This is a genomic window from Prevotella histicola (assembly GCF_055385135.1).
In genome coordinates this window covers 57,672-173,014 of sequence record NZ_AP043793.1, presented here as the reverse complement: position 1 = coordinate 173,014, position 115,343 = coordinate 57,672, and the positions used below count along the sequence as shown (strand labels likewise).

Below are 115,343 nucleotides of genomic sequence, written 5' to 3'. Positions count from 1 at the left end.
AAAGAAATGACATTTGAACTTCAACACACTGACAATGCAAGTGATGCTCGCACAGGCATAATCACGACAGCGCATGGACAAATAAAAACTCCAATTTTTATGCCTGTTGGTACTGTCGGATCTGTCAAAGGAGTTCACTTCGATGAGCTATACAAACAGGTTAAAGCTCAGATTATTCTGGGCAACACATACCACTTATATTTACGCCCAGGCCTAGAGGTCCTAAAGGCTGCTGGTGGCTTACATGGCTTTAACGGATGGAAACGTCCCATCCTTACCGATTCTGGAGGTTTTCAAGTTTTCTCTTTAACTGGGATTCGTAAACTTTCAGAAGAAGGTTGTGAGTTCAGAAGCCACATAGACGGTTCAAAGCATATATTCACACCAGAAAGCGTTATGGACACAGAGCGTATTATTGGGGCAGATATTATGATGGCGCTTGACGAATGTCCTCCGGGGAAAAGTGATTATGAATACGCTAAAAAGAGCTTAGGCATGACACAACGTTGGCTAAATCGTTGTATAAAACGTTTCAATGAAACAGAGCCTCTTTATGGATATTCACAGAGCTTATTCCCTATTGTTCAAGGTTGTACTTATAAAGACCTAAGAAGAGAAGCTGCAAAGTTTGTAGCAGATAAAGGAGCCGATGGAAATGCTATCGGTGGATTGGCTGTTGGTGAACCTACAGAAATCATGTATGAAATGATTGAGGTTGTCAATGACATATTACCTAAGGATAAACCACGTTATTTAATGGGAGTTGGGACTCCACAGAATCTCTTAGAAGCCATAGAACGTGGAGTTGATATGTTTGATTGTGTTATGCCAACACGCAATGGGCGTAATGCAATGTTATTCACCTATCAAGGTACAATGAATATGCGCAACAAAAAATGGGAAATGGACTTCTCTCCTGTAGATTCAGAGGGATGCGAAATTGACCAAATTACAAGTAAAGCGTACCTCCACCATCTCTTTAAAGCAGGAGAGTTACTTGCTATGCAGATAGCAAGCATTCACAACTTATCATTCTATCTTAGGCTTGTTACAGATGCACGCTCTCATATTGAGCAAGGAGACTTTGTACAGTGGAAGGCTTCCATCATAGAGCAATTGGGAAGAAGAATTTAAGAGAAACAAAATGAGTAAAGTCAAAGTAATTCTTGACACAATAAAGAAACGGCTGAAGCATCTTGGATTAAAGACTTCCAGGAAGCTTCCCTTCATCAATAAAATAGGGCATCTACTAATGATGCTCTCTCCTACTCGATACATAAAGATTCTAGATTGGTATATTATACGTAAGTTTATTGGTACGTATATATATGCCATTCTGTTAATCATATCTATTGCTATTGTGTTTGACTTCAATGAAAATCTATCTAAGTTTACACAATATCATGCTCCGTGGAGAGCCATTATCTTTGATTACTATGCAAACTTTATCCCATATTACTCTAATCTCTTCTCTCCCCTCTTCGTTTTCATTGCCGTAATCTTCTTTACTTCGAAATTAGCAAGTAACTCCGAAGTCATTGCAATGTTGGCAGCAGGTGTCTCTATCAAACGCCTAATGCGACCTTACATGATTTCATGTATTCTGATAGCAGGATTGACATTCTATTTAAATAGTTTCGTCATTCCACACGGAACTGTCATCCGTCAGAACTTCGAATCGCTATATCGTAACTCAAAGAAGAATACATCAGCCGAAAACGTTCAACTACAAGTGGCAAAAAACACTATAGCTTACATCCAGCACTACGACGATCAATACAAACGCGGTTATGGCTTCTCACTTGTTAAATTCAAGGATAAAAAGATTGTAAGCCACATGACTGCTATGGAGATTCAGTATGATACTGTTGCTGACACCAAGTATCATTGGAAGGTAAGCAACTGGAAAATACGAACGCTTAGGGGATTGAAAGAGCATATACAAAGTGGTGCATTAAAGGATACGGTTTTATTGATGGAGCCTACGGATCTGGTTTATTCTAAAGGCCAGCAAGAAACATTCACGTCACCAGAGCTCCTTGATTATATCTCTAAACAAACCAGCCGTGGTTCTGGCAACGTTGTTCAATATGAAGTTGAGTTCCACAAACGAATAGCTATGTCATTCTCATCTTTTATCCTGACCATTATAGGTTTGTCTCTATCTTCTAGAAAACGAAAAGGTGGAATGGGATTATACTTAGGTATAGGTTTAGGGCTGAGTTTCAGCTATATTATGTTGCAGACAGTATCAGCAACCTTTGCCATACAGGCTGACACGCCACCAATACTGGCTGCATGGATTCCGAATATTATCTTTGCAGTTATTGCCTATTTCTGCTATAGGCATGCTCCAAGTTAAAAAGACTATTAAATAAATAAGAAACAAGAAATAACCCTTTGAGACGAAGGGAAAAATAAAAAGATATGTATTTTGAAGATTTAGATTTAAACGATAACGTACTTGACGCACTATATGACATGCGTTTTGACGAATGCACACCAGTTCAGGAGAAGTGCATACCAGAGATTTTAAAGGGACGTGACGTACTGGGTGTTGCGCAGACTGGTACAGGAAAGACGGCGGCTTACCTCCTCCCTATTCTCTCAAAGTTAGCAGATGGAGGATATCCTGAAGCTGCTATTAACTGCGTCATCATGTCGCCAACACGTGAGTTAGCACAACAAATTGACCAAGCTATGCAAGGCTTTGCTTACTATCTTGATGGTGTATCCTGCGTTGCAGTCTATGGTGGCAATGATGGTAACCGTTATGACCAAGAGCTTAAAAGCCTTTCGTTGGGAGCTGATGTCGTTATTGCGACTCCAGGCCGTTTTATCTCTCATCTCTCTTTAGGCAATGTTGACCTTTCCAAGGTAAGTTTCTTTATTCTTGATGAAGCCGACCGTATGCTTGACATGGGCTTCTCCGATGACATTATGACTATTGCGAAGAAATTACCGTCATCATGTCAGACCATCATGTTCTCTGCCACAATGCCAAAGAAGATTGAAGAGCTTGCGAAGACACTGCTCAAGAATCCCGTAGAGATCAAGCTAGCAGTTAGTAAACCTGCAGAGAAGATTCATCAAATGGCATACGTCTGCTACGAGACACAGAAGATGGGTATCATAAAGGATATCTTTAAAGCGGGTGATTTAAAACGTGTAATCATCTTCTCTGGTTCCAAACAAAAGGTAAAGCAAATTACAGCCTCTTTAAACCGGAAGCACATTAACTGCGGAGAGATGCATTCCGACCTTGACCAGGCACAACGTGATGACGTTATGTTCAAATTCAAGAGTGGGCAAATTGATGTATTAGTTGCTACAGACATTGTTTCTCGCGGTATTGATATTGACGACATTACAATGGTTATCAATTATGATGTCCCACATGATGCAGAAGATTATGTGCATCGCATTGGTAGAACAGCTCGTGCTGACCGTGACGGAAAGGCTATCACTTTTGTTAGCGCTGACGATATCTACTACTTCAAGCAGATAGAATCTTTCCTAGAGAAAGATGTTGAGAAAGTTGCCTTGCCAGATGATTTAGGAGACGGACCAGAATACAAGGATGTCGGAAAGCCTAAGAAAGGCAACACTGCAAAGAGCCGAAGGAGGAAGGACCGAGACCAGCAAAGCCACAAAGACAAGAAACAAGGCAATTACAAGCAAAGGTCAAGGCGTCCCGAACAACAGAGCCAAAGTTCCTCTGACAATAAAATACAAAATACGTCAGAACGTAAATCTAACAACAAGCAGAAGAACAAAGGGCAAGAACAGCAGAACAATAATAACAACGCTGTAGATGCAAAAGTAACAAACAAGCGGAATAACCGTCAAGATAAGAACAGACAAACTGACAAGCAGGCGAAGCCTAACAACAACAGACGAAACGACAAGGAGGCTGCAAATAATAAGGATGCTGGTCAGAAGACGAACGCTCAACAAAACAAAAAGCCTAACAACAAAAAGAAGAAGAATAACAATCGTCTGCATAACACGAACGAGAAGGGCGCAAGAAGAAGTACCAAGTATGATATTCGAGAAGAGCTACCGACAAGTTCTAAGAGTGATAGCGGATTGAAAGCATTAATAAAGAAACCACTCAAATGGCTTCGTAATCTTGGGAATAAATAACATCTGATTATGATAGTGCCTGTAGCTACATGTAAGTAAGCTACAGGCTTTCTTTTTAGTATAAGTTCACTTTAGAAAACACCCAAACTTGAAGTGCGATTGGACTTTAACTTAAAGTGCAAGCGACCTTTAACTTAAAGTACGAGTGGACTTTAACTTAAAGTACAAATGAGTTTTAAGTTAGAAGTCAAAGTTACTTTAATTTAGTGTATAGAATTGCGTTAAGAAGAAAGATAAAGAACTTATAGCCATATCCCAACCAATATAAACAACACCTTACATTCAATGTAAAGAATCTATATAACAAGATATTACTGCCTACTAGACATTCTCTACTAACATAATTTAAGGCTGGACTTCCCCACTTGGATTCCAGCCTTTTAGATGATCTAGACTTCCAATACTAGAAAACTAACAACAATGGATAGCCAACACTTAGCTTACCATTAGGTTTTATTCTAAAAACACCATAAATAATGACTATTTTAAAACAAATCGGCATATTTTATAACAAAATGCTCTTTATTAAGAAATAAATGATTATCTTTGCAACATCAAAAACCTTGAAGAGAAAGGTTAAGAGTTTCCAGGATAGGAATAAACAACCATTTAAAACAGAATCAATTATGAAAGCAGTAGAAGTTGTAGAGAGTTTACAACGGCGTTTCCCCAATGAGCCAGAGTACATTCAAGCAGTATCACAAGTGTTGGAAACCATTGAAGAAGAGTACAACAAACATCCCGAATTTGAGCGTGTAAACCTTATTGAACGCCTCTGCATACCAGACAGAATTATCAAATTTCGAGTAAATTGGGTTGATGACAAAGGTAATATTCAGACAAACATGGGATATCGCGTCCAGCATAGCAATGTCATCGGTCCTTATAAAGGTGGTTTACGTTTCCACACTTCTGTCAACGAGTCCATCTTAAAGTTCCTTGCCTTTGAACAGACATTCAAAAACTCTTTGACAACACTGCCAATGGGTGGTGGCAAAGGTGGATCAGATTTTTCTCCACGAGGTAAATCAAATGCTGAAGTGATGCGTTTCTGCCAAGCCTTCATGAGTGAGCTATGGCATTACATAGGTCCCGACTGTGACGTCCCTGCAGGAGACATTGGCGTCGGTGGACGCGAAGTAGGCTACATGTTCGGACAATATAAGAAACTTACTCATCAGTTTGTAGGGATACTTACAGGCAAAGGACAAGAGTTCGGAGGATCGCTTATTCGGCCAGAAGCAACAGGCTATGGTAACGTGTACTTCCTGCAGAATATGCTCAAGACAAGAAATATTGACCTAAAAGGAAAAACCGTTTTAGTTTCGGGATCAGGTAATGTCGCACAATACACGATTAAAAAGCTCCTACATCTTGGAGCAAAACCTGTTACATGCTCCGATTCTGATGGATATATCTACGACCCAGATGGAATAAATGAAGAGAAGTTAGCATATATTATGGAGCTAAAGAACATAGAACGTGGACGCATCCGGGAATATGCAGAGAAATATGGAGTGAAATACGTTCCAGGAGCAAAGCCATGGTTCGAGAAGGCTGATATTGCAACTCCTTGTGCCACACAGAATGAGATCAATGCCGAGGCTGCGACAGCATTAATCAATAACGGTATTATCGCTGTAACAGAGGGTGCAAACATGCCATCCACCCCAGAAGCCGTAAGAATCTTTCAAGAAGCAAAAGTTCTTTATTGTCCAGGCAAAGCGAGTAATGCTGGCGGTGTAGCCGTGTCAGGACTCGAAATGACCCAGAATTCAGAACGACTGAAATGGGATCGTGAAGAAGTTGACCAAAAGCTACATAACATCATGGATGACATCCATGAGAATTGTGTCAGATATGGAACAGAGCCTGATGGCTATGTAAACTACGTGAAAGGTGCCAACATCGCTGGTTTCATCAAAGTAGCTAAAGCTATTATGGCGCAGGGAATTGTTTAATCTAAACTTGAGAACATATAAATCAGAACAAAGGAGACATACCACAATTAATAGGTATGCCTCCTTTTCTTTTTCTAAGAAGAATGGAGTACAACACGGCATACAAACGATAAAACATAAGAAAACAGTTGCCTTTATTTGCGTTTAATTTATTACTTTTGTACCTGATTTTAATAAACACATATGAAACTATCAACGATCGTACTCACTATCATGTTAGGACTCTGTTCTCACGCTATGGCACAGAATAAAGACATAACAATCAAACTAGTAGAAACTTCTGATGTACATGGGTCTTTTTTCCCTTACGATTTCATCAACCGCTCACCTAAAAGTGGTTCCATGGCAAGGGTATATACTTTTGTTCAAGGTTTGCGGAAAGAATATGGTAAGGATAATATCTACCTTCTAGACAACGGAGACATTCTGCAAGGACAACCCATATCATACTACTATAATTATATAGTACCACAAAAGGAAAACATTGCAGCCAGTGTTCTCAACTACATGGGATATGATGCTGCAACTGTTGGCAATCACGATATTGAGACAGGGCATAGTGTCTATGACAAGTGGTTTAAAGAATTACACTTCCCTATTCTTGGTGCAAATATCATCAATGCTAGAACTAACAAACCTTACATACTTCCTTACACGGTCATTAAAAAGAAGAACGGACTGAAAGTATGTGTTATCGGTATGCTGACACCTGCAATACCCAACTGGTTGAAGGAAACAATATGGAGTGGCCTTCGTTTCGATGAGATGGTTTCATGCGCTAAACGTACCATGGAGGAGGTGAAAAAGAAAGAAAATCCTGATGTTATAGTTGGTTTGTTTCATTCTGGTTGGAATGGAGGTATCAAGACTCCCCAATATGATGAGGATGCTTCTCAAAAGGTGGCACAGGAGGTTCCCGGCTTCGATGTTATCTTCTTCGGGCATGACCACACTCCCCATAATACTATAGAAAAGAATATAAACGGCAAAGATGTCATCTGCCTCGATCCTGCCAACAATGCGCAAAAAGTGGCATTAACAACACTCACTTTAAAACCTAAAACCATCAAGGGGAAAAGAAGCTATGTTCTTACACATGCATCAGGTGAGTTAGTTGATGTAAGAAATATCATTCCAGACAAGGATTTCATGCAACACTTCCAACCAGAAATAGATTCTGTAAAGGCTTGGAGTGAGCAAGTAATCGGGAAATTTGCAAACACAATCTACACAAAGGATTGCTTCTTTGGTAATTCTGCCTTCAATGACCTCATTCTTGACTTAGAATTGAAGATCACACATGCCGACATTGCTTTCAATGCACCACTACAATTTAACTCTGCTATAAAAGCAGGTAATGTAACAGTTGCAGACATGTTCAGTCTCTATAAATATGAGAACCAACTATGCGTCATGCGCCTTACTGGCGAAGAAGTTCGTAAGCATCTCGAGATGAGCTATGACCTCTGGGTAAATACAATGAAGAGTCCAGATGACCACTTATTACTCCTTGCAAACACACGCGATGATACACAACGCTTAGGTTTCAAAAACTTCTCTTTCAATTTCGACTCTGCAGCAGGAATAGACTATGTTGTTGATGTCACAAAACCCGATGGAGAGAAAGTTCATATCTTACGAATGAGCAATGGAGAGCCGTTCGATGAACATAAATGGTACACTGTTGCAGTAAACAGTTATCGTGCTAATGGAGGTGGAGAGCTCTTAACTAAAGGAGCTGGTATAGCACGCGACTCCTTAAAGAACCGTATTATCTGGGAAAGTGAAAAGGACCAGAGACATTATCTAATGGAAGAGATAAAAAAAGCTGGCATTATGAATCCACAACCACACAATAACTGGAAGTTCATCCCCGAAGCATGGACAGTGCCAGCAGCTGCACGCGATCGGAAAATTTTATTTGGAGAATAAAAACAAAGATAATGAAGAAGTATTGGTTTATATTCTGCAAGACTGATATCATGTTGGAGAAAGCAGAAGATTCTTTCTCCATCCCATTATCAGAAGATTGCCCCATCCCATTACACCCATGGACACATGTTCTAAATATCACCCCAATGGAGGATGGGACTGAGGTCAAAGCTATAATGATAGACCAGCCTGTCACGGATTATCCACAATACGAGATGTGTGGTTTACGCCCTTCCTTCTATCGTCTCCCCAATGAATTTTATCTTAAAGCAGGTAAATGTCATGAGTTACTTTACTGGGATAATAATACGAGATTCTGTGGTGTATGTGGAGCGCCTATGAAGATGCATACAGATATCTCCAAACGCTGTACGAACTGTGGAAAAGAAGTTTGGCCACAGTTAGCAACAGCTATCATAGTCCTTGTGCATCGTGGTGACGAAGTCCTATTGGTGCATGCACGTAATTTCAAGACAGAATTCTATGGATTAGTAGCTGGCTTTGTTGAAACAGGTGAGACATTGGAAGAAGCTGTACATAGAGAAGTTGCAGAGGAGACTGGCATACAAATTAAGAATCTTCGATATTTTGGTTCCCAACCTTGGCCTTATCCTTGTGGGCTAATGGTAGGATTCAACGCTGATTATAATGGTGGCGACATTCACTTACAACAGAGTGAGCTATCAAAAGGAGCCTGGTTTACAAAAGAAAACCTCCCTACTATTCCAGAGAAATTATCAATCGCACGTATGATTCTTGATGATTGGTTAGAAAAAACATCTAAATAAATAATGAGTTTTAAACCTTAAAAACAATGATGACTTTATTAGAAAAGGCCTTAGGATTTGATCCTAAATCCATGAAGCTCCGCACAGAACTTATTGCGGGAGCCACCACGTTCTTAACAATGAGCTATATCTTAGCAGTAAACCCCGCCATCCTGTCATCTACAGGAATGGATAAGGGGGCTTTATTTACGGCAACAGCCCTTGCTGCAGCTATAGCAACATTGCTCTTAGCATTCATGGCAAAGTTACCATTTGCCCAAGCCCCTTCAATGGGACTAAATGCCTTCTTCGCTTATACCCTTTGCCAGACAATGGGTTACACTTGGCAACAATCATTAGCTATCATGCTGATTGAAGGTATAGTCTTTATTATTATCACTTTCTTTAATGTTCGTGAAATGATACTGGACTCTATCCCTCATAACCTTCGCTATGCTATTTCTGCAGGTATTGGTATGTTCATTGCATTTATTGGACTCAAGAATGCAGGTATTATCGTTGCAAAAGAAGCTACGTTTGTTGGTCTTGGAGCATTTACCAATAGCTGTATTCTTGGTATTATTGCCATCTTACTCAGTGGGATTCTTATGGCAAAGAACGTAAAAGGCTCACTTTTCTGGAGTATTATTGCAACTACGATCATTGGAATACCTATGGGAGTAACCGTATTCCCTGACCATTGGCTTCCTGTTTCTGCACCTCAGGATATCAGCCCACTCTTCTGTAAGTTTGATTTTGCTGGGATGTTTAACCTCAAGACAGCCTTAGTTGTATTCTCTTTACTCTTGGTTAACATCTTCGATACCATTGGTACATTAATGGGTCTGGCTGATAAAACGGGTATTGTTGAAGCAAACGGAAACATCCCTCATGTGAAAGAAGCCATGATGAGTGATGCCATAGGCACAACGTGTGGTGCAATGCTCGGAAGCTCTACATTAACAACTTACGTGGAGAGTGCCAGTGGTATTGCTGAAGGAGGACGCTCTGGAGTCACCTCATTTACCGTTGGACTCCTCTTTATCTTATCACTCCTTCTCTCCCCTATCTTCCTTCTTATCCCAAGTGCTGCAACCAGTGGCGCACTGGTCATGGTTGGTGTCTTAATGCTCGACTCTGTAAAGAAGATTAATCTACAAGATATCAGTGAGTCATTCCCTGCTTTTATAACAATGATTACTATGGTTCTATGCTACTCTATTGCAGACGGTATATGCTTAGGAATCTTGTCATTCGTTATCATGAAGCTTTGTACAAGACAGTGGAAGGACCTGAACTGGACTCTCTGCATTCTTGCAGTACTCTTCGTTCTAAACTTTATTATTGGATAATACCATATCCTATATATTGAAAGAAGGCGCACAAGATGCGCCTTTTTTCATTCATCCTTGATAAAAAACACAACAGAAACTTGCACGAATCAGAGAAAATCACTACTTTTGCACTCGCTTACGAAAAGTAAGGGCGTTTAGCTCAGCTGGTTTAGAGCATCTGCCTTACAAGCAGAGGGTCGGCGGTTCGAATCCGTCAACGCCCACTACAATGGGTAGTTTCCAGAGTGGCCAAATGGGGCAGACTGTAAATCTGCTGCTTCTAGCTTCGGTGGTTCGAATCCATCACTACCCACAAAAGAGTTGTAATCAGATTGATTACAACTCTTTTGTTTTTATTTATGCCTGCACTTGGCATATTTTTTGTAATTTTGTAGACATAAGATAATATAAACAAGGATTACAAAATGAAGATAAAAGAAACACCAGTCTTATTACTTACAGGCTACTTAGGTAGTGGGAAAACAACATTAGTAAACAAGATTCTCGCTAACAAAAAAGGCATAAAGTTCGCTGTTATTGTCAACGATATTGGCGAAGTGAACATAGATGCAAATCTCATAGAGGCTGGAGGAGTTGTTGACCAGAAAGACGACTCGCTCGTTGCATTGCAAAACGGTTGTATCTGTTGTACTCTGAAGATGGACCTTGTTCAGCAATTAAATGAAATTGTATCACAGAACAAGTTTGATTATATTGTTATTGAGGCCAGTGGCATATGTGAACCAGCTCCTATAGCACAAACTATCTGTGCATATCCACAGATGTATCCAGACCTCGCAAAGAATGGCAAAGCTGTACTTGATTCAATTGTAACTGTAGTAGATGCACGCCGAATGTGTGATGAGTTCTCTGAAGGTAATGATCTACTTAAGAAAGACTTACAAGAAGATGATATAGAAAACCTACTGATACAGCAAATTGAGTTCTGTAACATCATCTTATTAAACAAAGTTGATGATGTTACAACAGAAGAGAAAAATATGGTACGCAGTATTATACGTTCTCTTCAGCCTAAGGCCGAGATCATAGAATGCAACTATGGTGATGTTGATTTGGATAAAATTATCAATACTGGCTCCTTTAACTTTGATGAAGTTGCCACATCTGCATCATGGATTGCCGAAATTGAAGGACATCATGAGGACGAAGAAGATGAGGAGGAGGACGAACATCATGGGCATGAAGAAGACGAGCACCATCACGGACATCATCACCACCATCATCATCATCATGGATTGGAAAATGAAGAAAGTGGTGAAGCATTAGAATACAATATACAGACTTTCGTTTATTATGCACGTAAACCATTTGACATAAACTTCTTCGATGACTTTGTTGCGCGCCAATGGCCAAAGCAAATAATTCGTTGTAAAGGACTGTGTTACTTCAAGAATGAAAAGGACATCTGTTATGTCTTCGAGCAGGCTGGTAAGCAAGTAAGTATTCGCAATGCAGGGCAATGGTATGCAACAATGCCTCAGTTCCAACTTCGAGAATTCTTAGAGAATAATCCAAAGGTAAAGGCAGATTGGGAAGAGCCTTATGGTGATCGTATGCAGAAATTAGTCTTTATTGGGCAAGATCTTGATAAAGAAGGTATAACCAAGGCACTTGATAAGTGTCTGACGGAGTTTTAAACAGACTGAAGAATAATAAAAGCGGGTACTGTCTTTAATAATACAGTGCCCGCTTTCTCATTATCTACAGTATCATGATATATGTCCAAACAATGTTTCTACAATGGTAATGTAAAGAAAATACAGAGAATGCTGGCTAAGAGATACTCTTTCACATTGTAGAAGGGCATCTTTTGATCAATAAAAGGGTATCTTTTAAGACTCAAAAGGGCATCTTTTGCAATACAAAAGATGCCCTTTTATTTTACCAACCACAATATATTGATTAACAATATATTACAGACCGACAAATTCACATTAACCTCTCATTATGTAACAGAAAGAAGAACGGTAACCGTAAAATATTTTCAGGGAAAGAGAAAGGTTTAAACTGTCACTACCCCAACTATATCTTATACCAGTGGATGATCTATCTTTTAATACAGTCTAACTTCATCTCCAATACGCAATCCACGCTCAGCTATCTTCTCATTCTTTTCTACAAGACTCTTCAAACGGATACCATACTTCTGCGCAATATCATAGAGACTCTCTGACTTACGCACATAATACAGGCGATCCTTGAAGTTCTTCGGAGCTTTCTTACGCTTTTTCTTCAACCAAATAAATTCTCCTGGAACGAGTCTGTCATGCTTGTCACGTTCATTATACTTCGCTAGCTTTCTATAACTGAGATCCAATTCCTTTCCAAGTGACTTAAATGTATCACCATTTCTCACAATAATATAATAATTATCATTATATTTATGAATTGTATGTAGCCCATTAGCAGTAGTTACATTTGGTGCTGATTTATCTAAGACTACAGAGGAATTCTCGCCACTGTGATGAACCATGAACCGATCATAATCCTTAGCTTTGTCATATTGATAAAGCTGATAAGTCTCAATAATATTGATAAGGCTTTGTGCATAAACAGGGTTAGTTGCATAGCCAGCACGCTTCAGTCCATATGCCCAACCTCGGTAATCGCTTCTATTTAAGCTAAAAAGACTTTGATAACGAGGTCTGTCTCGAAGGAATCTACAATGATCTTCAAAGCTTTCCAAAGCATTACCATAAGCACGAAAACACTCTCCCAGTTCATCATCATCATGTGTAATCGTACGACCAGTCCATCCATGACACTTTATACCGAAGTGATTATTGCCCAATAAGACAAGACGTCCACGGCCTGCATTACTTTCTAAAAGTCCCTGGGCCAATGTAATACTGGCAGGAACTCCATATTTGAGCATCCCTTCAATTGCCATATCTTTATATTGATTGATATACGTCTGATACACTTGATTCCACTTCAGGGGTGTACCAGCCGTAGCTGCTAACATATACAAAAATGAAAGTAACAGAAAAATATATCGCTTCATAAAAAGGATTTTAAATTTATACAGATGCAAAAATACACGATTTTTGATAGATTTCAAAACTAATTCTCTTAAATTCTCACAAACATATCAAAACTTATGCGTAACTTTGTAGTAGATAAACAATGAAGACTATCATAACACTTGGCTCAAATTGCCAGCAGGAGCAAAACATTCATAAAGCGCAAATACGCCTCAGACAAATATTTCCGGGCATAAATTTCACGAAAGAAGAATGGACGGAACCTATCGGTATTGTATCTGATAGATTCCTAAACTGTATGGGGTCATTTGAGACATCATATCCTCTCGAGTACATCCAAACATGCTTAAAAGAGATTGAAATAGAGCTAGGAGACTCCCACGAGAACCATCAGCAAGGTATAGTCCTAATCGACTTAGACCTCATCTGTTATGGAGATAAGAAATTCAAGGAGGTTATATGGCAGAAATGAAGATAACAAATATAAGAAGGAAAGTAGCGACTCTACTTCTCCTCTTCATATCATGCACACTGACAATAGCCCAAAGTAACCCTGATTCTGAGGAGTTAGGCAAAGCCTTGGAATATTTCACAGCTGCAAAATATCATGAAGCACTGCTCATCTTCCAACGACTTGACAAAACATATAAACTCAACAATCGCTTTAAAGCCTATATCGGGTTGTGTTATTACTATGAATGGGACTATGAGACTGCAGCAAAATACTTAGATAAAGCCATCCCACAATTAGAAGCTTTCGCTCCTCGTGAGCGTTCAGTTTATTATTATGCAGCAGGAGAAAGCCACTTCAATCTAAAACAATACAAGGAGGCTATACCTTATTATAATAAGACACTTACGGTATGTTACAATCGTGAGAAGCCTAATGTATATTATCGTTTAGGGTTATGTTATATGTTTATGCAAGACTGGAAACATGCTTTCTTACAATATGAGAAGTCACAAGAGGCGTATAAAGTATATAAAAATGATGAAAACACACAAAGTAGATTGGCTCAAATAGAAAGAATGGCAGAAGCATGTTGGACTAAATTCGCAGCATCATTACCAAAAGATACAATTAATTTAGAAAAAATTAGGGCGAATCTTAAGACAAAACAGCTGCCAATCAAGATTTCGATATACACTGATAGTACATCGACAGATGATAATATTATAATTCCATCTAAGCCAAATTTACCTATTTCACCTATCAATCTTGACAAACTTTTTATGAATAAACTTGAAGTAAAAGACGAAAATTAATGACTTTTTCTAATATTTTCTTGCGTTCATTCAATTTATTTTCGTACTTTTGCATCAGATAATAAAGTTTAAACGTAGGAAACGGCAAGCAACTTTAAACACAAATATCGCCGTAAAGATTGACAAACCAAGTCGGAATTCATTACACGCAGGATATTACCCAATTGTTAGACGGATACAACATAGAAGACAGATTATAGACAATATAAAGATATATCGATAATCTAGTATCTATGGGGAGACACGCTAAGGGCTGGCACCGCGGAAGATGGAATCCACGACGTCAGCCCTACTTATATTCTCCTAATTTATTTACTCTTATTCGATAGCTGCTTGTATTGTCTCTACAATATAACGCACATCGTCATCTGTCACCAATGGACCACTTGGCAAACACATTCCTGTACTAAACAAACTCTCACTTACACCGTTTAAGTATGCAGGACAATCCTTATAACAAGGTTGCTTGTGCATAGGTTTCCATAGGGGACGACTCTCGATGTTAGCTTTATCGAGGAAGACACGCATAGCCTCAACATTGGTATTTGGCTCACAATCAGTATGTGCACTATCAACTGCATGAATCACACCAGCAGCTCCTCCAACAGCTCCTTTTACTGTTGTTTTATAGGCATTCTCTTGACCTCTTACCTTAATTGAAGGATTAATTGTTATTGTATTCAACCAATAATTAGAATCATATTCAGAAGAAGGATTAGCATGAAAATCAATACCCTCAATCTTCTTGAACGCCTCTTCGTATAAATGTGCTATATGCCGATGATGCGCAATGTGTTCATCAAGGACCGTCATCTGCCCACGACCAATACCTGCACAAACATTACTCATACGATAGTTATAGCCAATCTTTTCATGTTGATAATAAGGATAACCCTCACGAGCTTGTGTTGCATAGAACATCACATCATTACGAGCAGCCTCATTAGGGCAGATAAGTGCACCACCACCTGATGTGGTAATCATCTTATTACCATTGAATGACAGTACACCATACTCACCAAAGGTACCACATACCTGCCCATCATATCTTGAACCTAAACCCTCGGCAGCATCCTCTACAACAGGGATATCATACTTATCTGCTATTGCAAGAATTTCTTTTATCTTTGCAGGCATACCATAAAGATAAACAACTATAATAGCCTTTGGCTTCTTACCAGTCTTAGCAATTCTATCCTTGATAGCTTCTTCCAATAACACTGGATCCATATTCCATGTCTCTTTCTCAGAATCAACAAAGACAGGCTTTGCCCCTTGATAAGTTACGGGATGAGAACTGGCACAAAAGGTGAAGCTTTGACAAATAACCTCATCACCAGCTTCTACCCCCAAAGCTATTAAAGCTAAATGAACAGCAGCTGTTCCAGAGCAAAGAGCTACGACATGCTTGTCTTCTAACCCTTTAATAGGATCTCTCCACAAACTTTCTGGATTATTTTCATGAGGGAGAATTGTCTGTGGATATTCCTCATTTCTATGGGATACCACATCTTTGTTAGAGGATGAGGAGGAGGTTACAAATCTCTTCAAGTCATCCTCAAAACCATTAACATTAGGTCCCAATGGTACAACCCAGTTGGTATCAAACGCCTCTTGGATGTATCTCATCTCGTTACCACTCATGTGAGCGAGACAAAGTAAAACACGTTTTCTTTCCATTTTACTAATTATATTATTTCATCTGCATAGTCCATCTTCTTACCAAGAACTGTACAGATAATCATTTGAATATCCTTTATAAATGAGTAATGCTTTAGATAATAGAGGTTTAACTTAACTTTATCTGGAAAGATAACCTCATCATTATATTGAGCAGGATTATCTACAGACGCTAAGAGTTCCTCCTCATTCCTATATTTCAAACTGGCTGGACCTGTTATTCCAGGCTTTAACTTTAAAATATCTCTTTCTTCTCCTTGCAACTGATCTGCATAACCGGGGACATCTGGACGTGGACCGACAAAACTCATATCTCCTTTCAGTACATTCCAGAGTTCTGGTAGCTCATCTAGCTTATAGCGTCTAAGTTTCTCCCCAAGAGGTGTAATACGATTCTGTTCGGTCGAAGCAATAGATGTCGCATCTGAATCCCTACTTGCCACAGAAGCTTCAGCTTTAACCGTCATAGATCTGAATTTATATACAGTAAACAGCTTACCATACTGCCCTACTCGCTTCTGACAAAACAATACAGGACCAGGCATCTTCACCTTGATTAGAATTGCTACTACCAATAATACAGGACTAAGGAAGAGCAACCCAAACAATGAAGCAAGTTTATCAAATAACCATTTTAAAAACATAATATTAACTTATGGATTCAGATTTCTATTCTTTACCAATTTTATAAAGTAATAAAGGAACTCACCCAATATAGCTTTCTTGTCTTCCTTTCTATAATCATCAAAAGCATCAAAGTTCCAACTCATAATTTGCTTAAACTCTTTCATTGTCAGAGAGCAACGAAGAATCTTACCTACAAGAGTAATAATATCACCAAGAATCCACTTGGTCTTTGTTCCCATACGTGGTTGAATCTTATGCTCATACTTTCCTGATGTAAAAAGGGAATACACAATATAAGGAATATCAAAACCACCAGCCATTGGTGTTGCTAAACCACCAGTAAATCGAGCATTAACCTCAATAAACACAGCCTCTTTCGTTTTTTCATTAACCTTAAAATCTATACCACAAACTCCTTTATAATCAACTTTATCTAAAATTAGCTTAGAATATCTTTCTAATTCTGGCATTTCAACCAAAATTCTTTGTGTTGTTGTACCTCCACCATCTGTCTTTGTTACTAAAGATCTATATGTACATGCTTGGAAGAAGCCATCATACCTAACACAGTCTACACTGTAATCTATACCTGCAAAGAACTCTTCTATTAAGATATCTCTCGTATCATATTGGAGTAAGATATTTTTTGCCTCCTCATAATTCTTAGGAAAGAATACTCCCTTTGCGGAGTTACCGAATTTTGTTTTAATTACTATTGGGTATGTAGCTTGTTTTATATCATCTATAAAGCGAGGCACTGGTACACCAACAGAATCTGATAAGACAGTTGCTTGATACTTATCGGACAACAAAACTTGTTTCTCATAAGATTCCATTGTATATATAACATCCTTAGGAAGCTTGTCTATGTGTTTCGCAATAATCAAGGCTTCGTCATGCGTGGGCATAAGGACTTTGGGAGAGAATTCTTTGATAGCTTTCTTCAAATCCTCTATAAAACCTTGCTCATCTTTTTTGAAATCTCTATAAAAAAAATTACCAACACTAAATTTAGAGATACTGCAAATATTATATGATGATGTATCTCCTACTACAACCTTTAGGCCTTTTTCGTAAAGACTACGAATAATATTATACCCAACTCGGTTCCAACAATATGTTACAATAACATCACACTTCATAGTCAACTACTTTTCAAGTTTTTCGTATTCTTTGAGTGTTGCCTTCCAAACCTCTTCTTGTCGATATCTATCAACTATCATTTTACGAGATTGTGAAGCCATCACCTTTATAAGATCCTTATTTTCAATACACCAACTCATTTCCCTAAATAATGCATCAGCATCTTTTGAAGGAAAAATTTTACCATTCTGACCTTCCTTGATAATCTCATTACATCCATTGATATTAGTTACAATAGATGGAAGACCCATCGCACCAGCTTGCAAAACTACATTAGGGAAGCCCTCTCTATAGCTTGGAAAAACTAAAACATCTGCTGCAATAAAGAATGGACGCACATCTGTTTGATAGCCAACAAAGCGTACATCTGGATTATTTCTAAGGAAATCCTCATTACCACTCTTCAAAGGATCGAGTTCTGATTCAAATCGCCCAACAAGAAGTAACTTTACGTTTTTACCTTCTTCTTGAAAACGTTTCATAGAATCAGATAATTCATTCATGCCCTTATCACCAACGATTCGCCCGATGAATATAAAAACAAAATCATCTTTACTAAGATTTAAGTCTTGACGAATTTCTTCTTTATTTCCTGTATATGTTTTTCCTTTTATTCTTTTTTCTGCAGTAAAGTGGTCAGGAGAGAAATAGTCGATATCAACTCCATTTATATTTCCATTCAGAATAACATTCAACTCCTTTTTGGTAATATGGTCCTCCTGTAAAATTTTCTTTACTCCATTTCCTTCTGGAATTACCTTGTTTGCAAAGAAACAGGTACAGATTTCCATTCCTTTTAGAATTTTTCTGAAAAGCCCATGAGCACCCTGATAACGTAAACCAGTAACGGTATATACCCTATGCGGGACACATGCAAACCATGCAGCAATCATTGCTAACAAACTTCCCTTAGGAGTATTAGCATGTACACACCATGGTTTCTCCTTACGGAACAGACGATATAAGAACCATAAGCCCTTGATGTCTTTTACTAAACTAATAGGACGTTCTAACGGAGCATCTACTACACGGATCCCCTCTCGTTCGCTAACCTCCTTCAGAACACCCGTATCCTTTGCAACACCAATAACCTCAAAGTATTGGTTCAAGTATTTCAACTGCCCCTTTAGCAATCCATCTAAGGATATATCTGCAGTTGTTATGCGAATTAACTTTTTTCTTTGAATATCTTTCAACTTATAGAAACCTATTTATCAAGACGAAAACTTGATGATATTAATTTAAGATATTTTTATACACATCAGCATAACCACTTACAGTATTGCTGATATCAAACTCTAAAGCTCTATTATAACAGCGCTCAGCTATTTCATTATAATAATCTTCGTCATTTGCTAATCGGTTGATTTCTTCTGCCAATGCCTTTGCGTCCTCATGTGGAAAAAGAATACCATACCCCTTAGTAACCTCTTTCAAACCATTAACATCAGAAGCTATAAAAGGCTTATGTGCACTCATTCCTTCTACATTACTAAGACTCAATCCTTCCCAATGAGAAGACATTACAATAACATCTGCAGCTCTCAGAACATTTGGAATATCAGTACGTAAGCCTAAGAATCTAACTCGCTCACTAATACCTAAAGAAAGAGCTAATTGTTTTATTTCCTCCATCCGTTCACCTATACCAGCAAACCAGATCTCGTATTTTTCTTTATCTAATAAGGTTAAAGCCCTAATAATAGTATCTTGGTTCTTTTGCTTTCGGAATCCAGCCACCATCAAGATAGACTTACGCCTTTTTTTTAAGTTTAATAATTCTTTACATGGTTCAGCTTTTGAAATAGCATTGACATCTATCCCATTGTTTATTGTGGTAATTGATTTGTACTTATTTGATGATTTGACAAGCCATTCACCTCCCATATATTCCCTTAATTTCTCTTCTGCGATCTTACTGATACAAATCACATGATTGTATCTTCCATACATCCAGCTTTCTATAGGACGGTACCATTTCCAGTTCCGTTTCCGATTTGAGGTGTTATGTTCCGTAGATACAAGTTTCGTGCGAACAAACATATTGGCGATTGCAACAAAAAGTTGTGGTGAAGAATTGTGCGTATGAACAACATCATAGTTTTTCATAATCTTTGCCAATTTACATATATAGAGAGGATTATAAACCCCATGCCCTAATGCGTAAATCTTCGTCTGTGGACTTTCAAATCTTAATCGTTTAGTCAGTGGTGTTTCCGTACAATCAAAGACACATAGATCTACTGTATGTCCTAAGTCCTGCAACCTTGGTATAAGATTTACAACCAAGGTTTCAGCTCCGCCCATATCCAAAGATGTTATGACTTGTAAAATTCTCATTCTCTTATATCTTTTATGCTATATCATCCAACTCTTCTTTTTTATCGTATCTGTATAAAGTATCAAAATAAAGTTTATACAAGTTTCCTGTCATTTTAACATTAGAATATAACTACATGATATAATGAACTTTATGCTACGATCTTTAGTGACAAATATGACAGCAAAGCTGAAAATGTAAAAAGTGACCGAGAACCAAGAAATTCTTTTCTATCTTAGTTCTTTTCACCTATCCCTTCCAACAACCGTTTTATAACAACCTCTGGAGCAATCCATTCTTCGTAATAACGCCTTGCTCCTTCCTCTAAATGTTTTCGGTAATCTTCATCAGTATTAATCTTTACTACTGCATCATAAATTTCATCTACAGAATTTACAAAATGTACATGCTTACCATGTTCCAATGGTGCAGGCATCTCTCGTGTCAATGGTGTAGAGATAATAGCCTTTCCCATACATAGATATTCACCTAACTTCCAACCATGACAACCGCAAACACTTGGGGTATTGAAAACGACTACACTTTCTTTTGTCTTTCGGATATAATCATCCATTGAAAGACGTTTATCATATAGAAAGTCCTTATATATTTCTTCATAATAAGGATAGTCGGGCATCTCCGACAAAACATCTGGATCATCTTTTAAATAGTACAACCCACCTTCGATTTCCATACCCGCACGTTGACAAGATTTCAAAAATTCCCCTCGATAAAGATTGGTGCAATCTTTCGCAAATTGATTATACCATAATGTTGATGCGTGAAAAACATAATTAGGTTTTACTTTTACAAAATCTTCATAATATTTCATGGGGCGACGACGCACATAAATATAGAAATAATCATGCATATATCGTCTTAATGATTGAAAAGATGAAGATTTTCCACGATAATAATTTAACAAGCCAAATGTTAATAAACTTACAAGAGAACGATTCCTTATGGCAAAGTTAGGCCCAGGAACAAATAATTTTTCATACTTTTCTAAATCTCCAAACTTTATATTGACTTTAGAATAGATGTCACACCAATCATATTTGTCTTTTTCAATTTCAGCAACATCTTTTATATCAAAATATACCTTTGTTATTTTACCACACTCATCATCAAATATAACTTCCATGCCACAACCATGTTGATTTGCATTTGTAATCTTTAAATCTTCAAAAGGTTTGGCCGTATAAATTATATTATTTTTTCCAAATAATTTATATAACCCTAACCTATAAAATGAGGTATATCTGTATTCTGTTCTCGGATCTATGTATACTTTCATAAAAGAATCTTTAATTTAACAAATCAAATATCGATAGAAATCTTCATTACTATCTATCAAGATGTAAGTTGCTTTTTCCCTGTAAAACGAATCAATCGTTTACATTGATAAGAATCTATTTTTTACTCTCTATTAGAGAACGAAGCTTGAGACTAAAGTAATATAGTGGTTTGAAATGATAGTACAGACTTGCAAGTATCTTAAGTTTTTTCGAACGCGAGTCCTTTTCTAATGGAGCATCTCTATACAAAGATTTTGCTTTGTACATTAGAAAACTATCTTTCAAAGGATGTTTACAGTTAGTCATCCATGGTCGATTAGCAACCCCTGCTGTAAAATGAATAAATATAGGATGCTCCTTGCCATCTATCATTTCTTTTTCAGAATAGAATGGTTTTTGCTTAAAACTTTTATATGGAAAAACAAAGAAATTAGTTACCATATTATAATTGACTGGTAAAATCATTTTACGATTGCACACAGCATTTATCAACCCTTGGTCATGATGAAAGACATTACCATTATGCGCTATAAGATAATCTAATATTTTAGATTCAACATTTTCTTTCCGCCATTGTTTCAGATTTATTAGCAAGAAACCAGCATTGACATATGCATCATTATTTTTTAAACCTATAGCTTTTTTTGCATAAAGTGCTACGTCATCTAATACTCCTGCAATATGATTATCATCTAAATCCAAACACCAAAGATCTCTTAAACTTCCCCAAACGATTGCATCTACATCCATATAGATGACTTTATCAATATCTTCATTTAAAAGTGATGACAGAAATAATCGAGAATATGATGAAATAGCAATCGTTTCAGGAACATCTATTTTTAATCTACATGCAATATCACTAATATCATATATTTTTAGCTCTCCTTTATCACGAGGAATATGCTCTTTTATATGTTTTATATTCTCTTCATCTATGTTGTTAGACAAAAGATGTATGGTTATGTAATCCGCCCACTGATTATTTTCAAAAAGCGATACAAGTAATATAGAAACCAATTTTGAATAATTAGAGTCTGAAGACACTGCAATGTGAAGACTATCTGATACCATCTGTTTTTATTTATATAATGTTATGTCTTTAATATGCATTACAAAACCTATTGGTGCTAAAAAGTACCACCTCGTGCTGATTTCAGGTATTTCCATTTTTTGTGATATCGCTTTTTTCTTATTCGTATGTCTTAAACAAAAACGGAAACGCCAATAGTTTATCGCATTTCTAAATTTATCCTTTATCGGAATGGGATAATTAAGCAATTCTGAGTATGTTAACATACTACCTATAGGACTATTCATCCGTAAGCGTGATATTGCTGACGTGATACCATTTGGTTGATAATCCGCGATATAAATAATACGATTCAAAAATCTCATTTTGTAATGCCGTGCCATCCGAAACCATACTAAAACCTCTGGACAAAATCTTTCTCCTTTAATCTCAGGGAAAGGAAATTGGCGTAACACTTCCGTTCGGAAAACCTCTTTTAAGTCACCTGTAACTTTATAAACTGGTGATATCTCCCAAGCATGGCAATCAATGTATTCTTTTGGTAAACCACTACCTATTATATTTCCTTTTGTATCTGCATCAACACCAGTCAAGCCGAGAAAAGAATCATCATATTTTATCTTGTCCCATTCTTCTTGAACAATCAGTAAAGAATCTGTTGGTAAGAAATCATCACTATCAGCGATAAAGAATAACTCCCCCTGTGCCTTCTTTACTCCTAAGTTAATTGCCGTATGCTTCCCCCCATTCTCTTTCTTAAAATAACGGATTGGGAACTCATTCCTTAAATGCTTTTTCTGTATCAATTCGACAATAGAAGCAGTATCATCTGTACTACCATCATCAACTATCACCCATTCAAATTCTTTGTATATTTGTTTACAAAGACTTTGATATAGCCTGTTTAACAAATTCCCTCTATTGTACGTAGGAGTAAATATGGTTATCATAAATTATAAAATTTATCATTATCATACGAATGATCGTATTCATACCCTTCTTCTATGAAATCCCCTTGTCTAACACCTGGAGTTAGGAACGTTTTGTAAGGATAAAGCAAAACACCCCAAGCAACAAGTATTCGATAGAAAAGTACAAAACACATTATTGTTATGAACCCTTTTAATGGAACTGCAGATTTTGGTCTACAAAGCCTTTCTAATACAACAATAATTCCTAACAGACAATACCATGCTATTCGCCCACCATCAGACGACTTACAAAAGAAAAGTAGAAGCCCACAAAACATCAAATATACATTAACCATAGTCAATGAATATTCATCTTCGCCAATCTTTTTATAATTTGTCAATAGAATGAAAAGAAATAACGCAGATTCAATTACATACTCGATTCTAAATCTAAACTCAGCTGTATTTGCATATCCAGCAATTTTAGTATCATCAATAACCTCTCCTGAAATTGAAAAAATAAACTTCGTTACACCACTAATTCCAATAAGTAACAATATTAACATGAATAAAATAATATTACTTTTTTCAAACTTCCGCCTTGGAATAAAATACAAAAGAATCATATATGCCGCAGAATTGTGAATGAGTGTTGCCAGTATCACAAACAAAATATATTTCTTAAATTTCCTTTGCGTAACATAAGGAATTGACAGCCATATTACACCTGCTGCTAATACTTGTCGAAGATAAGTAAAGGTAAAGAAGAACATCAACCCCTCGAATATAAGTAGAGCAAAAAATGGATTTTTAGTATATCTATAAAAATTAATAGCATACACCACATATAAAGCCAAAGTGTAAACTAAAATAAAGATATATCGGTTAGGAGTAAACAAAGCTATAAAATCATTAATCAACCCATAAACCGGTTCTTTTCCAAAGAAACGCAAAAACTCTTCACTGAAGAATGCTCCTTTAGTAACATTTTCATGCATATCTTGGAATACCTCACAATAAATATATCTATCATATCCGCCTAACATATCCGCTAAACCAACAAACAAACCAATACTTAGGCAAAAAGAAAAGAACGTAATTTTAGGTACCTTCGTATTACCATCGTATGACCATGCAAGTACAGCAGTTATAACAAATAAAATAATATAATATGCCATTATAAAAATCTATATAATTTATTTACTTCACTTGAATTATCAATTAGGTGTGTTTCAAGATACTCTCTATAAGAATCTTGCAAAGTCGAATCCTTTATCAACTCTATAATTGCATTCGCTAAACCTTTTCCATTCATTTCACATATCGTTGCGTTCTTTCGATTTTCAAACTGATCACCAACTGTTGAAAAGTTTGTAACGACAATAGGCTTACATAAAATCTTCGCTTCATCTAAGGATATTGATTTACCTTCAAATCTGGATGGATGAACCACAATATCAGATATCCCAATATATGGGTAAGGATTACTCTGAATTCCAACAAGAATTATATCATCGACAAGTCCCGTTTCTGTTATTTCTTTTAAGAAGTTATCCTCTAAAACTTTACCTATAAAAATCCATTTAAATTTAATACCTTCACGCTTAAGGATCTCGGAAGCTTCAAGTGCAAAATCAAAGCCTTTCCCATAACAGATATGTCCAATGGTACATAAAATAGTATATCCCTTAGCTTTCATTTCATTAATCTTCTGGCTGAAATCTCCCAAAGATTCTAAAGATTGTTGCCTAATCGTAGTAGGCGATGAAATATTCTCCATAATAGAGATCTTCTCTAAACAATCTGGGAAAAACTCTTTCAAAGAATCTACACAAGTCTGGGAGATAGTGAATATATGCTCAACTAATGGATAATATTTTTTGTCAGCACTATAATAGAAAGACCATTTAGAGTAATCACTATGAAAAAAAGAAACTTTCTTTGTTGCAGACAACTTGTTAACCATATAATAAAGCAATTGTTGGCCACCATAATCAACAATTAAATCATAATACTCGTGTGATACAACAGGCATCATCTTAGCAATTAACTCAGCTGATAATGATTTAGATACATGCGAAAGAATAAGTCGTAAAAAAACGCCTAAAGAAAGTAATATATGTCCATGCAATAACAACCATCTTGCAGAAGAAAAACCTCCCATAACATGTTCGATAATTGGACTATATATAATTTTTACATTATCGGGTAGATATTTTGAGAAAACATCTTCTTCCTTGCAACATAGTAATAGAGAAGTATCATACTTGTTTCTATCCCATGTATTTAGTAGGCTTACCATACTTTTCGATACACCTCCAGACTGCAGACTTCCTATAATAAAAAGAACTTTCTTCTTCACTTTCTTAACAGATTTTGAATAACATAGTTTATTTTATCTATGACAATAGCACACGTCCAACTTATAGCCACAAGTACTAAAAAAATAATAATTGAGTATTTAAAGCTATATATAAAACTTTAAAAGAGATAATAACAGAAATAAGTATGCACAATCTTTCTTTTGAGAAAACGTCCATTCATATTATAACTCAAATGATGACTTACATGGGTGTTTTTTTTCAAACAGCTTGACAACTAATGGTTTCGCCTGTATATAATCATCATAATCACAAAGGGAGGAGTCATTTACGCAGAGTGATTTTATATTAGCATCAAACAACTTACTTCCTAAGGTAGATAAAGCAGAAGTTGCCAACTGCACTACCTGCTTCTGCATAATACTATTCTCAGGATAAAACTTATTTGAAGCAAGTTGCCAATAACGAAAAAAATAATTATTTAAACTTACTTCTTCTCGAAACTTTGTACAACTCTTCGCCAACATATCCCCTTCTTTGCTCCAAACCTCCTCATATATTGATTTTAAGAAAGGTTTTTCGTTATGAGGAGTATAGAAATGCTGAAATTCTGTGCGCCTAAAGAAACGTATAAGATAAGCTTGTAATCGATATTTCCAACCTAAATAACTTCCATACCAGCCCTTAGAATTAGCTTTTGTCACCTCTCGCCTATTAAAATGTGCATTTACCACCTGTGTATCACAAAACTCCATAATATGTATTCCCCACCCATCTATTTCAGGAAAATAAGAACGTCCTGTAAAGATATGTTCAAACGGAGCGTCGCAGGGCAGACCATTTTTAAAATAATATTCAGGTTCTACAGGTGCGTTAATGAACATATCATCATTGAAAACCACAAAATGTTCACTTAATCCTGGAATTCGATGGAGATTATTCTCTATTGTGTTAGCTTGAAAAGTGGGAAGAAACTCATGTGGAATAAAATCCTTATGATCTACATAAGTCAACTTTGGATTATTCCAGTCTATCCATTCGGGCTTTTGATTGTCAGCTACAAAATATATATGATTCACCCATGGAGCAAATTCTTCCACAGATCTAAACCAATATTTAAGAATATCCCAATCCCTATATCTTACGTCAGCATTCTGGAAAGGTGTACCTTTGTAAAGCGCTTTCTTCTTCTGCCATTCAATGTCAGAACCATCTACCCAAAAAATTATAAAATCAATTTTCATCTTTAATTCGCTGTATTATTAAAAGTCAGATTGGTTTACAAAAAATTAAAGAAAAATGTTTATCAATGATATACCCTATGAAGAAAATGTTTATTTATAAAATAAGCGAGAGGAAACAAATGATTTGTTAACAAAAAAATATATAGGACATCAACTAAAGACTCACATTGACTATAGATTCCTTTAATATTACTACACTTTATGACATTCATAGTTTCTTTCCTGCATCTAAAATAAGATATCCTTGAAGCATTATAAAATCCCCATATAATAGAACGTTTTGTTTGAAGAATTGTATTAATTTGGATTTCTTCTTCGCACACACCAATTTTCCTCAGAATCTTTGTCTGCCATTCTATAGAACGTTGTCTTCTTTCAAATAGGTTAGAAATATATTTTGGTGTATGTGATTCTGAAGTATTATTAATCCTCCAAATGTAAAAGGATTCTTTTGCTAAATATACTTTTTTTGAATATAATACATTTTCTAAACAAAACTTCCAATCATCATCATAATCAACAAATGCTTCAAAAGAAATGTTATTTTCTTTTATAACACAAGAAGAAAAAATACAATTCCAAATAGAATTAGGAACATTAATTTCTTGTTCTAAACGATATTTCAAAGGAAACTTCCGACCTCCTATATAAAATCTAACTAAACTATTGATACCATTTAAATCGCAGACCTCATCTAATACAATACGGTTCTGTTTTCTCAAAATGCCATCTTGACTTACTGTAACGTCACTAATCAATGTTTCACAATGGTTTCTTTGCATTACTTCTATAAATGGCATATATGCCTTCTGAACCATATCATCTTGATCACAGAATGTTATAAAATGTCCTGTAGCATACTTTAACCCATAATTTCGTGCAGAAGCTATTCCTCCATTTTGTTTTGAAAAATATTTAATCTGCTTTATCTCAAGTGCGAGTTTTTCGCAATAGACACTACTATCATCAGTTGAACCATCATTGACAAGAATAATTTCCATCGCATCAACAATATCCTTGTTTTTATCTATTAAACTTTCAATAAGTTTAGATAGATAATGCCCACCATTAAACACTGGAACTATCACTGAAAGTAAATTCTCATTCATTCTTATAATTTTAGATTTTATTGTATTTCATGCAAACTCCATCTACTTAGAATTGAAGACAGAACTTATTTTTTGACGAATCTTTAATTTATAGCATGCATTCAATAAAAAATAATAAGAAAGAATACTTGTAGAAAGAGTTGATGCTATGCTAACAACTATAAATCTTAACCAACCATCTTGTTTAAACAACATGGTGCAGAGCAAAATTAAGGATATACACAATAAAGCCATCAAAAGGCAAGGTAAAACACTTTTCCTATAAAATTTAGATGTTTTGTATTCCGGAATATTCTTCTTCAAGATATAAACGTATAGATTCGATTTTATTAATTCAATAACTATCAGAACAATAAATGGCACTAATGGACTATACCCTGCTTTTAGAAAAAGATAAGTAACAGGTAGCGACAATAACATCAAGAAACTGTCTTGTATTGCATAAAGTTTATTCTTACCAGTGGCAACAATCCCATAATATATGGGTGAAAACAAAACCGCTATAATACAGGTTGCCAACTGTAGCTGACAAAAAATAACGGTCCATTCAGGAGGATTTTTTAACCATAATGTAACTATAAAATTACCTTCAAAAAAGAAAGGCAAAGATAACAAAAGCATTAATGAAAAAGAAAAGTTAGAACTATCTATAATTAATTCTTGCATTCTTCCATAATCCTTAATGGAATAGCATTTTGTAATAACAGGTCGTACTGAAATCATAAAGTTATTAGCAAAGCCACGTACTGTTGCATATATTGTATTTGAGAAGCCACAAGCTGCATTTATTGCAACAGTAAAGAAAGTGTTCAATAAAATATTTAATCCTTGTTGTTTTATGCCAAAACAAAAGTTATTAAATAAATCCCATCCTGAGAAAGTCAATAATGGCTTCATCACCTCTTTGTCGAATTTCCAAGAGAAGACACACTCCTCAAAATGACGTTTACAATATATCCAATATATAAACTGTATTGTAGCTCCTGTTAACGATATCAATATAGCATAAGCAACCAATTTGTCCATTGGTAAAACAACAACAAGATAACAAAGTAATAACTTTAATAGTGTATCAAGTATTCCTATATAGGCGAAAACAGATATTCTCTCATGCGCAATAAGTGCAGCATTATACGGAGTCTGTATAAAAGTCAAGACAGTAGAAAGGATAGAAAACTGATAAACAATCATTGCAGCAGTCTCCCGACCAGGTGGAATTGACAATACATTTAATACTAACCAAACGCCAACTGTCTCTGCCAAAATAGCAAACAAGACTGCAGCTATCAGATTAACATTCAGAGAAGCTGAAAAAGTCTTCTTTAAACGTTCTAAATTTCCTAAAGGTATTTCGTAGGCAAGAAAACGAGAAGTCGCACCAGCCATAGCACCTCCGATAAAGGTAAAAATAGAAACTATACCACCAACAACCTGATAAGTACCGAGATCATCAACCCCCAGTACTTGAAGGATTACACGTGACGTATAAAGAGATACGACAAGATTAAATAGCATTCTTACATATGTAAGTAGTGTATTTTTTGCTATCGTTTTATTTGAAGAAATAACTTCAGACATATATGAGAATTTTTCTAATATCTAAATAATGCTATATTAAATATTACAATTATGAAATAAACAGTACTACAATGCTCTTCTGCACTTATATCTGAGCTTAAAACATATTTCATTATTTTGAAACAATAAGAAAGTAATATTGCAATACTACATAAACATACTTTGCATACCAACAACAAAAATATTTATTTATATGAAGCATTGACCATCTTGGAATATATTTCTTTAACCTATGTACCCACAAAAATCTTAAAGAATTAACACCAGACCATTGCAAAAACTTACTAATCCACTTTAAAAGCTTTATTCCTCTATATAAAAGATAAATAAAGATAGTCTTCCCAAAGTCCAAAATAATTCTAATATATAATTTATAGCATGCTTTATGGTTGTATTTTAGATTAAATTAGAAAAAACAAAAGATACGTAAAGTAACCGGTTTAGTTAAAAGAGAAAATATAATCTCCTCCCTGCAAACAACAAATAGTATGCAGGCTGACAACTATTACGGTTCCTCCACATAAGAACAAAACACAAAAACAAATAGACGTGGTACAGTAACTATCGTTAGTTAAAACTATCAAAACTGTGTTGGTCAATTCAGTAGATGGTTTCGCTCGCAGAATCTTTTTGTTAATAGTTCTAATATCCCTTTATTAATGGTACAAAATTAAATAAAAAAATTGAGAAAAGGAAAATATTAATAGAATAATTACCGAGCAATTTCTTAAAAAGGAAGAGAAAGAGGGATTATATCCTAAACGAAGAAAAAAAATAAGATTTCCATGGTTTGAAGAAAAATCACTATCTTTGCAACAAAATAATAAGACTATAATGAAAAGATTTATCCTGATTACCACTATCCTAATGGGCGTAATAACAAGCTGTCACGCCCAGATCTTCACGAAAAGCAAGGCTAATCACATTGGTCAGACTGTAAAAGAAGGATATGACGATGTCAAAAAAGCTATTGTACAGAACACCAAGCCTTCTGGTGAGCATACGATATGGGACATCTATGCTGCACCAAAAGTTGGTCTTAACCTGTCAGACTTACCAGGTATTGACGGAAAAATGAAATTAGGAGTTGTAGCTGGAGCGTATGTAGAAGTATTCGTGGCCAAGAATATTGGTATTGACGTTGAAATGGGATATAGTCGACAAGGATCATCTGGAGTTTACAATACCGCTTACACTACAGATGCGTTAGGGAATGTTACCACCTCAAGAGTTGGACCTTACGACTACCGATTGGATTATATCAATATAGACTACCTTGTCCGCTGGTACCCTTGGGCAGACCTCACATGGAGTTTTACCACAGGTTTACACATGGCACGATTGGTCAGTGCTCACAGTAAACTAAGACATGGGGAGGACCTTAATATCAAAGATGATATCCATAGTGGTGATGTAGCCATTCCTTTCGGTGTAAGTTACGAATGGAAGCAATGGCAGTTAGAGGCTCGTTACAATTTATCATTCAGAAAGTTAGCTACAAGTGATAAAGCAAAACTTATGATGGGTAACGCTCGTAACAGTATGGCTGAGATCACATTAGGATATAGAATAAAAGTCTTTTAAGGGATGAAAGTTTCTCGCTCTGCCCTCTTTGACTTTTAGAAACAAACGTACTTTTACCCTTTCACTTTTTTACACTATTACTTTCTTACTGGTGCTGTACTCTAGCACCAGTGGAGTTAGCGTGCAGCACCACCGGTGCTGGGCTGTCGCACAAAAGCAAAAGAGCACTAATTGTGACCCTTCAAAAAAGTATTAGAACCTAATACTATACCTCTCAAAAATACTATTTGGAAGTATGATATAAGTCTACTCAAGTTTCGGTCAACACAGTATCCTTAGCAGAAGATGGGAGCACATTTAAATTTCCTGTCATTCCTATCACAATTTTATGCATCACAATGCATTGGATAACAACACTTTATGCGAAATGTTAAAAATGACAGCAAATAAAAATAAAAAAGGATTAGGGGTTTTAAGGTAACTATAACCTTGGAAAACCAAAGCCATTATACCCGAAAGAACAAGCATCTATACCCATAATTATAAGCCTTTTGGTGCGAGAAGCAAAAACAACTAAAGAAGACTGAATACCAAATGAGGATCCAGTCTTAACTCATATCTAACTAAAAAATAGTGGATACTAATAAAAAGAGAATATAATGCTTTACTTTATATCAATAGCCTTAAACCTATAACTATCAATATCTTTAAAGCCATTTAAGAAAGCTCTTGCATCCATTCGCTTTTTCCCAGAAACCTGTAATTCAAGAAGTTCCAAAAGGTAGTCTGCCGTATTTACATAAAGATGGTTCTTACGTACGACCAGAGTTCCTACAGCATCCACAGCAGGCTGTTCAGTCTTAGCTGTCTTAAAAATCTTAATGACAATGGGCTTGGAGTTGCTACTCTCGTTGTACAATTCACTCCACGTACCAGGATAAGGACTTAACCCTCGCACAAAATCATAAACTCTCTTGGCTGACTGATTCCAGTTTATTACACAAGTCTCTTTGAATATCTTCGGAGCAGCATGAAGCACTTTATCCTCATACCCCTGTGGAACACTTATTTCTTCCAGTATGTGCGGGAAATCAACATTTTCCAAATCTTCCTCTGGTAGTTTAGAAGCAATGAGATCTATTGTCTGCCTTGCTATCTCAGCCCCTAAATGCATCAAACCATCATATACATATTCCACATCTGCAGTATCAGGTATAGCAAATGGCTTTTGCAGGATAATACGTCCAGTATCAATATCTTTATCCAGGAAGAAGGTAGTTACTCCCGTCTCTGTCTCCCCATTGATTACAGCCCAGTTAATAGGTGCAGCACCACGATACTGAGGAAGAAGAGCAGCATGTACATTGAATGTTCCTAAACGTGGCATAGCCCAGACAACCTCCGGTAACATACGAAAGGCAACTACAACCTGAAGGTCGGCATGATAAGCGCGAAGCTCTTCTATAAAATTCGCGTCCTTCATCTTTTCGGGTTGTAAAACAGGTAGATCATGTTCCAAAGCATATTGCTTGACTGCTGATGGCTGTAGTTTATCTTGATGACGTCCCACGGGTTTATCAGGTTGGGTAACAACAGCTACGACATTATATCCATTCTCTACCAGACTCTTCAGAGATTCCACAGCAAACTCTGGAGTTCCCATAAAAACAATACGTATGTTTTCTTTCTTCATGCTAAACAATTCATAACTAATAATAATGATTATCCCCTTTCATCATCTCTTCCTATGATACAGTTGCATAGGTTTCCGCCTTACTCTGCACTAAAATCTGCTACTAACTGTCTATACATACTGTATAAACGGGCACGGGAGATATAACCAACTAAATGATTATCCACATTAACAACTGGGAGATATTGCGCTCCTGTCCTGTCGAAAGTCTTCATTACATCCTCCATAGGATCATTCGCCCCTAATATCGCCGCTGGAGGTGTCATCAACTGACTGACATGAAAGCGATGATAAAGCTCTGTTCGGAAAATGATATAACGAAGTTTTGTGATATCAATTTCACCAAGCAGATCACCATTCTCATTAAGAACAGGCATATAGTCATTACGACTGGAACTGAGAGCATGCACAAGTTGTCCCATCTCCATGTCAGGACCGACTGATTTAAAATCACGATCTATGATCTTATCCATACTCATCAGTGTCAGAATAGACTTATCTGTATGATGAGTAAGGAGCTTCCCTTGCTTTGCTAGACGCACAGCATAGATACTATGATGCTCAAAGATATTGATGGTCAGATAAGAACTTATCGTAACAATAATAAGAGGAATAAAGAGTTGATAACCTCCTGTCAACTCTGCTATCAAGAATATACCCGTCAGTGGGGCATGCATCACAGCAGCCATCACAGCAGCCATCCCATAAAGAGTGAAGTTTTTCTCTGGAATATAAACACCCAACTGTTCTATATTCCAAAGTCGGGCAAAGAAGAATCCTCCAAATCCTCCAATAAACAAAGATGGTGCAAAGGTTCCACCACAACCACCAGCACCATTTGTCGCACTGGTAGCAAATACCTTTGTCATCATGACAAGCCCTACATAGAGCACCAGATACTTAGTTTGTCCGGCAAACATAGACCCACTCATCACCTGCATCCAGTCGGTCAATGTCTTCCCTTCAATAAAAAGTCCTAAGCTATCATATCCTTCTCCATAGAGGGAAGGAAAAAGAAAAATGAGTGAAGACAACACCACTCCACCGGTAAGAAGCTTTAAATAAGGATATTTAGAGAGCTTTCCATAACCATTTTCACACCATGACATCAGTCGCATGAAGTACAAAGACAGGAAGCCACAAGCTATACCCAACAGAATTGTTGCCGGCACACGTTCGAGACTCCACAAATAGTCCATCTTGAAATCATACATTGCTGAACCACCCGTAAAGAAGTAAGAGAAACACGTTGCCGTAACAGATGACAAAAGAATTGGCAAGAGAGAAGCCATTGTCAGATCGACCATCAGAATCTCAAGAGTGAAAACAAGACCTGCTATTGGTGCTTTAAAGATACCCGACACCGCAGCTGTGGCACCACAACCAACAAGCAACATCAGTGTACGATTATCTAAATGGAATATCTTACCTAAGTTACTACCTATAGCAGAACCCGTCAAGACAATAGGAGCCTCAGCACCTACAGACCCACCAAAGCCAATCGTTATGGCAGAAGCAACGATTGAAGACCAAGTATTATGTCCTTTCAACCGTGACTGTTTTGTAGATATCGCATAAAGAACACGGGTAATGCCATGTGATATATTATCACGCACTACATATTTAACGAACAAACTTGTCAGCCAAATACCGATAACTGGATAAAGAAGATACAACCAGTTGATGGTAGCTACTTGGAAACCTGACGTGATAAGATCCTTTATCTCATGAATGATAAAGTGTAAAACATAAGCAGCCAGTGAGGCAAGGAAGCCTACCATAAATGCCAACACCAAAACAAGTTCCCGATCAGATACATGTCGTTGTCGCCATGCGTCCAACCGAGAAACAAAGCTCACATTTGTTGATCCAGTCATCTGCGTCGTTACTCCTACTTTCTGATAATCTTCACCTCACCATCAACGCCCAGCCTTATAATACTTGACGGGGTATGTGGCTTATGTTCCTGACGTCGTGACATACAAACATAGTCCACGCCATCAAGGATCTCCTGAGAAATATCACAGTAATTCTGTGCTGCTGGTTCGCCACTGATATTGGCAGAAGTACTCACAATAGCCTTCTGGAAACGATAACAAAGTTCATGAGAGAAAGGCTCCTTCGTAATACGCATACCGATAGAACCGTCTTCAGCTATCAGATTTGGAGCAAGATTTACAGCACCTTCAAGAATCAAAGTCGTCGGTTTCTCAACAGCATCTATTAACTGCCAAGCCACATCAGGGACATGACGTACATAACGCTGAAGACGATTATCAGAATCAACTAAACAAATAAGCGCCTTTGAGTCATCACGACGCTTTAGAGCATACACCTTTGCTACAGCATCAGGATTTGTTGCATCACAACCTATCCCCCACACCGTGTCAGTAGGATAAAGAATTATTCCTCCTTCTCTCATCACCTCAATTGCCTTCTTGATATCGTCTTCCTGTTTCATCTTTGTTTTTTAATAGAAATTCTATTTACGTTATTCTGAAACGCAAAGATAGAGTAAAAAAACGAGAATACAAAACAAAACAAACAAAAAGGGCTGCGGAAATCCGTCAGCCCTATATTCACTTTCTAATTATAAGTTTTAAGCTTTTTATGGGAGTATGCTCGCAAATACCATAAACATAAGCAAGCATCTCTGTCAAAGCCTTAAAAACTCTGCCTTTATAGTTCCCAACCTATAGCTGATGCACCAAGGACAGCAGCCGCAGCATCATCGAGCGAACTTACCAAGAACTTTGGCTTGTCCTTAAAGATCTCCAAGGCATTCTCCTTGTAAGAACGTATGATAGGTTCCATTAACAAATCACCAGCCTTTGTCAATCCACCAAAGAAGATAAATGCCTCTGGTGAAGAGAAAGCAGCGAAGTCAGCACAAGCTTTACCCAGCATTTCACCAGTAAATTCATATACACGCTTAGCTAACTTATCGCCACGTCCAGCTGCAATAGAAACATCCAAAGAAGTAATCTTCTCAGGCTTCATATCACGTAACAAAGAAGGTTCATCAGACTCTTTCAGGAACTCACGAGCAGAACGAGCCACACCTGTTGCAGAGCAATATGCCTCCAGACAACCAGTACGTCCGCAACCACAACTACGTCCATCTTTTCCACGAACCATTGTAACGTGACCTAACTCACCAGCAAAACCATCTGAGCCATAAACCATCTGGCCATTGATAACAATACCAGAACCGACACCTGTACCAAGGGTTATCATGATGAAATCCTTCATACCACGCGCCACACCATACTGCATTTCACCCACCGCTGCAGCATTTGCATCGTTGGTAAGACCTACAGGAATGTTCAGCTTCTTAGAGAACATATCTGCCAATGGTACAACCCCGTCGTGGCCCCAAGCCAAGTTAGGTGCAAACTCAATCGTACCACGATAGAAATTACCATTAGGAGCGCCGATACCCATAGCACGAATCTGACTAATACCGCCAACCTTTGCTACGATAGGCTTCAAAGCCTCCACACCAGCATCGACAAAATCGTCTACTGTTTTATAGTTTTGTGTCTTTATAGAGTTGGTGGCAAGAACCTGTCCACGCTGATCTACTATTCCAAAAACGGAATTGGTACCTCCTAAATCCAAACCAATCACAAATGGCTTTTCCAAACCTGTTACAACTGGCTTCAAATCTTCTACTACGTCCATGACTTTATAAGTTTTTAGTTTAACTTTTTGATTGGCAAAGTTATGAAAAAAGTGGAATACCACAAAGTTTTGTTTAACTAAATTTGTTTATCTCATATAATTTTTGCAATTTTGCACCCAAAATAACAGGTATGCAATTCCCTATACAAATAGATATACTGGATTTCATTTTTAAGGGTTTATTAATAGGTATAATATCTTCTGCCCCGATGGGCCCAGTGGGTATATTATGCATTCAACGTACCCTGAACAAAGGACGTTGGTATGGCTTTGTCACAGGTATTGGTGCCGCTATCAGCGACACTATCTACGCACTCATTGTGGGATTGGGTATGAGCTTTATAATGAAACCGTTACAGAACCCTACTTATCAGCTTATCCTGCAGATTTCTGGTAGTGTCCTTCTTCTTTTATTCGGCATCTATTGTTTTAAATCGAACCCTATGAAGAAGATGCATCAAAGCAGTAACACAAAAGGATCTATCTTCCATAACGGTCTGACAGCTTTCTTGGTCACGATCTCCAATCCTCTCATTATCTTTTTATTCATGGCAACCTTTGCACAATTTGCACTTGTACAGCCGGATCGTCCTTTTGAAATGATTGTTGGCTTTGCATGCATCCCAGCAGGAGCGTTGCTTTGGTGGTACGGTCTGACATGGTTAGTAGACAAAATCAGAGGTAAGTTTGATGTTAATGGTGTCCTTATAATAAATAAGGTAATAGGGTCTGTTGTAATATTGTTTTCCATTATTGTACTTTTAGGCACTATTTTCAATCTTTATCATTTGCCAACAGTAGATGGCTTAATGAAATAAAGAGTAAATAACAAGATTTAATTTATGTTTGTTGCAAAGGAGCTCAGAAAGAAGAGTATAGCTGAATATTTATTATATATGTGGCAGATTGAGGATACAATCCGCGCATACGACTGTTCACTAACCAGAATCCGCAAAGAATATATTGACCAGTTTCAATATACCGATGAACAGAAAGGGGAAGAAGAAGATTGGTTTGGAGATTTAGTCCGAATGATGAATCAAGAAGGATGTAGAGACGGCGGACATCTTCAGATTAATAAAGTCGTGATGCAAGATCTAACAGAGTTGCACGCAGAGTTGCTACAGTCTTCTAAGTTCCCATTCTACTCCGCTGAATATTATCGTGTTTTACCTTTCATTGTTGAGCTACGAGGAAAGGCTAAGCGGACAGCAGACAAGATGGCAAGAACCAATGATGAACGTCTGAAAGGTGTTGCTTCACAATTAGGAGAAAGTGAAATAGAAACTTGCTTTGATTTCTTATATGGTGTAATGATGCTCCGCCTACAGAAGAAAGAGATTACTCCTGAGACTGCAAGAGCATTAAAAGAAATCACCACCTTCATCGGAATGCTATCCGACTATTATATCAAAGACAAGACAGAAGGTTTGGACTTTGGTGATAATTAACAGAAACAAACTTAAAAGAAGAAAGAATGAACATTTTAGTAACAGGAGCAAACGGCCAACTTGGCAATGAGATGCAACTTGTTTCCAAAAACAGCAAAGACCATTATATCTTCACAGATGTTTGTGATGGATATACAAAATTAGATATCACGAATATAGAAGATATTCGCAACATGGTACAGAAAAATGATGTTAGATGTATCATCAACTGTGCAGCATGGACCAATGTCGACAAAGCAGAGACTGCTGGAAACATCGTTGAAACACTCAATGCTGTTGCTCCTGAGAATCTTGCAAAAGTAATGAAAGAGGTTGACGGACTACTCGTACATATCAGCACGGACTATGTTTTTGGAGGTGATCCATACAATACACCTTGCAAGGAAGATATGAAAGGTACACCAACAGGGGTTTATGGTTTAACAAAATTACACGGAGAAGAGAAAATTCAGGCAACAGGTGTCAACCACATTATACTCCGTACTGCTTGGCTTTACAGTGAATTCGGCCATAACTTTGTCAAGACAATGATGAACCTTACTGCTACCAAGCCCCAACTAAAGGTTGTATTTGACCAGTGTGGCACACCGACTTACGCAGGGGATCTTGCTGAAACCATCTTTACAATCATCGAAGAACGCCAGTATGAAGGCAAGACCGGCATTTATCATTTCTCCAACGAAGGTGTCTGCAGCTGGTATGATTTTACAATAAAGATTGCCGAGTTAGCAGGTAACACTACTTGTGACATTCAACCTTGTCACAGTAACGAGTTTCCTTCACCAGTAAAGCGCCCAGCATACTCTGTTCTTGACAAAACTAAGATAAAGGAGACCTTCGGGATAAAGATTCCTTATTGGGTAGATTCATTGAAAAAGTGCATGAAGAACCTACAGGAACAAGATTAATAACACACAAAATAAATGAACGAAATAGAACGCAGGCGAACGTTCGCCATTATATCTCACCCTGATGCTGGTAAGACAACACTGACAGAGAAGTTCCTCCTCTTCGGTGGACAGATACAGGTTGCGGGGGCAGTGAAAAGCAACAAAATACGCAAAACGGCGACATCAGACTGGATGGATATAGAGAAACAACGTGGAATCTCTGTGTCAACATCTGTGATGGAGTTCGATTATAAGGACTACAAGGTAAATATCCTCGATACTCCTGGTCACCAAGACTTTGCCGAAGACACTTACCGCACGCTGACAGCAGTTGACTCCGCTATTATTGTCGTCGATTCAGCCAAAGGTGTAGAGGCGCAGACACGCAAACTGATGGAAGTCTGCCGTATGCGCAATACTCCTGTAATCATCTTTATCAACAAGATGGACCGTGAAGGCCGTGATCCGTTTGATGTTCTGGATGAGTTGGAAGAAGAACTGAAAATCAAGGTACGCCCATTGTCTTGGCCTATTGGGCAAGGACAGAGATTCAAAGGTGTATACAACATTTACGAACAACAACTGAACCTTTTCACTCCAAACAAACAACGTGTTACTGAAAAGATGGAAGTTGACATCAACTCTAATGAGTTAGACGAACATGTTGGAGTTGACTTTGCTGAACATCTGCGCAATGATCTTGAACTTGTCAATGGAGTATATCCTGAATTTGATGTTGAAACCTATCGCCATGCAGAGGTTGCACCAGTATTCTTTGGTTCAGCACTGAACAATTTTGGAGTACAAGAACTGTTAAACTGTTTCGTTGAGATTGCTCCTAGTCCACGCCCAACCAAGGCTGAAGAAAGGATTGTTGACCCAACAGAACCAAAGTTCACCGGATTTATCTTCAAAATCACAGCTAATATTGACCCGAACCACCGCAGTTGTATTGCTTTCTGTAAGGTATGTTCAGGAAAATTCCAACGTAACCAGCCTTATCTTCACGTGCGTAATGACAAGACCATGCGTTTCTCCTCTCCTACTCAGTTTATGGCTCAACGCAAGAGTACCGTTGAAGAGGCTTACCCTGGGGACATCGTAGGTCTACCAGATAGCGGTGGAGTATTCAAGATCGGTGATACACTCACTGAAGGTGAGAAAATTCATTTCCGTGGTCTGCCAAGTTTCTCGCCAGAGCTTTTCAAGTATATTGAGAACGATGACCCAATGAAGTCTAAACAGTTCCTCAAGGGTATTGAGCAGTTAATGAACGAAGGTGTGGCACAGTCATTTGTCAATCAATTCAATAATCGCCGTATCGTTGGAACCGTTGGACAGCTTCAGTTTGAGGTTATACAGTATCGACTGGAGCATGAATACAATGCTAAATGTCGTTGGGAGCCAGTACACCTCTATAAAGCTTGCTGGATTGAAGCCGATGATGAGGCTGAATTAGAGAATTTCAAGAAGCGCAAATACCAGTACATGGCAAAAGATAACGAAGGACGTGACGTATTCCTTGCTGATTCAAGTTATGTTCTAAGTATGGCACAACAAGACTTTGAGCACATTCGTTTCCACTTTACAAGCGAATTTTAAACAGAAAATAATAGCAACTGGTGCTTCCACATCTCTCTGTATAGTTAAAACTCCAAGAGAATGAAGGCACCAGTTGCTATTTTCTTATCTTCCAACATCAGGTACTTAAGAACACAACAAACAAAAATATTTTTGGAGAAGAAGTCTAGCCTTACTCAACGAGTGTTTAATAAACCACGAAAAAACAATAAACCATTCCGCTAAAAGCTCTTAAGCTTTTTACAAACAGCTCGTAAACATATTCCCAAAGGATGAAATGTTTCTGATGACTTTAGGCAATTATCATTCTTTCTTTTCAATAGGGACACAACACCAACGAGAGACTTTCAGCATAATACCCAGGCCTGGGACCTCTTTAAGGAGATAATACTTCTTACTCGAACGAACCAAACGGCCGGATAATCCTTTAAATGGACCAAACTTCACATAAACCTCTTCCCCAGCTTTCAGTTGCGCCTGCTCTATTGACAAGAACTTTCTCATGGTGACCTCAGGGTTACACATCAACCGAAATTCATACATCTGACGATGAGGGATAAGGCTATATTCCCGGGAATCTTTAGCCTTTCGAAGAACACTAATCTTATAATCGGCTTGCTGAACAACACGCCGGAAGGTTGTTTCTTCGTCCGACTGCTTAACAAATATAAGATTATTAACAACAGGTCGTAAGGTACGATGAGTCCTACCGTCATGCCCCTCTGCCCCAACATATTGCATAGGGATAAAGCACTCGAACCCCTGCTCTTCGAAATAACTCTTCACCTCACCTTGCCGGGTAGTGAAGAGACGGATAGCATACCAAGGGAATCCGTCATCAACAATCTCATCTGCGTATCGTGTAGCTTCAGCCATAGTGTTTGCAAAGTAATGAATTTTGTTTGAGAAGACTACATAATCTAACTGATAAGCCCTCTCCTCTCAATGTCTTTTATATACCTCAAAGCTTTAACCAGTTTAACAGAATCTTTTTTCCATCAGGAGTTAATATACTCTCTGGGTGGAATTGTATACCATATATATTATAAGTACGATGACGAAGAGCCATTATTAAGCCGTCTCGATTCTCAACTATTATCTCAAGACAGGAAGGGAAAGACTCCTTGGACACAACCCAACTGTGATATCTTCCCACAGGAAAAGAGTCTGGTAAACCTGTAAACAAGGGTGTCGGAACGAGTTGTATCCCTTCGGTAGCAATACCATGAAAAACATCAGAAAGGTTTTCCAACTGTCCACCAAACACTTCAGCAATAGCTTGATGTCCCAAGCAAACACCCAAGATCAGTTTCTTCCCCGCATAATAACGAATAACATCTAATAGTAAGCCTGCATCAGAAGGTAAGCCGGGACCTGGGCTTAAAATGATTTTGTCATACTCTTCTATCTCATCAAGTGTAAACTGGTCATTGTGAAGAACTGTGACTTCCGCTCCCAGTTCCTTCAGAAGATGCACCAAATTATAAGTGAATGAGTCATAGTTATCTATGAGGACACATTTATTCTTTAAAATCATTCTTATCCTTACCTATTAATGTAGTTTCTCTAAGAAACGCTTTAAAGACTCAACATCCTTTAAGCCTGACTCTGTATCAAAACCACAATCAATGCTAACACCAAGAAACTGTGGACAAGATAAAGACTTAATGCTTTCTGCTTCAGTTGTAATCGCATTGTCAGAAAGCAAAAAGGGTACATCCTCCTTATATTCACTGAATAAAGATTTATCAAACAGGGTCTCCAGCTTGAAAAGAAAGTAATCAGTATGTTCCACATACTCCTTACATATCTTCAAATCATCTTGGGAAGAAACTGTGAAGGACTTCATAATCTTTATTCCTGCATGGATATCGGGATCTAAAGTTTTTCGAAGATTATCTATCATTACAGGACTCTCTTCACCATCCAACTGTACGATATCTAAATGGAAATTAACTACACGTGTCACGATATTCTGAGGCATATCATCTGCAAAGATACCACATAACAACGGCTTTTGATGCGATATTTGTGAAGTGTTATCCTTTGTATATACATTATCAAGACTACCATAATCAGGAATAATCCCTGCATTAGAGGAGATCTGACGCACATATTGCGGACTACCTGGACAGAAATTTAATCCAATCCAATCAACTCCTAACTGTGAAACCTTCTGGATATTCACAGCATCACGCATACCACAAACCTTTATTATCATAACTTTATCATCTATCAGATTACTTTCATGATGCAAAGATACTGAAAAAATAATATTCTAAGAAAATATAATAATATATGTTACCAATACGTTAAAAGACATATAAACCCTCAAATTAACATTAACATGGAGCTTATGGTCAAATTATTTACTTCAGAAGAATTGAAGCCGTCTGAGAAAACTCTAAATATCATTCGGCAGATAGCTTATACTTACCGTGCTATAAAAATAAACGGGAAGGTAGAATCGTTTTGCTTAAATTAAAATATGAAAACAATAATATCCCCTTCCCTACTCTCTGCAAACTTCCTACACCTAGACAAAGAGATTGAAATGATTAATGAAAGTGAAGCAGACTGGCTTCATATGGATGTTATGGACGGTGTCTTCGTACCGAACATTTCATTTGGATTCCCTATCCTAAACGCTGTAGGAAAAGTATGCAAAAAACCTATGGATGTACACTTCATGATTGTGCACCCAGAGAATTATATCCAACAGACAGCTGATTCTGGTGCAGCAATCATGAATGTACACTACGAAGCATGTATTCATCTTCATCGTACATTACAAGCTATTCGCAGTGCAGGGATGAAAGCTGGAGTAACCCTAAACCCATCAACCCCGGTTAATGTGCTTGAAGATATAATAGGCGACATTGATATCGTACAATTAATGAGCGTTAATCCTGGATTTGGAGGACAGAAGTTTATTGAAAGTACAATTAAAAAGGTTGAACGGCTACGGCAGCTGATCAATAGAGAAAATAGTAAAGCACTCATCGAAGTTGATGGAGGTGTACAGGCAGATACAGCTCCAAGACTTGTCAAAGCAGGAGTAAATATTCTGGTAAGTGGTAGTTATGTTTTCAAAGCAGCTGACCCTAAAGCAACGATACACTCACTAAAAGAGTTAGAGACATTGTAGAAGATATCTTAAAGAAACTACACACTAAAGAGGCAAGGCAACTTTCTTTAAAGTTGCCTTGCCTCTTTACCTACTATAACTATAACAAACTTTAACAAAAAAGGTCTAAACTCAAAATCCAAGCATATAAATGCCTGCTAAACTATCAGAGACAATATTAATTTAATCATCGGTAAAGCTACTAAAAGAGCATGTCATTATATTATAAAAAAATACACGAAATGTTTGGTTAATCACTTGAAAAATAGTAACTTTGCACCCGTTTAGCAAAATTAGACAATTAAAATAGTTGAATGAAGAATGACAAAATGAAAATGAAGTACCGCGTGAATGAGCAAATTCGCGTTCGGGAAGTTCGAGTGGTAAGTGACAATGGAGCAGAGGTGATGCCTACACGTAAGGCATTGGACTTAGCCCATCAAGAAGGAGTTGATCTTGTGGAGATTTCTCCGAATGCACAACCACCAGTTTGTCGTATCATCGACTATTCTAAATTCCTCTACCAGCAAAAGAAGCATCAAAAGGAGATGAAACAGAAGCAGGTGAAGCAAGAAGTGAAGGAGATTCGCTTTGGGCCTCAGACTGATGAACACGACTACAATTTCAAGCTCAAACATGCTCAGGAATTCCTTAATGCTGGCAATAAGGTTCGTGCATACGTATTCTTCCGCGGTCGTTCTATCCTCTTCAAAGAACAGGGAGAAGTATTATTACTTCGTTTTGCCAACGACCTCGAAGAGCTTGCTAAGGTTGAACAACTACCAAAGCTTGAAGGGAAAAAGATGTTCCTCTATCTTGCACCAAAGAAGGCTGGCGTTGCAAAGAAAAGTCAGCAGAAGCGTGATCGAGAGGAGGCTGAGGCTGGCGCAAAAGTAGCCGCTGATGCTGCAGCAGAAGAAACAAAGTCTGACGGTGGCTTGTTTGCTAATGCTAAGAATGGTGCTGATGCATTAAAGAAGTTGAATATTGACTAACGTCCATTGATTGTCTGAAAGGACACAATATGGGCAACCTGTGCGTAACGTCCTGGTATATACGTTGCCACAGATGAATATAAATAACAATTTTAAATTTTACAAAAATGCCAAAACAGAAGACAAATTCCGGCGCAAAGAAGAGATTCACGTTCACCGGTACTGGTAAGATCAAACGTCATCACGCTTACCACAGTCACATTCTGACTAAGAAGACAAAGAAACAGAAGAGAAATCTTGTTCACCAGACGCTCGTGGATGGTACAAACTTGAAGCAGGTACGCGACTTGCTCAATCTCCGTTAATTCATTAGTCAAACAAATTAAAAGGAAAGAAAAACTATGCCAAGATCAGTCAATCATGTTGCTTCAAAAGCAAAGAGAACAAGAATTCTGAAGCAGACTAAGGGTTACTATGGTGCCCGTAAAAATGTTTGGACGGTAGCAAAGAATACCTACGAGAAGGGTTTGACTTATGCTTATCGTGACCGCCGTAACAAGAAGCGTAACTTCCGCGCATTGTGGATTCAGCGTATCAACGCTGCTGCTCGTCTTTATGATATGAGCTACAGCCAATTGATGGGTGCGTTGCACAAAGCTGGTATCGAGATCAACCGTAAGGTGCTCGCTGACCTCGCTGTTAACAATCAGGAAGCTTTCAAGGCTATTGTTGACAAGGTAAAGTAAATTAATGACGCTCACGTACGTGGGCACTCGTTATAACGGAATGGAAGCTGTCGCCTGAAAGGGTGGCAGCTTTTTTTAGCAGCCACCTTTACCTCACTCTACTACTCTACAATAGAGAATAAGTGGCGAAACATTTTTAGGAATGAATGAAAGCCCCCCTATCCCATAGGGATATCTCACGGTGCCCCCAAGTGGAGAGAGTGTGAGGTGAAGCCAATTATTGATGACTTTCTTGTCTTTTTATCTTTTGTATTACCAGAATAATCCATTAAATTTGCAGGAGTATATGCAAAAAGGTAAGTAATGATACCAACTTGTAGAATTAAAATTAATTGTGTAAGCATGAATAATAAAAGGCTGTTCAGGTGCATTTTGCCAATTCTACTGTTCTTTGTGGGAATAGGGCAAGCTGTACATGCACAATATGCACCGATAAATGACACCACAAAGTGTCTGAGGGTGTGCGATTCTTTGCTATCAGATAATTTTGGGAAAAAGGTTGATAAGCAGATTAAAGCTTCTTATTATGCTGATACTATAAGCCTTATTGATAAATACTTTCGCAAGGGAATGTCGAGAAAAGTCATACTGAGTATTCCTAAAGGTAAACGACCAGCACCCGAAACCTATTTGAGACGAAGATATATAAGGCGGCATCTGAAGAATTTTAAGGCAGGCGCATCATGTATTGTTTCAAAAGAATTGTTAGAACGGCATCATGGCGACTCCATCGGAAAGGCTGATAATAGTCAGTTTATCATGATGAAATCGGAGATGGATAGCGTATTGATGAGAAGTCATGGCGACTTGTCGCGTATCGAACATGAATTGGGAATCCCTGCGGGTGCGTGGAAACATCGGGTATTAGTAAGGATTGACATCCCCAAGCCAAAGAAACTCAGGTTGAGGATGCCGTCGGGTAACGAAATCGGAGCGAATGCGCTATGGCTTCCAGGTGGACTTCTACCTACGGGATATAAAGAGGCGGTGATAGATAGGATTCCAAAAGGAAAATATAAGGCTACGCAGATCGAGATTACCCAATGATAATATAGAAAGAAGCTTAAAATAATAGGTTCTCACTCATATTCTTCTGACTTAAATAATAAATAATGAAGACTAATATAATAAGAAAACATAAACCTATGATACCATCAAGGACACGATTGGAAAAGTATTCGGGATTACGAGGGTAAATGTCAACATCTATTAGCTTTAATTCGCCAGTTTCAATCATATCTTGTATTATCTCTTTCTTACTTCTACCCTCTTTGAGAAACATTTCGAGTATTTGTTGTTGGTCCTCATTCAGTTCTATATCGTATGCTTGATTACGTTGAGTTTGCCTCTGTTTCCATTTCTTGAATTGTTCCTTATATGGTTCTTTGGAGCAATCAAATACTGGTGATTCAGTTATCAGGGAATGATAACTATAATTATCTCTGATAATAAAGCGATGATAGACGAAGCGAAGTGCAGCACCTATATGAACCAATGTTAAGCCTATAAAGCCTCTGATAATGTCATGCATAGCTAATATACTCACCTTTAGCCCCTTACAAAGGGAGAAGGGCTTGATAGATATGTTTTGTGTAGTTTTTGATGTATCTTAGGGTATTGGTTGGAATAATGGTAAGTTACATATGTGAAATAAAAGCTTAGTAAATTAGAGCTATTCGCCAAAAAGTTTTTATTGCTAAAATGGTTATAAGAAGGCAAAAGATGCCCGCAATTATATAGGGTACTTTGCGTTGTTCCCAATAGTAGGTATTATTATTAACGAGTGTAATGGATCTTGATTTCATTTTTGTTGTGAAATTTTGATAGTTTAGATTATCTTCTTTGTCACCATTTTGTAGGTTAAAGATGAAGTAGTTCCCATCAGCCTCTTTTCCTATGACAGAGTCTCCAACCACTTGTATATGTGTAATCTCATCAATGAGGTTTTCTTTCAACGGATCGTTTCTACTATTGATGTTAGCATACTCGGGTGTATCAACGGAGGTAAGTTCATAACCATTCTTTAGTGGGATAGACCAGCTATCACCGATACCAATGTCAGAACCAAGAATGATAGCAATGATAATCATACACACAAAACTACTTACAGCGTATATCCCAATAAATACTCCTGGTGTGAGGAATGATAGAACCATCTTTCTCTTCCTTTGCCTTTTGCAAAGGAAGTAAGAGAAAGGTAACGTTATCAGTCCTAATATAAGGGATAGAACTACAAAAACGATTGCCCAGAAAATAAGAACAAAAAGCATTCCCATAGGTTTTATTGATTATTTTAAAGGGAGAAGAGAGTATTCTCCTCCAATACCCTCCTCCAACTCCTCCCAAAGGGAGGAGGGCTTGAATAGGGTTATTCGTTATATTATTTATGTTTTGCCAAGTTCAGCTTGCACAGCGTAAGTGCTTCTTCAGCTCGCCCATCCATCATATAGGCAGGGAAGGAGTAAAGGGCGTTGATAGTCTTGAGGTTATACTCCATAGTCTTGCGTTTTATCCATGAAGATTCGTTTGCGATAACCTTTTCAGGGTCTTTCATCTGAATGGTTATCAACCTGTTGCCTTTAAAACGTATTAGGGAGAAGTCGGTTATCTCGTTCCATAATATTTCCTCAGCTCCGCAGATAGAGATACCTCTATCGGTAAATTCTATATCTTTCTTATGGTTTATGAGAAGTTTTACCTTTTTATAAGCCATAAACAAACCGCCACCACCAAAGAAGATGATGGAGAGGATGCCAGCAACTCTTATTGTCCATAGTGGATAACTTGTGGTGGGGTCTTCTACGGTAAGGAGCCATACGCCCAAGACGGTAAACGCGATACAACCTAAGTAGGCAAGGATTTTCTTTGTCTGATTCATATATTTTATTGTTTGATATTCTTCATACTCAACCCGATACGTTTGCGGTGCATATCGACTTCGACGACACGAACACGGACGTACTGATGGAGACGGATGACTTGTGTGGGGTCGGTGACGAAGCGGTCGGAGAGCTGAGAGATGTGGACGAGTCCGTCTTGATGAACACCGATGTCGACGAAGGCTCCGAAGTTCGTGATGTTCGTCACGATACCAGAGAGTTCCATTCCTACGATGAGGTCGTTGAGGGTATGGACATTCTTGTCGAATTCAAAGACTTCAACCTCCCCACGTGGGTCACGCCCTGGTTTCTCAAGTTCGGTGAGGATGTCGTGGAGGGTAGGAGCCCCACCCGACCCCTCCGAAGGGAGGGGAGACAAGCTTGCGGATACTTCGCTGAGGTGTTGGGAAAGATTTAAAGCGCTCTTATCCTCTCGTGTGCGCATAGGTACTCCCCTCTCTTCGGAGGGGTTGGGGGAGGCTTCTCTCCCCCTCTCTGAAGGAGAGGGGGTAAGGGGGGTGAGGCTGACTGGGGGGTGAGGCTGGTTGTTTTGGGTGAGGTACCTTTTGAAATCAATTTCTGCCAAGAGTTTTTTATTGCCAATGAGATCCTTTATCGTACATTTCAAATCCTTCACCATCTGCTCAACGATGTGATAGCTCTCAGGATGAACGGCAGAGTTATCGAGTGGGTTCTTGGCATCGGGAATGCGGAGGAAGCCTGCGCACTGCTGGTAGGCAGTAGCACCCAGACGCTTCACCTTCTTGAGCTGGGCACGTGAGGTGAAGGCACCATGCTCACGTCGGTAATCAATAATGTTCTGGGCGAGGGCAGGCCCAAGTCCACTGACATATGTGAGCAGATGGCGGGATGCCGTATTGAGGTTGACTCCCACCTGATTGACACAGCTCATCACCGTCTGGTCGAGTGAATGCTTAAGCTTTGACTGGTCAACATCATGCTGGTATTGCCCGACACCGATACTCTTCGGATCAATCTTCACGAGTTCAGCGAGTGGGTCCATCAATCGTCTGCCAATGGATACAGCTCCACGTGTAGTTACATCTTCATCGGGAAACTCCTCACGTGCCACTGGAGAGGCGGAATAGATGGAGGCTCCATCCTCACTTACCACATATTTTAAGATGTTTCCAAAGTTATTTGCCGAGTTTTGGAGAATATTACTAATGAAAGTTTCAGACTCTCTGCTTGCCGTACCATTACCAATAGCTATAGCTTCAATCTTATAGGCGTTTATCATCCGTTGTAGGGCTTCTGTAGCTTGCCTAACTTGATTACGTGGTGGATGAGGATAGATAACCTCATGGTGCAGAAGATTACCTTGTGCGTCAAGGCAAGCTATCTTACATCCGTTGGCGAAACCGGGATCGAGAGCGAGAACACGTTTCTGGCCAAGTGGTGCAGAGAGGAGAAGCTGACGAAGATTTTCGGTAAAGACCTTGATAGCTTCATCATCGGCACGCTCCTTACTCAAAGTGGCAAACTCTTTCTCAATGCTAGGATTGATAAGACGTTTGAAGGAGTCTTCAACAGCTTGGTTGACGAGAGTTTGACAGACTCCGTGTCCACGTACAAACTGACGAGTGAGGCGTGTGACACACTCCCCACTGTCAATTGAGATGCTCACACGCAGGATACCCTGTGCCTCACCACGACGCATAGCGAGTAGTCTGTGGCTATTGCATCTCCGGAGAGGTTCAGAGAAATCAAAGTAATCAGAGAACTTCTGTGCCTCATCGGTATCCCTCATCTTCTTGATGACCTTCGACGTGATGATAGCCCCACGCTGATAAGCTGTACGGACAGTATTGCGTGCTTGCTGGTTCTCGGAAACAATCTCGGCAATGATATCCAAAGCCCCCTCCGACTCCCCCGAAGGGGGGAGAGACAAATTCGCAAATACTTTGCTGAAGTGTTGGGGAAGATTTAAAGTGCCCTTATCCTCTCGTGTGCGCATAGGCACTCCTCCCCCTTCGGGGAGCTCGGGTGGCGCTTCTCCCCTCCTTTCGGAGGGGTTGGGGGAGGCTTCTCTCATTATCGCCAACGCCAACGGCTCTAATCCCTGCTCACGTGCAATCTGTGCTCGTGTGCGTCGCTTAGGTTTATAAGGAAGGTAGATATCCTCTAGTTCTGTGGAATCCATACAAGACCAGATCTTCGCTTCTAACTCCGCTGTGAGTTTCTCTTGCTCTCGGATGGTCTTGAGGATGGTTTCCTTGCGCTTACCGAGTTCTTTCAGACGGTTGTAAAGGTCGCTAATATTGGTAATCTGAACTTCGTCAAGATTCCCCGTTCGCTCTTTTCGATAACGTGATATGAAAGGAATCGTACAGCCCTCGTTTAGTAAGGTGAGAACTGCCGATACACTTTGGAGGGGAAGGGAAAGCGAGTGGGAGATGAAGGAAGCGTTAGCCCCCTCCGGCTCCCCCGAAAGGGGGAGAGTCCTATTTGCTGAGGGTTCGCTATTGTTCTTATACTCGTTTTCTTTGCTGTATGGTGTTTGTTTGTTCATTTTCAGATACTGGTTTATTTCTATTCCTTAGGAAGTCTATCTACTTTCCTTCGGGCTGTGACCGTTGGTTTAGAAGGCGATTAGAAGTTTTTGTCTTAATCACTATGGTTGGATGTTTTTCCAGTCGTGGATCGTTTATATAAGTAAGGATGTAGGCAGTGAGGATGTCGGTGGGTTTGATACCCCTTGGCAAAGCCTCCGTTATACGTTGGGGTGAGAGTTTGTAATCAATGATAGTCAGCTTCTTTCGTGGTTTCCTTAGTTTTCCGTTTATTACCCATTGTAGTTCTGCAAGGGAGTTAGTTCGTATGAAGATAATATCTTTGGGTGTCTTACAAAATATGATATACTTACCTTGTTCTATCTGCTCTTCAGCCGAGAATATCTGTATAGACTCAATGGCTTGAGATGGAATAAAGCCCAGTCTTTTTGCCACAATCTGTTTAGCCGAATCCGTGCGCATCTCGTCGATGGTGACGTGCAGGAGGGAATCAGGAATGGGTGTACCGTCAATAACACACAAGGTCTGGGAATGAGCAGTTAGAGTTGATAATAATACCAGACTCAGCCAAAAAAGTACTCTTTTTAGATTTATTCTCGTCATAATCCTTTCAGTTCTTCTAAAAAGAAACACCTCCCCCACCCTTCTCTTTAGGGAGAATGTGGGAGAGGGATTTCTTTACATACCTCTAGCCTTCAATAAAGCCTTTGTATCAGGAGCCTTAAGACCGGTAAAGTCTGAGAAGATCTCCATAAGGTCGCGGGTATTTCCACGTGAGAGAATCTTTTGGCGGAAGTCATCACCCACTTTACGTGTCAGTGCACCATGAGTTTCAAAATAGTCAGCAATATTCACAGCAAGTACTTCACTCCAAAGATAACTATAATATCCAGCAGCATATCCACCACCCCAGATATGATTGAAGTAAGAGGTTGAATAACGAGGAGGAATCTGTGAATCGAGGAGTCCTATCTCTGATAAAACCTTCTTTTCAAAAGCAGAAGCTTGTTCAGCAGTTGGGACTTCTGAAGATGAAAGGCAATGCCAAGCCATATCAAGGCATGTTGCAGCAAGGTTCTCACCCAATGCATAAGCTGAAAGGAAGTTCAATGATCCGAGCATCTTCTCCCTCAAGGCATCAGGCATTGGTTCATTGGTTTTATAATGGCGTGCATAGTGATTGAATACTTCCGGAATGCTGGCAAACGACTCATTGAACTGTGATGGCATCTCAACAAAATCACGAGATACTGCCGTACCGCTCAACGTATTATACTTACAATGAGAGAGCATACCATGCAGAGCGTGTCCGAACTCATGGAACATTGTTTGTGTTTCGTCCCATGTCAGAAGCGTAGGTTGACCCTCTGGAGCTTTTGCGAAGTTACAGACATTGTATATTAATGGCTTTTGATTTCTGTCCAAACTCTGCTTGAGGAAGGCACTCATCCAAGCACCACCGCGCTTTGTCGGGCGACGGAAGTAATCACAATAGAAGAGGGCTAACTGCTTTCCATCGGCATCGAGCACGTCAAACACCTTCATATCCTTGTTATAGGTTGGGATATCCTTGCGCTCGCGGAAGTTCAATCCATAGACACGATGGGCAGCATAGAAGATACCGTTCACAAGAACAGAGTCAAGATTGAAGTAAGGTTTCACTTCATCGTCCGAGAAGCTATACTGATCCTTCTTCATCTTTGCCGAATAATAGAAGCGATCGTAAGGCTGAAGATGGAAGTCATTGCCTTCTGTCTTCCGTGCATATTCTTCGATTGACTTTGTTTGTGCTTCAGCCTTGGGTTTATAAGCAGCAATAAGCTGGCGAAGGAAGGCATAAACATTATCTGTGTTCTTTGCCATTGTATTCTCAAGAGAGTAAGAAGCGTAGTTCTTTTTACCCATCAGCTGCGCCTTCTCTGCGCGCAATCGGGCTATCTTCACAATGATTGGGAAGGTATTGTATGCGCCAGTGCCATCCGTACGATGGATTGAAGCATTATAAACACGCTCACGCAACTGTCGGTTGTCAAGACTTGCAAGGATAGGCTGCTGAGTTGTATTGGTAATTACGATACAATAAGGCGCTTTACCACCGCGGCTCTCGGCGTCTTTCTTGCATTGTGCAATACCTGCCTCGCTCAGTCCAGATAGTTCTTTTACGTCATTGACCCATACAGTAGCCTCGTTTCCTGCCTTAGGAAGCATATCACCGAACTCCTGTTGAAGCTTAGCCAGCTCCTTATTGATCTCCTGCATGCGAGCCATCTTCTCTTTTGGAAGCAATGCACCGGCATGAGTGAAGCTCTTGTAAACCACTTCCAACAGTTTTTTATCTTCGCCCGTGAGTTTTGTATACTCATGATCGTAGACGTATTTCACACGCTGGAAGAACTTCTGATTGAATTTTATCTCATTCTCAAAGTCGGTCATCAGCGGAACAATCTCCCCTTGAGCCTTCTCTATCGCTGGCGTCTTATCAGCAGATACCAGTGCATAATAGATATTTGATACACGTTCCAGGTTCTTCCCACTCCGCTCGTAAGCAAGAATCGTATTGACGAAGGTAGGCTTCTGCTTATTATCTGTAATCTTCTTTATCTCTGCCCTCTGTTCGGCTATAGCAGCACGAATAGCAGGAAGGTAATCATTCTCCTTGATTCGACTGAAATCAGGAGCATTAAAAGGTAATGTACTCTGTTTCATAAGCGAGTTACTAACAATCTGTGCAGTCCGTCCCTTCGACGTCTGCGCCTGTACTGTAAGTGCAGTGCAGGCAATACTTGCAGCGATCACTGCATTTCTAAGGTTCTGTTTCATTTAAATTGGTGTTAGGTGTTAATATCCGCAAAGATACGATTTATAATGATTGCTTACAAGAAAATAGCAGAAAAGAAAGGATATACAGGCGGAACAAAGACCTTTCCATTGCTTTTCCTATTCCTTCTTAAGAATAAACACCAGCCTATTCCATGTAAAGGAATATTGTTATTTTTGATACCCATTTCTGCGTTCCTATCATAGATGCAGACAATCAGCTTCAAATACGGGAAATACAAGCAACTTTTCTCCACTTTTCATAACTCATTAATACACAGCATGTTATCAAAAAGAACTATCATTTCAGACAAAAAGTACTATCGTTTTAGGCAAAAAGTACTATCGTTTTGTCCAAAAAGTACTATCGTTTTGCCCAAAAAGTACTATCGTTTTCAGTAAAAAGTACTATCGTTTCAACTGAAAAGTACCATCGTTTTGACTGAAAAGTATATACTTTTTTCCCAAAAGGTATATACTTTTTCCCCAGAAGCTCATATCTAACCGATTTTAAAGTATAAAGAACACCAGGAAAAAGCTATAATGAGAAAACAAAATGTAAATAACTTTCAGGCGAAATCCTCAAACTTTACATCACAAAAAAAGGAGGATATGCCGTCTTGAGCATATCCTCCTTACTTATTCCAAACCCTCCTTTGTTAACCGCAGAAGGGAAAACTATCAACTTTTAATTAATCCAATGTCTTCAGCTGTTCAGCAACTTCATCGTTAATGCGCTTAGCAAACTCCTCCATCGTCATGGTAGCCTGCTCGCCACCACCCTGCTGGCGCATAGAAACAAGACCTTCAGCAGCCTCTTTCTCACCAACAATCACCATGTAAGGAACACGCTTCAGCTCATTATCACGAATCTTACGACCAATCTTCTCATTACGATCATCCATGATTGAACGGACTTCATGCGCATCGAAGTAAGCCTTTACCTTGCGAGCATAATCATTATACTTCTCAGAAATTGGAAGGATTGCCACCTGATCAGGCGTCAACCAGAGTGGGAAGTGACCCGCTGTGTGCTCAATGAGTACAGCTGTGAAGCGTTCGAGAGAGCCAAATGGCGCACGGTGAATCATCACAGGCGTCTTCTTCGTATTATCCTCAGCCGTATATTCAAGCTTGAAACGGTTCGGAAGGTTATAATCAACCTGGATAGTTCCCAGCTGCCAACGACGACCAATAGCATCCTTTACCATGAAATCGAGCTTAGGACCATAGAAAGCAGCCTCACCAAGTTCTACACGAGCCTTGAGACCTTTCTCCTCACAGGCAGCCTTAATAGCAGCTTCACTCTCCTCCCAAACCTCATCAGAGCCAATATACTTCTCCTTATCATTAGGATCACGCAGTGAAATCTGTGCTTCGTAATTATCAAAACCAAAGGTCTTGAACACCTTAAGAATAATGTCGATATTGTTTTCGAACTCTCCCTTCACCTGATCTGGGCGAACAAAGATATGCGCATCATCCTGTGTAAACGTACGAACACGTGTCAATCCATGCAACTCACCACTCTTCTCATAGCGGAAGACCGTACCAAACTCAGCAATACGCAAAGGCAGATCTTTGTAAGAACGTGGCTTATAAGCATAAACCTCACAGTGATGAGGACAGTTCATTGGCTTAAGCATATACTCTTCATCCTCCTCAGGAGTGTGAATTGGCTGGAAAGAATCCTTACCATAGTGAGCATAGTGACCAGAAGTTACGTAAAGGTTCTTACCGCCGATACCTGGAGTGATAACCTCCTGATAGTTGTAAGGGCGGAGAAGACGACGTAATAACTCCTGCAAACGCAGACGAAGCTGTGTACCCTTTGGCAACCAAATAGGCAGGCCCTTACCTACACGATCAGAGAACATGAAGAGTTCCATCTCCTTTCCAATCTTGCGGTGGTCGCGCTTCTTAGCCTCTTCAAGCATAACGAGATACTCATCAAGCATCTTTTTCTTTGGGAAAGAGATACCATAGATACGTGTCATCTGCTCACGCTTAGCATCTCCACGCCAGAAAGCACCAGCAACACTCGTAATCTTGATAGCCTTAATAGCACCGGTTGACATCAAGTGTGGACCACGACAGAGGTCGGTAAAACTACCTTGGCTATATGTTGAGATAGTACCATCCTCAAGATCCTGCACAATGTGCTCAACCTTATATTCCTGTCCGTCTGCAGTAAACTCCTTAACAGCATCAGCTTTAGAAACATCACGACGAACAACTTGCTCATTCTTCTTAGCGAGCTCACGCATTTTCTCCTCAATCTTTGGGAAATCATTCTCAGAGATTGCCTGACAGTTTGGCAGCATTACATCATAGAAGAAGCCATTTTCAATAGCCGGACCGAAGCCAAACTGTATACCAGGATAAAGTTCCTGCAACGCCTCAGCAAGGAGGTGGGCAGAAGTATGCCAGAAGGTATGCTTACCTTCCTCATCGTCAAACTTATAAAGAGCTATCGTTGCATCCTCATTGATAGGACGATTGAGCTCTACTGTTTCGCCATTTACACCGCAAGATACAACGTCACGGGCGAGAGCCGGCGAAATGCTCTCGGCGATTTGATAACCAGTTACGCCCTGTTCGTACTCACGTACAGATCCGTCTGGGAAAGTGATTTTAACCATACTACAAATTAGTTTTATAAATCAAAGTTGCAGCAAAGGTACTACTTAATTATGAAAATGAGGAAGAAAAGGCATTTTTTTAGAGAGATACTCCTAAGGATGATATGTCTGTGTGTAACCCTTTATGATGCCTTGTATTCTCCTTCTAAAAATTAAAACATACCTCCCTAAGAAATAAGCTCCATAAGCTCCTGTCGTGTTGCACATCAGCACATCAGGAGTTAGGTATCAACTCAACTGGTGTTGATGGTTAACACAAACACAAAAGGAGAAGCGGAAGTTATAAAGAATAAGGATAGTAAGTGTAAAAGGATAAACACTTACTGTAGAAACGTAATTACTTAGACAAATCAGTAAGCATACGATTCCTCATCAAAGTAGGCTTATTACGATTATCATCTTGTAGACTTGGGAGCTTATAGAACTGTGGATTCTTCGTATTACTTGCCTGTTGTCTTGGTTTCCGACCAGCAATAACATCTGAACGAAGTTGCAGTGCAGCATCAAAGGATGGCCAACGTTTCAGAATATAATCTAACTGAGAAAGTGAAGTGTTCTTATCACCGACCTGATATAAACAATAAGCACGGTTAAACCAATAATCACGATTATCAGTATTAATATCTATTGCATGTGTATAGGCTACAACAGCACTGTCATATCGCTCCAAACGGATATTAGTCATCCCATAGAGTTCATAGATATCAGCAATATAAGGCTGTAAAACTAAAGCTTGCCGACAATCATTAGCTGCTCCTTTATAATCCTCAAGATGATACTTTGACAATGCCATGAGATACCAAGCTTCATAAAGATTCGGTTTTAAAGCCACCACACGCGAAAAAATTTGCATGGAAGTAACGTAGTATCCTTCATCAAGCGTCCGCCTGCCCTCTCCCATCATCTTTTTGATATTATATTGGGCTGCCGACGGTAATGTCAACAAACATAGTAAGAATACTACGATACCACGCAACATTGTATTACTTACGTGGAGCCTTCACACGATAATTACAATGAATACGTCCCTGCAATAGTGCCTTCAGCTTTCCATTAATCATCTGTTTACGGAATGCAGAGAGGTGATCAATGAACATACGACCTTCAAGATGATCAAACTCATGCTGAATAACACGAGCTAAATAACCATCAATCCACTCATCATGTTCTACCAGATTCTCATCCAGATATTTCACATGGATACGCTTAGCACGAGTTACTCCCTCATGAATACCAGGTAAAGACAAACAACCTTCTTCTAATGTCTCTGTCTCAGAATCATCAAATTCCAAGATATGACCATTAATAAACGCATGACGAAAGCCCTTATATTCTGGGAAAGAATCTGAAAGCACATCTAAATCAATCACAACCACACGTATAGATTTACCTATCTGCGGTGCAGCTAACCCAACACCGTCACTTGCAGTATTGGTTTCAAACATATTTTGTATCAGCTCTTGAAGTCCTGGATAATCAGTAGGAATATCCTCTGCAACTTTACGTAGCACAGGCTGACCATATGTATAAACGGGTAATACCATATTTTCTCTTTAAATTTTATCTGAGTACTCCAAAAGGTTTTCAAAAGAATTCAAGTACTCATTAAGCCGACCTATAATCCTTTTGACTTCATGTAATCCTGAAGAATTATAGTCGCAGAGATCTCATCAACAAGACCTTTATCTTCACGACGAGTCTTTTTCTTCACCCCACCTGTAATCATAGCTTGGTGGGCTATAACAGATGTAAAACGCTCATCATAATAATCTATCGGCAATTCTGGATGAATCTTACGCCAACGGTTGACAAACTGTTCTACACGAGCAAGGTTCTCACTGGGCTGTCCATTCGGCTGAATAGGCTTACCAATAACGATCTGCCCAACTGACTCTTTAGTAATATATTGAGAAAGAAACTCAAACAGTTCAGACGTAGAAACAGTCGCTAATCCATTGGCAATAATACACAATGGATCAGTGACTGCTATTCCTGTACGTTTCTTTCCGTAATCTATTGCTAAGATTCTGCTCATTTATTTAGAGAGCAACCATGCATCAGTATAAGTAGCACGGAGCTGATTACGACTCTGCACAGCAGAAGCCTTGCTATCATAAGTTGTAGCAACGACACGGTACATGTTATTACCTGCATTGTAAGCTACTTGAGCATCATAGCCTGCATTTTTCAAACGCTGCTGTAGTCCTTCTGCGTTAGCCTTTACACCAAAAGATCCAACAACAACACTATAAGCCTTCAAGCCAGCACCATTAACGACTGAGACATTCTCACGGCGGACTGGCTCATTGTCGTAATTATCTACAGTACGAGTCTCTGTTACGGGTTGAGTTTGTGTCTGTGTCTCGACAGGAGCAACAACAGGAGCATCCTGCTGCGTAGAGCTATCGTCATTATCGGTAGAAGTCTGCTCCTGAGACTTTGCTTTCTCATAAGCTTTCTTATATGCACTCTCACTTGATTTACAACCTGTGAATGCCATAGCTATACACATGGCTGCACCCAAAACCATAAATTTCTTCATAATCCTTTATTTATCTGGTTATACTATTATTATCTTTGCTTTTTATCGTGCGAAGTTACGAAATAAGAAGCAAAAGGTAAAGAATTGTGCCTCTAAAGTTTGTTAAATAAAGGATTTGTAAGTCTTTTAACACAAAATAGGCTTATAACATTGCTCATTTGAGAAAGTTTGTCTATATTTGCCAATGATAAAATTAAGTTTTCACTAACAATAAAAGAAATAAAGGATATGAAGACATTAGGTTACATTGGAGCTTTTCTTTGTGGTAGTATAACTGGCGCCGCTCTCGGTCTCTTACTTGCTCCAGAAAAAGGAACAGACACACGTTCAAAAATTTCTGATGCTGTTGATGACTTCTGTAAGAAGCATGACATCAAACTGAGCCGTAAGGAAACCGACGAATTTGTAGAGGATATCAAGGACGCTGCATCAGAAGTTATCTAACAGATAAAGATGTTCTCAAACGATAAGAATGTAGAAACAATAGCACAACTTATAGAGGTGCTAAAACATTACATCGGGCTTCAGTCAGAATATGTGAAGCTCGATGTAATTGAAAAGGTAGTACGGCTATTGACTGTGATTACCTTGGTAGTAGTATTCTGTATCATACTTCTTATTTCATTCATTTACCTATCCTTCGCAGCAGTTTATGCATTGCAACCTTTGGTAGGTTCACTAGCTTTGGCTTTCCTTATAGTCAGTGGTTTCTACTTACTACTATTGGTTATTGTCATTTTACTACGACATTGTCTGATAGAACGCCCCCTAGTCAGATTCTTAGGGAGTCTTTTAATGTCAAAATAGAGATTATGATTGAGCAGACAACTAGATACAAGTCATTAAACGACATACGGCTACGCAAGGCACAATTACGCAGCGACATAATAAAAGACAGCAACAAGATTGCTGGATTATGGAATGAACTTGTACACAAACCAAAAGACAACAGCACTCCAACGAAACGCTTTTCAGGCATGATCACAACTGGAGCAGGAGTATTAGATGGTGCTATCTTAGGATGGAAATTATACAGGAAGCTAGGAGGAAAACAACCATCACCCTTGAAGGGACTTAAAATCTTCCGAAAGAAAGGCTGATTTGTTTTGTTGACAAGTTAAAAAGCCAATAAGTAACAACAAAAAACAGACGTTTTAAAAGCTAACATTTACTTTTTAAAACGTCTGTTTTTCATATCGGTCTTGCCTTTAAGGCTATTTAAAAGACAAACTTAAAGAGCTTATTTCGTATGACGAAGTATCTCATCACGACATTCTTCCATCAACCATTTCGGAGTACTTGTTGCACCACAAATACCAACAGTTTGCACACCATCAAACCACTTCATATCTATTTCATCAGCACTCTCTACCTGATAAGAGTTAGGATTTACACTCAAACACTCATGGAATAGAACCTTACCATTCGAACTCTTACGTCCTGCCACAAAGAGAATCAAATCGTGTCGAGCTGCAAATAATGAAATATTAGGCATGCGGTTAGCAACTTGCCGGCAGATAGTATCGAAGCTTTGGAACTTTGCTGTTGATGAGATATGACTTTGTATATAATCAATTATCTTATGAAACTCGTCCAAGCTCTTTGTCGTTTGAGAATAAAGGTAGATATCGTGCTCAAAGTCTAACGCCTTTACATCCTCAAACTTCTCAATCACAATGGCATGACTATGAGTCTGCCCAACTAGTCCAAGGACTTCTGCATGGCCATTTTTACCAAAGATGACGATAGATCCTGTACTCTTTGTCTCTTCCCGAGGGGAGAGAGGAGTTGAAACAGGAGATGAACTACAGATTTCGTCACATTTATTTTCGGTTTGACTTCTTGTGGGAAGCACAACAACAGGCTCACCCTTATTTTCCAAAGAGATATCAGCAACCTGATGTCCTTTCTCATACTGTGATTTGATACGGCGTTGAAGAGCAAGTACAACAGGACATGTTGCATCTATAATCTCGATATTATTTCGCTTAGCAAGCTCGTATGTTTCGGGGGGTTCACCATGTGCACGAAGCAAGACTTTGACATCATGTAATTCACGTAATTGATCATGATTGATAGTAATAAGCCCTTTTTTAGTAAGCCGTTCTACCTCCATACTATTATGTACTATATCACCTAAGCAATAAAGTTTAGTACCTTTAGCCAATTCTTCTTCAGCTTTCTTGATGGCAGTGGTCACACCAAAACAAAATCCACTGCCGTTATCTATTTCTATTTGAAGCATCTTTTTAAAAGAAGTTTGTCTATATAAGTGGGAGAAAGGATAAAGGGATGAAAGCGAATTAAAGTAATACTTTCTGGTCGGCAATATCTAATAACCCATCTCCTCCATTCACTTTCCCACTCATCAACTTATCTACTCTTCAACTTTCACAACTATTGCCCCTGTACGACCATTATATTCTGGTGCATAAGCACATTGAGCAGTACTTGTTCCTGTATGATATAGGCCAGCACGGTCAATGTAATATTCCGTTTCAATTACATGTTTACCTTTAGCCATCACGTCGAAATAATATGCGGTTGTATAGTCTTTCGGCGCGATATAATATCCCCCATAATAACCACTTAATTGATTAACAGGTTCCAAACAAGCTGCGCGTCTATCAACAACCTGCACAAAGTCATAATCACGATCAGCAATGATCGTCAAACGAATACGTACCTTGTCTCCCACTTTCAGACTATTAATATTCTTTGTCTGAGTGCTATCAACTAATATTTCTCGTTTAATTTTCAAACCAGACGTAGCATCTGAAACCTCACTAGAAGGTTGGAAGAATTGCGCATAAACAGCTCCCCAACTGGTCCCCGTACTAGTCTTTTGAATCTTTAACTCCTGCTTTTCTGAAGTAGACTGCACGACTATTGGTTGCGTCACCTTAATATATCCAAGTCCTGCTGTAGGTTGTGATGTGCTCAAAGGATGGTTGTCTAACGTAAGTTTGGCACTTTCGCCATTATCCATCACCCATTTACCATCATTCATAAACGCCCAAATAGCATCTACTGTATTCAAAGGAGTGTCCCAACTCTGCGTTCTCTTCTCCTGTAAAAGCCAGCGTTGCATATTCATTAGCGTCTGTTCGTCATTTGGCGTAACATGTTTCACAGCTTCAATTGCTGCTACTTCAGTTGGTATCTTATAGTCAAACCAGCTATATTGTGCACGTTTCGTATCAAAGTAACAACCCCTCTCATCCGTACATACCAAATATTCCTTAATACTTTGCAAATACTCTTTTGCTTTCTCTACCTTATTATATTGTTGAAGAATAACTGCCGTACGGGCTTTACCATAAATAGTTAAGTCAGTAGGTTTCTTAGACAGTCTATCCAAGAGATAGTTGACATCTGGCGTTGCCTTACGCCCTGCCAAGGCATTTGAATATAGATAATCACAGAGGTCATCCATAGGGAAGAGCAACGTCTTATACTTCTTCTCATACTTCTTCATATTGGCGACTTCCTCTCCAACTCGCTTATCCAAATAACGAAAGGCTGCATCAACAATAGCAGAAGTCTCCATCTTATCAGTCAGTGTTTGTAACCGAACAAGGGTTTTTATTACTGATACTGTCATATACAAACTACCCTTCATTCCAGGCCACCAAGAAAAAGAACCATCAGGATTCTGTAGCTTCTTCAGACTGGTTAATGTCGTAGACAAGCGATTTTGCAATTGGTTTCCATCAAAGAGACGAACTAACATTTGCTTCTGTTCACGTTCGTTATTAGCATCTCTCAACCATGGAGTTTCTTCCAAAGCCAACGTCTTCAAGTCTTGGTTCTTCTCTAATGCAGACATCATAGAGGTTTCTTTTCCAGTTTCTAAACGCCACTGATTAATTGTCTGTTCTATCTTTGGTGAAGTAGAGATAATCTTCTTTGCCAGACGATTAGCATAATAAGCTGAAACAAGACTAATAGCGTTCTTCTCATTTGTCTCTGCTACATAAGGCAATGCCTGAACCATCAACCAATTTGGATTATTCGTATATTCAATAGTCAATCGTTGTGCTGTACTATTCTTTGGGAATAGCTTATTAACATCAACGACCTTCTCCCCTGCCCCATTCTGAGTGAATGGTAAGGTGTTGGTAACATACTCCTTGTTTTGAAGAACAGGTAGATAATGTTGCTCACCATCAGAGAATCCATCGCCCTCTACCGAGAAGCGAGCAATCAACAAAGACTGATCAGCCGATAACTGATTAGCTTTCTCTGATAACAAAGAAGATAGATTATAAATTACTAAACCATTACTTTGCTTCTTTAAAACAACCTCTTTACTATCTGTAAACAACACCTTTTCAGTTGCGGGATCAATAATTTCAATCTTCGTATTGGCATCTATATCCTTGTCCGATTGATTGAATAATCGTGCAGAAGCCATTGCCTCGTCACCGATACGCACGAAACGAGGCATATTTGGTTGAATCATTAAACTCTTCTTTGCAACTACCTCATCTGTCAAATAGCCATGATTCATTTCTTCATCATGAGAGATACCAATAAAACGCCATGTTGTCAAACCTTCTGGAAGCGTGAACTTAATACTTACATTACCCTTTCCATCCGTCTGTAACTGTGGATAGAAGAAAGCGGTCTCATTGAGATTTTCACGCATAGAAGGTGTCACCTTCTTGTCTCCTTTCTTCTCGTCTGTCTTTATCTCTTCATCTTTCTTAATGACAGGAGCAGTGTATTTCACAGCTGCCCTATCGGTTCTCATCGATGGCATCTGCTCTGCAACACTAAACACACGACTCTCTGCTGAATCAGACATAGGCATTGCTCTCATCTCTGCTGCACGTGACATTAGAACATAATTACGCGCCCTTTTCCCATAATTGAAACTAAATGGAGAGTCCCAAAAGCCAAGATAACGATTATCAAACATTGATAACGAGAGTTCTGGCACATTTTTTCTCTTTACACTAGCATAAGATTCCAAGTCCAAAGCATTCATAGTTGGACCCACCCATAGCACACTTGGCTGACTAACAGAGAAGTAAGGACTCAGCATCCAAGAGTGTGCAATAATTGCATCAAGGCTTTTATCATAGAGAGTAGCCATCAGCTGAGCATCTGCCGCCTTGCCATCTGGACGTTTAATACTTACTATCCATTCTTCCTTCTGACCTGGTATTAGCTTGTCACGGAAAGTAGACCACTCCGTAATTAATCGTTTATCAGGCAATGGTCGAGCGATACTCTGCATGTGAGAATATAATACCCCATCCTTCACCCACGCATAATTCAAGGTAATACCATCGCCATATTCTTCCTTATAGAAGAGTTTTCTTGTCTTAATACTATTACTTTGATCAAATGAACCCGTTTCTATCATCTTATTACCAGCATAGATAGAATAAACTACATGTTGGTTTTTATCACTCGAGCCAACTTGTAGATAGACAGGTGAACCATCACGTGGGAAGAAGTTATCACTCAAGTAGAACCAATCATGTGTAGTAATTACTGGTTGCTTATCATCCATTGAGAAAACAACAAAGTCAGTATTGACAGTGTCTGCCCCACAGATTGCATGCAAGCGATAAGCACCTGAGGGCATTGGCTTTAAAGCAACTTTTTCATTGGCTTTAGCTGTTACATAATTGTTATAAACATATAGTTTTTCATCTTTCTGCTGTGGAACAATCACATACTTCACCGTCCCGTCAATGGGTTGACCAGCCATATTGAGGTAATCGAACTTGATTGTTTTCAAGCTATCACGCAAGTTCTTATCTGGAATATCACATGCCAACGTGGTCGGATTAGTACCAAGAGGAAGCGAGACAGAGCCTTCTCGACTCTCACCACCAGCATCTGTCACCTTAGCCTCTACCTCGAAGCGATAGAAACGAGGGCGGAAAGAACGATTAGAAGTCATATCCTTCTCTACTTCTTTCGATAGAACAAAAGGTACAGAGACCGTGAAATTACCGTTCTCATCTGTTACAACATTACCAACCTGAACGTTCTCATCATTCTCATAGCTATCCCACCACCAACGCATAGGACGTCGCTTAACCCAGTAAGCCACTTTCGCATTCTGTACAGGGACACCTGCAAAACTCTTAGCATGTCCTTTCAGTTGGATAGTATCACCTATTGTGTACTTCTCCTTGTAGTCATCAAAACTTACTTCAAAGGTAGGACGCTTGTATTCCTCTACTTTGAAACTAACTTGCCCACTCCCTTTACTATTAGTAGTAATCGTGAAATCACCTGTAAGTCCACTACTTGGCAACTCAAAGTCAGCAGATGCTGTACCAAAGCGATCAGTAGTTACAGGCTTACGACTCAGCTCTTTTCCATTCGCATCACGTAATATCATATCAAATGAGACTCCAGCTTCAGCTTTCATCTTAAAGCCTTTTTGCATCATTAGATATACAATCGCAGAGGCATGGACTGTCTGTCCAGGACGATAAAGAGAGCGGTCAGTATAAAGGTTCGTTACATTACTAGTCTTATTAACTTCATAGTAGTCATAATTGCTTTTAAGCCCAGTACTAGGGAAAGCCTGATCCTTGCTTGTGTAAACAAATACATCAGGTTCATTACCAGTATCGGCCATAAAAGCCTCTCCTTTACTATCCACTGTGAGTAATTTAGTTAACAATTTATTACTCCAATAATCTTTCTTATAATCTATACGGATGGTTGCTCCTGGCACAGGCTGTCCCTCAATAGCGTCAACCACAACATAACGATTGCGCTTTCCAGGCTGCTCTTCCGTCATAACAAATAGGTCGCTGACATAATAAAGAGAGTAATCTTTAGCCAAACGATCATCTGAAGGAACAAACTCTAACAAGTAAACACCTATAGGAAGTGCTGGTAGATTAAAAGAATCTTTCAGTACTTCATAGTCCTTATAATCCTTATATGTACGCTGAATTACCTGCTTAGAAGTTGGTATTAAGGATGCTTTGATAGCTTTCAGATCGTTTTTATCATCAACATTATATTGGTGATTGCCTTTTAGAGACGTGCGCGTAATGTTAAGTGTTAAGCCTGATAAATTGCGGACTTCGACTTTAACAGTATTGTTCTGATCCTTACTTGTTACCCTTAGCTTATCAGCAACCGCCGTAGATAATGGAACTGTCAATTCTTTACGAGCATAACGAAGTTCTTCCATAGCTGGCCATGAAGCCCAACGGGAGAGTGCGTTATCAATTAAAGCAATACGTTTATCTACAGACTCCTCCCTCTCTCTCATATAATTATACTTGCTTATTGCCACTTCACCACATATTGGTAAGTCGCCATAAACACGCATCAAAGAATCGAGAAACTCACCTTTATTTTTCCTTTCATCAGCCGCAAGCAAAGCTGCATAGCAAGCTGCCTCTCTATTTCCATGCTCAGCATAATAGTGACTAAGTTTGTCAAAATCCCTTGCCTGTAAACCTATAACGTGAAGCAAGTCTCCTCCAAAGATATTATCATCTTTGCCTATTTTCACTAACGGAGTATAATTAGCAGCCTTCTGCCGTGCCAACAACGATGGGTTAGATAATGCTTTCTTAAAATATTCAGCACTATTACCTTTTTCTTTACCTTGTTCTATCCTTCCTAAAACACAATTATAGATAGCAGCCAAGACCTCATCCTTGCGTTCAGCTTCCTGCGCTTTTGCCTTTAATCTTTCAACTTCTACGTCCATAGAATCAGGTGAGATTTGTGTTTGGAGACTTGAAGCTAAAAGGTCTGCAGCCAAAAGCTGCCCATAAGCTTTTTCCCGTTGTGCTTTCTTCGCTATCTTTGTCAGCAAGTCTATCTGTGTCTTAGGTAGATCCTTTGACCCAGCAGCATCTACTCGCTTCCATAAATCGTCATAGCTCTGTGCAAAAAGAGACAATGGTAACATCATATATAATACCGATAATATAAGGAAATGTTTCATATTTTATTCTTTAGTGTCTGCAAAGATAATGTTTTTAAAACAGAAAATGAAGAATGCACTATGCATATTATGTATCAATAATCTTATTATCGTACAATATATGTAAACGTATCAAAATAATTAAACCCTATGTTCTTCAATAACTGCTGACTATGCTCACGATTCTCCTCTGTATTATATTTAGGTATTAAAGGCAGTCGTATGATGATCTTATCAGAGTAATCATTGTCTGCTAACCACTGAAGATTACGCATGACTCGCTCATTACTTTCTCCTGTATAAGCTTTATAAATTATTGGATTAACATCTTTAATATCAACATACCACATCTCCACCAACGAAGCGATAGCCTTGACATTCTTAAGTGGAACATTGAGCGATGTCTCTATCGTCAACTTCCATTCAGGATTCATTATCTCTGCAAAGGCCTTAATGAAGTCTGAATGTAAGAGGGGTTCACCACCTCCAAAGCAGATGCCACCGCCCGTTGCCATAAAGTAAAGGTCGTCTATCTCCACCTCACTATATAACTCACCAGGCGTCATCCTACGCCATACACCATCCGCTTGTAAGCACTGAGGATTTAAGCAGTACTCGCAATGAAGGGGACAACCATGGAACCCTACCAATGTCGTTACGCCTTCTCCATCCGTGGTGAGTCTGTGCCGATTAATGGCAATAAACGGTGCTGTTATTTCTGATTGCATTTCTCTTTATGTGATTGAGGAGCACTGCTGTCGGCTAATTCTTTCTCTAAATACTCCCTATCTATCTCCCCTACTTTGTCAAGAGAAGGTTCTAAACGGACAACCATATCATTAGGATTACGAATAGACTTCACTGCTATCACCTTATCCTCAAACCCATAAGATGAGAACACGAGGGAGTCATTACGATTAACCTGCAATGCAAATCTTCCATCTTCGCCCAAAGATAGTCTCTTCTTACCTCCTAATATCATAACATTAACTTCTGGAGCAGCCTTACCAGTAGAAGAGTCGAGCACTCGTCCAATAATAACAATAGCATTCTTCAAATCTGCAGTGAGTGCTTTTGGTATCACTACTTTCTCGCCCATAACTGGCATATCAGTAGAATCCTGAGCTTTATTCTCAACGTTGCAAGCTTTGGGAGTGTTCTGACATGATGTAAGAGGAACCGTAGCAACACAAAGACCAGCAGCCAAACCAGCCACTTTCATGCCCCACCCCTTGCGTTTCCGTTCTCTTAATTGCGTCTCTAAATAGCGTATCTCTGCTTCACAAGCAGGGCAAGTTCCTGCACAATCCCCTTCGTAATGACACTCCTTAGGCTGATAACTGATACCATTCGCATCAGCTATCTGCTGCCGAATATCCTTTAGTAGCTTACAAGTACTCCTTCCCTTTGTCATAACTCTAATCCTTACTTACACTTCTTCGTCTTCTCCTTATGCGACTTCACCTTATAAGTCCTACGATCATATACATCATCGTTATATACTGTCTTCACAACTGTAACAACTTCTCCAGTTAACTGACGTCCATCGGATTTAAGAATAATAACATTATTCTCTGGACGTAAAAGAGAACTTACATGAACCTTTTGCTTCTCATAACCGATATATGAAATAACCAACGACGTGTCTGATGGAACTTTCAAAGCAAACTGTCCATCGATATCTGTTGCAATGCCCTTGTTTGTTCCGTCTATAAAAACACCTGCCCCTATCACTGGTTCTTTATTTTCTTCGTCTATGACCATTCCACGTACAACCACAGGTGATGCACATCCATCAGAAAGGTCTACTACCTTTATAGGGGCTTTCTTGGTAGTTTGTACAGGAGGGTTAGCCGTACTATCAGACTTAACAGCTTGCGCAGCAGCGGTCATCGGCATTACCGTAGCGCAGATACCAGCAGCAATACCAGCCACCTTCATACCGAAGCCATTACCCTTACGTGCCTTTAACTCACGTTCAAGATAACGTATCTCCTCCTCACAAGCAGGGCAAGTACCTGCACAATCCCCTTCGTAATGACACTCCTTAGGCTGATAGCTGATACCATTCGCATCCGCTATCTGCTGCCGAATATCCTTCAATAGCTTACAAGTACTCTTTCCTTTTACCATAATACTAATCCTTACTTACACTTCTTTTTATTCTTCTCCTTATGCGATTTCGGTTTGTAAGTCCTATGACCATATACGTCATCTTTGCAGGTAGGTTGTGTAGCTATTGCTACAATGCCATCTAACATTGCCTCTCTATCTTCCTCAAGCACTATAACATTATTATCAGAATGCAAAAGAGAGCTTACATGAACCTTCTTTGTCTTGTATCCGATATATGAAATAACCAACGAAGTGTCTGGTGGTAACTTCAAAGCAAACTGTCCATCAATATTTGTTACAACGCCCTTTTTTGTTCCGTCTATTACAACAGAAGCACCTATCACTGGTTCTTTATTATCACTGCCAATGACCATTCCACGTACAACCACAGGTGATGCACAACTATCAGAAAGGTGTACTACCTTTATAGGGGCTTTCTTGGTTGTTTGTACAGGAGGATTAGCCGTACTATCAGACTTAACAGCTTGCGCAGCAGCAGTCATCGGCATTACCGTAGCGCAGATACCTGCAGCAATACCAGCCACCTTCATACCGAAGCCATTACCCTTACGCGCCTTTAACTCACGTTCAAGATAGCGTATTTCTTCCTCACAAGCAGGACAAGTACCGGCACAATCCCCCTTGTGGTGACACTCTTTAGGCTGATAACTGATACCGTTCGCATCCGCTATCTGTTGCCGAATACTCTTCAGCAACTTACAAGTACTCTTTCCTTTTGCCATAATACTAATCTTTACTTACACTTCTTCTTATTCTTCTCCTTATGTGACTTAGGTCTATAAGTCTTATGACCATACACATCATCAATATTACTTGCGCTCCCATCTCTGCCAGTATCACTTGTTGCATTTACTGTTGCTACTGCAACAAAACCTGTCATCACATGCTTTTCAAGCATAATAACATTATTGTCAGAACGTAAAAGAGAACTTACACGAACCTTTTTCTTATAGTATCCTATAGATGATATAACCAACGACGTGTCTGATGGGACTTTCAAAGCAAACTGTCCATCTACATTTGTGACTATTTCCTTGGTTGTTCCGTCTATTAAAATAGAAGCTCCAACCAATGGTTTATTATCTTCACTGTCTATGACCATTCCACGTACAACCACAGGTGATGCACAACTATCAGAAAGGTCTACTACCTTTATAGGGGCTTTCTTGGTAGTTTGTACAGGAGGGTTAGCCGTACTATCAGACTTAACAGCTTGCGCAGCAGCAGTCATCGGCATTACCGTAGCGCAGATACCTGCTGCTATACCAGCTACCTTCATACCGAAGCCATTACCCTTACGTGCTTTCAGCTCCCGTTCAAGGTAACGTATCTCCTCCTCACAAGCAGGGCAAATACCCGCACAATCCCCCTTGTGGTGACACTCTTTGGGTTGATAACTTATACCATTGGCATCTGCTATCTGCTGCCGAATACTCTTTAGTAGCTTACAAGTACTCTTCCCTTTTGCCATAATACTAATCTTTACTTACACTTCTTCTTAGTTTTCTCCTTATGCGACTTCGGTTTATAAGTCCTATGACCATACACGTCATCGTAGTTTGCCAAAACAGTTACGACTCCTCCAGCTATTCCCGAAAAATCAATGGCTTCATCCTCCTCAAGCATAATAACATTATTATCTGAACTTAAAAGAGAACTTACACGAACCTTCTTTTCCTTACAACCTATATATGAAATAACCAACAACGTATCTGATGGTACTTTCAAAGCAAATTGTCCATCTACGTTTGTGACCGTTTCCTTGGTTGTTCCGTCTATTAAGATCGAAGCTCCAACCAAGGGTTTATTATCTTCACTATCCATCACCATTCCACGTACAACCACAGGTGATGCACAACCATCAGAAAGGTCTACTACCTTTACATCGCCTTTCTTGGTTGTTTGCACAGGAAGGTTAGCCGTACTATCGGGCTTAACACTTTGCGCAGCAGCGGTCATCGGTATTACCGTAGCGCAGATACCTGCTGCTATACCAGCCACCTTCATACCGAAGCCATTACCCTTACGTGCTTTCAACTCCCGTTCAAGGTAACGTATCTCCTCCTCACAAGCAGGACAAGTACCCGTACAATCCCCCTTGTGGTGACATTCTTTGGGTTGATAACTAATACCATTGGCATCTGCTATCTTTTGTCGGATACCTTTTAGAATTAAACATACCTCTTTTCCTGTTCCCATCGTTACTACCGCAATATTAGGTTTAACTTATGCCACTTTTACAAAAGTATAAAAAAAATATTTAAATGATAGCTTTAAGGTGATTTTTTATCCCTATATGGCTATAAATTTATCTTTAATATAAAGATCTATCAGCCCAATTGCTTTAAATCCAACAAAAGGATATACAGCCTCACTACATCATAGACATTATACTCACTGCAAAAAACAATCCATCAAAAGGACTTTACAAAAGTACACATTAATCCTTCTCTTACCTTAGTGGAATACTCGAAAAAACAAGTTTATAACAGACTGAAAACCAATAGATTAAAAAGAGGCTTTTAAAAGACGCCCTTTTGCAATGCAAAAGACGCCCTTTTGAGGTATAAAAGAGCACCTTTTGAAGTGTAAAACATGCCCTTTTACAACACAAAAGACCATGTATAGAAACCCACAGGCTGAAAAAACAGAACAAAAAAAAGGCTGAACTCCTTATTTGGAATTCAGCCTTTCTCTTGATAGACGAGTAGATTGTCAAGCATATGATGCCTCACTATGATATTAATTTTGTTCCACGGGATTTGAGAGAAGTTTATAAAATATCAGCAAGCCCTCATACACTTGAGTCTGAGACTGCCTCTTTTTAAACATAAATAAAAATAAATCACTCCTCAAGTACAAACCTTATATACGTATTTTTCTTATAAGATTATATCTTTACTTTAATTTTCTACTACCTTAAACGCTGCGAAATCCGTCATTCTTAATAAAGTCTCATAACTAATATTAGGGTTTCGCTTCATATAAACATCTACGGCATCTTCGTATTTATTGCGATAAATACGCTTTGATATCACTTGATTTACTATCCACTGAATCTTCCCTATCTGCAAATCACGTTCCAGTTGAGGTCTGGAATCAAAGTGATCCAATGGATATATGCTCATGAGATAAAACGTAAGACAATCTGGAAGTATATACTCTCGTGTCATCTGCTTACGTTGAGATGGCGAATAATATTTTATATACAATGGATAATTCGCGCCTAAATATTTATCAAGTGAAACACCTATCGCACCATTACCAACAATAATACTCTGATCCAAAGCCGAAATTTGAGCATATACCTTAGGAACCTCAATCCTTGGTAACGCTTGCTTTAACCGACTAAAAGCTGTGCTTAACTGTTGATCTATATCTTCTGTATTTGCATACTCAGATTCAACTGCAGCTATCAACGTCTGTAAAGTCGTATCTTGATAAAACTTCAAGAACTTACTATTGATATCAGGATCCGTTGTATCACCAATTTTTACGACATCTTCTATTAAGGTTCGGGTCTCTATTGGATACTCCGTATTCATTTGTTGGAGTGCAGAAAAGTCGCCCGTCGTAAGATAACGATACTCTAACCGGTCATAACGTTCAAGCTCTAACAGCAGAGAATTATCATTCTCACTATCAGAGGATAACTTGAACTGACACCCAACACAGGTAAACAGAACCAGTAACAATATATAATACGGTTGCTTCACTAACTCTTTTTACAATATTTGGATATTGTTTGCAAAATTAATAAAAAACATTTCTGTGCGCAAACGTTTTGCTAAAAAAGTTAAAATACAAACCTTTATTTAACATCACGCTCTGGCAAAGACGAGAATAGTTTACGTCCATGCACATAATACTCCCACAAAACGGAATAGCGTTTACGACCATCTACCGTACAATTAGCTAACATTGCTGGGGTATCATGCACTGTTTTATTCACGTTAATATCACGTGGAAAGTCTTTCTTCCATTGTTTAAACGCTCGTCTTGCGGAAACTATTGCCTTAAAATCGCCCCAATTTCGATTAAGAACAAGAGTCTGAAAGGCTGCAAGATAGTCCAAGAACCAACGAACACGCATAACATGGCGTAAGTCATCCTCAGGAAGATTCTTCCAAAGCATCGTCAAATTATTGCGGAAATTAAGGAATGTTTTCCGAGGATTTGACTTTGGCAGTGTGCCACCTCCCAGATGATACACAACACTTTCGGGGAAACAGAAGATCCTTTTACCCATTCTGTGCAGGCGCCAGCATAGATCTATCTCTTCATTATGTGCAAAAAAACGTCCATCAAGCCCTCCTGCAGCCCAGTAATCACACGATCGTATCATCAGACAAGCACCTGTTGCCCAAAGAATCTCCTGTGTATTGTCATATTGCCCATTGTCTTCTTCTACTGTATCAAAAATTCGTCCACGGCAAAAAGGATAACCATAACGATCAATAAATCCGCCAGAGGCACCCGCATATTCAAAAGAATCACGGTTAACAACTGAAAGAATCTTAGGCTGACAAGCTGCTACATCATCATGCGCATCCATCTCTTCAATCAAAGTGGTAAGCCAATGATAGGTAACCTCAACATCACTGTTGAGCAAAAGATAATACTTACTATCAATTTGTCTAAGAGCTTGGTTATAACCTTCTGCAAAACCATAGTTCTGATCTAATTGAATTACACGCACATGTGGGTAGGATTCTCTAAGCCAAGACACAGAATCGTCTGTTGAGGCATTGTCTGCTACAATTACCTCTGCTTCACGACAGGAAAAATTCAATACTGACGGGAGATACTTCTCCATCATTTTCCGACCATTCCAGTTCAAGATAACAATAGCTACATTCATAAGATTTCAGCTTTTAAAGAGCTCTGGTCGAAGTTAAAACCTCCTAAACGAACACGTAGTATCTGATTATCATATTCCTCTTTTGCCTGAGTTGGTGATAACTCAACACGAATGTAATTATCAGTAAAACCATGCATTGCCTTTCCACGCGCAGCTTTCTCAAAGAGAACATCTGCTTCCTGACCGATATGGGCAGCATAAAATGCACGTGTCTTCTCATCAGATAGCTTCAGAAGTCGGTGTGCCCGATGTTTTTTCTCACGATCTTCGACAACGTAAGGGATAGACAAGGCCGATGTGCCAGGACGTTCAGAATAAGGGAAGACGTGAAGTTGAGTAACAGGAAGAGCATCTAAGAAGTTATAACATTCCTCAAAATATTCAGGCTTTTCACCACGTGAGCCTACCATAACATCCACTCCGATGAAGGCATCTGGCATCTTTTCTTTGATAAGATTTATCTTATGTGTGAAAAGTGAAGTATCATAACGACGATGCATAAGCTTCAAGACTTCATCTGAACCACTCTGTAATGGGATATGAAAATGAGGCATAAAAGCACGTGAATGTGCACAGTACTCTATAAGCTCATCGTCTATCAAATCTGGTTCTAATGAGCTAATACGGTAACGTTGAATACCCTCTACTTTATCAAGAGCCTTTACCAAATCAAGGAAACTCTCCCCTGTTGTTTCTCCAAAATCACCAATATTCACACCAGTTAGCACAATTTCCTTACCGCCTTCCTGTGCTGCATCCTTCGCTTGCTGGACAAGTGATGCTATAGAAGGGTTACGTGAAAAGCCACGAGCATAAGGTATCGTACAATAGGTACAGAAATAATTACATCCATCCTGCACCTTCAGGAAATAACGTGTACGATTACCACGTGAGCAACTTGCCTGGAAACTTTTGATATCTTTAGTCTTAACAGAATGGTACTCACCCTGAGGTTCTGTACCATGGGGATCAGTTCCTACTTTATTCCACGCATCACTCAAATACTGGACTAGGTCAGCTTTCTCATTACTACCCAACACTAAGTCCACACCTTCAATCTTTGCAACTGTCGCACTCTCTAACTGAGCATAGCAACCTGTAACTATAACAAAAGCACCAGGATTTTGACGAACCATACGATGGATAATCTGCCGGCATTTATGATCAGCCACTTCAGTAACTGAACAAGTATTGATCAGACAAATATCTGCCTGCTCATTCTTCTTCGCTTCACGAACTCCCATATTATATAAGGTACGCGCGAAAGTACTCGTCTCCGAAAAGTTGAGCTTACAACCTAACGTATAGAATCTGGCCTTTTTGCCTTGAAAAGCTGCTGTATCTATCATATGGCTTGCAAAGTTACTGTAAAATGAAGATAAAACCAAAAAAACGCATCTTTTACTTCTTTACTTACTACAACATACAACAAGATGAAAAGAAAACTTTACCACCATTTATCATAAGAAAGAAAAGAATATGAAGTTCAAAAGAAGACTGTGTAGGGACACATTAAATAATTAACATTTATTTAATATTTGTATCTAATTGATAATCAATACATTACGAATTAGTTACAAAATGAGTTCAAAAAAGTACTTAAAAAATGATTGCCAAATGAAAAAAGTTACTTACCTTTGCATCGTTTTAACAAACAAATGATTGTTTTACAGATTTAAAAAGCAAAAGAAAATGAAGAAATTAGTTTTAATGTTCGTAGCTATTGCAGCTATCTCTTTAGCATCTTGTCACAACAACTCTAAGCCAGCTGCTAACGCTGACTCTACATCTGCTGACTCAGTTCAGAACGATAGCGCTAACGCTCATTCTGCTGCTACAGATTCAGTTGCTGCTGACTCAGTTGCTAAGTAAGCAAACGAACAGAAAAAAAGAGAGAAAATGACCATAGGACTCAGTCCTATGGTTTTTTGTTTTTATACGTTATTCAAGTCAAATATGCAATTATAGAGCTATGAGATGAAGAGAGAACAACGTACAAGAACAATTGTATTAGAACTATGTTGTAAGTAAGCACCAATGGTGTTAATGACAAACATGAGCAGAGTTATTGATAAACACCAATGGAGTTGTTGATAAACACGAATGAAATTCTACTACCCAGAAAATAGAAAAGCTACACTATATAACTATTTTTAGACCATCACAGGCAAGAAAAACACCTTCAGGTAATCTCTGTTGTGCTTCTTTATGCAAACCAACTTGATGTGTAAGGTGTGTTAAATAGGTTCTTTGTGCACCTATACGCTTACTAAATTTTATAGCTTCAGGTATTAATTGATGTGAATGATGTGACCGTTCCCAGCGCAATCCATTTACCACTAATGTTTCAACACCTTTTAAATAAGTTAACTCAGCATCACCTATAGTCTTCATATCTGTAATATAAGCCAACTTCCCTATACGAAAACCAAGTATTGGTAACTTATCATGCACAACAACAATGGGAACAACATCTAGTTCTCCTATCTGGAAATGCGAATGTGGAAGAACCGCATGGAGGTTCAACTTAGGAACACCTGGGTAAAGTTTCTCAGTAAAACAATAAGGGAAATTATGCCGAAGGCCAGCACAAGTATCCTCATTTGCATAAATATCTATATCACCCAATGCGCAATAAGGCCGTAGATCATCAATTCCCCCAACATGATCATAGTGTATGTGTGTCACCAATAGAGCATCTATCTTACGGAATGGTAAAGGGAGAATCTGCTGCCGGAAATCAGGTCCACAGTCTATTAAAACACGCGTATGTTCTGTTTCTAATAAGGCAGAAGTACGTAAACGGTTATCTCTAGGGTCTTTACTTTTACATACCTTACAATTACAACCAATGACAGGTACACCATTAGATGTACCTGTACCAAGAAAAGTTAAGGTCATCTTTGGCACTAATGATTCTTTTATCTTAGTTGTCAGAGAATCAGATCTCACTGATTCTTTGCCACTTATATATTCTCCCTGTTTCAAGAATACGATACTATTTATAAAAAAGATTCATTTCCAGACCTTCCCAACTACCTCTTCTAGAAGTCTAACAAAGCCAAGAAAGACTATATAACGTTCACTTCTGGATGAATCTCTACGCCAAACTTCTCTTTTACATCATGTTGAATAGCCTCAACCAGATGGACGACGTCAGCACCTGTAGCTCCACCATGATTTACTAAAACCAAGGCTTGTTTATCATAGACACCAACGTTACCGAGTGATTTCCCCTTCCAGCCACATTGCTCTATCATCCATCCTGCAGGAACTTTCTCATAGTTTTCATCGATAGTATAGTGTGGCATACCTTCATAAAGCGAAGCCAAAGACTCGTACTTTTCCTTAGGTAAGATAGGATTCATAAAGAAACTTCCCGCATTGCCAATCTCCTTTGGATCTGGGAGTTTTGCGTTACGAATATCTATAATAGTCTGACGAAGTTCTGCTGCAGTAGGATTCTTTATGCCACGCTCTGCTAAAGCAAATCTTATATTTCCATAATCAAGTTTAGGACGATACTGTTTTGAGAGACGATAAGTCACCGACGTGATTAGATACTTGTTATGCCAATCATGCTTGAACCTACTTTGCCGGTAACTATACTGGCATTCTTCATTCTTAAAATGACAAACAACTCCCGTTGCAATTTCAACAGCTTCAACCTCTTCTATCAAGTCTTTTGCTTCGGCACCATAAGCACCTATATTCTGAACAGCGCTTGCCCCACATTCACCAGGGATGATAGAAAGGTTCTCTGCTCCATAAAGTTCATGCTTAACACAGTAATCTACAAAATCATCCCATACATATCCAGAACCACAACGCACATGCACATCATCAAGTTGTTCTATGAAAGAGATTCCTGAATGAAGTACAGTCCCATTGTAATCACCTGTTAGTAAGAGATTACTTCCACTTCCAAGTATCAACAAAGGATAATCATCAGCTGTCAAAGAGCGCACTACAAGCTGCGCTTCTTCAAGCGTTTCATATTCAACAAAACGACGACACTGCACGTCAATACCAAAGGTATTATGAGAAAGTAAGCTATATAACTTAAATTGATTCATAAATTCCTATTAATATGCAACTATCTTTTCTAAGCGCCAATCTTTCCCATGACGTTTAAAGATAAGCTGTGTTTCTGCTCCATTTGCAAGTCCTCGGAAAGTCAGTATCTTACGATCAGTCTCCGTATATTTCTGTCCATAGAGAATATTATAAATCATTTCACCAGGAATCTCTGGTAAGAACGAGGACCATTCATCAGCTGGGATTGTCGTATTTATAGTGGCAACTTCTTCACCATTGGGGTCTGGACCCGTGTACGCCAAAGGGTTTTTCACGAAACCTTTACCTCTGTTAGCAAAGAAACGAGAAAGGAAAGAGAAGAAAGATGCATTATAACTCTCCTTAAATGAGATATCACGTATCTTATTCAACTCCCAAATCCCGTCTTGGTGATCAAACCAATATTGTTCAACGATACCTTTTCTCAAATAGATCTTCTCCACGATAACACTGTCTAAGTCTGTTGACTTAGAATATTTCATCTGTGCTTCCTTATCAAATATCAGTGTATAATAACCTTGTGGACGGAAGAAAGGGTCCATCTTCCATTGACCCTTCTGCAACTTCTGAGTCCCATTGTTTCTCACTACAGGTAAAGGAAACTTTATACGGTTCCTTTGTAGCTTTTTATTTGCAATAAAATTAAAGAAGAAATCATCAAACAACTGATCGGCAGCCTTAGGCATTGGTGTTGATGCGATGACCTCTGCAGCAGAATCTACGGAATCTATTGCTGTATCGCCAACCTCTGAAGAATCAGCCGTTGTGCTATCAGCTCCTTCTACTTTTTTGTTAGTGCAACCAGTGGTTATAGCTATCATCGCCGTACAGGCGCATACAACAAGTAAAAAAACTTTTCTCATACTCACTCTTATTCGTCTCAAATTTCTTGCAAAAGTACGACATTTATTTCTAATAAGGTAGCAAAAGTATAAAATTATATTATGGTAATTTCTCCGTTCCGATTATAAATCGTACCTTTGCAGGAAAATAATCAAGCAGTATGTTATTAGACAAGATACAAGAACTTCTTAATGAAGTAAGCACACTCACGGCCAAAAGCGCAGATGATGTAGAGCAACTACGCTTGAAATATCTAAGTAAGAAAGGTGAAATCAATGCGTTGATGGGCGAGTTTCGCAATGTAGCAGCTGACCAAAAGAAGGCAGTTGGCATGAAAATCAACGAACTCAAGCAACTCACACAGAACAAGATTAATGACCTCAAAGAGCAACTTGAGACAAGTGAGGCACAGAGTGACGATATTGATTTGACACGTACCGCCTACCCTATCAGCCTTGGTACACGTCATCCACTGACGCTGGTAAAGAATGAAATCATTGACATCTTTGCTCGAATGGGCTTCACGCTCTACCAAGGACCAGAGATAGATGACGACCAGCACGTGTTTACTATGTTGAACTTTGCTGCTGATCACCCTGCACGTGACATGCAAGATACCTTCTTCGTTGAGCGTAGCAACACCATGGATGTTACTAAGAACGTTCTTCTCCGTAGCCATACATCCAATGACGAGGCACATTACATGTCTACTCATGAGCCTCCAATTCGTGTGCTTTGCCCAGGTCGTGTATATCGTAATGAAGCCATATCAGCCCGTGCACACTGTTTCTTCCATCAGGTAGAGGGCTTATATGTTGATAAGAATGTCAGCTTCACCGACCTAAAGCAGATTCTTCTTACCTTTGCACGTGAGATGTTTGGTGCAGATACGAAGATTCGTCTTCGACCAAGCTACTTCCCATTCACTGAGCCAAGTGCAGAGATGGATATCAGCTGTAACATCTGTGGCGGTGAAGGTTGTGGTTTCTGTAAGCACACAGGATGGGTTGAAATCCTCGGTTGCGGTATGGTTGACCCACACGACCTTGAGGCTTGCGGTATTGATTCAAGCGTATATACAGGTTATGCCTTCGGTATGGGCGTTGAGCGTATAGCCAACTTGAAATATCGTGTCAGCGATCTCCGCCTCTTCTCTGAGAATGATACACGATTCCTAAGAGAGTTCGAAGGAGCATAGGCAGCAACCTATCAGAATACAATAAAACGGATATAAGAGGATGTGTCAGCACATCCTCTTTTTTATTTATGGCTATTTAGCATCATGTCCCCCCAAGACATATAGCTTACTCCTCCCTTTTCCAATATTCTTTATCTTTCCTTCTTCCACCAATCGTGCCGCAATGCGATAAGCATTTGCTTGCGAAAGGTTAAGGCTGAGACGCAAGTCGTCCACAGAGAAGAAAGGTCTATCCGTTCCTAACCTTTCGATAGCCTCATCAATCTCCTTATAGGTTGGGATAGAGGAAACGCCCTGCCGATAAGTAACATTCTCGAACTCGGTATGAAGGATTGCCTCCATCATCTCTGTATCAGGGCGAAACTTAACAGTCCGTGCCTCAGGATCTCGCAATCGATAATGGCCAGAACGCGGATCTTGGTATAGTTTACCCTTCACAGAAAGCGTGAAATAACCTATTCCTGGTAGATGTACGGCATTACCCGACATCAGTTGAAAGGATATTTCTTCCTTCAATGCTGCTACAACAGCTATGACATCAGACTGTGTAAGTGACGATGCACTTTGGATATTCTTACCGATGCGGTCAATTCCTACGACTTGATTTTCAATGGTAACTGCTCTGAAATCTGAACGAGTAGAGAAGTGTCCATGATACTTTAGAAGCTTATACTTTACACTCATATACGGTTTATGTTTTAAGTTTATATGGTTCTTGTTGTATTTCTCTGCGTATTTCGTATTCCTGGAACACGTATCTTTTCATATTATCTAAGCGTGATAAAGTATTATCAGACTTAGATAAAGTATTATCACGCTTAGATAATTAATTATCACACTTAGATAATACGATTAGATACGCACAAAGATAATACAAAGTCCGTATAAAAGCAAAAGAAAAGCAGGGAAAATGAAATGCAACACATATACATTTCGTTTTCCCTGTCTATATTCTAAGATAAGCAATGTGTGTGTTTCGTTTTTATAAGGTATGAGTTTCAACGAGCGACGGCCAATATCTTACAATATTTCCTTGGCTATCCAAGCGCATGCCTCCGCATCAGCAAGGGCGTGATGATGATTGGTTAAATCGTAACCACATGCAGCTGCAACGGTCTGTAGTTGGTGATTCGGGAGATGAGGAAGAATACGTCGTGCCGCTTTCAACGTATCGAAGAACTCATAGTCGAGGTAATCCATTTGATAAGTCATAAGGCATGCTCGCAGGCATCCTTTATCGAATGGGGCGTTATGTGCCACCAATGGTAAGCCTTCAACCAATGGCTCTATCTGCTTCCATACCTCACTAAACACTGGTGCTTCATCCGTATCTTCACGCGTAAGACCATGAACCTGCGTACAACGCCATTGGTAATAATTCGGTTCGGGCTGTATGAGAGAATAGAAACTATCCACAATCTCACCACCTCTTACAATCACAATGCCCACGGAACAGACACTACTCCGTTCGAAGTTGGCTGTCTCGAAATCAATTGCTGCAAAGTCCTGCATTGTCTCCTATTTTAAATTAGGGTTATAAAGGAAGCAGTTGTGCTGATGGTCGTTGATGACACCGATTCCTTGCAGATGGCTATAGACTATCACCGAACCAACATACTTAAAGCCTCGCCGCTTCATATCTTTAGCCACACAATCACTCAGTTCATTGCGTACACACGGTTCTTTCTGATGTTCAGGATAGACCATTGTCTGACCATTGGTAAAGCTCCAGATATATTTATCGAATGTTCCAAACTCTTCACGCACCTTACAGAACGCACGAGCATTCGCTATCATTGCCTTTACTTTCCGCTCGCTATGTATCATTCCATCCTCCGCCGCTATACAACAGGCATCTTCATCTGTGAAGGTTGCTACCTTGTTGTAATCAAAGTCAGCAAAGCACACCCGAAAGACTTCCTGCTTCTTCAACATTAATAGCCATGACAAACCACATGACATCGCCTCCATCAGCAAATACATATAGTGTTTGCGATCATCATGAACGGGTCTGCCCCACTCTTCATCGTGATACTTCTGCAGCAATGGGTCTGTGTCTGCCCATGCACATCTGTTCTTTTCCATCATTCATTAAGCACTTAAGCAAAGCATCTAATCCTTAAGTTCGCCTGCAAAGATACCATTTTATTCTTATTCCATAAGCTGCCTGCATGCTATTTCCAATCTTTTTCTTACTTTTGCAAAGGGCTTCTAACGCCCATAAAGATAAGAACCTATGGAACCCAACAATTCGTTTACGTTATTAGATAAGTATCAAATACCCGTAGTAGAGGCAAGCCACGGGTACCATCTTGTACTGGCTTCACCAGGATGTGGTAAGACACATATACTGGCAGAGAGAATAAGATATGCGAGAGAAAAGGGTGTGAGATACGAGGATATGCTCTGTCTTACGTTCACAAACCGTGCCGCAAGGGAGATGACGAATCGTATTCAGAAGGTTGTTGGAGGCGATAGCACTGAGCTGATGGTGGGTAATGTACATCGGTTCTGCTCTAAGTTCCTTTTCGAGGAAGACAAGATTCCAGCAGACTCCGCTATTATTGACGATGAGGAAGCCGTGAGTATCATTGCTGACTATCGTAACGAAGATGAGGAAGGAGTAACAAGAGACTTCAATAGATATAAGGGTTATCAGACGATTATCTTCTTCCAGCACTTCATTTATCAGATGGAACACCAGCATCCGTGGAAGTATTACCTCCACCCAGAGAGTTTCACGGACGATGACCGAGAGGCTATCAAGCAGATATGTAAGTCGCAGAAGAGAGAATATAACGAACAAGCTGTGATTGACATCTATCATCATGCACAGCAATACATGGACGAAGCCAATGTGCCAGGACTTGATGCAAAGACTGCCGATAGGATTCGTGTGTTGCTTTGGAAGATGTATTATGCTGGATGTTATGCTCAATACAAAGAAGAGAACCATCTGCTCGACTTCGAAGACTTGTTACTAAAGACTTATGACATCTACAGTACCGATGATACATGTAAGCGTTATAAGTGGATTCAGGTAGATGAAGTGCAAGACCTCAATGGTATGCAGCTTGCTATCATTGACCTGCTCACTGCCAAAGATAATCCTATGGTGATGTATCTGGGAGACGAACAACAAGCAATATTCTCTTTTATGGGTGCCAAAGTGGAGACTCTCACACTGCTCAAGATGCGGTGTAAGGGCAATATTCATCACCTGCAACGAAACCATCGTTCACCAAAGTACCTGCTTGATGTCTTTAACGATTACGCAGAAAAACAACTGAAGATAGACCGTGAGTTGCTTCCTGCATCTGACAATGATGTGAAAGCTAAGCCCGAAGATTTACGAATTATCCATAGTAGTACGATTGACTCGGAACGACAAGAGGTTACAGATGTAGCTCGTAACCTTTATGAACAAAACAAAGAAGAACGAACGGCAGTGATAGTCAGTTCTAATTCAGATGCAGATCATATTAGCGAGACAATGGACAAAGTAGGACTGACACACTTTAAGGTATCTGGCCGCGACCTCTTTGATACACCCGATGTTAAGCTCTTACTGTCTCATCTCAGTATTCTTGCCAACGAACATAACTCTATTGCATGGACACGTATAATGAAAGGTGTGCGTGCTTTTCCTTCACATGCTTTGGCACGACGCTTCAATTGGAAACTGAAGCAACTCGCTCTTTCGCCTTCCGACTTCCTTCTTTATCCTGATACATGCTACACAGCAGAATTTCTTAAAGCTTACGATGAAGAAGAAATGGTTGTATTCGATACTGAAACAACAGGCTTAAACGTATTTGCTGATGACATTATAGAGATTGCAGCCATGAAGATTAAAGGTGGGGAAATAGTTGGGGAGCCGCTCGACCTTTATATAAAGACTGACAAGCCTATCTTACCAAAGCTGGGAGACAAAGACAATCCTATGTATGCTATCTATCATGAGAAGCTCTCTGCAGAGGAACTAATCACTCCGCAAGAAGCTTTGCAACGCTTTCTTGCCTACATTGGAACACGTCCTATCCTCGGACATAACGCCAATTACGATTACAATATCATTGATAATTGTCTGCAAAGATATTGCAACGACACACTGAAAGCCCACAAGAACCCATGTTTCGACTCGCTAAAACTGATACGACTTCTCTCACCAAGCCTTCATTCTTATAAGTTAGAATCACTCTTAGAGAAGTTTCAACTGACAGGAAAGAATAGTCATCAGGCTATTGATGACGTGGGAGCAACGGTGAGCCTCGTCCGTCTTTGTGCCGAAAAGGCACGTGAGAAGCAACCACAGCAACTGTCTTTTCTCCAACATCCAAAGGTAAGACCATTCATAAATACCCTTCGCAACAACTATGGAGAACTTTATTTGAATGGTGTCCAACATCTTTATGTATTAGCTACGAACGAAGAACTCGCCCTCGTTCAGGAGTTATCGTCTGCTTACAACGCCTTGCATGCAGATGGATTAATCAATGAGATTCCTCGGTTAGATTACGTTTTGCGTTATCTGCGCATAGATATGCTGACGGACAATGCAATAGAAAATGCACTTGTTCAGCAACTCTCCCAATATATTATGGATATCAACACACTGAAAGAAGCTGATTTCTGCAATAGTAAGAGTATCCGTGAGCGTGTTTATGTAACGACAGTGCATAAAGCAAAGGGACTAGAGTTTGACAACGTTATTGTCTTTGATGCAGCCGACGGACGTTATCCCAACGCCTTCAACAAGAGTAAAAAGCAAGACGAAGAAGATGCTCGCAAATTCTATGTAGCTATGTCACGTGCCAAGCGCCGTCTCTACATTGCCTATTCTCTACAAATGATTGACCGCTATGGTCGCGTACATAACCGTGAATTGACACCATTTATGGATGCGATACAGAAGAGGTTTAATTAGTCACCAATTGTTAGAGTTGATCGCAGATTCATACACTTTTCCATTCTTATCAACCCTTATACATATTGGGCATAATCGCTGACAGCCACCACTACGGCTGATATAATAAGTAGTATTGGGGCGCAAAGGAAGCCGTTGCATTCTGAGAGTATCATCATCTCGGACTATCCTACAACTAGATGGAAGATGGTTTATATAAAGTATAGAAGCTTCACCACGAGCCCAGCCCACATAAGATTGTTTATCAATAACAATGAAATTATCCTCTACGCTATCACCTTCTACATACAGCCCTAACCCACATACACCACCATTATCTACTATGAAAGCTTGCTTATCAACATCCAAATGAAAGTTACTTCCTTCGTTACAGGCTCGCAAGAACAGCAATACAATATGAATGATCATCGTCACAGCGAGGATCGCTATAAGTCTCCTTATGTTATGTATATAAAAGATGGTACGCATAAGCAAAGTACATTATCGGTTGCAAACATACTAAAATCATTGTAAACTTGCAACCTTATAATAAGTTATTGTACTATCTATCACTATTAAAGAATGTCTTTTCTATCGCGCCTTTAGATATGTTTTAATTAAAAAGCATTACCTTTGCCACCAATAACAATTATATTATTAGGATAATGAAATCAAAGAGATTAATCACAACGGGCTTGGCAATGCTAACGGTAATGTCAGTCTTTGCTACTAACAACGCAGGCGCACAAGACGCAGTGTCAAGCCTTTTAGGAGGAACTATCTCCCTCATTACGTTCATCATATTTGCAGTACTTTATTTTATCTGGTACTTCTTCGTTGCAATCATGGCACGCAAGAGAAACAGAAGCGTAGCACTATGGATTTTCTTCAGCATACTAGGTACACCATTGTTGATGATGCTAATCCTCCTCTGCATTGGTAAAGACGAATCCGCTTACGACAGATATAACAATTAATAACGCACAGAGATAACAAACAATAGGTATATTACATTTATAGACTTACGATTATGACAAAAGAAAAGTTCTTCACCTCAATGGGATGGGTTGGTATGATAACATCAGTATTAATGTATATCTTCTATTTCCCACAAATAGAGAATAACCTCGCAGGACACAAGGGCACCTTCATTCAGCCATTCATGGCAGGTATCAACTGCACCTTGTGGGTTGCATACGGACTATTCAAGGAGAAACGCGATTGGCCATTGGCTATTGCCAACACACCTGGTATCATCTTTGGTTTCGTAGCAGCATTCACAGCACTATAAAGCAAGGTAAAAGCTAAACATATTACCCTCTCTAATCACATGATTAGAGAGGGTAATTGCGTTTATACACGTTAGGAATGACTATGAGAAACGATGATAAATGCCAAAGAATAATACAAGTAGAACCATAAAATACCATATTCTCTCCGTATCTTTGCACCATGATTAAAATTACAGAAGCACGAAAAGAACAGGCGGCAGTGATAGCACGAATGATTATGGAGGCAATGAACCACGAGTGCTGCCAGTGGTTTGCAGGACCAGAACATACGTTAGATGAGTTCCATCAGTTGATGACTCTATTAGTTGAACGAGAGGATTCGCAATATTCCTATCGTAACACACTGGTAGCTATGACGGAGAACAACGAAATAGCGGGCGTATGCGTAAGCTATGATGGGGCTAAGCTCCACGAATTACGCCAAGAATTTATAGACGGGGCAAAGCAGACTTTCGGTAGAGACTTTTCTAACATGGAAGACGAGACGACCGCTGGTGAACTTTATATCGACTCTCTCTGCGTCAGCAACAACCATAGAGGTCGAGGCATTGCAACACAACTTCTCCGTGCTACTATCGAGAAGGGACAACGCATGAACCTACCAACAGGACTATTAGTAGACACTGGCAACCCGCAAGCCGAGCGCCTCTACAAGCGCATAGGCTTCACGTTTGTAGGTGAGAACACATGGGGCGGACACCCAATGCGACATCTACAGAAACATAACTCATAAGCGTCCCTCTTTGTTTCAAACCTTGAGACTATATGTTTAGAACCCTGTTTGCGCTTTTTGTCTAATAGGTTTCCGAATTCTTTCTCACCCGTTCTCCATTCCTTTCTCATGCGTCTTACATCTTTGAGTTCCGTATCTTTTCTTATTTTCACCATGGTGAAACTATTGTGTCACCATGGTGAAACTTGTGTCTCATCATGATGAGACTAACTTTATATACGTGTGTCAATGATGCGCAACACGTGAGAAAGGAATGGAGAACGGGTGATAAAGAATGCTGGAACAGGTGGAACACGATTCGCAAACAGGTGAGAAAGACTGGACGAGCCTGTCACAAATATCAGAACAACCATGAAATCACCTTATTTATTTGCCTATCTCTCCCCTTTATAGTATCTTTGCACGCGCAATAGGTTCATTAACATTACATGATTAAAAAGGGAAAACGGTGAGATTCCGCTACTGTCCCGCAGCTGTAAGTTGTCTGTCACAGGTAAACATAAGCCACTGATAGCGAATGATTGGGAAGGCGTTTACCTTCTTTTGGATAACAAGTCAGAAGACCTGCCATTGCAAGTCATTGCATCCCTCGAGGAAAGGCACTGCATAGAACCATTATGATACATTATAAGAAGATGAGGCAACTGGCTTCTTTCTTACTGTTGTTATGTCCTTTGAGTATGGCAGCACAAACCATAACCAATGATTCCACACAGACAATAGACGAGGTTGTGGTTAAAGGCTTCCGTATTCCTAGGAATGTATTGGCAAGTACACCGATACAGACACTGTCACACACGGATATGGAGCGTCTCGGCATCCACGACATGGGCGATGCGCTGAAACGGTTTGCTGGTGTACAGGTGAAGGACTATGGCGGTGTAGGCGGTATGAAGACGGTTAATATTCGAGGCTTAGGGGCTGGACACACGGGCGTCACGTATGATGGAGTACAGGTGGGCGACTGCCAGAGTGGACAGGTAGATCTCTCCCGCTTCACGCTTGACAACGTCTCACTCGTCAGTTTGCAGATTGGACAAGAAGACAATATCTATCAGAGTGCAAAGGCTTATACCTCGGCAGGACTCATCAATATCAGTACGTTACAAGGCGTATCCGACCGCAAGCCACACCTCACAACGTCGCTGCGCACGGGTAGCTATGGTCTCTTTGCACCCTCCCTACTTTATCATCAACAGCTCTCACGTTTGGGGATTGGCGCATACACAAGCTACGAAAGGGCTGACGGAGTTTACTGGTTCACGCTAAAGAATGGTATCAAGACCATCCATGAGCGTAGAAACAACAGTGACATAAAAACATGGCGAGGCGAACTGAACATGAGCTATCAGCTCACGGATAAGCAGACATTGCAGTGGAAGGCTTACGGCTTCACGTCAAACAGAGGATTGCCAGGGGCTGTCATCTATGACAACACTTACTCTGCAGAACGTCTGAAAGATAAGAATGTCTTTACACAAATGCTCTATGAGAACCTATTTAGCAATCGTATCAAGATGAAAGCGGCTGCTAAATGGAATTACGTTTGGTCACGCTACTCTGATATACCTGCCAGTGGATATAAAGAAGACACCTACCGACAGAACGAGACTTACCTAACAGCGACGCTGTGGACAAATCCGTTGCAGGGATTAAACCTTTCTTTCGCACAGGATTATGCGCATAACCATCTATCCATGACGCTGCCGAAAGCTGCTAACCCAACCCGCAACTCACTGTGGACAGCCTTAGCAGCCAACTATCAGATAGGTTCTTTCAGTATCAATGCATCTCTTCTCGCAACGAATATCTACGAACGTGTAAAACAAGGGAACGCTTCGAACGGATTTCACAGACTGTCGCCTGCCTTCAGTATGCAGTGGCGTTGCCTGCAAGACTTCCGCCTCCGCTTTGGATATAAGGACATTTTCCGTACTCCAACACTCAATGAACTTTATTATACGGGTATTGGTAACCGCCATCTGAACCCAGAGAAGTCACGCATGTGGAACCTTGGTGCCACTTACTCGCACACCTTTAATCGTACACTCCAGCTTTCCTTGACCGCTGATGGGTATTTCGGCAACGTCACCGATAAGATTATTGCGGTACCAAAGATGTTCTATTGGCAGATGATGAACGCTGGGAAGGTGCGCCAATTAGGGCTGGATGTATCAGCAAACATTGAGAAGAAATGGGGTAATGATTGGTCCGTGAGTGCGACAGGTAGCTATAGTCTGATGAAGGCAACTGATATCAGCAACCCAACAGCCGTCTATTATTGTAATCAGATAGCTTATACCCCACGCCATTCGGGTTCAGCAAGCGTCTTACTACATACTCCTTGGCTCGATTTCAGTTATAATGTTTTGTTCATGGGCGAACGATATACGCTGAGTTATAACATTCCAGACAATCGTATGAAACCATTTACTGACCATAGCATAACGCTCTCGCGGGAGTTCAAACTCAATAAGCAGCAATTACGAGTACAGTTTGATGCGCGCAATCTTGGCAATAAGAACTATGAGGTCGTACGTTTCTATCCAATGCCAGGCACCAACTGGCGACTGTCTGTAAGCTGGGAACTTTAAGCAAGAAACATAACCACAATAAAAGGATTAAACCAAAATTAATTATAAACAAAACAATGAAGACAATGAAAAAGAATCTACTTGCGTTAGGCATTATCCTCATGTCTGCGCTCACTTTCACCGCTTGTAGCGATGATGACGACATTAATGTTGGTAAACAACCAGAGGTATCAACCACAGACGTCTATGTTTCTTGTGCCGGTAACTGGGGCGCAAACAATGGTACTGTTGGTATTCTTGATTACAATATTCAAGCTCGTCCAACAGCACCTTTCGTATTCCAAGATGCTTATAAGGCACAGAATGGTATTGGTATCGGTGATGCACAAGACTTAATCGTATTCCATGATAAAGTAGTTGTTGCTTGTACGACATCATCAAAAATAGAAGTTTTGAACCGACAAGGGAAAGTTGAACAGACCATTAAGCTCCACAACGTTGAGCCACGTTACTTGGCTACAGATGGCAAGTATGTTTACTTCTCTGCCTATAGCGGTAAAGTATATAAGATGAATCCTAACGACAAAGTGAAGCCACTGGTCGACTCTGTTGTTGTGGGTGACCACCCAGAGGCAATATCAATTACGAATGGTAAGCTATATGCAAACCTTTCAAACCGTAGTATAGCAAACACTGGTAAGTACTTAGCAGTAGTAGACCTCAACACATTCCGTAATCCAAAGAATATTGAGGTTGGGCTTAATCCTTACAATCAGAACATTGCTGCCGGTAATGACGTGTTTATCGTGTCTATGTTTGATTATACAGAGAAGCCATTAGTACAGAAGATTGACACAAAGACCAACAAAGTGACACAACTCTTTAATGCTACTGCCATTGCATACAGTGCTAAGAAGAATGCGCTTGTCTGCCTCTATGCTCCTTACGGAAGCGATGATAAGAGTTTCTTCTTCTATGACTTAGCTACAGGTCAGAAGACTAATCTCGATACGACAGGGCTTCACAGTCCTCAACAAGTTAATGTTGACAAGTGGGGTAACATCTATGTTATAGACACTCCAGATTATAATTCTCCAAGCGAGGTCTTCTACTATTCACCAGAGGGCAAGCTTATCCAGGGTAACATCATCGTTGGAATGAGTGCACAGAATGTACGCTTTGCCAACTAAACAAGTACAATAACAAAACCGGGTGATTCCAAATATTGGAGTCACCCGGTTCTTATATTATGTAAAACTCGTATAAGCCTTTTTATACTGCTAAATGTTACAACGGAGTTGTGAAGATAAACGTACGGATAACCCAATAAAAAAGGATACCGCAGAGGTAACCCAAGAAAGCTAACCACGAAATCTTCTTCATATACCAACCAAAGGTTATCTTCTCCAGTCCCATTACGACAACTCCAGCTGCGGAACCAATGATAAGGATGGAACCACCTACACCAGCGCAATAAGCCAAGAGCTGCCAGAAGATACCATCTACTGCCATGTCGCCTGTTGCCTGAACCGGATACATACCCATGCTACCTGCAACAAGAGGAACATTGTCTACTATAGAGGAAAGCACTCCGATTATTCCTGTTACAGCATAATGATTACCTTTAAAGAAACTGTTCAGTCCGCCACCAAGTTCATGTAATACTCCAACTTCCTCAAGGCAGGCAACAGCCATAAGAATACCAAGGAAGAAGAGAATCGTTGACATGTCGATACGACTCAGTAAGTTAGAAACACGCTTTGAGAACTGAATATTATCTCCTCTCCTCCTATGCATATGGCGATAGAATAGTTCGGTAACTGACCATAAGATTCCTAATACCAACAAGATTCCTACAAATGGAGGAAGTTCCGTCAGATAATGGAAGAGCGGAACAAAGCACAGACCACCAACACCAATAGCAAATATAAGCTTACGCTGTAGGGCTGTGAATTCTAGAACAACCGTATCACCCATTAAGTCGGTCCCCATATCATCATACTCAATATTCCCTTTCAAAACTGTCTGAAGCAGAAGAGCAGGGATAATCATGGACAACAAAGACGGTATGAAGATCTCGCTGATGACACCACCTGCTGTTATCATACCAGCATTCCACAGCATAATGGTTGTAACATCACCTATTGGAGAGAATGCACCACCAGAGTTTGCTGCAATGATTACCAACGAAGCATATATCATTCGGTCTTTCTTATCATGGACAAGCTTACGAAGAATCATTACCATCACTATACTTGTTGTTAGATTATCCAAGATAGCTGACAAGAAGAAAGTCATAAATGCAATCTTCCACAGTAGACTTCGCTTTGTCTTAGAATGCATTACGTTCTTTACCCAGTTGAAACCACCATTTTGATCAACAATCTCCACGATAGTCATAGCTCCCATAAGGAAGAAGAGTGTCGTTGCTGTATCGCCGAGATGCTCGGTGATTAACGAGTTCACAAACGATAATACTTGCTCACCTGTCCCCTTAAAATCGGGGTGCATAAGTTGTACAAACGGTGCGGGGTCTACCATATAAAGAACCCAGCAGAACACAAACATCAACAAAGCTATTGCAGCCTTATTGATTTTTATCAAACTCTCCATAGCTATAAAAGCATAGCCCAAGACGAAGACGACGATAATTCCAATTGTTAGTGTAGACATTATTTTATAGTTTCGATTTATTTTATAGTGCACAAAGGTAAACAAAAGATATGAGTTAACATAGATAGAATAAGAATTAATTGGGATAAAAAGCTTACATTCAGCAAATTTGTAGTACATTTGTGCCAAAACTAAGAGTTTAAACATGAACAAGCCACACATAAAGGTTGTATGTGCAATCATCAAAGATGGTGAGAAAGTCCTATGCACACAAAGACTTCGCAAAGGACCAGACTACATTTCAGAGCATTGGGAGTTCCCCGGTGGAAAGGTTGAAGCTGACGAAAGCAAACAAAAAGCTCTGCAACGTGAGATTCTTGAGGAAATGGATTGGAAGATACAAGTTGGTCCTCAGCTTGCAGAAATGGAGTATGAATACCCTGACTTCTTTATCCATCTTACAGCATATAGTTGTACTGCACACGATAAGAACTTCAAACTTTTTGCACACATTGATGTCTGTTGGCTGAAACCTGATGATTTTCCACAACTTAACTGGGCTGCCGCTGATGCAGAACTCATCAAGCTAATATGGTAGTTCACACCATCCTGGATTACAAACATCCATTATATAATATAATATCTCAGCTCTTTATAAGAGCCATGATTTTCCCTTTTCTGAAACAATGAACGAAGAAATACAGAATTTAGTCAACCAGCTCAATGCTGCGTCAGATGCGTATTATAATGGTCGTGAAGAACTCATGACTGATTACGAATGGGATGCTGCCTTTGACAAGCTTAAGAAATTAGAAGAAGAAACGGGCATTGTACTGGCAGATTCACCAACGCAGAATGTCTCTGCCGATGATGTTGCTGGTCAGAAAGAGGAACATGAGTTCCCCGCTCTGTCACTGGCTAAGACCAAGAAAGTAGCTGATCTGGCTAAATGGGCAGAAGGAAGGCCTATCTGGCTTTCATGGAAATTAGATGGATTGACACTGGTCGCCACATATGATAATGGTAAGCTGACCAAGGTTGTCACACGTGGCAACGGGCATATAGGTACGAATATCACTCGCTTAGCTCCTGCCATTGACGGCATTCTCCCCACCATTAAATATAAGGGACATCTCGTTATCCGTGGGGAAGCGGTCATTAGCTATCCTGATTTCGAGCAATTCAACATGGAGTCAGAAGAAGAGTATGCCAATCCTCGTAACCTTGCATCAGGTTCTTTGACACTGAAGGATATCAATGAGGTTAAAGAACGTCATCTACGTTGGATACCTTTCACACTTGTTTATGTTGAGGAAGAGATTATTTCATGGGGAGAGCGGATGGCATGGCTCGAACATCAAGGCTTTAAACCTGTTGACAGAGAATGTATAGAACAACCTAATGCGGCAAACATACAATCTGTAATCAACCTCTGGACAGAACGTGTTACAGGCGAACAAACTTCCCATTCATCGGACTCAAACCATAAAATAGTCAGATTCCCCTACCCTGTTGACGGATTAGTCATCACATACGACGACACTGCATATGCAGCAACAGGCTCTGTTACGGGGCATCATGCTACACGCGCTGGCTATGCTTTTAAGTGGCGAGATGAGAGTGCTGAAACAGAATTAGACCATGTTGAATGGTCATGTGCAGCATCAACAATCTCACCTGTCGCCGTATTTCGTCCTGTAGAACTGGAAGGAACTACTGTCAAGCGTGCTTCTCTCTGTAATATCTCCGAGTGTGAACGATTGGGCATTGGTGATAAGGGAACAAAGATTGCCGTTATCAAAGCTAATAAAATCATCCCAAAGGTTATCAATGTAATAGAACGAATAGGAATATTCCACATTCCTGAAACATGCCCAGTATGCCATTCTGCAACAGAAGTAGTTGAAAGTGAGGTTAGCGGAACACGTACTTTACATTGCACAAACAGCCACTGCCCTGCCAAGCAGCTGAAGAAATTCGGTCGTTTCGTATCAAAGGAAGGTGTGAATATAGATGGACTATCTGAACAAACTGTACAAAAATTTATAAACCTAGGATGGGTTTGTGAATATGCAGACTTCTTCCACCTCAAGGAACATGCTCCTGAACTGCGTACTATGGAGGGATTTGGGAATAAGAGTGTCAGCAATCTACTAACAGCTATTGAGAAAGCACGCAATGTGGAAGCACGTCGACTACTGTTTGCTCTCAACATTCCACTCATAGGACAAGACGTTTGTAATCGTTTGTTATCAGCTTATCCGTTGGAGGAACTTATCAAAACTGCAACAGAAAGTATCTCTGATGACGTCTTCTCTACCATTGCTGGTATTGGACCAGAGAAAAGTACAAGCTTCGTTCGCTGGATGAAGGATGAAGATAACCACGCCATGCTACATAATCTGTTGCCCGAACTAAATATCAGTCAACAATCATCAACCCCAACAGGTAGCAGTTGTCAAGGATTGACGTTTGTCGTTACAGGTGATGTACACCACTATAAGAACCGCAACGAACTAAAAGCTTACATTGAAAGTCAGGGTGGTAAGGTCACTGGCTCTGTGTCAAAATCCACTAATTTCCTTATTAATAATGATGTGGAAAGTACCTCGGGTAAGAACCAGAAGGCAAAAGAACTTTCTATTCCTATCATCTCTGAAGATGAATTCATTGCTCGCTTTACACTCTCTAATACTGAAAACAAAGATAAAAAAGAGGAGAACAATGAGCCTTCACTCTTCTAAAAACAGCCATAACCCGTCGAATTTAAATAATCAAACATACAGAATCATGAGACAAACAAAAAGAATCCTAACTATGATTACGGCAGTCCTCTGCCTTTTCATGCACCCTATCATCGGCTATGCACAGGAGAAGACGAATGGGAACAGTAAAAACGCAGAGAAGAAGGGACACAGTAAGATCCTCATTGTCTTCTTCTCACACACAGGAGAGAACTATGCCGTAGGCAACATTGAGGTTGGCAACACAAAGATGGTAGCTGACTACATTCGAGATGTGACCGGTGGTGATGAGTTTGAAGTGGTAAGAGAAACTCCTTATCCTAAGACTTACAAGGAAGTAGTAGAGGTTGCGAAAAAGGAAAGATACGGCAAAGAATATCCTCCGTTCAAAGGAAAGGTCAACAATATTGATGATTATGATGTTGTATTCCTTGGTGGTCCAGTATGGATTCATAGCTATCCCCAGGTGATGTTTACTTTCATGAAGCAGTATGACCTCAGTAAAAAGACACTTATACCATTCCTAACACATGAAGGAAGTGGCTTGGGTTACGCTGTCCAGGATATAAAGAAGATTTACCCAGATGCTAATATCCTCAGTCCAGAGGCTTTCTATGGACATGAGGTTCGTACAGATATGAGTAAGGTTAAAGCGTGGTTAGAGACACTGGGATATAAGAAATAAATAGACAAGAGTAATCTATAAGCAAACGAAGAGATATGGTTATCTGATTAAAAGGCAGCCCTTCTGAAACAGTAAAGGTTAAACTCTGAAACAGGAGTTCAACCTTTTTTATATGCCTATAACTATCAAAAGAGAGGCAGAGTATACTATTCATGTGAAGGAGACGCAACCCTTTACAAAGTGTTAAGCCTTCCGCACTACTGGTGTTTACCAACAACTCCATAGGTGCTGAGCATCAACTCCAATGGTGCTAGGCTGCAACACATATAGAATCTATCCTTAACCGTAACATACATGGCTTACACAAAGAAGCCACATCAGTTCCCTTGTCAGAGAAAAGATGTGGCTTCTACCATTTATATTAACGTAAAATTACGTTTGCTTTAGAATTATCAATCTGTCAGCTTATTTATTTCTGAATACCAATCCGTCACCAAAGCAGTCAATGATAACAGGGTTCTCGCTGTTGACAGAACCAGAGAGGAGTGACTTACTGAGGTCATTCAGTACGTAACGTTGGATAGCTCTCTTCACAGGACGCGCACCAAACTCTGGGTCATAACCAACTTCCGCAAGATAATCAATAGCAGGATCTGTCCACTGAAGGTCGACACCTTGTGCTCTTAAGATCTCTTTCACACGCTCAAGTTGTAAACGAACAACACCACCTATCTGCTCCTTCGTCAATGGCAAGAACATAATTGTCTCATCAATACGGTTGAGGAACTCTGGGCGGATAGTCTTCTTCAGCATATCCATGACTGTTGTCTTAGCCTTACTGATAACCTCTTCACGGTTCGTATCATTGAGTTTCTCGAACTCCTGTTGGATAAACTGTGAACCAAGGTTTGAAGTCATGATAATGATTGTGTTCTTAAAGTTCACCGTACGCCCCTTATTATCTGTCAATCTACCGTCATCCAATACCTGTAAAAGGATATTGAACACATCAGGATGTGCTTTCTCTATCTCATCAAAGAGCACAACAGAGTAAGGTTTACGGCGTACCGCTTCTGTCAACTGACCACCCTCATCATAGCCAACATACCCCGGAGGTGCACCGATAAGGCGGGAAACACTGAACTTCTCTTGATATTCACTCATATCAATACGCGTCAACATAGACTCATCATTGAAGAGATAATCAGCCAAAGCCTTAGCAAGCTCCGTCTTACCCGTACCAGTTGTACCAAGGAAGATGAATGATGCAATAGGTTTCTTTGGATCTTGAAGACCTGCACGAGAACGACGTACGGCATCAGCTACAGCAGTGATTGCCTCATCCTGTCCAATGACACGTTTATGAAGTTCGTCCTCCAAATGGAGCAATTTATCCTTTTCACTTTGCAACATACGTGTAACAGGGATACCAGTCCAACGACTTACAACCTCAGCAATGTCATCAGCAGTAACTTCCTCACGTACCATGGCATCTCCACCCTGTGTTGCTTGCAATTGCTTCTGAATGTTCTTTATATCGTCCTGCAACTCTTTCAGCTTTGAATACCGAATCTCTGCAACACGCTCATAGTTACCTTCACGCTCAGCTCTGTCAGCCTCATACTTCAGATTTTCAATCTCTTGCTTGTCCTGCTGAATCTTGTTAACCAGTCCACGTTCGCCTTCCCACTTTGCTCGGAAGCTATGTTCCTGTTCCTTGAGGTCGGCAATATCCTTGTCAAGCTGTTTGATTTTCTCTGTATCATTCTCGCGTTTGATAGCCTCCCGCTCAATCTCAAGTTGTTTCAAACGACGTGTTATCTCATCCAGTTCCTCTGGTACAGAATCACGCTCCATACGCAGTTTCGCTGCAGCCTCATCCATTAAGTCGATGGCTTTATCAGGAAGGAAACGGTCAGATATGTAACGTTCAGAGAGTTTTACGGCTGCAATACAAGCATCATCTTGTATACGTACTTTGTGATGGTTCTCATAACGCTCCTTCAATCCACGCAGAATAGATATAGCATCAAGCTCATCAGGCTCATCAACCATTACTGTTTGGAAACGACGCTCCAATGCTTTATCCTTCTCAAAGTACTTCTGATACTCGTTCAAGGTTGTTGCACCAATGGCTCTTAGCTCTCCACGAGCCAAGGCTGGCTTCAGAATGTTAGCAGCATCCATGGCTCCTTCGCCTCCACCAGCGCCAACCAGTGTGTGAATCTCGTCTATAAAGAGAATAATATTGCCCTCCGACTTCATCACTTCATTAATAACGCTCTTCAAACGTTCCTCAAATTCACCCTTATACTTAGCACCTGCCAAAAGTGCACCCATATCAAGCGAATAGAGTTGCTTATCTTTTAGATTCTCTGGAACATCACCTCGTACAATACGCTCAGCCAATCCCTCAACGATTGCGGTCTTACCAGTTCCTGGTTCACCAATAAGAATTGGGTTGTTCTTCGTACGACGAGATAGAATCTGCAGCACACGACGAACCTCTTCATCACGCCCAATCACAGGATCAAGCTTTCCTGCACGTGCATCTTCTATCAGGTTACGTGCAAACTTCTCCAATGATTGATAGTTCTCATCACCGCTTTGCGTCTGAACTTTCTGACCTTGGCGCAAGTCATTGATGGCCGCTGTCATCTCTTGCTCTGAGCAACCCGCATCCTTTAAAATACGACTTGCAGTTGAATTGACTGCCAATAAAGCAAGCAACATAGGCTCTATGCTAACGAATTCGTCACCAAACTTCTGTGAGATATCCATTGTACGCTGCATCACCTGGTTACTTTCTGACGAGAAATATGGCTCTCCGCCACCTGAAACCTTTGGTAAATGCGCTATTTCATTCCCAATAGTACTCTCTATAGTCTGTATATTGACGCCTAATTTCTGGAAGACGTAAGAGACAACATCCTTACCTTTGTCCATTACACCAGCTAATAAGTGCAACGGTTCAATAGTCTGCTGACCATTTCGCTGCGCTATATTCACTGCGCTTTGAACTGCTTCCTGGGCTTTTATTGTAAACTTATCAAATGTCATATATATTAATCTCCTATTCTTTTATTGTTCTTATTTTGTTTTCTTACCACTCTCTATCAAACTATATACCCATCAACGCCTTGCGACAATATGACAGTTCAGGTAGACAAAATGTCTTAATTTGTGACATTCCACAATATATTTGACCATGATTCTCAGACATTATAAGGATGACAGCATACCCTTTTAGTCGTAAGGAGTCATGTGGAATAAGGTCGTAGAAAACCTATACTAACAAAAGGGTCGACAGTTTTTGAAGAACTGTCGACCCTTTTGTTGTAAAAGCCTTAATAAATGAAAATATACTCTGAAGAGCTAGTTCGCTAAAAGCTATCGTTTGACACGTACACCTTATTATATTATACTCCTTCGAGCTCTGGAACCAAGCCCTCAATATATTTACATAGGATACTGATGCCCTTCACATTCTCTCCACCCTGCGGTATGATAAGGTCTGCATACCGCTTCGTAGGCTCAATAAACTGTTCGTGCATGGGTTTGAGAACCTCAAGATAACGCTCAACAACCATAGAAACTGTACGACCACGATCAATCGTATCACGCTGAATATTACGTATCAGACGCTCGTCAGGATCACAATCTACGAAAATCTTAAGGTCCATCATGTCACGCAAGCGCTTATTACTTAATGCCATAATACCCTCCACAATAATGACAGGCTTCGGTTCTACATGGATAGTCTCAGGCAAACGATTATTGAGAATATAACTATAGGTCGGTTGCTCTATGGCATGACCATTACGTAACTCATTTACTTGTTTAATTAATAGCTTCCAATCAAATGCATCAGGATGGTCAAAATTGATTGCTTTACGCTCCTCTACTGTTAAATGAGTCGTATCATTATAATAAGAATCTTGAGGGACTACAGCTACATAATGGGGAGGAAGGCTCTCAACAATTTTCTTCACTACAGTGGTCTTACCAGATCCTGTACCACCGGCAATACCTATAATAGTTATCTTATCTTCCATATTTTTATGAGTTTAAGGAGTTGAAAAGGATTACTACGTGAACTAAAACAAAGTTACTAAACATACATAACTATCCTATCCTAGTCATCCAATAATCCAACTTCACTCAACATCTGTTTGTAATATTCTGCTTTTTTCTCCACTTTCATAGGATAGGCACGACTGCTACTGGGCTCTCGATAAAGTCGAATCGTTCGTCCTTCGAATGTAAATTCCTTATAATCTCCCATCTGCATCTTACGAGCATCAATCTGATAATGGTCTGTAAACACCTTCGTTGCCAGCTGTCCTGCAGCCAAAACTGCCTTACATTGAGGCAGAACACGAAGCATATGATCAAGATCAGCGGGCTCTACTATCTCCAAATCCTTATCTGAAGCTGTACCCGTTGTACGCCGAATACGCAATGCAGTGTCAAAGATTGCAATGCCCTTATCTTTTAAAAAGGCTCTAAGCAAATCAAGTTTATAGGTTTTATTAGCCTCATCCACAAAATACTTCTTATCCTCGAAGAACACATAACCAAATATTCGCCACATATCATTGGTATAGTTTGGATAATACCATTCCATACACCAGCGTTTCGGTGCCGGTGGAAAAGTACCTAAAAGCAGCAGCTTTGCATTGGACGGCAACCAAGGTTCAAAAGGATGAGTCTCTATATCCATTATCTTTTGAGAGAGTTTTAATTAGAATTCCAAAACTTCAAGGAGTTTAATTATTTGTTCTGACTATTCTATAGTTAGTCATTACCGTTCCTTAATGAAGTAAGCAACAACAGGGAGGTGGTCAGAGTAGCCATCCAGCCAAACTCCTCCAGCCGTAGTACGTTTCGTATTCCCTTTATATTTACCAGCCTCCTGGAACAAATAATCACGTCGGAAGATCTGATTCTTCCAGAACTTCAATTCAGAATAATCCTTCTCACCATTCTTATTAAGAAGGTTCGGAGTCATAATAATTTGATCAAAGAGATTCCACTTACCCTGATACTGAAGAGTACCAGTGCCCTCTTTCACCAAAATATTATACCAAGGATTATACATATCATCAGGACCAACCTCACTAATCTCAGGCTTAGCAGACAAGCACTCATACATACTCTTGTTCGTTGGATCATCATTCATATCACCCATCACAAGAACCTTTACTTTAGGGTCTTGACGCAGAAGAGAATCTTTCAGAACTTTTATCTGCTTACCACCCAACTCCCTATAGTAAGAGCCAGCTCCACGACTTGGCAAATGACAAACAATTACAGTAACATGTTCACCGGCTAACGTGCCACTTACTGTGAGAAAGCCACGTGTTGCTCGCGTACTGTCTTGCGGAAGATCGTAGACATAAGGTACCAGCTTCGAATCACGAACTGTAAAGAGCTTTGGATTGTAAATCAAAGCACAATCAATTCCACGATGATCAGGACCCTCTATATGTACATACTTATACCCACGAGCTGCCAAAGCGGGTTGGGAGATAAGGTCATGCATTACATGATCATTCTCAACCTCAGCCAATCCAATTACAGCACAACCAACATTCGGCAAAACATCTGTCCCCATTTCTGCCAACACTGTTGACATATTACGTAATTTGTGGGAATATTTCATCTCATTCCAATGGTAACTTCCATTAGGAGTAAAGTCATAATCATTCTTCCCTTCATCATGTACACAGTCAAAAAGGTTCTCCTGATTGTAGAAACCTATTGCATAAACAGAGAACTTTTTTTGCGCAAATGCAGATGCACTAAGGATGAAAACGCACGCAAGAACAAATAGTTGTTTCTTCATTACTTTATCAAATGTAATTGTTTGTAATCTAAAATCCTGAGCAACCTCTTCCATTTTAAGGAGAGAGAATTGGCTTTGCAAATATCGGTAATTAATCCGACATTTAGGCATCTTTCTCAAAAAATTAATCAAAAAGCCTTTCTTTTTTAAAATTTATTTCGTTACTTTGCACTCAAAGTATAACATATATTAATATAACTAATTATGCAGAAAAAGCTGACACTTGCCGTCTTGGCGCTATGCAGTTCATCAATGCTATTTGCACAGAACACAAATACAAAGATGAGCCAGCAAGAACAGACTGCCAACACTATGGATGAATCGGCATTCACCTTCACTGAAGCGCAGCTGGGTGAAGACAATGATATGAATGATAATGTCACGATTCTTAACTCTAATAGTAACGTCTATGCTTCACAAGTAGGATTCTTGTATTCTCCAATGCGCTTCCGCTATCGTGCACTAAACCAGAAGTACAATGATATTTACATCAATGGAGCAGCAATGAATGACATGGAAAGTGGTCAGTTCCGCTACTCTATGGTGGGTGGTATCAACCAACAAACACGTAATGTAGACTTTTCTTTGCCTTTTGAGAATAATAATTTCTCTATGACAGGATTAGCTGGGAGCAACAACTATGATTTCCGTGCAGGATCAATGGCTGCTGGGCACCGTATCACTCTTTCTGCTGCTAACCGTAATTACACGCTTCGCGGTATGTACAACTATGCTACAGGATTTAATGCCAAAGGATGGGCTATTGCTGCTAGTGTAGCTTATCGCTGGGCTAACCGCGGTTATGTTGAAGGTACTTTTTACAATTCATTATCTTACTACTTTGGTGTTCAAAAGAAATGGAATAATGGGCATTCATTAGCTTTATCAACATGGGGTAACCCTACAGAACGTGCTTCACAAGGTGCAAGTACAGATGAAGTCTATTGGCTCGCCAATAATTACCAATACAATCCCTATTGGGGATACCAAAATGGGCACAAGCGTAATAGCCGAGTGGTAAATGATTATGCCCCATCTGCTATACTAACATGGGACTGGGATATCAATAAGAAGATGAATCTCACAACGAGTCTCTTCACTAAATACTCAATGTACAAGAGTACGAAGCTGAATTATAATAATAGCGATAATCCACAACCAGACTATTGGAAGAACCTTCCAAGTAGTTACTTCGATGTATGGAACGAGAACGATACACGCTATCGCACATCACAGGCATACTCTGATTGGAAGACAGCTGTTGCGTGGTGGGGCAACAAGGAGAATCGTCAGATTCAGTGGGATCGCCTTTATTATGCTAACCGGCAAGCTGCAGCAAATGGACAAGATGCGCTCTATTATCTCCAGGCTAAGCATATTGATAATCTAACAACAACCTTATCATCAACACTTACCAATCATATCGGCAAGAATAAGGTTTTCAACATTGGTATCACCCTTGGTCAGAACTTCGCTCATCATTATCAAACAATGGAAGACCTACTAGGTGCGAAAAGTTTCCACAATGTAAATACTTACGCTATTGGAACCTATGCTGCTAATGACCCACGCATACAATACGATCTAAATACTATGGGAACAAAAGGTTTAGGCAATCTTGTATACGAAGGGGATAGGTTCGGCTACGACTATAATATTAACGTTCGTCGTGGGCAACTATGGACAAATTTTTCACAGACATTTAGTAAGATATACTACATGGTAGCTGGGAAAATAGGCTATGATGACATATACCGTATTGGGCACATGCGCAATGGAATGTTCGCAGACAACTCTGCAGGAAAGAGCAAGCATGCTAATTTCTTATCAGGTGGATTGAAAGCAAGTACGACCTGGACAATTGGTGGGGGAAATGTTCTCTCTATTGGATTAGGGTATGAACATCGCGCACCAAACGCAAGCAATGCCTTCGCTTCACCAGAAATGAACAATGACTTTGTACTAAACCTTCACAACGAACGTATATTCTCAAGCGAACTCAGCTATCAATACTCTGGTAGTTGGCTACATGCTAACCTAAGTGGCTATTACAACCACATGACACATGTAACAGAATGGCAGAACTTCTACTTCGATGATGCAAACTCCTTTACTTATGTCAGCATGACAAACATGAACAAGAACTACTATGGAGTAGAGTTAGGACTTGATTTCAAGATCAATAGCTTCCTCAACTTCAAAGCTTTAGGGACTTGGAGTGAGGCTAAGAACACAAATAATGCAGATGTTATCTATATGAACTCAACAAAGAGTACATATAATAAGGATGTGGTTTACAACAAAGGTATGCACGAAGCAAGTACTCCTCTAAGTGTTTATAGTGGTATTCTGAGCTTCCACAAGGCAGGCTGGTTTGTAGATCTTAGCGGGAACTATTACGATCGGATATATCTTTCATACGCACCAAGTCTTCGTTACGGTAACACACTGCGTACAATGGGTACAGCACTGGGCGGAATGGATGCCGATGGCAACTATACTCCATATGCACAAAGCGAAGGAAAAGGCGGATTCATGCTTGATGCCTCTATTGGCAAGAGCCTTTATTTGCGCCATGGTAGCCTTTCTATCAACTTAATGATTACCAACTTACTTAATAATCAGAAGATTGTAAGTGGAGGATATGAGCAAAGTCGTAGCAATTATACCGTCAACAGAACTACAGGTGCAGCAACAACACGTGCTTATGACTTCTATCGTAACCCTAAGAAATACTACGTCAACGGTATCAATGGTATGTTGAATGTTGCATACAAGTTCTAAAACTAAAGAATAAAAATAGATTATGAAGAAAATTAAATATTTAATAATAACAGCTGTCTGTGTACTTTTTGCTTCATGTATGGGGGACAGTTACGCTGGGATTGACGAAAATGCGCCAGTTCCTTATGGCAATAATGAGTTAACAGAGACCAATGTTATAACGATTGCACAACTGAAAAGCGACTACGCGACATACATTGCTACCGACTATCGTGATGGTCAAAGTTTCGCCAAAGTAACTGATGATGTGAAAATAAAGGCTATCGTGACAAGTTCAGATGCTCAAGGTAATATTTATCAAGAGCTAGCTTTGCAGGATGCAACTGGTGCTATCATCGTGAGTGTAGCACAAGGCGGACTTTATGGTCCATTACCTGTTGGTACTGAAATATTAGTTAGCTTAAAGGATCTTTACGTAGGTAACTATGGGAAACAGGCCCAGATCGGAATGCCGTCAAAGAATGCCACTGGGGCAGATGTTATAGGGCGTATCAGCCGTGCCACATGGGATCAACATTATAAGATATTGTCTACAGGGCATATAGTAGAACCAACATTATTTGCAACAGGTACGAATCCTACAACATGGAATCTTGACACAGATGGTGGAAAGCTCGGCATTATTCGTAATGTAAGTTTTAAAAGTAGTAACAACTCTAAGGCTACTGACACATTTGCAGATCCAAACGGTGGCGCAGGTAGTGTAAGTTGGACTTTAAATGAACAAGATGGAAGAAAAGTTATCGTATATAACAGTAACTTTGCAGACTTTGCTAACGCTAAAGTCCCAACAGGGAAGGTTGACATTACGGGGATTATCAAGCGATTCAACAACCAATGGGAAATCATTATTCGTTCTCTAGACGACATCAAGGCAGTTGAGAAGGTTGACCCATTCAAGGGACTCCCTGGCAAGGGTGATGGTACACAAGCTAATCCTTTGGACATTACACGTGCATTGGCTTACGCTAAGTTGAACAAGAAAGACCCCAACACTTACTATATCAAGGGGGTTATCTCACAGATTGATGAGGTTTCGACTCAATATGGTAATGCTCGTTACTACTTGTCTAACGATGGTTCAACTACTGACCAGCTACAGGTGTTCCGTGGCTTGTACTTGAATGGTGATAAGTTCACTAACCCTTCACAGATTAGTGTAGGCAAGAAAGTCCTCATCCTCGGCACTTTAGATTACTACGAACCTACCTCAAACCCACAGGTTGGACGCAACAGTAAGATCATCTCTATTAATTAATAAGACAAATAACTAAACAAAATATGAAAAAGATTATTTATTCGATGATGGCATTGGCTTTCTCTGCCGCAGTCTTCACCAGTTGCGAGGATGTTCCTGCACCATACCATATGACATTTGAAGACAGTAACGTCACTCCTACGCCACAACCAACAACAGACTTAAACACAGAAGCAACTGCATGGACAGTTGCTGAGGCTGTCCAAAAGATACAGGCAGGACAGACGTCTAATGGTGAAGCATACGTAAAAGGTGTCATCTCTGCTGTAACATTCTATGATGCAAATCACAAGAGTATTACATATTACCTCTCAGACAATGGTACAGATCAGACTTTACAGGTATACTCAGGCAAAGGACTAGATGGTGCTGACTTTGTTGCAAGGACAGATCTACAAGTTGGTCAGACTGTTGTTGTGAAAGGTAACCTCAAGTCTTTCACGAACAAACAGGGACAGACTATCATGGAAATAGATAGAAGCAGTAAGATCATTACTATCAACAATTCCGTTAGCCCTACTCCACAGCCAACAACAGACTTGAACACAGAAGCCACCGCATGGACTACTACAGAAGCTGTCCAAAAGATACAGGCAGGACAGACGTCTAATGGTGAAGCATACGTAAAAGGTGTCATCTCTGCTGTAACATTCTATGATGCAAATCACAAGAGCATTACATATTATCTCTCAGACAATGGTACAGACAAAACCTTACAGGTATTCTCTGGTAAAGGAGTAGATGGTGCTGATTTCACTGCAAAGACAGATTTACAAGTAGGTCAGACTGTTGTTGTGAAAGGTAATCTAAAGTCTTTCACAAACAAACAGGGCCAAACTATCATGGAAATGGATAAGGGTAGCAAGATTATCACTATCAACAACTCCGTTACTCCAACTCCACAGCCAACAACATCTGCACTTGAAGCAAAGTTTGATACAGGTATGGACAACTTTACTATCAATAACATTACCATTCCATCTGACCTCACCTTTGTGTGGAAACATGATGCCAATAAAAAATATATGAAGGCATCATCATTTAAGAGTAACGTAAACTATGCAGCACAAAGTCGTTTAGAATCACCAACATTTAGTCTTACCGGAAGGACATCAGCCACTTTAACATTCCAAGTTGCAGCAAACTACTTCACAACAGCAGCAGACAACTTTAAAGTACAAGTATCAACTAACGGTACAACATGGCATGATGTGCCTGTCTCTACATATCCTGCAAAGGACTGGAAGTTTGTTACTACAACATGTGACCTGTCTGCTTATGCTGGACAAAGCAATGTCCGTATAGGTTTCCTCTACACTTGTGATGGAACAAATGCCGCTGGTACATGGGAAATTAAGAACATAGAAGTAAAGTAAAAAACAATATGAAATATTTGGCAGGGTGCAGAATTATTCGTAATTTTGCACCCTGTTGAGTATATACCCCTTTTACATTTAGGGGGAAAACAGAGACAAGTACATTATTAACAAATAGATAATAACAAAATGAAACAAGGTATTCATCCAGAAAACTATCGCCCCGTCGTATTTAAAGATATGTCCAACGGCGATATGTTCCTTTCAAAGTCTACATGCAAGACTTCAGAGACAGTGGAGTTTGAAGGCGAAACTTACCCAGTGGTAAAAGTCGAAATCTCAAGTACCTCTCACCCATTCTATACCGGTAAGAGTAAGCTTGTCGATACAGCAGGTCGTGTTGACCGCTTCATGAGCCGTTACGGTAAGTTGAAGAAGTAATCGGTAAATATCTTTCGATTTAAGACATACAAAGTGCGGACAGACGTAGTTGCATATACGTTTGCCCGCATTTTTTATTTATTCTACAAAACATAGAATTTTACAATACAAACAATGAAAATAAGAATATCAGTCTTCACTACACTCTTTGTATCCTTTATTGCCTCAATTATGTTTATTTCCTGCAACGAAAATGATACAGACAACGGCACTTATGGACAACAAAATGGGCAAGCGAACAATACTAATTCAAACATACTGATACCCAATTATGACACACATCGTTTGGAATTTCCAAAAACAAAAGGTGGAAAGAGTATTATTATCACTCACAAGCTGAAGAATGGGGAGGTGAACTATAGTGTAGAATGGGACGCTGAACTAAAATCAAACCGATGGACTTGTTATGAATTATACAGCAGTAACCGTAAAGGCGGTGCATCAAGGTGGAAAGCAAAAGACGGAGAACTTCAATACCCCTTTGACCCTTTATTGCCCATGGATAGCTATTTCGTATCCGATCACTTTTGGGGATCTGGTTATGATCATGGTCATCTTTGTCCTTCAGCCGATCGATTGAATACGGATGAGGCCAACAAACAGACTTTTTACATCAGCAATATGCAACCTCAACTATCTAAGTTCAATGGAAGTGATAAGCGAGGAGGAATATGGTTGACTATGGAGAATAAGATGAGATCCTACATTACGAATGGTACAACAGATACTCTTTTCATCTGTCGTGGCGGTACCATTGATTCACCCGCACTCATAAAAGAATACAGAAGAGATCGTTTCATCATTCCAGGATACTTTTTTTCTGCAGCATTATTAAAGTATAAAGTCAAAGGACAAGGAGATTGGCAGTACAAAGCCATAGGGTTCTGGTTCAAACACGAAAATAATCAGAAGCAATCACTTAAACCATATGTGGTTAGCATAGCTAAATTAGAACAGCTTACTGGTATAGATTTCTTCTGCAATCTACCAGACAACATCGAGAACAATGTAGAGAATAAGACACCAGAACAGTTGGAATTAATCTGGAATATACAATAAGCAACTTCTTTTAAAAGCACATTACAAGAAATTACAAAGGCCTTGTAGAACTATTACAAAGGCCTTGTAGAACTATTACAAGGCGTCTGTAATAACATTACAAAGGCCTTGTAATTTTTTATATATACCCTTTTAAGATCAAAAATATCACTATGAGCATTCTTAAAGGACGTAAAAACGAAGATTTTGATTAGTATTTTTCAGAATTTATAAGTACCTTTGCCATGTAGCAATATGTGTATTTAGATAATGACAAAAGAGATACTATCATACACGCTATCAGTCAATAAGAGAAGAATACTGAATGAAAGAATTTATCATATCCGAAGTCAAGACAGAGACAGCTATCCTCGTTGGCCTTATAACCAAGGAACAAGATGAGGCTAAGACCAAGGAATACCTTGACGAATTAGAGTTTCTTGCTGATACAGCAGGTGCCACCACTGTTAAACGATTCACACAAAGAGTGAATGGGCCGAGTGCTGTCACCTATGTTGGGAAAGGAAAACTCGAAGAAATAAGAGAATATATCAAACTCAAAGAGGACGAAGAAGACCCTATAGGGATGGTCATCTTCGATGATGAACTATCTGCAAAACAGATGCGTAATATCGAGCAAGAACTTGGCGTAAAGATATTAGATAGAACTTCTCTCATCCTCGATATCTTTGCTATGCGTGCTCAGACAGCCAATGCAAAGACACAAGTAGAACTGGCACAGTACCGATATATGCTTCCACGCTTGCAACGTTTGTGGACACACTTGGAACGTCAGGGTGGTGGTTCAGGCTCGGGCGGAGGCAAAGGATCCGTAGGTTTACGTGGACCAGGTGAGACTCAGCTTGAAATGGACCGTCGAATCATTCTCCAACGCATGTCACTTCTGAAGCAACGCCTAACAGAAATTGACAAACAAAAGGCCACTCAACGCAAAAATCGTGGTCGTTTGATTCGTGTTGCATTAGTTGGATACACGAATGTTGGTAAGTCAACTATTATGAATCTTTTAGCAAAAAGTGAAGTGTTTGCCGAAAATAAGCTCTTTGCAACATTAGACACCACGGTACGTAAAGTCGTTGTAGAGAACCTTCCATTCCTATTAGCAGACACAGTAGGATTCATCCGCAAACTCCCAACGGACTTGGTTGAATCCTTCAAATCAACTCTTGACGAGGTTCGTGAGGCTGACCTTCTTGTACATGTCGTTGACATCTCCCATCCAGATTTTGAAGAACAGATACAAGTTGTCAACCAAACGTTGGCAGAATTAGGCTGTGCTGACAAGCCTTCCATGATTATCTTCAATAAAATAGACAACTATCATTGGGTAGAGAAAGAAGAGGATGATCTCACTCCTGCAACGAAAGAAAACATAACTCTTGATGAATTAAAGAAGACATGGATGGCTAAAGAGCATGATAATTGTCTCTTTATTTCAGCCAAACAAAAAGAGAATATTGAAGAATTCAGAGAGGTACTTTACAAGAAAGTACGTGAACTCCACGTCCAAAAGTACCCTTATAATGATTTTCTCTATAACATTGAAGAACAAGAGACTCTAGATTGATTAGTCAAATAAAAACATAGAAAGATTATGCAATACCGTTCCCTGACTTTCGAAGAAATAGATACACTGGAAAGAAATAGCTGCTGGGCTGAAGACTGGAGCCGAGTTGAGGTTGCAGAAGAGGGCTTTCAAGCAAAATATTTCCACCGAGTTATGTTTTATGGAGATATCCGTTTAGGTAGCTTCCAAAAGAATATAGAGATCGCAAAAGACTTCGTCAAGCACTCTGGAATCAATGATGCTACGCTCCGTAATGTCACTGTGGGTGACGATTGTCTGATTGAAAAAGTCGGGAACTACATAAATAATTACACCATCGGTAATGACTGTCTTATCTCCAACATCTCTGTTATGGAGACAACAGAGGGAGCAAGCTATGGAGAAGGGAATCTGATTTCGGTTCTAAATGAGGTTGGTGACGGTAATGTCATACTCTTTCATGATCTTAACAGTCAGTTTGCAGCCTTTATGGTGAAGCATTTTAACAACAAAGATCTCAAAAATGCTATCCGTAGACTCGTCTCCGAGGAGATTGCACGAACCAATCCAGAACGTGGAACAATTGGCAATAACGTTAAAATCATCAATACAAGAGAGATTACCAATACTATCATACAGGATGATTGTGAGATATCCGGAGCCAGCAAACTGAGTGATTGTACCATTCTCAGTTCCGAAAATGCCAGTGTCTTCATTGGAACTGGAGTCATCTGTGAGAACTCTATCATCTCCGATGGGTCAAGTATCATCAACAGTGTAAAGATGCAAGACTGCTTTGTTGGTGAGGCTTGCCAGATAGCAAATGGGTTTACGGCATCACAAAGTGTATTCTTCGCTAACTCTTTCATGGCAAACGGCGAGGCATGTGCTGCTTTTTGTGGACCATTCTGTGCCTCTCACCACAAGAGTTCACTCATCATTGGAGGTATGTTCTCTTTCTATAATGCTGGTTCAGGAACTAACTTTTCAAACCACGCATATAAGATGGGGCCTATGCATTGGGGTATTCTTGAGAGAGGAACCAAAACAGCAAGTGGAAGTTACCTACTTATGCCGGCAACAATTGGAGCCTTCTCTGTCTGCTTTGGTAAGTTAATGCACCATCCGAACACGACAGCACTCCCCTTCTCTTACCTCATTGCGGAGGCAGACAAGATGTTTCTGGTCCCTGGACGTAACATAACTACTGTAGGACTCTATCGCGATATACGTAAATGGCCACGACGTGATATGAGACCACAACACTCTCAAAAGAGTATAGTAAACTTTGATTGGCTATCACCTTTTACGGTTGGAGAGATACTTAGAGGAAAGAAAATCCTGGAGAATCTACGGCAAGCAAGTGGTGATAATGTATCATCCTACAACTATCATGAGTATGTCATCAATGCTTCTAGCCTGCGAAAAGGTATTAAATATTACGATATTGCATTACGCATCTATATGGGTGCAGTCTTGAAACGTGCACACAAATGGGGCTTTTTTGGTAAGCCAGAGACAGAGATTGGCCTTGGGAAATGGGATGATTTATCAGGTTTACTACTCCCTGCTAGTGAAGAACAACGGCTTATTGATGAGATTAAAGACGGCACCTTAGAGACTATTCAAGAGGTTATTGACCGCTTCCACGAGATAAATGACAACTATCGCGTCTATCAATGGGCTTGGACCTATCGCATGATATTAGAATATTATGGGATAAAAGAAATCACAGCAGAAGATGATGCACGTATCAAGAAAGATTATATAGAGGCTCGACGCGCATGGATTGCCGAGATTCGCAAGGATGCAGAGAAGGAATTTGAAATGGGTGATGTAGAGAGAGAGGTCTTCGAGTCATTCGTTAACAGCCTTGATCACGAAGTAGATTTTGAGAATTAGCATTTCTTACCTTATTTATAATATAAAGAACTGATATGAAAAAACATTTTTTTAACTATTCCCTCATCAAGGGATTCTGCATAGGAGCACTGCTTCTATTGGCGACTCTGCCAGGTTTAGCACAACACTATCAATACGAAAGTGTGCCCAATGACCCTATGCAGACACGTATCTACACACTAAAAAACGGCCTAAAGGTCTACTTGTCTGTTAACAAAGAGAAGCCACGGGTACAGACTTATATAGCTGTACGCACTGGTTCACGTAATGATCCGAAGGAGACTACGGGTCTGGCACATTATTTAGAGCACCTAATGTTCAAGGGAACTACTCATTTTGGATCATCAAATATTGAGGCTGAACGCCCCTATCTTGATTCAATAGAAGCACGTTTCGAGCAGTATCGACACATTACCGATCCTAAAGCACGCAAGAGATGGTATCATCAGATTGATTCAATCTCACAACTTGCAGCCCGCTACAATATCCCTAATGAGTATGATAAGATGATGACTGCCATTGGAAGTGAAGGGACAAATGCTTACACGTCCAATGATGTAACATGCTATGTAGAGAATATCCCATCTAATGAGATTGACACATGGGCTAAAGTTCAGGGAGATCGCTTCCAGAATATGGTAATTCGTGGATTCCACACGGAGCTTGAAGCTGTCTATGAGGAGTATAATATTGGTCTCTCGAGTGACTGGCGTAAGATGTATGCTGCCCTGTTTGCAAAATTATTCCCGACTCATCCTTATGGGACCCAAACTACTATCGGGGTCGGTGAGCACCTGAAAAATCCTTCAATAGTAAACATCAAGAACTATTTCCATAAATATTATGTTCCTAATAATGTTGCAATCTGCCTCTCAGGAGACCTTGATCCTGACAAGACAATTGCAACAATTGAGAAATACTTTGGAAGTTGGAAGCCAAGTACACACATCGATGTACCACAATTTCCAGCTCAACCTGCTATTACTGCACCGATAGATACTACCGTAATAGGCAAGGAAGCACCCATGTTTTTCATGGGATGGCGTGCGGAAGCAGCTAACTCTCAACAGATTGATACACTTGAAGTAGTTGCACAACTATTATCTAATGGACAGGCAGGTCTCTTTGATCTTGACCTCAACCAAAAGCTTAAAGTACAGAATGTAGGAGCGGGAGTATCTGATTTAAATGACTATTCCGTCTTCTATATATACGGACAATCTAAGAAAGGACAAACATTACAAGAAGCACGTAGCCTTGCGCTAGCAGAAGTTGATAAACTCAAGAGAGGTAATTTCTCTGATGATTTATTACCATCTATCATCAACAACTACAAACGTTATTACTATACAGAACTTGATAAGAATCAGTTCCGTGCCAAACAATATGTTGATGCCTTCATCAACCACAAGGATTGGAGGCTGGAAGTTGGTAAAATCAATCGAATATCAAAGATAACAAAAGCCGAAATAGTAAAATTTGCCAATAAATTCTTTGGTAATAACTTCGCTTGTGTATACAAAGAGCAAGGTAATGATACTACTATCAAAAAAGTAGAGAAACCTTCTATCACTCCAATTCCAACCAATAATGACAAGCATAGTGCATTCTTGGAAGAGATCGTGAATGCAAAGACAACTCCTATTCAGCCGCATTTTGTTGATTACAAGCGTGATCTTACTAAGTCAACTACCCGAAAAGGACTACCTGTACTCTACAAACAAGATACGTCAAATGACCTCTTTACGTTGTGTTTTGTTCTCCCATTCGGTTCAGAGAACACTCCAAAACTCAGCTATGCAGTTGGATATCTTGATTATTTAGGTACAGACAAGCTCTCCAATGAACAAATCAAGCAACAATTTTATAAGCTTGCTTGCGACTATAGTATAACAGAAAGGAGTGATTGTTCCTATATTACGCTAAACGGTCTGAACTCAAATCTTCCACAAGCACTTACCTTACTCAACAATTTACTCAATAATGCGAAGGTGGATAAACAGGCTTATAACCTTTATGTCGAACAGATTCTGAAATCACGTAGCGATAATAAGGCCAATCAAAGTGCAAACTTCTATGCTCTAAGGGACTATGCTTCATACGGGGAATACAACCCTACACGCAACATACTCAGTGAACAAGCTTTAAAAACTATGAATCCTCTGGAGCTATTAACGCTTCTGAAGAATCTAAAGAACTATAAGCAGACTGTACTTTACTATGGTCCCTCAAGCCTAAGTACCATAGATCAGCTTATCAGTAAGACTATCCAGTCGCCAAAGAAATTCGTTTCACCCCCGACAGCAAAACGTTATACAGAACTGACAACGCCAAAGAATGAAGTTATAATTGCTCCATACGATGCAAAAAACATCTATATGGTACAACTTCATAACGAGAATCAAGAGTGGTCAGCAGACCGTGCACCTATCATAGCACTCTTCAATGAGTATTTTGGAGGTAGCATGAATGCTATTGTCTTCCAAGAACTTCGTGAAGCAAGAGGGTTAGCTTATTCTGCCTTTGCCAAATATAACGAGCCTTATCGTCTGTCTGACAAGGAAGACTTCTACACATACATCATCACACAGAACGACAAGATGATGGATTGTGTACATGAATTCAACAAACTTTTGGACAACATGCCAGTTCGACAAGCAAACTTTGACCTCGCAAAACAAAGTCTAATGAAGAGTTTAGCATCTCAACGTACAACAAAGTATGCTATTCTTACATCTTATCTTGCAGCACAACGTTTAGGTATAGACTACTCCTTGAGTGAGAAGATATACAAAGCTCTTCCAGCCCTACGACTGAAAGATGTTGTTGACTTCGAAAAGAAGTATATTGCAAACAAGCCTTTTAAATATATCATTCTTGGTGACGAGAAGGAATTAAACATGAAGGCTTTAGAGAAGATAGCTCCTATCAAGAGGGTTACAACAGAGGAGATATTTGGATATTAAAAGACAAAAGAAGATAGAAAAAGAATAATTAGCAAAGCAAAGACAAAGGGAGTAAAGGGTAAGGACAGACTCCTAAGCTGTACAGGTACTTATTCCTAAGCTCCCTTCTAACTGCTTTAACTCCATTTACGACAAAGAACAAAATACAAAAACATAGTAAAAACATATAGAACAACTCCGCAACACTCTGCAAACACAGAGCAGACGGGAAATTAAAACATTATGGCTGAATTCAAATATGCCCCAATGTTCCAATTGGGCAAGGATGACACCGAGTACAGATTGATATCTAAAGAAGGTGTCAGTGTCGGTGAGTTTGAAGGTAAAGAGATTCTGAAAGTCAGTAAAGAAGCACTAACCCTGCTGGCACAAGAAGCTTTCCACGACTGTGAGTTTATGCTCCGCCGCGCTCACAACGAGCAAGTAGCAAAGATTCTGACGGACCCAGAAGCTTCAGAAAATGACAAGTATGTTGCTCTGCAGTTCCTCCGCAATGCGGAAACAGCAGTAAAAGGCGTACTACCCTTCTGTCAAGACACGGGAACTGCCATCATTCATGGTGAAAAAGGACAACAGGTTTGGACAGGATTCGAGGACGAAGAGGCTCTTTCACGTGGTGTCTATAACACTTTTACTGAAGAAAATCTCCGTTATTCGCAGAATGCTCCTTTAACAATGTATGATGAGGTGAATACCAAATGTAACCTTCCTGCACAGATTGATATCGAAGCTGTTGAAGGTGAAGAGTATCGTTTTGTCATGGTGGCAAAGGGTGGCGGCTCTGCAAACAAGACTTATTTCTACCCAATGACCAAGGCTACAATCCAAAATGAAGGTACATTGATTCCTTTCCTCGTTGAAAAGATGAAGAGTCTTGGTACTGCAGCATGTCCTCCTTACCACATTTGTTTTGTCATTGGAGGAACATCAGCTGAAAAGAATCTACTAACCGTAAAGCTCGGTAGTATCAAGTACTATGATAATCTACCTACTACAGGAGATGAAACTGGACGTGCT

100 protein-coding genes, 2 tRNA genes and 1 riboswitch (2 of these 103 cut by a window edge) are annotated in these 115,343 nt (G+C 39.6%); of the genes, 46 read left to right on the top strand and 56 right to left on the bottom strand.

The genetic code is table 11. From position 1 onward, the window contains the following. The 11 genes from lon to ACZ48L_RS00670 all read left to right on the top strand — a co-directional run. On the top strand, nucleotides 1-10 hold the 3' end of the coding sequence (lon, locus tag ACZ48L_RS00720; RefSeq protein ID WP_008822314.1) for an endopeptidase La. 2,456 nt of this gene lie to the left of the window's left edge; only the last 10 of its 2,466 coding nucleotides appear in the window; its start codon lies off the left edge, out of view; the stop codon is at nucleotides 8-10. Then, on the top strand, nucleotides 7-1,134 hold the full coding sequence (gene tgt / locus ACZ48L_RS00715; protein ID WP_008822313.1) for a tRNA guanosine(34) transglycosylase Tgt: 1,128 nt from the start codon (nucleotides 7-9) through the stop codon (nucleotides 1,132-1,134). Before lon ends, tgt begins: the two co-directional genes overlap by 4 nt. 10 nt (nucleotides 1,135-1,144) lie before the next feature. Beyond that, nucleotides 1,145-2,362, top strand: a complete 1,218-nt coding sequence (locus ACZ48L_RS00710; RefSeq protein ID WP_008822312.1) for an LptF/LptG family permease — start codon at nucleotides 1,145-1,147, stop codon at nucleotides 2,360-2,362. Nucleotides 2,363-2,427: 65 nt separating this feature from the next. Next, nucleotides 2,428-4,146: a DEAD/DEAH box helicase gene (locus tag ACZ48L_RS00705; RefSeq protein ID WP_025791697.1), complete on the top strand. Its 1,719-nt coding sequence runs from the start codon at nucleotides 2,428-2,430 to the stop codon at nucleotides 4,144-4,146. A gap of 626 nt (nucleotides 4,147-4,772) precedes the next feature. Beyond that, nucleotides 4,773-6,107: an NADP-specific glutamate dehydrogenase gene (locus ACZ48L_RS00700; protein ID WP_025791696.1), complete on the top strand. Its 1,335-nt coding sequence runs from the start codon at nucleotides 4,773-4,775 to the stop codon at nucleotides 6,105-6,107. A gap of 183 nt (nucleotides 6,108-6,290) precedes the next feature. Beyond that, nucleotides 6,291-8,039 carry a bifunctional metallophosphatase/5'-nucleotidase gene (locus ACZ48L_RS00695; protein WP_025791695.1) on the top strand — a complete coding sequence of 583 codons (1,749 nt, stop codon included), beginning with the start codon at nucleotides 6,291-6,293 and terminating at the stop codon, nucleotides 8,037-8,039. Between the two features lie 11 nt (nucleotides 8,040-8,050). Further along, a complete protein-coding gene (gene nudC, locus ACZ48L_RS00690) occupies nucleotides 8,051-8,827 on the top strand; it encodes an NAD(+) diphosphatase (RefSeq protein ID WP_025791694.1) in 777 nt (258 codons plus the stop codon). Nucleotides 8,828-8,856: 29 nt separating this feature from the next. Then, on the top strand, nucleotides 8,857-10,158 hold the full coding sequence (locus ACZ48L_RS00685) for an NCS2 family permease (protein WP_025791693.1): 1,302 nt from the start codon (nucleotides 8,857-8,859) through the stop codon (nucleotides 10,156-10,158). Nucleotides 10,159-10,289: 131 nt separating this feature from the next. Further along, nucleotides 10,290-10,364, top strand: a tRNA-Val gene (locus tag ACZ48L_RS00680). Nucleotides 10,365-10,371: 7 nt separating this feature from the next. After that, nucleotides 10,372-10,453: transfer RNA gene (locus tag ACZ48L_RS00675), tRNA-Tyr, on the top strand. Nucleotides 10,454-10,565: 112 nt separating this feature from the next. After that, nucleotides 10,566-11,798: a GTP-binding protein gene (locus ACZ48L_RS00670; RefSeq protein WP_025791691.1), complete on the top strand. Its 1,233-nt coding sequence runs from the start codon at nucleotides 10,566-10,568 to the stop codon at nucleotides 11,796-11,798. Between the two features lie 416 nt (nucleotides 11,799-12,214). Here ACZ48L_RS00670 and ACZ48L_RS00665 read toward each other — a convergent pair whose 3' ends face one another. Further along, nucleotides 12,215-13,165, bottom strand: a complete 951-nt coding sequence (locus ACZ48L_RS00665; protein WP_025791690.1) for a glucosaminidase domain-containing protein — start codon at nucleotides 13,163-13,165, stop codon at nucleotides 12,215-12,217. 122 nt (nucleotides 13,166-13,287) lie between these two features. On the opposite strand from ACZ48L_RS00665, the gene ACZ48L_RS00660 reads away from it, so the two are divergent. After that, complete coding sequence (locus ACZ48L_RS00660) at nucleotides 13,288-13,617, top strand: 2-amino-4-hydroxy-6-hydroxymethyldihydropteridine diphosphokinase (protein WP_025791688.1); 330 nt, start codon at nucleotides 13,288-13,290, stop codon at nucleotides 13,615-13,617. Continuing rightward, nucleotides 13,614-14,411 carry a tetratricopeptide repeat protein gene (locus ACZ48L_RS00655; RefSeq protein WP_025791686.1) on the top strand — a complete coding sequence of 266 codons (798 nt, stop codon included), beginning with the start codon at nucleotides 13,614-13,616 and terminating at the stop codon, nucleotides 14,409-14,411. Before ACZ48L_RS00660 ends, ACZ48L_RS00655 begins: the two co-directional genes overlap by 4 nt. 318 nt (nucleotides 14,412-14,729) lie before the next feature. On the opposite strand, the gene ACZ48L_RS00650 is transcribed toward ACZ48L_RS00655, so the two are convergent. The 13 genes from ACZ48L_RS00650 to ACZ48L_RS00590 all read right to left on the bottom strand — a co-directional run bounded on the left by ACZ48L_RS00650 (nucleotide 14,730) and on the right by ACZ48L_RS00590 (nucleotide 29,675). After that, nucleotides 14,730-16,091: a DegT/DnrJ/EryC1/StrS family aminotransferase gene (locus ACZ48L_RS00650; RefSeq protein WP_025791685.1), complete on the bottom strand. Its 1,362-nt coding sequence runs from the start codon at nucleotides 16,089-16,091 to the stop codon at nucleotides 14,730-14,732. A gap of 8 nt (nucleotides 16,092-16,099) precedes the next feature. Next, nucleotides 16,100-16,735 (bottom strand): sugar transferase, encoded by a 636-nt coding sequence (locus tag ACZ48L_RS00645; RefSeq protein WP_008822301.1) that lies wholly within the window; start codon nucleotides 16,733-16,735, stop codon nucleotides 16,100-16,102. 9 nt (nucleotides 16,736-16,744) lie between these two features. Then, on the bottom strand, nucleotides 16,745-17,860 hold the full coding sequence (locus tag ACZ48L_RS00640) for an ATP-grasp domain-containing protein (protein WP_025791684.1): 1,116 nt from the start codon (nucleotides 17,858-17,860) through the stop codon (nucleotides 16,745-16,747). A 6-nt stretch (nucleotides 17,861-17,866) separates the two neighbouring features. Then, complete coding sequence (locus tag ACZ48L_RS00635) at nucleotides 17,867-19,048, bottom strand: glycosyltransferase family 4 protein (RefSeq protein ID WP_025791682.1); 1,182 nt, start codon at nucleotides 19,046-19,048, stop codon at nucleotides 17,867-17,869. A gap of 49 nt (nucleotides 19,049-19,097) precedes the next feature. Beyond that, a complete protein-coding gene (locus ACZ48L_RS00630) occupies nucleotides 19,098-20,201 on the bottom strand; it encodes a glycosyltransferase family 4 protein (RefSeq protein ID WP_025791681.1) in 1,104 nt (367 codons plus the stop codon). A 215-nt stretch (nucleotides 20,202-20,416) separates the two neighbouring features. Further along, nucleotides 20,417-21,478 (bottom strand): glycosyltransferase, encoded by a 1,062-nt coding sequence (locus tag ACZ48L_RS00625; RefSeq protein WP_025791679.1) that lies wholly within the window; start codon nucleotides 21,476-21,478, stop codon nucleotides 20,417-20,419. A 115-nt stretch (nucleotides 21,479-21,593) separates the two neighbouring features. Then, a complete protein-coding gene (locus ACZ48L_RS00620; RefSeq protein WP_025791677.1) occupies nucleotides 21,594-22,553 on the bottom strand; it encodes a glycosyltransferase family 8 protein in 960 nt (319 codons plus the stop codon). Between the two features lie 6 nt (nucleotides 22,554-22,559). Then, complete coding sequence (locus tag ACZ48L_RS00615) at nucleotides 22,560-23,462, bottom strand: glycosyltransferase family 2 protein (RefSeq protein WP_025791675.1); 903 nt, start codon at nucleotides 23,460-23,462, stop codon at nucleotides 22,560-22,562. Beyond that, complete coding sequence (locus tag ACZ48L_RS00610) at nucleotides 23,459-24,601, bottom strand: EpsG family protein (RefSeq protein WP_025791673.1); 1,143 nt, start codon at nucleotides 24,599-24,601, stop codon at nucleotides 23,459-23,461. Before ACZ48L_RS00610 ends, ACZ48L_RS00615 begins: the two co-directional genes overlap by 4 nt. Beyond that, nucleotides 24,601-25,785 (bottom strand): glycosyltransferase, encoded by a 1,185-nt coding sequence (locus tag ACZ48L_RS00605; RefSeq protein WP_025791672.1) that lies wholly within the window; start codon nucleotides 25,783-25,785, stop codon nucleotides 24,601-24,603. Before ACZ48L_RS00605 ends, ACZ48L_RS00610 begins: the two co-directional genes overlap by 1 nt. 183 nt (nucleotides 25,786-25,968) lie before the next feature. Continuing rightward, nucleotides 25,969-26,988, bottom strand: coding sequence for a stealth family protein (locus ACZ48L_RS00600; RefSeq protein WP_204866081.1), 1,020 nt, complete (start codon nucleotides 26,986-26,988; stop codon nucleotides 25,969-25,971). A 62-nt stretch (nucleotides 26,989-27,050) separates the two neighbouring features. Continuing rightward, nucleotides 27,051-28,097, bottom strand: a complete 1,047-nt coding sequence (locus tag ACZ48L_RS00595; protein WP_464721993.1) for a glycosyltransferase — start codon at nucleotides 28,095-28,097, stop codon at nucleotides 27,051-27,053. A gap of 42 nt (nucleotides 28,098-28,139) precedes the next feature. Next, a complete protein-coding gene (locus ACZ48L_RS00590) occupies nucleotides 28,140-29,675 on the bottom strand; it encodes an MATE family efflux transporter (protein WP_025791669.1) in 1,536 nt (511 codons plus the stop codon). Between the two features lie 834 nt (nucleotides 29,676-30,509). On the opposite strand from ACZ48L_RS00590, the gene ACZ48L_RS00585 reads away from it, so the two are divergent. Further along, nucleotides 30,510-31,259, top strand: coding sequence for an outer membrane beta-barrel protein (locus ACZ48L_RS00585; protein ID WP_025791668.1), 750 nt, complete (start codon nucleotides 30,510-30,512; stop codon nucleotides 31,257-31,259). 604 nt (nucleotides 31,260-31,863) lie between these two features. Here the strand turns inward: ACZ48L_RS00585 and fmt are convergent. The 4 genes from fmt to ACZ48L_RS00565 all read right to left on the bottom strand — a co-directional run bounded on the left by fmt (nucleotide 31,864) and on the right by ACZ48L_RS00565 (nucleotide 36,576). Beyond that, a complete protein-coding gene (gene fmt / locus ACZ48L_RS00580; RefSeq protein WP_025791667.1) occupies nucleotides 31,864-32,892 on the bottom strand; it encodes a methionyl-tRNA formyltransferase in 1,029 nt (342 codons plus the stop codon). An 80-nt stretch (nucleotides 32,893-32,972) separates the two neighbouring features. Beyond that, nucleotides 32,973-34,769: a chloride channel protein gene (locus tag ACZ48L_RS00575; protein ID WP_036871507.1), complete on the bottom strand. Its 1,797-nt coding sequence runs from the start codon at nucleotides 34,767-34,769 to the stop codon at nucleotides 32,973-32,975. A 14-nt stretch (nucleotides 34,770-34,783) separates the two neighbouring features. Beyond that, nucleotides 34,784-35,353: an L-threonylcarbamoyladenylate synthase gene (locus ACZ48L_RS00570; RefSeq protein WP_025791665.1), complete on the bottom strand. Its 570-nt coding sequence runs from the start codon at nucleotides 35,351-35,353 to the stop codon at nucleotides 34,784-34,786. Nucleotides 35,354-35,571: 218 nt separating this feature from the next. Continuing rightward, complete coding sequence (locus ACZ48L_RS00565; protein ID WP_008822278.1) at nucleotides 35,572-36,576, bottom strand: ROK family protein; 1,005 nt, start codon at nucleotides 36,574-36,576, stop codon at nucleotides 35,572-35,574. Nucleotides 36,577-36,707: 131 nt separating this feature from the next. Here ACZ48L_RS00565 and ACZ48L_RS00560 point away from each other — a divergent pair, with 131 nt between their 5' ends. From ACZ48L_RS00560 to ACZ48L_RS00545, 4 genes are read left to right on the top strand one after another with little or no spacing between them, the layout of a single operon-like run. Then, nucleotides 36,708-37,394: a LysE family translocator gene (locus tag ACZ48L_RS00560; protein ID WP_008822277.1), complete on the top strand. Its 687-nt coding sequence runs from the start codon at nucleotides 36,708-36,710 to the stop codon at nucleotides 37,392-37,394. A 24-nt stretch (nucleotides 37,395-37,418) separates the two neighbouring features. Beyond that, nucleotides 37,419-38,027, top strand: coding sequence for a DUF4924 family protein (locus ACZ48L_RS00555; protein WP_025791662.1), 609 nt, complete (start codon nucleotides 37,419-37,421; stop codon nucleotides 38,025-38,027). A 26-nt stretch (nucleotides 38,028-38,053) separates the two neighbouring features. After that, a complete protein-coding gene (rfbD, locus tag ACZ48L_RS00550; RefSeq protein ID WP_025791661.1) occupies nucleotides 38,054-38,935 on the top strand; it encodes a dTDP-4-dehydrorhamnose reductase in 882 nt (293 codons plus the stop codon). A gap of 15 nt (nucleotides 38,936-38,950) precedes the next feature. Then, nucleotides 38,951-40,519 carry a peptide chain release factor 3 gene (locus tag ACZ48L_RS00545; RefSeq protein ID WP_025791660.1) on the top strand — a complete coding sequence of 523 codons (1,569 nt, stop codon included), beginning with the start codon at nucleotides 38,951-38,953 and terminating at the stop codon, nucleotides 40,517-40,519. A gap of 282 nt (nucleotides 40,520-40,801) precedes the next feature. Here ACZ48L_RS00545 and ACZ48L_RS00540 read toward each other — a convergent pair whose 3' ends face one another. The 3 genes from ACZ48L_RS00540 to ACZ48L_RS00530 form a co-directional block, all read right to left on the bottom strand. Further along, nucleotides 40,802-41,374, bottom strand: coding sequence for a UpxY family transcription antiterminator (locus ACZ48L_RS00540; protein WP_464721992.1), 573 nt, complete (start codon nucleotides 41,372-41,374; stop codon nucleotides 40,802-40,804). 85 nt (nucleotides 41,375-41,459) lie between these two features. After that, nucleotides 41,460-42,035, bottom strand: a complete 576-nt coding sequence (locus ACZ48L_RS00535) for an anthranilate synthase component II (protein WP_025791658.1) — start codon at nucleotides 42,033-42,035, stop codon at nucleotides 41,460-41,462. Between the two features lie 15 nt (nucleotides 42,036-42,050). Next, a complete protein-coding gene (locus tag ACZ48L_RS00530) occupies nucleotides 42,051-42,719 on the bottom strand; it encodes a phosphoribosylanthranilate isomerase (RefSeq protein WP_025791656.1) in 669 nt (222 codons plus the stop codon). Between the two features lie 267 nt (nucleotides 42,720-42,986). On the opposite strand from ACZ48L_RS00530, the gene rpe reads away from it, so the two are divergent. The 5 genes from rpe to ACZ48L_RS00505 all read left to right on the top strand — a co-directional run bounded on the left by rpe (nucleotide 42,987) and on the right by ACZ48L_RS00505 (nucleotide 46,353). Next, nucleotides 42,987-43,646: a ribulose-phosphate 3-epimerase gene (rpe, locus tag ACZ48L_RS00525; RefSeq protein ID WP_008822269.1), complete on the top strand. Its 660-nt coding sequence runs from the start codon at nucleotides 42,987-42,989 to the stop codon at nucleotides 43,644-43,646. A gap of 293 nt (nucleotides 43,647-43,939) precedes the next feature. Next, a complete protein-coding gene (gene infC / locus ACZ48L_RS00520; RefSeq protein WP_008822268.1) occupies nucleotides 43,940-44,620 on the top strand; it encodes a translation initiation factor IF-3 in 681 nt (226 codons plus the stop codon). A 107-nt stretch (nucleotides 44,621-44,727) separates the two neighbouring features. Beyond that, nucleotides 44,728-44,925 (top strand): 50S ribosomal protein L35, encoded by a 198-nt coding sequence (gene rpmI / locus ACZ48L_RS00515; protein ID WP_004360280.1) that lies wholly within the window; start codon nucleotides 44,728-44,730, stop codon nucleotides 44,923-44,925. 36 nt (nucleotides 44,926-44,961) lie between these two features. Next, on the top strand, nucleotides 44,962-45,306 hold the full coding sequence (gene rplT, locus ACZ48L_RS00510) for a 50S ribosomal protein L20 (RefSeq protein WP_004383393.1): 345 nt from the start codon (nucleotides 44,962-44,964) through the stop codon (nucleotides 45,304-45,306). 342 nt (nucleotides 45,307-45,648) lie between these two features. After that, nucleotides 45,649-46,353: a hypothetical protein gene (locus tag ACZ48L_RS00505; RefSeq protein WP_025791650.1), complete on the top strand. Its 705-nt coding sequence runs from the start codon at nucleotides 45,649-45,651 to the stop codon at nucleotides 46,351-46,353. 16 nt (nucleotides 46,354-46,369) lie between these two features. Here the strand turns inward: ACZ48L_RS00505 and ACZ48L_RS00500 are convergent, their stop codons facing one another. The 11 genes from ACZ48L_RS00500 to ACZ48L_RS00450 all read right to left on the bottom strand — a co-directional run bounded on the left by ACZ48L_RS00500 (nucleotide 46,370) and on the right by ACZ48L_RS00450 (nucleotide 58,720). Further along, nucleotides 46,370-46,852, bottom strand: a complete 483-nt coding sequence (locus ACZ48L_RS00500; RefSeq protein ID WP_242401705.1) for a transcriptional regulator — start codon at nucleotides 46,850-46,852, stop codon at nucleotides 46,370-46,372. Nucleotides 46,853-46,964: 112 nt separating this feature from the next. Next, nucleotides 46,965-47,462: a hypothetical protein gene (locus ACZ48L_RS00495; RefSeq protein WP_242401704.1), complete on the bottom strand. Its 498-nt coding sequence runs from the start codon at nucleotides 47,460-47,462 to the stop codon at nucleotides 46,965-46,967. 224 nt (nucleotides 47,463-47,686) lie between these two features. Continuing rightward, nucleotides 47,687-48,184, bottom strand: coding sequence for an STM3941 family protein (locus tag ACZ48L_RS00490; RefSeq protein WP_025791645.1), 498 nt, complete (start codon nucleotides 48,182-48,184; stop codon nucleotides 47,687-47,689). Nucleotides 48,185-48,189: 5 nt separating this feature from the next. Beyond that, nucleotides 48,190-50,718 (bottom strand): Tex family protein, encoded by a 2,529-nt coding sequence (locus tag ACZ48L_RS00485; RefSeq protein WP_464721991.1) that lies wholly within the window; start codon nucleotides 50,716-50,718, stop codon nucleotides 48,190-48,192. 40 nt (nucleotides 50,719-50,758) lie between these two features. Continuing rightward, the gene (locus tag ACZ48L_RS00480) at nucleotides 50,759-51,322 is read right to left on the bottom strand and encodes a hypothetical protein (RefSeq protein WP_025791644.1); all 564 of its coding nucleotides are present in this window, start codon (nucleotides 51,320-51,322) and stop codon (nucleotides 50,759-50,761) included. A gap of 75 nt (nucleotides 51,323-51,397) precedes the next feature. Then, the gene (locus ACZ48L_RS00475; RefSeq protein WP_025791642.1) at nucleotides 51,398-53,539 is read right to left on the bottom strand and encodes a M3 family metallopeptidase; all 2,142 of its coding nucleotides are present in this window, start codon (nucleotides 53,537-53,539) and stop codon (nucleotides 51,398-51,400) included. A 689-nt stretch (nucleotides 53,540-54,228) separates the two neighbouring features. Further along, nucleotides 54,229-56,178, bottom strand: coding sequence for a threonine--tRNA ligase (gene thrS, locus ACZ48L_RS00470; protein WP_025791640.1), 1,950 nt, complete (start codon nucleotides 56,176-56,178; stop codon nucleotides 54,229-54,231). Between the two features lie 337 nt (nucleotides 56,179-56,515). Continuing rightward, nucleotides 56,516-57,157 (bottom strand): tetratricopeptide repeat protein, encoded by a 642-nt coding sequence (locus tag ACZ48L_RS00465; RefSeq protein ID WP_025791638.1) that lies wholly within the window; start codon nucleotides 57,155-57,157, stop codon nucleotides 56,516-56,518. A 4-nt stretch (nucleotides 57,158-57,161) separates the two neighbouring features. Continuing rightward, entirely contained in the window at nucleotides 57,162-57,722 is a 561-nt protein-coding gene (gene def / locus ACZ48L_RS00460; RefSeq protein ID WP_008822257.1) for a peptide deformylase, read from the bottom strand. Nucleotides 57,723-57,793: 71 nt separating this feature from the next. Further along, nucleotides 57,794-58,213 (bottom strand): Holliday junction resolvase RuvX, encoded by a 420-nt coding sequence (ruvX, locus tag ACZ48L_RS00455; RefSeq protein ID WP_008822256.1) that lies wholly within the window; start codon nucleotides 58,211-58,213, stop codon nucleotides 57,794-57,796. Next, complete coding sequence (locus tag ACZ48L_RS00450) at nucleotides 58,214-58,720, bottom strand: SPOR domain-containing protein (protein ID WP_025791636.1); 507 nt, start codon at nucleotides 58,718-58,720, stop codon at nucleotides 58,214-58,216. 228 nt (nucleotides 58,721-58,948) lie between these two features. Here ACZ48L_RS00450 and ACZ48L_RS00445 point away from each other — a divergent pair, with 228 nt between their 5' ends. The 3 genes from ACZ48L_RS00445 to ACZ48L_RS00435 are packed head-to-tail and all read left to right on the top strand — an operon-like array spanning nucleotide 58,949 to nucleotide 59,820. Then, entirely contained in the window at nucleotides 58,949-59,164 is a 216-nt protein-coding gene (locus ACZ48L_RS00445) for a YtxH domain-containing protein (RefSeq protein WP_025791635.1), read from the top strand. A 9-nt stretch (nucleotides 59,165-59,173) separates the two neighbouring features. Further along, complete coding sequence (locus tag ACZ48L_RS00440; protein ID WP_008822253.1) at nucleotides 59,174-59,527, top strand: phage holin family protein; 354 nt, start codon at nucleotides 59,174-59,176, stop codon at nucleotides 59,525-59,527. Between the two features lie 5 nt (nucleotides 59,528-59,532). Further along, nucleotides 59,533-59,820, top strand: a complete 288-nt coding sequence (locus ACZ48L_RS00435; protein WP_025791634.1) for a hypothetical protein — start codon at nucleotides 59,533-59,535, stop codon at nucleotides 59,818-59,820. Nucleotides 59,821-59,960: 140 nt separating this feature from the next. On the opposite strand, the gene ACZ48L_RS00430 is transcribed toward ACZ48L_RS00435, so the two are convergent. The 11 genes from ACZ48L_RS00430 to mtaB all read right to left on the bottom strand — a co-directional run bounded on the left by ACZ48L_RS00430 (nucleotide 59,961) and on the right by mtaB (nucleotide 74,990). After that, on the bottom strand, nucleotides 59,961-60,965 hold the full coding sequence (locus ACZ48L_RS00430; RefSeq protein ID WP_036870510.1) for a 4-hydroxy-3-methylbut-2-enyl diphosphate reductase: 1,005 nt from the start codon (nucleotides 60,963-60,965) through the stop codon (nucleotides 59,961-59,963). Nucleotides 60,966-61,097: 132 nt separating this feature from the next. Continuing rightward, nucleotides 61,098-66,665, bottom strand: coding sequence for an alpha-2-macroglobulin family protein (locus ACZ48L_RS00425; protein WP_315513508.1), 5,568 nt, complete (start codon nucleotides 66,663-66,665; stop codon nucleotides 61,098-61,100). Between the two features lie 86 nt (nucleotides 66,666-66,751). Further along, nucleotides 66,752-67,372 carry a radical SAM protein gene (locus ACZ48L_RS00420; protein WP_025791632.1) on the bottom strand — a complete coding sequence of 207 codons (621 nt, stop codon included), beginning with the start codon at nucleotides 67,370-67,372 and terminating at the stop codon, nucleotides 66,752-66,754. Beyond that, nucleotides 67,357-68,058: a carboxypeptidase-like regulatory domain-containing protein gene (locus ACZ48L_RS00415; protein WP_025791630.1), complete on the bottom strand. Its 702-nt coding sequence runs from the start codon at nucleotides 68,056-68,058 to the stop codon at nucleotides 67,357-67,359. Before ACZ48L_RS00415 ends, ACZ48L_RS00420 begins: the two co-directional genes overlap by 16 nt. Before the next feature lie 11 nt (nucleotides 68,059-68,069). After that, on the bottom strand, nucleotides 68,070-68,777 hold the full coding sequence (locus tag ACZ48L_RS00410; RefSeq protein WP_464721990.1) for a carboxypeptidase-like regulatory domain-containing protein: 708 nt from the start codon (nucleotides 68,775-68,777) through the stop codon (nucleotides 68,070-68,072). Nucleotides 68,778-68,788: 11 nt separating this feature from the next. Continuing rightward, on the bottom strand, nucleotides 68,789-69,502 hold the full coding sequence (locus tag ACZ48L_RS00405; protein ID WP_025791628.1) for a carboxypeptidase-like regulatory domain-containing protein: 714 nt from the start codon (nucleotides 69,500-69,502) through the stop codon (nucleotides 68,789-68,791). A gap of 11 nt (nucleotides 69,503-69,513) precedes the next feature. After that, nucleotides 69,514-70,251 carry a carboxypeptidase-like regulatory domain-containing protein gene (locus ACZ48L_RS00400; RefSeq protein WP_025791626.1) on the bottom strand — a complete coding sequence of 246 codons (738 nt, stop codon included), beginning with the start codon at nucleotides 70,249-70,251 and terminating at the stop codon, nucleotides 69,514-69,516. Between the two features lie 11 nt (nucleotides 70,252-70,262). Beyond that, nucleotides 70,263-70,979 (bottom strand): carboxypeptidase-like regulatory domain-containing protein, encoded by a 717-nt coding sequence (locus ACZ48L_RS00395; protein ID WP_025791624.1) that lies wholly within the window; start codon nucleotides 70,977-70,979, stop codon nucleotides 70,263-70,265. A 704-nt stretch (nucleotides 70,980-71,683) separates the two neighbouring features. Further along, complete coding sequence (locus ACZ48L_RS00390) at nucleotides 71,684-72,496, bottom strand: gliding motility protein GldB-related protein (protein WP_025791622.1); 813 nt, start codon at nucleotides 72,494-72,496, stop codon at nucleotides 71,684-71,686. Nucleotides 72,497-72,591: 95 nt separating this feature from the next. Then, nucleotides 72,592-73,641 (bottom strand): glycosyltransferase family 2 protein, encoded by a 1,050-nt coding sequence (locus ACZ48L_RS00385; RefSeq protein WP_025791621.1) that lies wholly within the window; start codon nucleotides 73,639-73,641, stop codon nucleotides 72,592-72,594. After that, nucleotides 73,638-74,990 (bottom strand): tRNA (N(6)-L-threonylcarbamoyladenosine(37)-C(2))-methylthiotransferase MtaB, encoded by a 1,353-nt coding sequence (gene mtaB / locus ACZ48L_RS00380; RefSeq protein WP_025791618.1) that lies wholly within the window; start codon nucleotides 74,988-74,990, stop codon nucleotides 73,638-73,640. Before mtaB ends, ACZ48L_RS00385 begins: the two co-directional genes overlap by 4 nt. A 343-nt stretch (nucleotides 74,991-75,333) precedes the next feature. Between mtaB and ACZ48L_RS00375 the strand changes: the two genes are divergently transcribed. Then, a complete protein-coding gene (locus ACZ48L_RS00375) occupies nucleotides 75,334-75,513 on the top strand; it encodes a PG1828 family lipoprotein (protein WP_025791617.1) in 180 nt (59 codons plus the stop codon). 267 nt (nucleotides 75,514-75,780) lie between these two features. Here the strand turns inward: ACZ48L_RS00375 and ACZ48L_RS00370 are convergent, their stop codons facing one another. The 3 genes from ACZ48L_RS00370 to ACZ48L_RS00360 form a co-directional block, all read right to left on the bottom strand. Continuing rightward, a complete protein-coding gene (locus tag ACZ48L_RS00370; protein WP_025791615.1) occupies nucleotides 75,781-76,542 on the bottom strand; it encodes an MBL fold metallo-hydrolase in 762 nt (253 codons plus the stop codon). Nucleotides 76,543-76,712: 170 nt separating this feature from the next. Continuing rightward, nucleotides 76,713-77,717 carry a UDP-N-acetylmuramate dehydrogenase gene (gene murB / locus ACZ48L_RS00365; RefSeq protein ID WP_025791614.1) on the bottom strand — a complete coding sequence of 335 codons (1,005 nt, stop codon included), beginning with the start codon at nucleotides 77,715-77,717 and terminating at the stop codon, nucleotides 76,713-76,715. A 9-nt stretch (nucleotides 77,718-77,726) separates the two neighbouring features. Next, a complete protein-coding gene (locus ACZ48L_RS00360; RefSeq protein ID WP_008822237.1) occupies nucleotides 77,727-78,581 on the bottom strand; it encodes a DUF4348 domain-containing protein in 855 nt (284 codons plus the stop codon). Nucleotides 78,582-78,721: 140 nt separating this feature from the next. Here ACZ48L_RS00360 and pheS point away from each other — a divergent pair, with 140 nt between their 5' ends. Further along, a complete protein-coding gene (gene pheS, locus ACZ48L_RS00355) occupies nucleotides 78,722-79,759 on the top strand; it encodes a phenylalanine--tRNA ligase subunit alpha (RefSeq protein WP_464721989.1) in 1,038 nt (345 codons plus the stop codon). A gap of 72 nt (nucleotides 79,760-79,831) precedes the next feature. On the opposite strand, the gene ACZ48L_RS00350 is transcribed toward pheS, so the two are convergent. The 3 genes from ACZ48L_RS00350 to ACZ48L_RS00340 form a co-directional block, all read right to left on the bottom strand. Next, nucleotides 79,832-80,443 carry an HU family DNA-binding protein gene (locus tag ACZ48L_RS00350; RefSeq protein ID WP_008822235.1) on the bottom strand — a complete coding sequence of 204 codons (612 nt, stop codon included), beginning with the start codon at nucleotides 80,441-80,443 and terminating at the stop codon, nucleotides 79,832-79,834. 336 nt (nucleotides 80,444-80,779) lie between these two features. Continuing rightward, nucleotides 80,780-81,271 carry a 3'-5' exonuclease gene (locus ACZ48L_RS00345; protein WP_025791611.1) on the bottom strand — a complete coding sequence of 164 codons (492 nt, stop codon included), beginning with the start codon at nucleotides 81,269-81,271 and terminating at the stop codon, nucleotides 80,780-80,782. 6 nt (nucleotides 81,272-81,277) lie between these two features. Continuing rightward, nucleotides 81,278-81,847 carry a DNA-3-methyladenine glycosylase I gene (locus ACZ48L_RS00340; RefSeq protein WP_081767849.1) on the bottom strand — a complete coding sequence of 190 codons (570 nt, stop codon included), beginning with the start codon at nucleotides 81,845-81,847 and terminating at the stop codon, nucleotides 81,278-81,280. 148 nt (nucleotides 81,848-81,995) lie between these two features. Here ACZ48L_RS00340 and ACZ48L_RS00335 point away from each other — a divergent pair, with 148 nt between their 5' ends. Next, the gene (locus ACZ48L_RS00335; protein ID WP_025791609.1) at nucleotides 81,996-84,686 is read left to right on the top strand and encodes a 3'-5' exonuclease; all 2,691 of its coding nucleotides are present in this window, start codon (nucleotides 81,996-81,998) and stop codon (nucleotides 84,684-84,686) included. Here the strand turns inward: ACZ48L_RS00335 and ACZ48L_RS00330 are convergent, their stop codons facing one another. Next, nucleotides 84,687-85,094, bottom strand: coding sequence for a hypothetical protein (locus ACZ48L_RS00330; protein WP_052341945.1), 408 nt, complete (start codon nucleotides 85,092-85,094; stop codon nucleotides 84,687-84,689). It abuts the gene before it with no gap. Nucleotides 85,095-85,330: 236 nt separating this feature from the next. On the opposite strand from ACZ48L_RS00330, the gene ACZ48L_RS00325 reads away from it, so the two are divergent. The 3 genes from ACZ48L_RS00325 to ACZ48L_RS00315 all read left to right on the top strand — a co-directional run bounded on the left by ACZ48L_RS00325 (nucleotide 85,331) and on the right by ACZ48L_RS00315 (nucleotide 86,690). Beyond that, the gene (locus ACZ48L_RS00325) at nucleotides 85,331-85,642 is read left to right on the top strand and encodes a hypothetical protein (RefSeq protein ID WP_025791605.1); all 312 of its coding nucleotides are present in this window, start codon (nucleotides 85,331-85,333) and stop codon (nucleotides 85,640-85,642) included. A gap of 53 nt (nucleotides 85,643-85,695) precedes the next feature. Beyond that, nucleotides 85,696-85,956, top strand: coding sequence for a membrane protein (locus ACZ48L_RS00320; RefSeq protein WP_025791604.1), 261 nt, complete (start codon nucleotides 85,696-85,698; stop codon nucleotides 85,954-85,956). A 161-nt stretch (nucleotides 85,957-86,117) separates the two neighbouring features. After that, nucleotides 86,118-86,690, top strand: a complete 573-nt coding sequence (locus ACZ48L_RS00315; protein WP_025791602.1) for a GNAT family N-acetyltransferase — start codon at nucleotides 86,118-86,120, stop codon at nucleotides 86,688-86,690. A gap of 212 nt (nucleotides 86,691-86,902) precedes the next feature. On the opposite strand, the gene ACZ48L_RS00310 is transcribed toward ACZ48L_RS00315, so the two are convergent. Continuing rightward, nucleotides 86,903-87,043, bottom strand: a complete 141-nt coding sequence (locus ACZ48L_RS00310) for a hypothetical protein (protein WP_199897296.1) — start codon at nucleotides 87,041-87,043, stop codon at nucleotides 86,903-86,905. Nucleotides 87,044-87,083: 40 nt separating this feature from the next. Continuing rightward, nucleotides 87,084-87,276: riboswitch (cobalamin riboswitch) on the top strand. Nucleotides 87,277-87,307: 31 nt separating this feature from the next. On the opposite strand from ACZ48L_RS00310, the gene ACZ48L_RS00305 reads away from it, so the two are divergent. Next, nucleotides 87,308-89,284, top strand: coding sequence for a TonB-dependent receptor plug domain-containing protein (locus tag ACZ48L_RS00305; protein ID WP_278546884.1), 1,977 nt, complete (start codon nucleotides 87,308-87,310; stop codon nucleotides 89,282-89,284). A 65-nt stretch (nucleotides 89,285-89,349) separates the two neighbouring features. Beyond that, on the top strand, nucleotides 89,350-90,414 hold the full coding sequence (locus ACZ48L_RS00300) for a YncE family protein (RefSeq protein WP_025791601.1): 1,065 nt from the start codon (nucleotides 89,350-89,352) through the stop codon (nucleotides 90,412-90,414). A gap of 97 nt (nucleotides 90,415-90,511) precedes the next feature. Here ACZ48L_RS00300 and nhaD read toward each other — a convergent pair whose 3' ends face one another. Continuing rightward, nucleotides 90,512-91,897 (bottom strand): sodium:proton antiporter NhaD, encoded by a 1,386-nt coding sequence (gene nhaD / locus ACZ48L_RS00295; protein WP_025791600.1) that lies wholly within the window; start codon nucleotides 91,895-91,897, stop codon nucleotides 90,512-90,514. Between the two features lie 145 nt (nucleotides 91,898-92,042). Here nhaD and ACZ48L_RS00290 point away from each other — a divergent pair, with 145 nt between their 5' ends. The 3 genes from ACZ48L_RS00290 to ACZ48L_RS00280 all read left to right on the top strand — a co-directional run bounded on the left by ACZ48L_RS00290 (nucleotide 92,043) and on the right by ACZ48L_RS00280 (nucleotide 95,266). After that, nucleotides 92,043-92,435: a (deoxy)nucleoside triphosphate pyrophosphohydrolase gene (locus ACZ48L_RS00290; RefSeq protein WP_025791599.1), complete on the top strand. Its 393-nt coding sequence runs from the start codon at nucleotides 92,043-92,045 to the stop codon at nucleotides 92,433-92,435. 88 nt (nucleotides 92,436-92,523) lie between these two features. Next, nucleotides 92,524-94,581: an NAD-dependent DNA ligase LigA gene (gene ligA, locus ACZ48L_RS00285; RefSeq protein WP_025791598.1), complete on the top strand. Its 2,058-nt coding sequence runs from the start codon at nucleotides 92,524-92,526 to the stop codon at nucleotides 94,579-94,581. 46 nt (nucleotides 94,582-94,627) lie between these two features. Further along, on the top strand, nucleotides 94,628-95,266 hold the full coding sequence (locus tag ACZ48L_RS00280) for a flavodoxin (RefSeq protein ID WP_025791596.1): 639 nt from the start codon (nucleotides 94,628-94,630) through the stop codon (nucleotides 95,264-95,266). Nucleotides 95,267-95,671: 405 nt separating this feature from the next. On the opposite strand, the gene clpB is transcribed toward ACZ48L_RS00280, so the two are convergent. The 4 genes from clpB to ACZ48L_RS00260 form a co-directional block, all read right to left on the bottom strand. Next, nucleotides 95,672-98,266, bottom strand: coding sequence for an ATP-dependent chaperone ClpB (gene clpB, locus ACZ48L_RS00275; protein WP_464721988.1), 2,595 nt, complete (start codon nucleotides 98,264-98,266; stop codon nucleotides 95,672-95,674). A gap of 359 nt (nucleotides 98,267-98,625) precedes the next feature. Then, on the bottom strand, nucleotides 98,626-99,261 hold the full coding sequence (gene udk / locus ACZ48L_RS00270; protein ID WP_025791594.1) for a uridine kinase: 636 nt from the start codon (nucleotides 99,259-99,261) through the stop codon (nucleotides 98,626-98,628). Between the two features lie 80 nt (nucleotides 99,262-99,341). Further along, nucleotides 99,342-99,929, bottom strand: a complete 588-nt coding sequence (locus ACZ48L_RS00265; protein WP_025791593.1) for a uracil-DNA glycosylase family protein — start codon at nucleotides 99,927-99,929, stop codon at nucleotides 99,342-99,344. Between the two features lie 81 nt (nucleotides 99,930-100,010). Further along, the gene (locus ACZ48L_RS00260) at nucleotides 100,011-101,054 is read right to left on the bottom strand and encodes an endonuclease/exonuclease/phosphatase family protein (protein WP_219450959.1); all 1,044 of its coding nucleotides are present in this window, start codon (nucleotides 101,052-101,054) and stop codon (nucleotides 100,011-100,013) included. A gap of 204 nt (nucleotides 101,055-101,258) precedes the next feature. Here ACZ48L_RS00260 and ACZ48L_RS00255 point away from each other — a divergent pair, with 204 nt between their 5' ends. From ACZ48L_RS00255 to ACZ48L_RS00215, 9 genes are all read left to right on the top strand, one after another. Then, complete coding sequence (locus ACZ48L_RS00255) at nucleotides 101,259-103,838, top strand: porin family protein (RefSeq protein ID WP_025791591.1); 2,580 nt, start codon at nucleotides 101,259-101,261, stop codon at nucleotides 103,836-103,838. A gap of 22 nt (nucleotides 103,839-103,860) precedes the next feature. Further along, nucleotides 103,861-105,096: a DUF5689 domain-containing protein gene (locus ACZ48L_RS00250; protein WP_219496657.1), complete on the top strand. Its 1,236-nt coding sequence runs from the start codon at nucleotides 103,861-103,863 to the stop codon at nucleotides 105,094-105,096. Between the two features lie 23 nt (nucleotides 105,097-105,119). After that, the gene (locus tag ACZ48L_RS00245) at nucleotides 105,120-106,472 is read left to right on the top strand and encodes a choice-of-anchor J domain-containing protein (protein WP_025791589.1); all 1,353 of its coding nucleotides are present in this window, start codon (nucleotides 105,120-105,122) and stop codon (nucleotides 106,470-106,472) included. Nucleotides 106,473-106,601: 129 nt separating this feature from the next. Then, nucleotides 106,602-106,853 (top strand): type B 50S ribosomal protein L31, encoded by a 252-nt coding sequence (locus tag ACZ48L_RS00240; RefSeq protein WP_008822211.1) that lies wholly within the window; start codon nucleotides 106,602-106,604, stop codon nucleotides 106,851-106,853. A 114-nt stretch (nucleotides 106,854-106,967) separates the two neighbouring features. After that, nucleotides 106,968-107,912 (top strand): DNA/RNA non-specific endonuclease, encoded by a 945-nt coding sequence (locus tag ACZ48L_RS00235; RefSeq protein WP_025791587.1) that lies wholly within the window; start codon nucleotides 106,968-106,970, stop codon nucleotides 107,910-107,912. A gap of 304 nt (nucleotides 107,913-108,216) precedes the next feature. Continuing rightward, nucleotides 108,217-109,479: a GTPase HflX gene (hflX, locus tag ACZ48L_RS00230; protein WP_025791586.1), complete on the top strand. Its 1,263-nt coding sequence runs from the start codon at nucleotides 108,217-108,219 to the stop codon at nucleotides 109,477-109,479. Between the two features lie 27 nt (nucleotides 109,480-109,506). Then, entirely contained in the window at nucleotides 109,507-111,360 is a 1,854-nt protein-coding gene (locus tag ACZ48L_RS00225) for a DUF4954 family protein (RefSeq protein ID WP_025791585.1), read from the top strand. 35 nt (nucleotides 111,361-111,395) lie between these two features. Then, a complete protein-coding gene (locus ACZ48L_RS00220) occupies nucleotides 111,396-114,326 on the top strand; it encodes a M16 family metallopeptidase (RefSeq protein WP_314694219.1) in 2,931 nt (976 codons plus the stop codon). A 222-nt stretch (nucleotides 114,327-114,548) separates the two neighbouring features. Continuing rightward, nucleotides 114,549-115,343, top strand: the 5' end (the start) of a protein-coding gene (locus ACZ48L_RS00215) for a fumarate hydratase (protein WP_008822203.1). Its footprint extends 852 nt past the window's final position; 795 of the gene's 1,647 nt are visible here — the first part of the coding sequence; the start codon lies at nucleotides 114,549-114,551; the stop codon falls past the right edge of the window.

Bases quoted from the DNA above. Each gene is read 5' to 3' on its own strand.
- thrS (WP_025791640.1), bottom strand. From the start codon at position 56,178: ATGGTTAAAATCACTTTCCCAGACGGATCTGTACGTGAGTACGAACAG.
- fmt (WP_025791667.1), bottom strand. From the start codon at position 32,892: ATGAAGAAAGAAAACATACGTATTGTTTTTATGGGAACTCCAGAGTTT.
- ACZ48L_RS00240 (WP_008822211.1), top strand. From the start codon at position 106,602: ATGAAACAAGGTATTCATCCAGAAAACTATCGCCCCGTCGTATTTAAA.
- ACZ48L_RS00420 (WP_025791632.1), bottom strand. From the start codon at position 67,372: ATGCAATCAGAAATAACAGCACCGTTTATTGCCATTAATCGGCACAGA.
- ACZ48L_RS00345 (WP_025791611.1), bottom strand. From the start codon at position 81,271: ATGCAGGACTTTGCAGCAATTGATTTCGAGACAGCCAACTTCGAACGG.
- ACZ48L_RS00330 (WP_052341945.1), bottom strand. From the start codon at position 85,094: ATGATCATTCATATTGTATTGCTGTTCTTGCGAGCCTGTAACGAAGGA.
- ACZ48L_RS00405 (WP_025791628.1), bottom strand. From the start codon at position 69,502: ATGGCAAAAGGAAAGAGTACTTGTAAGTTGCTGAAGAGTATTCGGCAA.
- ACZ48L_RS00535 (WP_025791658.1), bottom strand. From the start codon at position 42,035: ATGATTTTAAAGAATAAATGTGTCCTCATAGATAACTATGACTCATTC.
- ACZ48L_RS00220 (WP_314694219.1), top strand. From the start codon at position 111,396: ATGAAAAAACATTTTTTTAACTATTCCCTCATCAAGGGATTCTGCATA.
- ACZ48L_RS00340 (WP_081767849.1), bottom strand. From the start codon at position 81,847: ATGATGGAAAAGAACAGATGTGCATGGGCAGACACAGACCCATTGCTG.
- ACZ48L_RS00395 (WP_025791624.1), bottom strand. From the start codon at position 70,979: ATGGGAACAGGAAAAGAGGTATGTTTAATTCTAAAAGGTATCCGACAA.
- ACZ48L_RS00645 (WP_008822301.1), bottom strand. From the start codon at position 16,735: ATGTTTTTAAAATGGTTATTTGATAAACTTGCTTCATTGTTTGGGTTG.
- ACZ48L_RS00225 (WP_025791585.1), top strand. From the start codon at position 109,507: ATGCAATACCGTTCCCTGACTTTCGAAGAAATAGATACACTGGAAAGA.
- ACZ48L_RS00695 (WP_025791695.1), top strand. From the start codon at position 6,291: ATGAAACTATCAACGATCGTACTCACTATCATGTTAGGACTCTGTTCT.
- ACZ48L_RS00465 (WP_025791638.1), bottom strand. From the start codon at position 57,157: ATGTTGCGTGGTATCGTAGTATTCTTACTATGTTTGTTGACATTACCG.
- def (WP_008822257.1), bottom strand. From the start codon at position 57,722: ATGGTATTACCCGTTTATACATATGGTCAGCCTGTGCTACGTAAAGTT.
- ACZ48L_RS00255 (WP_025791591.1), top strand. From the start codon at position 101,259: ATGCAGAAAAAGCTGACACTTGCCGTCTTGGCGCTATGCAGTTCATCA.
- ACZ48L_RS00570 (WP_025791665.1), bottom strand. From the start codon at position 35,353: ATGAAACAGGAAGACGATATCAAGAAGGCAATTGAGGTGATGAGAGAA.
- mtaB (WP_025791618.1), bottom strand. From the start codon at position 74,990: ATGATAGATACAGCAGCTTTTCAAGGCAAAAAGGCCAGATTCTATACG.
- ACZ48L_RS00590 (WP_025791669.1), bottom strand. From the start codon at position 29,675: ATGTCTGAAGTTATTTCTTCAAATAAAACGATAGCAAAAAATACACTA.
- murB (WP_025791614.1), bottom strand. From the start codon at position 77,717: ATGAATCAATTTAAGTTATATAGCTTACTTTCTCATAATACCTTTGGT.
- ACZ48L_RS00595 (WP_464721993.1), bottom strand. From the start codon at position 28,097: ATGAATGAGAATTTACTTTCAGTGATAGTTCCAGTGTTTAATGGTGGG.
- ACZ48L_RS00445 (WP_025791635.1), top strand. From the start codon at position 58,949: ATGAAGACATTAGGTTACATTGGAGCTTTTCTTTGTGGTAGTATAACT.
- rplT (WP_004383393.1), top strand. From the start codon at position 44,962: ATGCCAAGATCAGTCAATCATGTTGCTTCAAAAGCAAAGAGAACAAGA.
- ACZ48L_RS00585 (WP_025791668.1), top strand. From the start codon at position 30,510: ATGAAAAGATTTATCCTGATTACCACTATCCTAATGGGCGTAATAACA.
- ACZ48L_RS00480 (WP_025791644.1), bottom strand. From the start codon at position 51,322: ATGACGAGAATAAATCTAAAAAGAGTACTTTTTTGGCTGAGTCTGGTA.
- tgt (WP_008822313.1), top strand. From the start codon at position 7: ATGACATTTGAACTTCAACACACTGACAATGCAAGTGATGCTCGCACA.
- ACZ48L_RS00540 (WP_464721992.1), bottom strand. From the start codon at position 41,374: ATGGCTGAAGCTACACGATACGCAGATGAGATTGTTGATGACGGATTC.
- clpB (WP_464721988.1), bottom strand. From the start codon at position 98,266: ATGACATTTGATAAGTTTACAATAAAAGCCCAGGAAGCAGTTCAAAGC.
- ACZ48L_RS00705 (WP_025791697.1), top strand. From the start codon at position 2,428: ATGTATTTTGAAGATTTAGATTTAAACGATAACGTACTTGACGCACTA.
- ACZ48L_RS00310 (WP_199897296.1), bottom strand. From the start codon at position 87,043: ATGGTTGTTCTGATATTTGTGACAGGCTCGTCCAGTCTTTCTCACCTG.
- ACZ48L_RS00430 (WP_036870510.1), bottom strand. From the start codon at position 60,965: ATGCTTCAAATAGAAATAGATAACGGCAGTGGATTTTGTTTTGGTGTG.
- ACZ48L_RS00485 (WP_464721991.1), bottom strand. From the start codon at position 50,718: ATGAACAAACAAACACCATACAGCAAAGAAAACGAGTATAAGAACAAT.
- ACZ48L_RS00300 (WP_025791601.1), top strand. From the start codon at position 89,350: ATGAAAAAGAATCTACTTGCGTTAGGCATTATCCTCATGTCTGCGCTC.
- nudC (WP_025791694.1), top strand. From the start codon at position 8,051: ATGAAGAAGTATTGGTTTATATTCTGCAAGACTGATATCATGTTGGAG.
- ACZ48L_RS00505 (WP_025791650.1), top strand. From the start codon at position 45,649: ATGAATAATAAAAGGCTGTTCAGGTGCATTTTGCCAATTCTACTGTTC.
- hflX (WP_025791586.1), top strand. From the start codon at position 108,217: ATGAAAGAATTTATCATATCCGAAGTCAAGACAGAGACAGCTATCCTC.
- ACZ48L_RS00660 (WP_025791688.1), top strand. From the start codon at position 13,288: ATGAAGACTATCATAACACTTGGCTCAAATTGCCAGCAGGAGCAAAAC.
- ACZ48L_RS00650 (WP_025791685.1), bottom strand. From the start codon at position 16,091: ATGGAAAGAAAACGTGTTTTACTTTGTCTCGCTCACATGAGTGGTAAC.
- ACZ48L_RS00440 (WP_008822253.1), top strand. From the start codon at position 59,174: ATGTTCTCAAACGATAAGAATGTAGAAACAATAGCACAACTTATAGAG.
- ACZ48L_RS00575 (WP_036871507.1), bottom strand. From the start codon at position 34,769: ATGACTGGATCAACAAATGTGAGCTTTGTTTCTCGGTTGGACGCATGG.
- ACZ48L_RS00710 (WP_008822312.1), top strand. From the start codon at position 1,145: ATGAGTAAAGTCAAAGTAATTCTTGACACAATAAAGAAACGGCTGAAG.
- ACZ48L_RS00625 (WP_025791679.1), bottom strand. From the start codon at position 21,478: ATGAAAGTATACATAGATCCGAGAACAGAATACAGATATACCTCATTT.
- ruvX (WP_008822256.1), bottom strand. From the start codon at position 58,213: ATGAGCAGAATCTTAGCAATAGATTACGGAAAGAAACGTACAGGAATA.
- ACZ48L_RS00610 (WP_025791673.1), bottom strand. From the start codon at position 24,601: ATGGCATATTATATTATTTTATTTGTTATAACTGCTGTACTTGCATGG.
- ACZ48L_RS00250 (WP_219496657.1), top strand. From the start codon at position 103,861: ATGAAGAAAATTAAATATTTAATAATAACAGCTGTCTGTGTACTTTTT.
- ACZ48L_RS00600 (WP_204866081.1), bottom strand. From the start codon at position 26,988: ATGAAAATTGATTTTATAATTTTTTGGGTAGATGGTTCTGACATTGAA.
- ACZ48L_RS00450 (WP_025791636.1), bottom strand. From the start codon at position 58,720: ATGAAGAAATTTATGGTTTTGGGTGCAGCCATGTGTATAGCTATGGCA.
- ACZ48L_RS00265 (WP_025791593.1), bottom strand. From the start codon at position 99,929: ATGGATATAGAGACTCATCCTTTTGAACCTTGGTTGCCGTCCAATGCA.
- ACZ48L_RS00425 (WP_315513508.1), bottom strand. From the start codon at position 66,665: ATGAAACATTTCCTTATATTATCGGTATTATATATGATGTTACCATTG.
- ACZ48L_RS00235 (WP_025791587.1), top strand. From the start codon at position 106,968: ATGAAAATAAGAATATCAGTCTTCACTACACTCTTTGTATCCTTTATT.
- ACZ48L_RS00315 (WP_025791602.1), top strand. From the start codon at position 86,118: ATGATTAAAATTACAGAAGCACGAAAAGAACAGGCGGCAGTGATAGCA.
- ACZ48L_RS00435 (WP_025791634.1), top strand. From the start codon at position 59,533: ATGATTGAGCAGACAACTAGATACAAGTCATTAAACGACATACGGCTA.
- ACZ48L_RS00560 (WP_008822277.1), top strand. From the start codon at position 36,708: ATGCAATTCCCTATACAAATAGATATACTGGATTTCATTTTTAAGGGT.
- ACZ48L_RS00385 (WP_025791621.1), bottom strand. From the start codon at position 73,641: ATGAATGTAGCTATTGTTATCTTGAACTGGAATGGTCGGAAAATGATG.
- ligA (WP_025791598.1), top strand. From the start codon at position 92,524: ATGAACGAAGAAATACAGAATTTAGTCAACCAGCTCAATGCTGCGTCA.
- ACZ48L_RS00375 (WP_025791617.1), top strand. From the start codon at position 75,334: ATGAAGAAATTAGTTTTAATGTTCGTAGCTATTGCAGCTATCTCTTTA.
- ACZ48L_RS00655 (WP_025791686.1), top strand. From the start codon at position 13,614: ATGAAGATAACAAATATAAGAAGGAAAGTAGCGACTCTACTTCTCCTC.
- ACZ48L_RS00475 (WP_025791642.1), bottom strand. From the start codon at position 53,539: ATGAAACAGAACCTTAGAAATGCAGTGATCGCTGCAAGTATTGCCTGC.
- rpmI (WP_004360280.1), top strand. From the start codon at position 44,728: ATGCCAAAACAGAAGACAAATTCCGGCGCAAAGAAGAGATTCACGTTC.
- ACZ48L_RS00410 (WP_464721990.1), bottom strand. From the start codon at position 68,777: ATGGTAAAAGGAAAGAGTACTTGTAAGCTATTGAAGGATATTCGGCAG.
- ACZ48L_RS00260 (WP_219450959.1), bottom strand. From the start codon at position 101,054: ATGAAGAAACAACTATTTGTTCTTGCGTGCGTTTTCATCCTTAGTGCA.
- ACZ48L_RS00555 (WP_025791662.1), top strand. From the start codon at position 37,419: ATGTTTGTTGCAAAGGAGCTCAGAAAGAAGAGTATAGCTGAATATTTA.
- ACZ48L_RS00360 (WP_008822237.1), bottom strand. From the start codon at position 78,581: ATGAGAAAAGTTTTTTTACTTGTTGTATGCGCCTGTACGGCGATGATA.
- ACZ48L_RS00350 (WP_008822235.1), bottom strand. From the start codon at position 80,443: ATGAGTGTAAAGTATAAGCTTCTAAAGTATCATGGACACTTCTCTACT.
- ACZ48L_RS00335 (WP_025791609.1), top strand. From the start codon at position 81,996: ATGGAACCCAACAATTCGTTTACGTTATTAGATAAGTATCAAATACCC.
- ACZ48L_RS00290 (WP_025791599.1), top strand. From the start codon at position 92,043: ATGAACAAGCCACACATAAAGGTTGTATGTGCAATCATCAAAGATGGT.
- rpe (WP_008822269.1), top strand. From the start codon at position 42,987: ATGAAAACAATAATATCCCCTTCCCTACTCTCTGCAAACTTCCTACAC.
- ACZ48L_RS00305 (WP_278546884.1), top strand. From the start codon at position 87,308: ATGATACATTATAAGAAGATGAGGCAACTGGCTTCTTTCTTACTGTTG.
- ACZ48L_RS00545 (WP_025791660.1), top strand. From the start codon at position 38,951: ATGAACGAAATAGAACGCAGGCGAACGTTCGCCATTATATCTCACCCT.
- ACZ48L_RS00700 (WP_025791696.1), top strand. From the start codon at position 4,773: ATGAAAGCAGTAGAAGTTGTAGAGAGTTTACAACGGCGTTTCCCCAAT.
- ACZ48L_RS00400 (WP_025791626.1), bottom strand. From the start codon at position 70,251: ATGGCAAAAGGGAAGAGTACTTGTAAGCTACTAAAGAGTATTCGGCAG.
- ACZ48L_RS00495 (WP_242401704.1), bottom strand. From the start codon at position 47,462: ATGGTTCTATCATTCCTCACACCAGGAGTATTTATTGGGATATACGCT.
- ACZ48L_RS00630 (WP_025791681.1), bottom strand. From the start codon at position 20,201: ATGAGAATTTTACAAGTCATAACATCTTTGGATATGGGCGGAGCTGAA.
- ACZ48L_RS00565 (WP_008822278.1), bottom strand. From the start codon at position 36,576: ATGGACGTAGTAGAAGATTTGAAGCCAGTTGTAACAGGTTTGGAAAAG.
- ACZ48L_RS00370 (WP_025791615.1), bottom strand. From the start codon at position 76,542: ATGACCTTAACTTTTCTTGGTACAGGTACATCTAATGGTGTACCTGTC.
- ACZ48L_RS00325 (WP_025791605.1), top strand. From the start codon at position 85,331: ATGAAATCAAAGAGATTAATCACAACGGGCTTGGCAATGCTAACGGTA.
- nhaD (WP_025791600.1), bottom strand. From the start codon at position 91,897: ATGTCTACACTAACAATTGGAATTATCGTCGTCTTCGTCTTGGGCTAT.
- udk (WP_025791594.1), bottom strand. From the start codon at position 99,261: ATGGAAGATAAGATAACTATTATAGGTATTGCCGGTGGTACAGGATCT.
- ACZ48L_RS00615 (WP_025791675.1), bottom strand. From the start codon at position 23,462: ATGATAACCATATTTACTCCTACGTACAATAGAGGGAATTTGTTAAAC.
- ACZ48L_RS00415 (WP_025791630.1), bottom strand. From the start codon at position 68,058: ATGACAAAGGGAAGGAGTACTTGTAAGCTACTAAAGGATATTCGGCAG.
- ACZ48L_RS00640 (WP_025791684.1), bottom strand. From the start codon at position 17,860: ATGAAGTGTGATGTTATTGTAACATATTGTTGGAACCGAGTTGGGTAT.
- ACZ48L_RS00670 (WP_025791691.1), top strand. From the start codon at position 10,566: ATGAAGATAAAAGAAACACCAGTCTTATTACTTACAGGCTACTTAGGT.
- ACZ48L_RS00490 (WP_025791645.1), bottom strand. From the start codon at position 48,184: ATGAATCAGACAAAGAAAATCCTTGCCTACTTAGGTTGTATCGCGTTT.
- ACZ48L_RS00245 (WP_025791589.1), top strand. From the start codon at position 105,120: ATGAAAAAGATTATTTATTCGATGATGGCATTGGCTTTCTCTGCCGCA.
- ACZ48L_RS00620 (WP_025791677.1), bottom strand. From the start codon at position 22,553: ATGGTATCAGATAGTCTTCACATTGCAGTGTCTTCAGACTCTAATTAT.
- ACZ48L_RS00530 (WP_025791656.1), bottom strand. From the start codon at position 42,719: ATGATAATAAAGGTTTGTGGTATGCGTGATGCTGTGAATATCCAGAAG.
- infC (WP_008822268.1), top strand. From the start codon at position 43,940: ATGAAGAATGACAAAATGAAAATGAAGTACCGCGTGAATGAGCAAATT.
- ACZ48L_RS00685 (WP_025791693.1), top strand. From the start codon at position 8,857: ATGACTTTATTAGAAAAGGCCTTAGGATTTGATCCTAAATCCATGAAG.
- pheS (WP_464721989.1), top strand. From the start codon at position 78,722: ATGTTATTAGACAAGATACAAGAACTTCTTAATGAAGTAAGCACACTC.
- ACZ48L_RS00320 (WP_025791604.1), top strand. From the start codon at position 85,696: ATGACAAAAGAAAAGTTCTTCACCTCAATGGGATGGGTTGGTATGATA.
- rfbD (WP_025791661.1), top strand. From the start codon at position 38,054: ATGAACATTTTAGTAACAGGAGCAAACGGCCAACTTGGCAATGAGATG.
- ACZ48L_RS00665 (WP_025791690.1), bottom strand. From the start codon at position 13,165: ATGAAGCGATATATTTTTCTGTTACTTTCATTTTTGTATATGTTAGCA.
- ACZ48L_RS00280 (WP_025791596.1), top strand. From the start codon at position 94,628: ATGAGACAAACAAAAAGAATCCTAACTATGATTACGGCAGTCCTCTGC.